The organism is Paenibacillus lautus NBRC 15380 (genome assembly GCF_004000945.1).
In the GTDB taxonomy this organism is placed as follows: Bacteria; Bacillota; Bacilli; order Paenibacillales; family Paenibacillaceae; genus Paenibacillus_AQ; species Paenibacillus_AQ lautus.
This window is the reverse complement of record NZ_BIMF01000019.1, coordinates 1-115,343: the sequence shown is the minus strand read 5'-3', so window position 1 is coordinate 115,343 and position 115,343 is coordinate 1. Positions and strand designations below refer to the sequence as shown.

The window sequence follows — 115,343 nt, the reverse complement described above, 5'->3', positions numbered from 1 at the left end:
TGATTATCACGGACGGACTGCGGTTCAAGCACAGTATGCAACCCATCCGGCATTTCCACCATGGCAGTGACCGGTTCAGTTGAATAGATCCTCATTTTCGCCGTCTCACCAGCTGCGATGGTGGTCCGGTCCATCTCAATCATCGGAGCCTCGCATGTGGGGGCCAAAGACGGAAGAAGTTCATCCAGCCGTTCGATTGCCCCAATATGTATGGTCCACTGCTTTTCCTCCCCGGGCAGCAGTTGAAAGAGCGTCTGCGGATGACGTTTAGGCAAAGGAGCTGCATGTAACAAATCGAGCATGAATGTCTCGACCCTATGTCCTCCCCATTCCATTTCGCCTTCCAAATAACCAACATTATATTTCAGACTCCAGGAAGCTATGGGGTGCGGGCAGGCAAGACTGATGATCGAACCGTCCGGGCGCATGCCGTAACCCCAGAAATGCGTTGGCTCACATCTCAGCAGCGTCGGGAAAAATTTATGATTCCAGTCCGGAAACTTTTCCATATAAGTGTCAATGCCGGTAATCAGGCCCAGGGCTTGGGGCTGCAGCGGAATTTTGCCGGTATTGGCAGCCGAAGCCGTGACCACAAGCTTTCCGTTTACACTGTGATATCGTAGCTTTACGCTTAAAGATCCGGTCTCTCCTGTAAAGGATGCACCGTCAGCATCCTGCTGATCCTGCCTCATATGCACGAATTGCTTGCTTCCATCCTGCTCGACATACCAGCGAAAACCAGCGTAAGGACCTTTCCTGAAATCAACCTCGACCCACTTCTCACCTGTAAGCAGTTGCAAGCTCTGCAATACTCCGCTAGCGTCCATTACAGCTTTCCAGTGGGAACCACCGGTGTGAATCAGGGAGTCCTGCGCGGCAGTCGAATTCATAACAATCGTCTCCTTGTCTTTGGATTATTCCTTAACTGAACCTAACATAATGCCGTGTATAAAAAATCTTTGTAAAAAAGGATATACGATCAGGATCGGCAGCATCGAAATCACAATCTTAGCCGCATTCAGCGTCTTATTGGACAGCTGTGCCATCTGCCGCAGCTCTTCGGTCGTCATGTTATCCGTGTTGATTTGCACGACCAATTGCTGAATATAGGTCTGGAGCGGGTAATGCTCCTGTTTGTTCATCAATATGAGACCGTCGAAGAAGGAATTCCAGTGGCTCACAATACTGAACAGTGTTATCGTGGCAAGAACGGGAACTGACAGCGGCAGATACACTTTGAGAAGCATATACCAGGGTCCCGCTCCGTCAATCATTCCGGCTTCATCCATATCTTTCGGTATACTGCGAAAAAAGTTCACGAGCAAGATAACGTTGAATACGGGAACCGCAGTCGGTAATACCAGCGCCCAAATCGTGTCCAGCAAACCATACGATTTAATGGTGACAAACCAAGGGATTAATCCGCTGCTGAACAGCATCGTAAACACGATAAACCACATATACGTATTCCGGAAGCGGAATTGACGGGGATCGCGCGATAACGGGTACGCCATCAGCGCACAGATCACAAAATTGATGATCCCCCCGAGAAAGACCCTTTCCAGCGATACGCCAAAAGCGGTGAAAAACGCTTGCTCCTGCAATATTTTGCGATAGGATGACAGGGTGAAATCAACAGGGAGCCAAGTCACCATTCCACCGGCAACTGCCGATTTATCACTGAAGGATACTGCGACGGTGTACCAAATCGGAAAAATGCAGAGTAGGGATGACACAATGAGTATCGCTATAATGACCGCATCAGCCGATCGCGATAAGCGTGTAACGTTTCTGACCACAAGCATCCGCCCCTTTGTTAGAAAATACGGTAGTTGGCGAATTTGGACGCCAGCGCATATGAAATGATGATAAGCACGAAGCTAATAACCGACTTCAGCAGTCCGACAGCGGTCGCAAGTCCGTATTGAACCTGAAGCAGGCCTGCACGGTAAACGTAAGTATCGATGATATCCCCGGAGTCATAGACAAGGGGGTTATACAAGTTGAAGATTTGATCGAAACCAGCATTTAGTACGTTGCCTAGGCTGAGGGTAGCCAGGAGAATAATCGTCGGCTTCAAGCTGGGCAGCGTGATGTAGCGCAGCTGCTGCAGCCGGCTGGCTCCGTCTATGGCTGCCGCTTCATATAAAGCCGGGTTAATGCCGGTCAATGCAGCAAGGTATACAATGGTGCCAAACCCAAATTCCTTCCATACATCACTGCCAACGATGATACCGGGGAACCAGCTGTTGCTTCCCAGAAACATAATCGGCTCCATCCCGAGTCCGGCAACGACCTGGTTAACCAGTCCATCCGTGGAAAGTAAATCCGAGATAATACCCGCCAGGATAACCCAGGACAGAAAGTGTGGAAGATAGACGATGGTCTGGACGCTCCTCTTTAACAATACCGATCTAACCTCATTAAGCAGAAGCGCAAAAACCACGGGAACGATCATGTTGGCTACGATTTTTAATACGGCAATAAATATGGTGTTAAAAAACACGATTCTGCTGTCCGGCAGCTCGAACAAATAGCGGAAGTTATCGAGTCCTACCCATTCGGAGCGCCAAAAGCCCAGCCCCGGTTTAAAGTTCTGGAATGCAATCGTAATGCCGAACATCGGCACGATGCTGAACAAAACAAGCAGAAGGATGCCGGGAAAAAGCATCAGGTGATAATGAAATTCAAAAGGCCGCTTTTTCATGATATTGATTCACCTCTCATGCAGTCATACACATTGTCACTGAGCACGGATGTGAACCCTATGCTCACATCCGGCTCTCTTCTTCATTTATTCCGCGAGCGCTTCTCTGACTTCTTTCGTTATTTGCTCACCACCTAGCTTGGTCCACTGCTCAACGAACGTGTCGAAGGAATCTAAAGGCTCTTTTCCCATAATAATTTTTAGGAACGTTTCCTTTTCCATCTTGTCGAGCGTTGCATTTTTGAGCTCCATCGTTTTGGTGATCGATGTAAATAGATTTTCTGCCGGCTTAAGCGGTCCATGCAACGGCTCGCTTCCGATTAAATAGGAGTAGTACGGCTGCCAGGCGCCAAGATCCTTGACGGGATCAAAATTGGCTTCTTTTGCTTTGGCATAAATGTCCTGCATCTCCGGAATCATATCTTCCGGTTTGGACTTGCCTTCGATAACGCTTTTCAGCATATCGTGTTTGCGGGTGACCGTATCTGAGTTCTCTATAACTACTCGCAGAGGCCAATATCCAGGGTTAACCCGGTTATCCAGCTTTTTGGCATCTGGATCCGTACCGCGTTCTCCCGCTACCGTTGTATTGATCGCGATCATAACGGCTTCCGGATGTTTGATTTTCTTTTTGACAACAACAAACGAGCTGCTTACCGGAACGGTATGCGTATTGAAATTTCCGTCTGCATCAAGCGGTGCGGCCAGCGCAACCCAATTCGATTTCGGATCATTCTTCACGGCATCGCCAAGAGCTCCCCACGGCAGCCACCATGGTCCAAAGAACATTCCGGCTTTGCCGCCAGACATTAATTCATAAGCTTCCTTCCGAAGTGCGAATTCTTTATCGATAATCCCGGATGCATACCAGTCCCGAAGTTTCGACAGAGCTTCCTTTACCTGCGGCTGAATCGACCCGTAAGAAACATTGCCGTCCTTGTCCTTCATCCAGTAATCCGGATAAGCGCCGTAATAGCTGAAGATGGACCCAAAGCCGTTATCTCCGTAAACAAGATCCAAAGGAGAGCCAGGCAAGCCGATGGTATCCGGCTGCCCGTTGCCGTCCGGATCCTTTTCAATAAAAGCTTTGGCGACGGATTCGATATCATCGATCGTTTGGGGTTCTGCAAGTCCCAGCTTATCCAGCCAATCTTTGCGAACCCACAGGAAGTAGGGAGCATCCCCTTGAGGCACAATATTCGGGATCGCCATCAGCTTGCCGTCGAACGTTGCTTTCTCCAATGCCTTGCCATTGGTCGTGGCATAAAAATCCTTCACCTGCGGAGAAGCATACTTCTCGTACACTTGCGTCATGTCCTCCAATTGATCGGCCTCGACCATTTGCCGAAGCTCCTTTTCACCCACAACCATCACGTCCGGAATGTCATTGCTCGCGATGGCGACTTGAACCTTTTGCGTAAAAGGATCCCCGCTCTTAGCCGTCAAGGTGTAATCAAATTTAATGTTGGTCTTATCGAAGATATAACGCGTAAATTGGTTATTGTCTACGGTGTCGCCAGAAGGCAGACTTTTATCTTCCGGATTCAGAGACTTGGCTATCGATAACGTCACAGGCTCGGGGAATTTGTAGAACGGGTCAGCAGGCGTCGAGCTTGCCTCCTCCCCCTTGGATGTGCCGTTATCTGTTCCGGTACATCCATTCACGATGAACAAGGCGCTTGCCAGCAATACAACCAACCATTTTTTCATGAAGGCTCCTCCAATCAATTTGTTTACGCTTACATCATGTGCTCTAGTTGTATGAATCAGTTCCCTTACTTAGGGCCCATAGAAACATTGTATCTGTACTCCGTAAGGCTAGGGTGCACATTCCCTCTTGTAAAAGAGGAACAATTCGTCCATGAATGGATGACTTCTCCCGTTTCTCGCCAAACTTGTCGATCGTTTGTACACTATTCTGTCAATCGATTGGAACCTTTGATTGCGTACGGACCGTTGCAACGCCAAGCAGCCCGGCAGGATCGGAAACCTGGCCGGGCTGTAGGCCCTTCAATGATTGTCGTTTCGGACTGCCGCATCAGTACGCGTCCTTTGCCTCTGAGCGATATGTGCTTGGAAGCATCCCGGTCTTTTCCTTGAATACGCGGCTAAAATATTTTTCGTTAGGATATCCGGTTTGGGTGGCGATCCAATATATCGGCTTAGTTGTATCCGCAAGCAGCTTTTTGGCCCAGTCCATCCGGGCCTGACGTACGTACTCATTAAATGAAGCCCCCACCACATCACGAAAACATTGACTTAAATAGCTTTGGCTTATATTTACTTCCCGGGCAACCTCCTTCAGCGTAATCCCCCGGCTCAAATCACGATGGATGCTTTCGACCGCATTCCAAACACATGAAGTCACTTCTTGCGAATAGGATGGCTTAAACAGATAAGTTGCAAGCTCTCCTCTTAACTCGTCCACCCAGCTCTTCCATGCTGTCCAGGACTGCCTTGCCTTTGGCGTTGGCAACCACACCTTACCAGGTACAATCCTTTCCCATCGGGCCGATGCCATAGCAAAAAGCGCGTCCAGTTGGGTTATCGTTAGCTTCGCCTCATACAGATTGGCAATGTTCTCTTCATACTGTTGATCATTTATGACCCATTGGAGGCTTGACCATGACTCCTTCAGCAGCTGCTTCACCTCATCAGTGGCATGATCTCGCTCAACACAGGCCCGCAGCTGATCATAGCTTCGGTTCCGGACCTCAAATTCGGCCCTGTTCCACTCATAGAATAGAAAACGTTCCCGATATCTCTGAAGAACACTGATCACTGACTTCGGATCTTCGCCGCCAATCCCGCTGATTTTCATAACAATTCCATTCTCATGTAGCGTTTCTTCTTTCAGGCAGCTCCCCCCACCCTCTCGTGTGTCCTTAACACCGGCAAGAAGAAGCCAAATACCCGGAGCACGTTCTTCCAGCGAAATTCCGTTATATAGAGGAGCAGTCACTGACTTTTCATCCATAAGCGGATGTGAAATCCAAGCGATGGCCAGATCAGTGCTCCTGCCTTGGGCCAGCTCAGGTTTTATGGCTTGATGGCTCAGTTCGTACCGGATTCGTCCGTTGATTCTGCCGAGCACCTCTTCCATCTTATCCTGCTGCAACTCCGTTTTTGCAATATAATCAATAGCCCCAAGCCGCAGAGCTTCCTGTACATATTCAAAATCCTGATGGAATGTCAATACAACCGACCAGATTCGGGGATACCTTTCACGAACGAATCTGATCAAGTCGATTCCGCTCATTCTGGGCATCGCCAAATCCGTAATTAGCAAATCAACCTCATGCTCACTTAAATAAGAAAGGGCGTCTTCCCCATTTCCTGCCTCGCCAACTACGCTCATTCCAAACTGATCCCATGGCATTAACGAAATGAAGCCTTTCCGCACCAGTCGGTCGTCTTCAACTATGAATACACGCATGATCATTCTCCTTTCCAGCATGAATTACAGGTATTGTTATCGTGATGCTCGTCCCTTCTCCCGTCTTGCTCTTGATGTGAATGTTCGCGGCATCACCATACAGGTATTTCAAAGTTCGGATCACATAAGGCATACCGATTCCCATTCCCCGCCGTGTGCGCGAGGGGTTATCCTCATGAAGGAGCTGTTCCGCTTCTTCAGGAGCCATCCCGACCCCATTATCGCTAACTTCGATCTGGATGCTGTGCGCTTCAATCTGACTGATGTCCACAAGGATCAATCCGTCGTCCCCAATTCCGTGATAAAGCGCATTTTCAACCAGCGGCTGAAGCATAAAACGGGGAATACGGAGTTCGAGCTGCTCCGGCTCGACGGAAATGCGAATGTCAAAGTGAAACTGATACCGCACCTCCTGCAGCGTCATATAATCCTTTAAAGCATTTAGTTCTTCTTGAATAGATGCCGTTTCTCCTTTGCCCAAATTATAATGAAGGACGCGGTTCAGGGTAGAAATCAGATGGTCAATATCCTCCTGTCCATTCAGCCTGGCCTGCCACCGTATCGTGTCCAGCGTATTATGTACAAAATGTGGATTGATTTGGGATATCATTTTCTCGACCTCAAGCCGCGTCTTTTTTCTTTCGCTTGTCTTAATGTCGTCGATTAATTCCACGATGGTATTCTTCATGTCATGAAAGCGGCGCAGGGAATAATCGAATTCATCTGTTCCTGTTAATTGGAGCGTATTTACCGATTGGTTCTGTGTAATAGAGCGGATTTCACGGTTTAATCGGGTCAACGGTCGGGTTACCGTCCGCCAGATCAACCAGGCGAAGGCCAGACTTACGCAAAGAGATAAAAATGCTACCGCAATAAATTGTAAAAACCAGTTCAAGATTTCATGTTTGTACGATTCGGCAGGAATCACAGCAACAACCCGCCAGCCCTGATTGCTTGCTTCCTCAAATATGTATTCACTCCCAATGATCCCGCGGCTGCCGGACTCTCCCGGCTCCGCAAATTTCATTCCGACCGGAAAGGACGAAGGCTGTTCGGTATAAGCTACTTGATTATCCGTATCTACAATAAGATGGTTTACTTCCATGCCGTACTGCAGCTTATTAAAGATCGTGTCGACCAGACGGTTTTCTGTTTCCATATAAATATATAGCTGTTCCAGACCAGGAACATCAATTTTACGGGTAAGCGACATTACACTGCGATTGAATTGAGCGTTTAACGTTTGGTGCGGCCCGTAATAAATCATATTTTGCAACTTTGTAAATGCGGGCAAATGTTCCGGATTAAAGCCATCCCTCACGAGAAGATTCGGAAACAGGATCTGATTGGTGCCTTTCATATAGTAGAACATCAGTCCAATGTTGGGATTAGTCGATGTCAGCAAATTCATTTCCGTTTCAATCTCACCAGCAAGAATTTTTCGGTCATACGGATGCTCATCCGACATATAGGCATAAATATCCTTACCCACCCGTCCGTCGAAGGCAAGCTGCTGGGAAGCATAATTCAAGTTGCCCAGCACATTTTCCAAAGACACTCGAACCTGTTTGAGATTGCTGTGTATTCCACTCGTGATCTTATTCTCCAGGATGGTATGCATGGATGTATAAGAGATGATGCCAATTAACAACAGCGGAATGAGCGTACTGAACAATAACACATAAATCAGCTTGCGTTTCAAAGAAGTAGGAACGATCATTTTACGAACAGATTTAAACAATCTCGGAATGCTGTACATAGTACCCCACTTTCAAAAGAGTAATTGGAAGGGCTTTCAAAAAAGTGAAAGGTTTCTTTTTATGTTATAGAATATAGAGGTGTTTTTGGAGCCCTCTACTCCAAGATTTCGCTTCGGTACCTGAGTGAGTTTCCCACCTCCCAATCTGTCTCACAGACTGTGACGTTGCTTACATCCAGAATCGCTGCACTTCAAGACGAGGGCGTTCTGAAGCTTGGATCAACGAAAGGGTTCATAGGCTACTAGCGGCCGCCAAACGAAACCCATTTCTCGTGCCATCTAGTTAATTCAAGAGTCTTAATAACCTTGGTCCTTCAATACCAGCAGTATCTTGCTGAGTTGGAACAGAACATAGATGCTCTGGTTGAAGAAAATGATGATTTATCCAATCGATTCCGGGGAACGGTCCTGTAATTGCTGCAACAATTTTATCCGGAATCGGAGAAATCGATCGATTTAACCATCCTCAGTAACTCGTTGCTTTTGCCGGAAATGACCCAAGAGTCTTTTCCTCTGGGAAATTTACAGCAACCCAGAATAGAATAACCAAACGCGGGGCCAGGCAGCTGCTGTACTCATTGATTTGGCTGTTCAATGCGGTTTGACTCGTTCACGCAACACTAAGCTTAAGGAGTTCTACAACCGAAAAAGATCCGAATGAAAGCCTCACAAAGTAGCCTCGGTCGCGTGTGCGAATAAGTTAGCCCATTGGCTTTATACCATTTTAAAGACTAAAAAATCATTTCGAACAAATTGACATAGTGCTGTTGGTATAACCTCCCAACCCATAGTGCGTGGGGGTTATTCGGCGTGCCTATTTTTCAATATACCATAAGTAATATGTTAGTCTCTCTGTAAATGTTGATAAGCTATTAGCTGGTATAGTTTAATCTCCTTCTCCATTAACAGATGTGTCGCAGTACGACGAAATGATCGATTAACCTAGAAGATGAATGTATTGGACGCATACGAAATGTATGAAAAGTACTTGGCTATAGAGTAGCAGGATCAGATGTATAAATATCCCCCCTAGACCAGTAGAGAGGGTCAAGCTATTTTCTTGTCGCAGTTCGCAAAAATACATCGTTCGGGGGATTGCATTTGTACAAGATAACGAGCAAGAAAGCCATAGAGCAGAGGCATCTGTAATTCTGAACGCAATATTGGTGCTAGGAAGCTTTAATTTTCCAGCCAATTCGGCAGTAGCAGATTCCGTAAGATCGGAGGCGCAAGTGAAAACATGGTCGTATTCGCCATCGATAAAAGAGACGGATAAGATCAAGCGTATTAAGAACATCCTCAAGGATAAGCTCGGCGAGGGCTGGAGAGGGCGTTCGCATTGAACTCCTCGACGAACCGGTCGAATTCATCCAGACTCCGCTTGTTCATTTAAAATTTGAACGCATTCACCTCTATGAAAGCGCTTTTGCCCTATACATAATGGTGTTAGATCATAGTAATGTAAATATTGCAATAATATAGAATAAAAATATCGAATTGTAAACTTTGTATGAAAGGAGGTGAAAAGGGCTCGACAAACTGTAGTCTCGCTTATTCACCTGGACATAACTACGACAACCAAAGCACCGGAGAAGCCAAAAGATTATAATCCCCTCGCAAAGGAGCAAGAAGCGGCCTTTCTTGAGAGGTAGAGCTTAGACCCTGGTTAAGTACAGGCTCTATTCCCGCCACCGGCTATTAAAGAAAAAAAATCATATTTTTCAATTATCCTCCAAACGCTTCTATATGTCGAAGTTAAAAAATCTAAGAATGAGCGAGAAAGCAGGAGAAAACATTACTTTATAATGGGAGGGAATTTGAGATGTCCAAGTCCAAAAAAGGTTTAAGTCTATTGCTGATGTTAGCTATGACTGCTAGTTTAGCCCCCCTTAGCTCCGCGGCCGAGGACGGCACGGGCAGCATAAGCATTCCTAACCGATACAACACACCCTACTCGGTCGATGACGATGAGATCTACATCTTCGCGGCCAACTACAAACCGCTCGAATATAGCACGAACGATGACGACCACACCGGCGGCGACGTGGTATTCAACGAGATCATCGGCGACAAGCTTCGGGAAGCCTTCCCGGGACTTAAGATCAAGTTCGGCACCTGGGACTATCCGGTCCGCTATGAGGATCTGGATGCGGCCGGGATCGTACCCGACATCATCATCGATAACCCTTACAACCGGATCGATCGTGATTTCGAGCATCGTGGTTGGGTTCAGGATATGACACCTATGATCGAGCAGAGCGGGCTCGACCTGAGCACGCTCAACCAGGCTGCAGTGGAGATGGTAAAGTCGCGGTCAGATGGCGGGATTTACGGCGTTCCGCTCTTTATTGACGACTATATGCTCTACTACAACAAGAAGATCTTCGATAAGTTCGGCGAGAAGTATCCGACGCCGGGCATGACGTACGACAAGATCTTCAAGCTGGCCAAGAAGCTGACCAGGCAGGATGGGCTCGACGCTTACAAGGGATACATGCAGCATCCCGACAACTACTTGCAGTATAACCAGCTCGGACTGTATCCGTTCCAGCCGACTGACAGCGAGGAGCCAGCACCTGCGGACGTGAAGGTGGACATCACGTCACCGGAGTGGAACCAATTGGGAGAGAACATCGATCGGTTCCTCTGGCTTCCTCGTAACGGGTTCACCACGGTTAACGACTTCCTCAAGGGTGATATGAGCCGTCCCGGGCATGTCGCGATGGCGGTGGACACGTTGCAGAAACTGCCGGCATACGTTGGCGACGATCTCTTCATCAAGGATGACGATGAGGCGAGTTTCCATGAGTATTTGAATAGTATCGATGTCGGCGTCACGTCGGTGCCAGTGCTCAATACTGGTTCAGAGACGACGTACCAGCCTAACACGATGGCGGCGTTCATTCCACCGCAGGCGCGCCATCAAGAGAAGGCCATCGAGATCGTGAAATGGCTGGTGTCGGAGGAGGGACAGGTAGAGCTGTCTCGCCATGCCATCAAGGGAGTCCTGGAGACGCCCGCAGTCGTGGACAGCTTTGGTGACGACATTCCAGGGCTGGCCAACGTCGACACCTCGGGTGTTTACTGGGGTTCCAATGCTGTCGTACAGAACTACCAGAACACCGAGTACTGGGATATTCCGCTGTATTCCGTGTTCCGGCAGCACGTGTTGAAGGACGCGATGTCGGTTGAGGCGGCATTTACCGTCTCCGAGACCGTGGAAATTCCCAACTACATCAAATCCCAGGCGGAATCGGGTAAAGACTGGTAAGCAAAGGTCGTACCCTTGAACAGACTCTGAGCTCAAAATAAAGAAGATCGGCTTATCGTACCTGTGCAAACAGGCGTAAGCCGATCTTTTTTTACCACATAGGAATGTTTAAGTTCTTTAAAGCGATAAAGCGTATCATGATTCACACTTCCTCCATGTTGTTAACCAATCGAATGGCTCCGTTACAGGCTTGCATTACCTTCCTTGCAAGCATGCTCAATCCGAGGGAGTAGTTTGCGGTAAACGTCCTCGATGTCAAGGGTCGACATCGGCTTCGGGTTGTTGTCCATCAATCGCTTGACTTGGAAAGCGGCTTCGGCGAGTACGGGAACATCCGATGACCGCACGCCGTAGACGGCTAGATTCTGCGGAATTTGCAGCTCTTTCGTCCACTCCGCGATCCGTTCGACGACAAGCTCCGCCGCATCGGCGGAAGCGCCCGCTTCGGTCACGATGCCCATGGCGGAAGCGACGCGCCTCAGCTTATCCCGAACGCTGTCCATATTGAACGCCATGACATGCGGAAGGAGCATCGCGTTCGCCGCCCCGTGAGGGATATGGAACCTGCCGCCGAGCGGATACGCCATCGCGTGAACGGCCGCCGTGCCGGAGCCCGCGAGTGCCATTCCGCCGAACATCGAACCAAGAAGCATCGCGCTTCGGTCTTCGACGGCGTGTCCGTCATGGAACGCGGACACGATGCTTCCCGAGAGCAGACGAATCGACTCCAAGGCCAGCATGTCGCTGATCGGGTTCGCTTTGTTGGACAGAAAGGATTCCAACGCGTGCGTGAAAGCGTCCATGCCGGTCTCCGCCGTGATCGACCGCGGAAGCGACAGTGTCAAGGTGGGATCCAGCACGACCAAGCTCGCGTATAAGCGGCTGCTGACGATGCCCAGCTTCAACGCTTCCTCCTCCAGCGTCACGATGGCGTTCGGCGTGACTTCCGATCCCGTGCCGGACGTCGTCGGGATAAGCACCGTCGGTACTCCCGCATGGGGAATCCGCTCCGTGCCGATCATCTCTCTCACGCGCAGCCGGTTCGTACGCAAGACGGACAGGAGCTTCGTCGCGTCCAGGACGCTGCCGCCGCCGATTCCGATGTAGACGTCGAAGGGCTCTTGCCCGATTCGGTCGGCCAGCGCTTCGATGTGGTCCGCGGTCGGCTCCCGCATGACGCCGCCGATCGTTTCGGAGGCGATGCCGCTTCCGGCCAGCCGCGCGGCCAGCTCGTCCGTTGCGCCTTGCCTTCGCATCGCGTCCGATGCGACGATCAGCGCCTTATTGATCCGGCCCAAGCCGCGAAGTTCCGGCCCTAGATTTTGCATCGCGTGAAGTCCGGCGATGATTTTGCCGGAGGTTTGAAATTGATAGATTCTTGCAGGCTCATTCATTCGAATTCCCTCCCGGATTTGCCCCTCGTTATTCGTGCGGGCTGTCGCCGCCTTGCTTGTGTATCGCGATTCTCGTAATCCGGTAATCCTTGATCGAATCGCGATTTCATCACATTCGTTCTCTTTCCATCTCGGTCGTTCGATGATTCGCGGCAAAGGTAAAGCAATAAGAGCCCGGGCCCGAACGATAGACCGCGTGACCGTCTTCGCGTCCCTCGTATGCGACGTCCGGCCCGCTCGCGAGCACCGGCGTGTCCGGAGAGGAGGGAATCCGGATCAGACCTTCGCTGTTCGCCGGAATATCGACCCGGACGGTCATTTGGTTAGACGGGCCGAGCTCCCAGCGGACGCTCGCCCTGCCGGAGCGAAGCTGCTGCCACGCTTCCGCCCATTCGACGCCTTGGACGACCGTCGGCTTCGCCTTGACGAGGTAGCGTCCGACTTCCGGGCGATAACGATAATCCAAGCCGGCAAGGCTGGCGTACAGCCACTCCTCCAAGTGGCCCAGCATGAAATGGTTTTGCGATTTCCCGACGGTCGGTCCGTCCCAGGCTTCGGTCAGCGACGTCGCGCCGTGAGCGACCTGATAAGCGTAGCCGGGCGCATGCGGGTTTCTCGCCATCTTGCCGACGACATCCGACCGGCCTCCGCGGGCAAGCGCCGACAGCACGTAGCGGTGCCCGACGTCACCGGCGGTCGTCTGCCAGCCCCGCTCCCCGATATTGCGGACGAGGCGGTCCAAGAGGACGCCGCGCAGTTCCTCGGGGGCAAGGCCGATCGCGAGCGGCATGGCGACGGCCGTGTCGCTCCCTTCGGCGTACATGGCGTTAGCCGGATCGTAGAACGCCGAATGAAACGCCGTTCGAATGGATTCGGATAGCCGCGAATGGGCGGAAGCGTCCTCGGCTTTGCCGAGCACCAGCGCGATTTCGCCGAGCGCTCTCGCCAGCCCGAAGAAGATGGCCGTCTCGACCAGCACGACGGACGTATTCTGAGCGAAGCCGGGGCCTTTCGGTCCGATGTCGTACCAGTCGCCGAGCCCGCCGCGCAGAATGAAGCCGTCCGATGCCTCGGTCAAATAACGGACATAACGGCCCATCCCCTCGTAGTGCCGCTCGAGCGTTCCGACGCTGCCGTAACGCCGAAGCATCTCCCACGCGAGCAGAATATAGGAGCCACCCCAAGCGGCCGCGTCGCGAAACATGAGCCAAGGCTCCTCGAATACGACGTACTCCGGCGCCGTCGTCGGCACCATGCCGTTCGGAAGCTGGGCATCCGACATGTCGCGCATGATCTTCTCGAGCAGCGCTTCGCATTCGTAGTTGAACATGACGGAAGGCCCCATGAGATGTAGCTGCTCCAACCAGCCCAGCTTCTCGCGATGCGGACAGTCCGTGAAGACGCTCTTCATGTTGCTGAGGATCGCCCAGTTGATGATCTCGTGAATCCGGTTGAGCAGCGGATCCGAGCACCGAAAGCCCCCGGCGTCCGCGACGTCCGGACCGATCATGTGGCCTTCGAGACCGTGCAACACGGGAAGGTCCGATTCCTCGACGCCTTCGCCGGCGGGCGCCGCGCCCTCCACTTGCACGTACCGGAAGCCGTAATACGTGAACCGGGGATGCCATTCTTCGATGCCTTCCCCCTTCAAGACGTAATTCAGCTCGTATGGCGATCCCGAATATTTCTGATTGGCCAACCCCTCTTCCGTCAAGAGCTCCGCGGGCTTCAGCTTGACCCGCGTTCCGTTCGGGCCGCTGACGCGAATGCACGGCCAGCCCGAGAAATTTTGCCCCAAGTCGTAGACGTACACGCCCCTCCGCGGCTCCGAGACGCTGCGTGCGGGCAAGCGTTTGGTAATCGCGATCGGGGGAGACGATTGCGCCGTCAGTTTGCCGGGCGGGGGCTCCAGCTCGCAAGCGCGTCTCCAATCCCCGTCTTCCACGAAGCCCGGACCGTCCCAGCCCGTCCGCTCCAATCCGGCATCGTAATCCTCGCCGCCGTAAATACATGAGAAGGTAAGAGGGCTGTCGCTTAGCGACCAAGTTCCGTCGGTGACGATCGTCTCCGCGGTCCCGTCGGCATATTCGATGACCAGCTCCGCCAAACATTTCGGGTTGCCGAAGCTGCCCTTGAACTTGGCGTAGCGTCCGCCGGCCACGCGATAGAAGCCGTTGCCGAGGAGAACGCCCACCGCGTTCTCCCCCTGCCTGAGCCCGGGCGTCACGTCGTAAACCGAGTACAGCACCGTCTTGTCGTAATTCGTCCACCCCGGCTCAAGCTGCCGGTCGCCGACCTTCGCCCCGTTCAGGCGCAGCTCGTAATGTCCGAGTCCGGTTACGTAAGCGCGCGCGCGGGCAACCGGCTTCTTCACCTCGAAAGACTTCCGGAGCTGGATCATCGGTCCGCGGTCCGCCGCTTCGGCGGCATCGCCGATCCAGCGCCCCGACCATTTCGCTTCGGCCAATAGGCCCGTCTCCCACCATGCCGCCTTGCTGACGGCCGGTTGACCTTGGCCGTCCCACGCCGTTACGTGCCAGTAATACCTCCGCCTCGGCATCAGCGCCGCCCCTTCGTACGGGATGGAAACATGCTCGCAGCTTCTCACGATGCCGCTGTCCCATACATCCGGTTCGCCGAGCTTTAGACGCTCCTCGCTGGACGCGACGGCGATTCGGTAAGCGCTTTGGCCGCTTCCGGCTCCGGCCGGCTGCCCGAACGACCAGCTTAACCGGGGACGCTCCGCGTCCAGCCCGAACGGGTTAAGGATGCCCTCCGTCCGCAAGTCCGTCGCTTTAATCGCCGCCACGCTGCTCCTCCTTTAACTCGCGCGAAGTCGCCACGGCGATCGTTCGGTATTCGGGGAAGAAGTTGCAGGTCCTGTCGCCTTTCTGAGGCTTGCGGCATGCCGTATAGAAGTGGTACAACACGCCTTCGTGCGCGATGACGGAAGGCTTGTGGGCGTAGGATGCGTCCAGCTCTCCCGGCTGGCCGGTCTCGATGATCGGATCGGGATGTTTGGTCCAATTCAGAAGGTCGGCGGAGTAGGCGACGCCTTCCTGCGCCTTCTTGTAGTCGAAGCCGAAGAAGAACATGGCCCAGCGGTCTCCGTCCCTTAGCACGCAAGGATCGCTGACGAATCCGCCGTCCCATGCCCCCGGCGTAACGCGAAGGACGGGATTGTCCGGATGCCGGGTCCACCGGACGAGATCCGTCGAGGTCGCGAGACCCGTCTGCTCGATCCATCGGCCGTGCGTTTGGTTTTTGGCGTTGTAGAACAAATAAAAGGTTCCTTCATGCTCGAGCAAGCACTCCTTGTAGAGCCCGCCGCTCTCCCACGGCTCTCCTTCCTCCGGCGTCAAGATCGGCTCCGGAAGCCGATGCCACTCGAGCAGCTCCTCGTCCTCCGTCCAGGCCAAGCCGATTCGGGCCGAGCCTGCCTCGTAGCCGTCGCCCGGATAGGAGTGATAGGCAAGCCAATATTTGCCGTTCCACTTTTTGAGCGTGCCCGGCCCGTGCAAATCGTTGTCGCGCAGCATCCAGGTTCCCGCCACGTTTCTCGAATCCCAGGCCGAGCCTTCGTCGCGGCGCAATATCGTCGATAAAGGTTCGAACCGCAGCAGATCGTCGCCGACCGCAAGCGCCGTCTGATAGCCGATGCCGTCGTAGCCGACGTACATCATGTAGAACCGGCCGTTGTGGCGGAACACGAACGGGCAGTCCACCGCGTGGTAATCGAAAGCGCCTTCCTCCCCGGAGCCGACCAGAACCGGTTCGCTCCGTTTGTAAGGCGTCAGCCAAGCATCGATCGTCATCTTTCATCCTCCTCCGATTGCGTGAACCATGCTCGAACGGGACCGTACAGCCCTCCGGCAGGGAACGAAGCCTGCCATTCCGGCCTTGGCGTCTTGTCCCAGTAGGTGACGGCCGGGTTCGCGCCGACGAGACTGGTCGGGCGGCCGTGCTCATAGAATGTGCCTAGCGTATTCGTGACGCGTACGCGCAGCTTATGCGAGCCCGCGGCCAGCTTGCCTAACGCGAACCGATACGGGCGCCATACACGGACGCCGGCGGGAGCACCGTCCGCCCACACCTCGGCGGTCCCCCTCACGTGGCCCAAATCGAGCAATACCGTGCTTTCCGCCGCGAGCTCCAGCCGCGTCTCGTATTCAACGGCACCGCTGTGATGCGGCAGATGCAGCGCGGTCCGCCAGTCGCCAAGCTCCCCTAGGCGAGGTAAGGTTTCGAACCGGATCGGCGCGTTCATCACGGCGGCTTCCGTCAACGCGCCTTCCGGTTCGATTCGGACGGCGGCCATCGTTCCCGCCGCCTGCGGGGCGAAGGAACAGCAACCGCTCGCGAACGCCGTCTCTTGCCCGCCGATCCAAAGACGCACCTTGCCCTCGACCTCCAAGTGCATGCGATGCGTACCGACGGGCAGAGGGAATCGGAGCCAAATCGGCCGACCAATCCGGCTCGCGTCCGCCACGAACGGGACGGGCGCCGTCGAAGGCGCCGAGCCCGGCATCAGCCAGCCCACGCCGGGCAGCGGATGGGGACGATCGTTGATCCAGAGCGACTCCGTCTCGGCGAACTGCAGCACGCCGCCATGATGGACTAGCGCGGGTTCTCCCCGTTCGTCCAGCCAATCTGGACCGGTGCAGAAGGGAATCGCGCCGCCGTCCGCCAGCTCGATTCTCCCGTCGACGAACACGTCGCCTTTGCCTTCGGGCAGCAGCAGCGCGATGTCGTTCGCGCCTTCCCGCCAATAAGCAGTAATATCGACTTCCTCCTGGCCCTGCCGAATGTACGGATTGAAGTCCCCATGCTCGGTTACGGTAATCCCGTTCACCGCAAGGACCGCCCTTCCCCGCGCGGCGAACACAAGGCGCACGCGGCTTGCCGGCCGGTTCGGCGGCGCCGCCAGCCCGATCCGAAGGCGGGAGCTGGCAGCCGGCCGTCCCGCGTATATCCATTTGGGCAAGGGCATCGCGGCCGATTCGTTGATTTCGACCGCCGCGCGCTGCATGCCCTTCGATCTTGCTTCCGCTCGCAGCAAGACCGCGTTCGGCCCTTCCTTCAGCCGAACCCAAGCCGTCCTCTCCTCCGGTCCGCCGCTCCATTCGATGGCCTCGCCGTTCACCCATCCCTGCAGATTGGCATTGCTTTCCGTTCGGATCCAGAAGCGTCCTTCCTCGCGAGCCATGGCGTTCGTGGCGGCCCAGACGGTTTCGCCCTTCGACGCTTCGCCAAGATGCAAATATCTTCGCGGCACGCGGCCCATCCGTCCGGCCCAGGACCGGAATTTCAGATCGCCGAATACCGTGCTGTAGACAAGCGGCTCCGCTTCTTTCGGATCGTAGGACTCGCCTTTATGAACGTGCCAGTAAGCGGCTTCGCTCCATAGCCGTTCGTCCCAACCCGCGTCGGAATACTCCGGCATCTGCCAGCCTGCCGCCGTTCCGTCCTCGCCGCGTTCCTCCGTGCGGACCCGCATCATGCGCCGCTCGGGAGGCATCAGCCCCCGTCGTTCAGCATGCAGGTCGAAGTCCCCGTACCGATTGTCCAGCGTCGGCTCGATCCGGACGCGCCACTCCTCCAGCGTTCGTTCCTCTCCGCCGCCTGCCGGACCTGATCCGATCTCCGCGGGAAAGCGTTCCCGATGCGAGACCAAGGCCGAAGTCCGTGCCGCCGCCGACTCGTCTGCCGCTCGGCTTCCCGCATCCCGGACGGACGTCGCGCCGCACACGATCAAAGCGGCAGGCCAATGGTCGAAGGAGGCCTCTACGCGGATCCAATCGCCCTCGCGCACATACGCGACGGGACCGGTTCGGCCGGTTACCGGGTCCCATAGCTCCGGAACGCCGGCCGTTCGCAGCCGGTAGACGGCTGGCGGAAGCGGCCGCGCGGACTCGACCGCCGGTTCGTGCATCTTCAGCAGCGCACCGTTCTTCGGCAGCAGGAGAAAGATATCCGCGTCGTCCGTTCGCCGATGCAGCGACAGTCCCGGTCCTTCCGCTCGCTTCTCCGCCTTCCGCTCGGCGAGCGCGGCCGCCTCCTCTGCCGTGTCGACGAAGACGGCGCCCGGAATCGCTCCACGCTCCTCCTCCGGGACGTCAACCCCGACGACCAGCCCGCCCTGCCGCGCCATGGCCTGCGCCACCGCAAGCGCCGGCGCGTCCATGGCGGTCGTCCCGCATAACACGAGCACGCCGAATCGCTCGCCGGCGATGTCCAGCTTACCGTCCCTGACGAGGCTTCTCTCCAGCGCGGAATCGTCCACGACGTCGAAGTCGAGTCCAAGGTTGCGAAGCGAACCCGCATACGTCTCGGTATCCTTGCGGTGGGTCGTGCCCGCCACGCTCCAGTACGCCCGTCTCAGCTGCGTAATCCTCTCACGGGGGTCCCGGTTGGAAGCGCCCATCGGATGCTCGTTCGGCTTCACGTCGTCCAGGGACAGATACCCTACCGCCGCATAAGACGGATAATGAACGGCAACGTCGGCGACATGGTTTCCCTCGCTCAGCAAGCGGCATACCCGGCTGACGGTGTCCGCGAACACCCCGTAGTGCTCGAAGTAGGGCTGGCGCCACCCCGTATCCGGCGGCGCCCATTCCCACCATCCGCCGCGGGTGGAGTAATAGACGGCGTGGGGACTGAACAGCGTCACGCCCGTCTGCAGCCAAGGCACCAACCAATGCATCGTTTCCTCGAGCGTGCCGCCCCAGCCGCTGGAGTGAAAGCCCTCCAACCAGACGCGGGATCCGCCGTTCAAATGGACGAGGGAGGAGTGAGCCTTCAAGTCCCCGTCCATGTCCGCTCCGGGCGAATTGTACCACCGGTGCGTCCGGAAGTAATCGAGGTACAGCCGCTGCGCGCCGTGAACGTCGGCTCTGCGCGCCGGGCCGGCCTGGTCGCAGCCGATCAGCATGCCGTATTTGCGGTGCCACTCGCCGAGCGGCTCGAAGAACGCCCGTTCCGCGAGCTCCGCCGCGATCGCGTAGACGCGTCGGCGAACGTCTGCCGCACCCGGCCCTTCGTCGAACAACGCTGGAAGCGCCTCCAACAAATCGTGCCGGTGACGCTCGCGATAGAGGATCGGTACTTCCGGCGACCATAGCGGCAGCGGCGGCAGCTCGTCTTGAAAGCTGCCCGCGATCGTTCGGCCGAGATCGTCCGGAAAGCGTCTCTCGAATTCGCCGTGCACCCGGTCGAGCAAAGCGGCCGACGCTTTCGGATCCAGCCAGTTGAAGCCCTGACGCTCGGCGGTGTACCGGTAATCGTCCGTCTCCAGCAAGAGCTGGGAGCCAGAAGGCGCTTCCTCATCCTTCGGATACCTGCGCAGCTGATAGCCCGCGTATGCCGGCACCTCCGCGACGAGGCGCGCGAGTTCGTTCGCGCCGGAGAACCCGATTTGATCATAGAACCACAGTCTCATCCCCAGCCGCTCCGCTTCCCGCAGCGCGGCCTCGAACAGCGTCCACCATTCCTCGCTCATGTAAGCCGGGCGATCGCCGCAGGAGCCGTATTGCGGTCCGGTCGGCGCCAGATGGATAATGCCGATATTGCGCAGCCCTCCCTCCCGGAATTTCCGCAGCTGCCACCGGATTCGCTCTTCCGTCACCTCTTCGCCGCTCCACCACCAGAACGGCACCGGTCCGTATCGCGGATCCGGCTCCTTGAACCGATCGTGCATTCGAGTCCATTCCGAAACCATGCCCATTCCCTCTCCTCTCCGATACAGGCCTTCGCGCGAGCGTGCGATTCCCCCGCCTAGCCGGGTTCTGTTCGTTTGAACACCACTCTACACGGTTTAAAGGCTTTGTTTATAGGTTGCTTCCATCGACTTTATAGGTCATTTCTGAGTGATGTGCGATTCGTTGCGTTTCTTGATTTCGAGGACGAAAAAAAGCAAGCCGTCACTCCCGTGCCGGGAAGCGATTGCTTGCTTCGATTGTTCATTTACGCCGCAGGCTGCCACGCTATCGCTCTCATCCTCCGAGTCTTACGCGTTCGAAATAATCGGCCCCCCCGACCTGACCGCCTTTCAGCGCCAGCTGAAGCCCGTCCATCCGCGGATCCTCGGAGTAGCAACGGCATAACGGCCCCCCCGGGACGATGGCGCTCAAGCATGACAGGGCGTAAATGCCCAGCTCGCGCGTCACGTAACCGGAGGTATCGCCTCCGGCAATAAGAATGCGGCGCAAGCCCGTCGCCCGCAAGAGGTCCGAGGTCAGCCTGCCAAGCTGCGTGCCGATCAAACGTCCGGAATCCGCCGGCTCCATGCCTCTGGCGTTCAAGGCCTCCCGAAGCGCTGCGATGGCTGGATCCTCGGGTCCGTCCGCGGAATAGACGATGATATTCCTGCCTTGCTCGACGAACGGCAGCGCCTGCTTCAGCAGCGACCGTCTCGCCTCGTCCGCCCGCCCCGGTTCGAGCCAATCCCGCGCCCGCACCCGTATGCCGGCGTAACCTCGCTTAAGCGCCCACGCGATCTGCGATTGCGTGACCGGCGAACAGCTTCCCGAGACGACCAACAATTGATCCGCTTGTTCCGCCGCTTGCAGCCGCGCCCCTCCCGGGTCGACGAGCCCCTCTTTCGCCCAATGGGCGGCCAGCGCGTATTCCACGCCCGACGAGCCAATGACGAATAGTCCCGTCCCCCGTTCCTCGGCCTCCCGCCACATTAATCTGCCCGCCGCCTCCAGCCGCGGGTCGTCGATGACGTCGAACAGGAGAGCGGCCGGCTCCCCGACCTCCAGCCGATGCTCGAGCCTGGCCGACACCTCCTCGGGCACGCCGTCCAAGGCCGTCCACTCCATTAACGAAACGGGCAAATCCGTTTGCTCCCGAAGATGCAAGCGAAGATCGGATTCCCGCATGGGCGTAATGGGATGGCGGGACATCGTGGGATGGCGGTCCAGCCGGTACGTACCGCCGTCGGCGCCCGCCGCGGCGAAGTGGTGACCGAACAGCGTGTAGCGCTTCAGGGCCGGCACGCCGACCAGGATCGGCACGTACCTTTGACGCGGATAGACGGACCTGCCCAGCTCCAGCACCTTGCCGATGCTTCCCGCGCGGGGCGAAGAATCGAAGGTGGAGCATACTTTATAATGCACGACGGCCGTTCCGTAAGCATGGAGCCGTTCGAGCGCCGGCCGAAGCTCGCGCTCCATCTCGTCCGGCGTCATCGACCGGCTTACGCCCGCGACGCCGAAGCACCGCACGTTCGGGAACCGTTCGGCGAGCAGCTCCGGCGGCGGGGGATCAAGAAACAGCACTGTGTCCGCGCCGCTCTTGGCGAGAGCCTCCATCGCGTCGGTGGAGCCGGTAAAGTCGTCGCCGTAGAAGCATAGCAGCCGATCGTTATGCTTCGGCATAGCTCCCGGTACGCTCATAGCGCTCGTTCCTTGCGCTTAAACTTGTCGAACGCGCGCCGCAGCTCGACCCGCTCCTTCGCGTATTCTTCGGCGGGAATGCCGCGCATCGCGGCCTCCCAGCCTTGCTTCATGCTTTCGACGCCGGCAGCCGGCCCGTCCGGATGGGCAAGAATGCCTCCGCCGGCGAGATGCATGACATCTACCGATCGCGTCCGTTCGAACGTCGTCTCCGCCGTCCCCGCCCATTGCCCCGACGAGAGTACCGGCATCGCCGAATAGCCGTCCCACATGGGCTGCAGACAGGCTTCCACGGACCTCGCGACGGATTCGTCGCTTTCGTAGAACTTGCTGCCCAGACCGTTCACGTGCAGATGGTCGGCCCCCGCAAGCCTGCACAGCTTCTGATAGACCCGGAAATCCATCCCGAGCTGTCCGTGCCGCGTCAGCATCCCCCACTGATTCCGGTGACCGTGGACGGGAACCTCGCTGAAGCCGTTCAAATAGGCGAGTCCCGCGAAACCGATGCTGTTGATGCTGACCATTACGCAATTGCCGCCCGCCTTGACCACATGCTCGTGGTTTCGTTGCAGCTCTTCGATGTCGCCCGTAATATTACAGGCGTACATCGCCTTGCGTCCCGTCTTGTCCGCCGCTCTCCCGATGGCCCGCATCACCGTCTCCGCTTTTTCTCGCAGGGGCAAATAAGGCGGATTCGCGTTCAGCTCATCGTCCTTGATGAAATCAACCCCCGATACGGCCAGGTCGTATACGAGCGCCTCCAATTCCGCACGCCCGAGACCCACGCTCGGCTTAATGATCGTACCGATGATCGGCCGGCCGCGGACGCCGGTTATTCGCCGGGTCCCTTCGATGCCGAAGCGCGGACCCGGATAACGGGTCTTGAAGTCCTCCGGCAGCTCCAGATCGACTAGACGCAACCCCGACAGCTCGCGGAGCTCGTACAGATTGCCGGCCACGCAGGCCATCAGATTCGGAATCGACGGCCCGAAATTATGAAGCGGGAACGACACGACAATCTCTCCGCGCGAATAGCGTCCTTGTGTGGCCGGCGGAGCGAGCGCTCCGGGAAGCGACGGCTGCGCAACCTGCTCCAATGGCGTGATTCGTTCGATTCTGGCGCCGTGCCGCTCCTTGAGCGGCTCCGTCTCGCCGGGCACCGCCGTGAACGTGCCCGTCGATTGCTCCCCCGCGATGGACGCGGCCGCCTGCTCCAGCGTCAACGGGGTTTCCACCAAATAAGTAGCCGTTACCCGATTCGTTTCCAATTCCCAACACCTCGCCGTGGCATATTGATTAACTCAAAGACTCCAATGCCCGCTTCACGGCCATGACGCCCGAACGCGGACTCGACAATACCGGCTTGCGGGTCTTCTCCCGGAGCGCGGCTTCCATCCTAGCCATCGAGCCTTGCGCGAGCACGATCGCGTCCACCGAGCCGGCAAGGCTGGCCGCCGCGTTCGCGATCAGCGCGTCATGCTCCTCCGGCTTGCCGGCAACCAGGGCATCATATGCTCCCGCCGCCAGTCCGTCCGCCAACGCGACTTTTTGGCCGATCGCCTCCGCTTGGGAGAGCAGCAAGGCCTTGGTCGGCTGCAGCGTCGTCGGCAAAGTCGCGATGACGCCGATGCGGGCATAGCAGCTTACCGCTTCCAGGGCCATTTCCTGATCGATCTTCACGATGGGCACGGATACGAACGGTCTCGCCCGGTCGACCGCTTCGCCGACCGAGGAGCAGGTATTCAGAATGACGTCGGCTCCAAGCTCCTCTGCGTTCCGATAGTAAGTCAGCAGCCGCTTCGACACTAGCGGCGTAATCTCTCCCGCGCGAACGACGTCATGGATCAAACCGTCGTCGATCAGATTGACGAGCCGGCAGTCCGGCAGCAGCTCATCGAATATTTTCTTCAGCGGATCCGCGAGCCCTTGGCCCGTATATACCGCGGCAACCGTCCATTTCATGGATTCCCCTCCGTCTTTCATCATTGCGCTTCATGGCGCTACCAGACGAAATCGCGATCCGGTCTGCGATAATCGCCCTCCCGCATGGGCGCGCGGTCGTAGACGGCGCGTCCGCTGTACAGCGGCTTTTGCCGTCCCTTCGGACTGATCTCGACGACGTCATCGCCTCGCCACTGCGCCGTGAACGATTGGCCGACCGCATTCTCCTGCGTGGTTCGATAGCTTAATGGAAACGTGATCGTGATCGTCTCGCCCTCGCGGGCCGTCCCGAGCAGCAGGAAGCATTTATTAATCCAGCTGCTCGGAGCTTTTCCGTTGCTTTCCGCCGTCTCGCCGTCGAGCTCGCGGAGCACGTTTATTTTGGTAAAGCCCGCCCATTCCGGAATGCGAACGGCCAGCCGCGGCAAATCCCGGCGAACGTGAAGCACGACTTTGCCTTCATGCGGCAAATAACTGTCGACGTCCAGCCATTTCGAGCCTCGGTTCAGCAGGAAGTTGACGCTGATCATGCCGTCCCGCTCGGTAATGGCGTTGCTCCAGCCCATGAACAACCCCCGGGTTCCGGAGCCTAAGCAGCAAAGCTGCAAATCGTTCGTATGGCCGCGACCCTCGTTCACGTCGCAGCAGAAATCGTTGGGAGCGGAATAGCCGGCGAAAGCGCCGCGCGAACGGTCCGCGACCTTGTAATAGGAGCGGTCCGCGCGAATGTCGCGGGACTTGTCGTCCAACTGCTCGACCCAATTCAAGTCCAGCAATTGCGATTCAGCAAGATGGTTCCGGATGAACCGCTCCACGGTTCCCCAATACTCCACGTAGCCGTTCCTGGCGAGCGTGATCCCGGTCGCGATCAAGTCCACGAGCGAACAGGTTTCGTGCTCGTAAGCCTGCTCGTGCAGATCGCCTGGGGTCCAGCCGAACGACGTGCACTTCGTCAGCGCCCAATCGTAGCTCTTCTTCACCCAGGCAATCAATGCGGCGTTGCCCGTGAATTCGCCGAAACGGGCGATCGCGTCGAGCGTGCCGAGGCGAGTATGGAAATGTCCGCTCCGGTAGGCAGGCGCGTCGTTGAAGCTTCCGTCCTCCAGGAAGACACGGCTTCGTTCCGTAATAAGCGCCGTGAAATATTGGCAGAGCTCGAAGGCGTCCGGATTTCCCGTTAATTCGTGGTACTTCAGGAGCGGCATGATCAGCCTGCCGCAGAAGGAAGCCGGATCCGGGGCAAGCCGGAGCTGCACGGCGTTCGCGGATGGCCAGCCGGATTCCTTGTATTCGGATGCCGGGTAATACCAAATGTCGCGCTCCTTGACCGCGATCCGCTTCAACGCGGCCACGTGACGATCTGCCGCTTCCTTCGCCTTCTCGTCCCCCGTTTCCATGTACCAGGTCGTCAGCGACAAGATGACCGCGCGCTGATCGATCAGATTGGCGTTCGTCTCCCAGCGGTATACCGGATTCAATTGGCGATAGCTCATGCCGTCTTCCTTGAAGAAGGAGAGCAAGTTGGCCCGGTAGCGCTCCTCCACCTCGCGTCCGAACGTGGCGCCGGACATATGGCGGGCAAGGATCATGCCGTCGATCATGCGTCCGTGTGAGGAGCCGTAATCCCAATCCCCATGCGTCACGAACGCGGGCTTTGCCATTAAATTAGCCGCGAAAAACGGGATATGGCCAAAATCCTCGTCCGCCATGCCCACCATGGCGTTCAATGCATGGGCCGCCCGTTCTTCCAGCATCAACGTGTCCGGAATTTGACGCGTTGCCATGCGAATTCCCCCTCTCGTTATTCGGATCGCCGTCCGCCGGGCGCCAGCTCGATCGCTTGGCGGATCGCTTCCTTCATGCTTTGCTCGTCGGCAATGCCTTTGCCGGCGATATCGAACGCCGTTCCGTGGTCGACGCTCGTCCGGATAATCGGCAGACCGACGGTAATGTTGACTCCGGCTTCCAGTCCAAGCACTTTAATCGGCCCGTGTCCCTGATCGTGGTACATGGCGACGACGATATCGAAATCGCCTCGCGTCGCCCGGAAGAACAACGTATCGGCGGGAAGAGGGCCAACGGCGTCGATCCCCTCTTCCCTGGCCCGCTCGACGCCCGGAACGATTTTCTCTTCCTCTTCCCCATAACCGAACAGCCCGTTCTCGCCGGCATGCGGGTTAATGCCGCAGACGGCGATGCGCGGAGCCACGACGCCTGCCCGCCGCAGCGTTTCGTGCGCCATGCGGATCACGTTGCGCACGCGCTCCGGATGAATCATCCGAACCGCGTCGAGCAGGCCGACATGGGTCGTGACGTGGATGACCTTCAGCTTCGGGGACGACAGCATCATCGCCACTTCCTTCGTCCCGGTCAGATCGGCCAAGATTTCGGTATGACCCGGATAAACATGCCCGCCTTTGCGCAGCGCCTCCTTGTTTAAGGGCGCCGTGCTGATGGCGTCTATCCGGCCGTCGCGCGCAAGCTCGATCGCTTTCTCCAAATACGCGAAGGAAGCCCGGCCAGCATCGGCCGACACTCGCCCGATCGGAAGCGAGGCCGGCAGCAGATCCAAATCCAGGCAGTCGACCTCGCCCCTCGTCGACGCGGCGCGCCGAACGGATGCCGAGACCCGTCCGGACGATGCCTCCGGCTCTTTCCAGCATTTTCGAATCGCCGATGACGATCGGCCGGCAAGCTTGATACAGGATCGGATCGTCCAACGCTTTCATGATAATCTCGGGCCCTACGCCGGCGGCGTCTCCCATCGTGATGCCGATAACGGGTCTATTCATCGACTGGTTCTCCCTTCAATACCACTTTCGCATGGACAAGACTGTTCTCCCGTCCGAAAGCGCCGGCTTTCGTGACCACGTTCAGCGGGATGCTCCCAACGAGACGTCCTAGCGGAATGCCAGGCTCGATCTCGCGGACGAGCCGAATGCCGGATGCGTTCAGATGCCTGCATACGGCCTTCGCCGTGTCTCCCCCGGTCAGAATGACGCCTTGCAGCTCCGTTGTATCCATGCATTCGGAAGCCGCCAAACCGAGCAGCGACGCGATCCGGTTCGACACTTCCGCCGCCTGCAATCCTCTCGCGGCGCCCGCCACTTGGGCCGACCGGACTTGTCCGGGCGAGCAGCCGGCGTACAAGGAAACGTCGAAGCCTGCCGCAAGCGCCGTCCGGACGGCCGAGCTGCACCGCTCGAGCTCCCGGTCGCAGCCTTCGTCGGAAGTCATGGCCGCGATGGCGTCGAGCTCCACGGCCTTTGTTCGCGGGCATTGATTGAACGCGGCAACCTGGCTCCGGGTAATCTTGGAGATGCTGCCCGCAACCAATAGCACGGGTTTCCCCCTTTCGGGGACGACGCGCGACAGGTGCTCGTGCGCTCCGCGGCCTCTCGCGAGCGCGAGCGAATCCGGCAGGCATTCCGCGAGACCGGCCGAGCCTGCCCATAGCATTCGTCCCACGCCTGCCGCCGCGACGTCGGCGATTCGCCGCAAATCCTCGTCCGAGACGGCGTCGCATACGATGATTTCGATGCCGCTCCGAAGCAGCTTCCCGATTCGCAAGCTAGCGGCTTCCGCGCCCGCTCGCAGTGCTTCAAGCGGCAGCAGTCCCGCTTGCCGTTGCGATTGGGAGGCCAGCAGCTTGACGAGATCGGCTTCGGCGACGGGAGATTTGGGATCCTTAGCGGTTTCCGTCCGATCGATCCGTACATCGTTCACATAATGAATGCCGTTTCGGGTCGTCCTTCCGATCTTCGGATAGGCGGGTGCAACGATGATGCAATCCACGGGAATGGCATCTGCGACGGCGTCGATTTCCGCGCCGAGATTGCCCCTCAGCGTGGAATCCAGCTTTTTGTACACGTGCTTGAAGCCCATCCGCGCGACTTGGAGCGCGGCGAGCCTGGTCCGCTCGTAGGCCTCGCCTGCGGCAACCGCCCTGCTGTCCGTATCCAGCACGATAATTTCGGAATTCCTTTCGATCGCCGAAACCTCTTCCGCATGCAAGACGACCTGCGTATTGAAGCCTCTCCGCGCGAACTGCACGCCCGAGTCGGTGGCTCCCGTCAAGTCGTCCGCGATAATCGCAAGCTCGTTCATGGCAGACGCATCTCCCCGCGGCTCATGGTCTCGTCCCGCAAGAGCTTCCGCAGATGCGCCAGCCCGTTCTCGCGGAGCAGCTCATCCACGCGGACCGGCCTGCCGCCTTCCCGCATGGTTCGCTCCATCGCCGCCATCAAGGCGAGCGTCACCACCGCTTCCTCCGCGTCCGGCAGCGGCTTCGCGCCATTGTCCAGACATTCCGCGAAATAGTCGATGTAGTTCTGATATTCCCCCGCGTGATGGCTGTTGCCCTCGAATCGGAAGTAATAATCGCGCTTATTCTCGAAGGAATACGTCTTGCGGCCTTCGCCCTCGAATCGCGTATGATACAGCAGATTGGAGTACTCCGCCCGCGAGGAGCCCTTCGTCCCCCGAATGACGCAGCCGATTCCCGGCTCGACCTCCGAGCCTAACGCCGGCAAGGTATAGCTGCCCGATATTTGGCCGATCCTGCCTTCTTCGTCCCGAACGAGGAGCCGCATGGAATCCCACGTCTCGAGGCCGTATTGGCGGCTGTTCCCGCTGACGTTGCCGTATCCGGTCACCTCCAAGGCGCCCGGCAAATACCAGCGGACCAGATCGACGGCGTGTATCATGAAATTGTACATCCAGCTGAAGCCCTTCTGCCGGCTCCACGGCTTGTTCAAGAACCAGCGGCTGTCCGCGATATAATGAGCTTCAACCGTCTGGATGCTTCCGTGGCGACCCCGCTCGTAATCTGCGCGCTGGCGGATCATCGGTTCGAAGAAACGGGAGCTTTGCCCGACGAATACATGCTTGCCGGATCTCCCCGCCAGCTCCAGCAGCTCGTTCGCCCCCTCAAGCGAGGTCAACATCGGTTTCGTGCAGATGACGTGCTTGCCTGCCTGCAGCGCCTGAATCATGTGGGGGAGGTGCAGCGGGTCGGGCGAATAAATGGCGACGACGTCGATGGCCGGATTGCTTAACAGCTCCCCGTAATCCGTCGTCCACTGATCGAAGCCGAACTCCTCGGCCCGAAGCTTGCATACCGCCGGATTAATATCGCATACTTGGACAAGCTCCCATCTCGTGCTGCTTAACGCCGCGGACATAATGCTCCGGCCTTCCCCCAGTCCAACGACGCCAAGCTTGTAGGTGTTCATGTATCGGCTTCCTCCTCACCTTTTCCTAATTTCGAAATCCAGCATGAACCCGCGCTCGTCCGCCTTGTACATCCTTACCTCCGCGTCCGCGAACCGCTGCATCCAACAGTCGGAACCTCCAAGATGCGGCCCGGCTTCTTCCTTCACCCGATCATCCGACAGGAAATCGCCGGTTACCAGCCATTTGCCTTCGCCCGTTCGGCCGCTGGCCTTCCACGGCTCGGGGACGAGCCAGTCCGCGATTATGACCGTCGCTCCCGCTTCCGCTCTTCGACGGACCGCCTTCAGTGTCTCCGCAGAAAGGCGAGTGCCGGCAACCAGAATCATTTTCGGATTTCCGAGCTGCTCTTCACGCACCGTTTCGTCGAAGACGAGAACGTTGTTCGTCGGATAATAGAGCGGATGAACCCGCTCCTCTATGGCATGAGGCCTGCCCTGCAGCAATGGAAATTCGTCCCTCGGAACCTCCGCTTTCAAGCGATGACGCGGAAAGTCGAAGCCCGGAATATGCATGCAGCTGCCATGCGCGGGAATGGTGCCGTGGCTGAGCAGATGCCACGCGCGGAACACGCTTTGCGCAGCGTCGGGGACGGCAAGCCCCCGGTTGCCGAACAACCTTGCGTTCTGCCCGTAATTGCTGTCGTCCGAATGGATGAACGCGATGTCGGGGTCGGCTTCCGCGTGCGACCAGGTCAAGGGATGCGCCGGAATAAAGGCCCGCACGAACTCCTCCCACACCTCTCCGAACTCCGTACGGCGGAAGCTGCCGTTCCCGTACTGCAGTAAAGCGTCGATATTTTCCGTGAACAGATGGGTCGGTCCCATAAAGTAGCCCATCTTGAGCGCCGAAGCGTACTCCTCCGGCGAGTGCCCGGGGAATCCCGGTGTCCGGATGAACCAGGGCCCGACGTCCGGTCCCCACAAATCCGCGCAAATCCACAGCCCTCGGCCGTATTGCTTCGCCGCACCGAGCGCTGTGGAAAGCTGAAGCGACTGGAACGACTCTTTCATGATTTTGGGACAAACGATCATTCCGCCCCTGGCTTTCGTGTGGAAGAGGGTGGGGAACACAAACTCGCCTACCAAGGGCACGCCCTCCGGATCGACTCCGGCATTCGCCAAGACGCCGCGCACGTGCGCCGTCCTCTCCGCCACCGCGCGAACAACCGAATCTTGCGATTGCCGCAGCGTGTTTTCTTCCGTGGTCCCCCAATGCGGAAGGAAGGCATCCTTGCGATATTGCGAGGCGTTGATTTGGAGATGCTCGGGCTCGTCGTACAGCAGGCCGATCAGCTTGCCGCTTGCAGCGGCTTCCAGCAGCGCCTCGTCGGGCACGTCGTACCGGTTCGTCCCTTCCGCGTAAGGTCCGTTAATATTTCCGTATTCGTTGCCCAAGCACAGGTCCATGCCGTGCTCGGCCATATCGCGCACCATGGCCGATTGCCCGGCCCCGTTCGGGAACATGTGGTGCACGTAGAAATCGCAGCCAAGCTCCTTCAGCGCCTGAAGGAACAAATCGGGAGCCGGGAGCGCCTCCTGGGAAGGATAGACGCTGCCCGTGCCCGTTCGCATGATTTCGTCGGACGCTGCCCCCGCCCATGAATCCTGCCAGGCGATAACGGGCCCCTGCATGCCCAGCTTTGGTCTGGCCATTTTTTCGTTCCCCTTTCCGAATCTCTCGTTCTCTCATTCTGTGACTATAATTATAGGTGCAGAATAACCAGAGTTCTCTATCTGATATTGCTCGAAAGTTTAAGGATCTTGCTCTTCGGGGGACTAAATGGCAAGGGTCAGCGATGATTCCTTTCATGATGATTCTGGGCCTCATTCCCACTCATGCTGCCTCTTGGACGTCCCGGCAAGCAATGAAGCAACAGCCGTTTGCCAGCCTGACAAGCGTCTGTTCCGTTCAGACGACTCCATCAACGGTTCATATCGTGATCCTTCATGCGTGCAATTTGGCAGGCTATCCGGCGAGTTCCAAAGGCCAATGGCAAGACCACCCATATAGACGGAGCCCATCGCTGATCGTTCGGCTATGCCTGTGCGAGTGACCGGCTTCCGCAGCAGGTCCGCCTGGAATTGCATCAAGATCGCATTAACCGTGGCCCCTCCGTCGGCGCGCAGCTCCTCCAGAATGACGCAGGATTCGCTTTGCAGAAGCTCCACTGCGTCATGCACCTGATAGGCGATACTTTCGATCGCGGCACGGACAATATGCGATTTGTCTGTCGCGCGGCTCATTCCCGTAATAGCCGCTCTTGCGTCCGGCTGCCAGTAGGGCGCGCCTAGACCGACAAAAGCAGGTACGAGGTAGACGCCTCCATGATCCGGTGCGCGCTCAAGCAATTGCTCCATTTCCTGATAGGTCGCGAACAGTCCCAAGTTGTCGCGCAGCCAATTCAGGCTGTCTCCGCTTGAGCGAATGACAGCTTCAAGCGCATACGTTACTCTTCCGCCGCAGCCCCAGGCGACGGTCGATACGAGTCCGTCCCCGGCGTGCGGAGCGACTGTTCCAACGTTCATCAGTACCGAAGTGCCAGTGCCATAGGTCGCCTTGGCCATTCCTTCCTTCAGGCACAGGTTTCCGAACAGCGCCGCCTGCGAATCGCCGATTATGCCGGTCACCGGGACGGAAGCCCCGAGCCAGCCTTCGCTTTCCGTATAGCCGAATACTTCGTCGGAATTCCTTACTTCCGGCAGAATGCCGCGCGGAATACCGAACAATTCGCACAGCTCCTCATCCCAAGCAAGCGTATAGATATTAAACAGAGAGGTGCGGCTCGCATTCGTGTAGTCGGTTGCATGCGTCTTGCCGCCCGTCAGCTTCCAGACCAGCCAACTGTCGATCGTTCCCGCAAGCAGCCTTCCCTCATCGAGCTTCTCGCGCGCCCCCTCCACGTTGTCCAGAATCCAGCGCCACTTCGTTGCGGAGAAGTACGGGTCTAGCGTCAAGCCCGTCTTCGCGGTGACCGTCCCCTCATGTCCCTGCTCCTTCAATCCCGCGCATGCTTCCGCCGTACGCTGGCATTGCCACACGACTGCGCGGCCAACCGGCTCCCCCGTCATCCGGTCCCATAGGACGGCCGTTTCCCGCTGATTCGTAATCGTAACCGCCGCTAGCTCCGCGGGAGATACTTGAGCCTCGCGCAAGGCATTAAGCGCCGCAAGCTTGACATTGTCATAAATTTCTTGCGCGTCGTGCTCCACCCAGCCGGAGTTTGGGTAATACTGGCGATGATCGCGGCTGCTTCGGCTCCTCACCGTCCCGCTGGCGTTCACGATAAGCGCTTTCGTACCTGAGGTGCTTTGATCAATAGCCAATATAAATTTATCACTTGCCGACATAACAGACCTCCCTATTGCCCTAACAGTTCCTGCGCGAGACTACTAATATGTTCGACGCTGATGCCATAATGCCGGAACACTTCCGCCGTCTTGCCCGCGATAGCAGGTTCATCCGGAATGCCAACAATCCGCATAGGCACGGGATGATGCTGCACCACGACCTCGGCAACGGCCGCGCCCAAACCGCCGTGTATGCTGTGCTCTTCAATCGTAATGATTCGTCCGGTTTCGAGCGCCGCCTTCAGAATGGCTTCCTCGTCCAGCGGTTTGATCGTATGCATATTCATGACGCGCGCGGAAATGCCGGCTTCCGCAAGGGCGGCTGCCGCGTCAACCGCAACCCTCACGGTCTCTCCTGCCGCAATGAGAGTAAGTTCTCCTCCGTCTCTTAGCGTGACGGCCTTGCCGATCTGGAATTCGTAATCATCCGATTCGTAGACGTCCTCAACTGGATTCCGCCCGATTCGAATATAGGCTCCGCCTTCATATGCAACCAAAGCTTCCGTCATCTTTTTCGTCTCATGCCGGTCGGCCGGCAGAAGTACGGCAATGCCCGGGATCGCGCGCATGACCGCCAAATCCTGTACGGAATGATGGGACATGCCAAGCGCTCCGTAGCTGACGCCGCCGCTTATGCCGACCAGCTTCACATTTGTTGCGGAATAGGCCACGTCGACTTTAATCTGCTCGATGCTGCGCATGCTCAGGAAGCAAGCCGGCGATGTGACGAACGGTTTTTTGCCGCTGTGCGCGAGACCGGCGGATATGCCGACAATGTTTTGCTCCGCGATGCCTACTTCCACGAACTGGTCTGGATACGCGCTCGCGAAAGGCGCCATCGCCGCCGAACCGCGCGAATCGCTCGCAAGGACCATAATGCTGCCATCCTCTTGAGCCAGCTCCAGCAGCGTGTCGCAAATCACTTGTCTGTTGGCTATTTTGTTCGCCATTCCTTACAGGGCCCCTTTCCGTTGATACGTATCCAATACAGCTTCCAGCTCCGCGATCGCCAGCTTTAGTTCGTCGTCGCTCGGAACGTGATGATGCCAATGAGGAATGTTTTCCGCAAAAGACACTCCTTTTCCCTTCACGGTATTGGCCATCACCAGGGTAGGTTTGCCAGGTTGTGCCGGGGCTGCCTCGAATGCTTCCACAAGGGAGTCCATGTCGTTGCCGTCAACGGTTACGACATGCCAACCGAATGCCCGCCACTTATCCTCCAGCGGCTCCAGCCCCATGACTTCCTCCGTCGATCCGCTAATTTGCAGCCGGTTGCGATCGATAATGCCAATGAGATTGTCGAGCTTGTAATGCGGGCCAGCCATCGCCGCTTCCCAGACGGAGCCTTCCGCCTGCTCGCCGTCGCCCATCAGGCAGAACACGCGATAATCGCCGCCGTCCCGCTTCGCGGCAAGCGCCATGCCGACCGAGATGGCAAGACCGTGGCCGAGCGCCCCCGTATTCATCTCGATGCCGGCCACCTTGTTGTTTGGATGGCCGATCAGCCTTGTTCCGAAAGCGCTGAACGTCTTCAGCTCCTCCTTCGGGAAGAAGCCAAGATCGGCGAGAATGCACCATAATGATTCCACCGAATGGCCTTTGCTGGCAATAAAGCGGTCCCGTTGCTCCCATTTCGGCTGTTTGGGATCTACTCTCATGACACGATAATAAAGTGCGGTAAGGATGTCCGTATTACTTAATGATCCACCTGTATGTCCGGTCTTGGCAGCGTGAATCATGCTCAGCAGATCGATTCGAATTTGCGCTGCTTTCGCTTTCAATTCCCGTACTTCCATTTGCCCGTCCTCCTCCGTCTGCTTCTATAAGCCGCTGCCGCGAAGCCATGCTTGAATTTCGCGTTCTGTCGGATCGACCGGGTCCGGCGTCAATCCCGGAATATAGCTGCAAGCCTCATATAACGCCGGGATAACATTGGCATGAATGCCGACGGAATGATGCACATAAGGCCCCTTAACGAGCTTCTCTTCCCATAGCGGCCAGTCGTTGACCTCCACCCACACATAAGAACCGCGGGTATAGGGGCCTTTGATACCGCGCGCTTTGCCAAGGAACAGCTGGTAATCGCCATGATCGCCGTCGAAGCGCGCCAAAGTCATATCGCCGCCTTTCACTTCGCCTTCATGCGTGCCCGGCGAATGATCGTCGAACAGAAAGTGCTTGCGGAGCCTCGGCTTATCCTCCACCGACATGGATACCGGGAAGTTGCCGCAATGGAACAGCAGCTCGCCGTTCGCGTTCTCGGGATGTCGGACCGTCAGATCGGCGAAGAAGGTCGGATGCTGGTTCATCGTTGCCGCCTGAACCATGATGGATGTAATTGCACCGTGAATATCCGTTTCGCAGGTAACCGGAATTTGCTCATCGGTCAATATCGCGTTCGCCAGACAAGGCATGATGCCTATCGCATCCTGCAGCGAAGACCAGCATTGAATCGCGATCGCGGAGCTTCCCGTCCGGACGGCGAACGATTTCATGGCCGCCTTCAGAGCCGCGATGCGGATGACGTCCACTTCGGCCACCTCCGACCAGTCCAGCTTGCGTTTAATATAATCGACGGCTTCGGCTAGCTCCGGGCTTCCGTTTTTCTCGATGCGCTTTGTTTCCCTTTGAATATCGACAAGCGTAATGGGATGGATCTCAATACCGAACCGCTCCAGCAATTCGCCTTCGTTGCACATCATCGTCCAGAACGACGAAGGACGCGGCCCGATTTGCAGAATGCGTAAGCTGTGGAAGCTTCTGACCACATTGGCTGCCGCGACGAAATTGGTAAAACCCCGCTCAAACACCGGATCGTCAATACGGCTATTGGTCACATAAGTGAAAGGAACATTAAAACGTCTCAGCACCTTGCCTGTCGCGAACAGGCCGCATTGCGTATCGCGCAGCCGCATGCCGTCCTCCAGCGGAGATTCGTCGCGAGGCCCCCATAGCAGCACCGGCTTGCCAAGCGCCTTGCCCACACGCGCCACCGTATCCTCCGTCCCGAAGTTGCAATGGGGGAAGAAGACGGCATCCACTCCCTCCTTCTTGAATCGATCCGCTAATGAATCCGCATTGATATTGTCGTCATAGAGCAGCCCTTCTTCGTTAATGCCTTCCAAATCGACGATGTCGATATCCATACCGAAGCTTTCGATTTTCTCCTTGATCAGCACCTTGTACTTGAATGCGTCCTCCGCGCTGAAAACAAACCGTCTTGTTGGTGCATATCCCAATTTAAGTTTTTTCAAGCTGCGCTCCTCCTTGTTTTAACTAAACAAACTTAACTAAACATTCACAGTTACAAATAAACAGTTTACAAAAACTAAGTCGATAAAACTTATGACACCTTTAAATTAACACCGCATTTTTGTTCAGTCAATCAGTTTATATAAACAAAAGCAAATAGTTTAGTTAATAGCCATAAACGTTAATATAAACTCGCAGCGTGATGTTGCTTATTATTCATGGGGATAGTAAACTAAACATACTAAACTTCGATATTTGAAAGAAATGAAATGAGGCTGAAGTGGATTGAAAATGGAGGATATCGCGAAGCTGGCGGGCGTGTCCAAAGCCGCCGTCTCGCTTGCATTAAACGGAAAGCAAGGAATCAGCGTTGAAACGCGCGAAAAAATTATTCAAATTGCGGAGAAAAACGGCTATACCCACAAATCGAGATCGTCATCGGACGAGCCGTCTATCAAATCGCTGACGTTTCTCGCGATCGCCAATTCCGGCATTGTTCTGGAGCAATACTACCAGCAGCCGTTCTTTCGCGAACTGATCCATCATATCGAGGAGAGATGCCGTTTCTACGGCTATTCGCTTATGTTCACTTCGGTATCGCCAGATCAGTTTGCGGAGCAGCTTAAGCTGATTTCGGAGGAAAAGAGAAGCGATGGCGTCATTTTGTTAGGCACCAACCTTGGCCGGGAGCAAATTTCCGACATCGCGGGAGCGATTACGATGCCTCTTGTCGTATTGGACAACTGCTTTGAAACGCTCCCCGTTCATTTTGTATCCATCAATAATGTGCTGGGAGCCTATCAGGCAGGGATACACATTTGCGACAGCGGGCATTCATCCATCGGATATCTGGCATCTCATGTAAGAATTAAAAACTTCGACGATCGCCGGATAGGCTTCGAGTCAGCGCTTCGGGAGCGAGGGCTCGATCCAGGCGATGTGTGCGTCTTCTCGGTCGCGCCGACGATCCTTTCCTCTCAGGAAAACCTGTCGCGGCAGCTTACGGATTATTTGGCCGACAAGAAGCCGATGCCTACGGCTTTTTTCTGCGAGTGCGATTATATCGCGATCAGCGCTGTCAGAACGCTGCAAGAGCTTGGTCTTCGCGTGCCGGAGGATATATCTGTCGTCGGCTTTGACGATATTTCGGAAGCTAGAATCGTCACTCCCGAACTGACCACGGTTCAAGTAGCCAAGGAACGAATGGCCCATCTGGCTGTTGATCTGGTCATACAGTCGGCGACATCAGGCGAGACCGCCGCTTCCAAAGTCATGATCGATACGACGCTCGTACAAAGGAAGTCATCGGCATCTTCCCTAATTGCAAACGGCGAGAGCTGAAGCCAGCAACTCACATAGCCGCGGAAATCGAGTAGGCCTATGCGCATGCGCATAGGCCTCTCACAGATCCGGACGTGCGGGTCAACGCATCCGGCTCCTCCATGCATGCTGTCATACGCATCTGTGGCATTTCTTCGCATTTCCCGGTGGAGCTTTCTCACTTTTCGCCAGCTCCGCAATTGTATCGAACGGAGTCGCCTTCGGATCCAAGCATCCAAGTCTTGAAATCGTTTCAGCACATCACCTGATCTTCTGAAGCGCCTTATGTGTACTTCTCCGGAAGCTTTGCTTGAATGGTCATAGACTCCTCCCGGGCTTTGAGCGCATCAACTTGATTTGACCCATAATGCCATAGGGAAACGTGATATAATCCGGCGTATGCTCCTTGCCTTCGGTCCGAAACGAGCCCCAGCTCGTCACTCGCGATTTGCCTCTCGCCACGTGAAACGGTCCGAACACATTGCGCGGACTGCCCATCACTTCGATCTCCAGCCGATTGTCGCCTTCCGCCAAAAAGCCGGTTATATCGAGACCGTCCGCCGCCCTCCACGGGATGTAGCCGGCCGTTACGCCGTTCACCCTCACTTCCGCAACGACCGCCGATACCTCGCCGAGCTTCAGAAGCGCACGATAATCGGGTTCATGACGATGCTTATAATCCAAATGATAGATTATGCTGCCGCAATAATGATAATAACCTTGCAGGCACCAATCGCCCGCGTGCAGCAGGGTCGGCTCAGCAATGATGCTGCGTTGCGGGCTAATCCCGAAATTGCCGATCACATAGATGTCTTCCATTTCCATATCGTTCGTGTATTCGCAGTCGAGAATCAGCTCATTGATTCCCTTGCGTAAGCCGCTTAGTTTCACGCATGAGATCGAACGATCCATATACCAGCCTTCCGCCGTTGAAGCAAGCTCTTCGCCGTTGCAGCGAATGCGGAATCGTTCCGCCCCCTCGAGCGCGAGGGAAACTTCGCTCTCTGGCACCTCATCGACAAATAACTCGAACCGGAATAGAACCTCCGTCCCATCGTTCGGATGCTTTTCCCCGATCCATTTGTACCGCTGCGTGATGCCATTGTAAAATACTTGCCTCATCCCGAGCGTATCGCGAATATGGCGCTGCGCTTGCCACAACTCCATCCGCTCGGACCAGCTTCCGCCCTGCATCCGGTAACGGCATTGATCGAGAGTCAGCACGTTGGGCATCGACCGGGTGAACCGGAACCTCGGCCCGAACGCCGCATACAAGTCGTTGTCGTTAAACGCTACCGGCACCGGGGCCGGTGCTTGTGCGGCAGGAGCCGCTGTTTCATTAATCATGTACAGCTTCGAGCCGGCCGGATCGAATGACGCCCGAAACCGCAGCTTGCCTTCGCAGAGCCACGACTCAACTTGATGAACCTCGCCAGTCAGCGCATCCCATTCCTCTACGGTACCGATAACGGCCGTTTCGATCCGCGCGTCATGGCCGCGATTGCGGTCATTGTTAACAATGAACAGCGAGCTGCAGCCTTCAGACTTCCTAAGCATATACAACAAGCCGTCTTCTTCGGTCCCTTGCTGCCCGCGAATGGATACTTGGCGCGATAGGCCCGAGCCATGATCGAGCCAATCCATAACCCCAGCCGTATCCGCGACCGCCGTGAAGTGCGGATGATTCGTCAGGTTCGCGAGATCTTCCGACGTTCGGCCTTCCAACATCATTGGCAATGGCTGCATGGCAACGACGCGGCCGCCCGCCTCCAGAAAAAGCAGCAGCAGCTCATAGGTGGTGCGCAGCATGGTGGAGATGCTTGGCATGACCACCGCCTTGTAGGCCGCCTGTCCGATGATCAGCTTGCCGGGCTTCACTTCGCCGATCTCGCTCATAATCGTCTCGTCTCCAAGGTCGCAATCGTGATGCGCGCCGAGCAGCGCCCTGAGCAAACGATTGAACTCGTCTCCGTACCGATTAATGCCGGGGATATCGCGATCCCTGCCCCGGTTCGGCATGCCGTATGGATTGGAGCCAAGCAGCGACCAAGCCGTCGAAGCCGGATGCAGCACGAGGATGTCCCTAACCGCGCGCCCTTCGGTCAACACCGCGCCGAGCCGTGCAAAATAATCCTCGACAACGTGATTGTATTTCCACCAGCTTGTATTGTAATTAAACACCGGCGGATAATCCCGCTTACGGCAGCCTTTAATGGAATATAGCGCCAAATGTTGCGAACGGAAGTTGACCCCGAGCGCATATTGCCAGTCGCCGATCCACTTCTGACCCTCGAACGTAAACTCCCATCCGGCGCAGCCATACGTTTCCGTCATCACGCGCTTACGGCCGTATTGATTTGCTACGCTCGTGCACTGCTTCACCGTCATATGCTCATCGGTCGATTCCGTCAACATGTCGATGCCGGGTATATGTTGATACCGGTAATGCGGCATGATGGCGCCGCCGACCCGGGTGCCCAGACCGAGCTTATCCTCCTGCAAATAATGCCCTGTAAACGACAGGCCGTTATTGTCGCACCAATAGTAAATCTGCTTCGAGAACGCGTCGGTGAATTTCTCCGATACGGTGCGCCAATAATCATGGCGAGCCCAGGAAGAGCGGTCGCTGTCAAAGAACAGATGAGGGACTTCCTCCAACAGATCGTAACCGCGCCGGCTCTTGAAGTAATCGGGGAATGAATACGTCCACGGCACCCAGCCGCGTCCTTCCGTAAACCTGCAATGCCGGTCATTGACGCTTGGTTCGTCGGTGAACACGCCTTTGATCGTTTGGCCGAACTGGTCGCCGACCTTAGCCTTGTATACCTCGTACGTCTCGTCGATGAACCGGCGAACGGCCTCTGGATTCATGCTGTCCGGCGGCGCCTGGTCATTAAACCATTCGGAAGGTGCTGACACCTCGACACGAAACACGAGAAGCCCCTCGGCCGCTTCAAGCGTCTTAACCGGCTCCGCAAGCGGCAGGCGCTCACAGCGGTACAACTTCATCTGGTCGATACGCGCCTTGAAGAGCGCCACTGTCCGATCATCGGCTAGGTATGGAGCAGAGGCCGTTCCGCATCTGCCGTCTTGAAGCACCTCTACCGTCAGTCCCTTGGAGCGATACTCGTCGCCGATCGCCGGCACTTTGCCGCCCGCCGTGCCGGAAGGCCAACGATCCTCGTCGTACAGCCATGCCTCCATGCCGAGCTGCTCTGCCTTCATCACCGAAGCTTCGACCGCCTCCATCCATTCCTCTCCCAGATACTCGGTTTCCAGTCCGTCCCTCGCATGCATAAAGAAGCCGCCGATTCCTTGCTCCTTCATCCCTTCGATTTGCCGCATCAATTCATCAACATCCAGCTTGTCGTTCCATGCCCAGAAGGGCGCGGACCTCGCTTCTACAGGCGGTTCCGCAAACTGCTTGCGCAGCATAGCCAAGTCGCTCATCTTGCCAACTCCTCCCCATCAAGCAACGTAGGATTGCTTCGAAGCAGCTCGGGAACGGCCTCCGCATTCCCCTCGACACAGGCTGTAAGCATGCGCCATACGTCGTTGCCCGCGCCGCCGCTGAACGGGACTTCCCTATCTGTTTTCAGTGTGTCCGGTTGTACAAGCTTCCTCATCGATTCATCCGCCTCCTTAATCAGCTTAATAGGTTCATCACTTCGAGCAGTCTTGTTGATTTGTGCGCGTGAACAAAAATCAGCAGCCAGAGCCTTGCGGCCTAGCTGCTGTGTTTGTTGCAAGGTGAGTAGGACCCTGAATTAATTAGGCTTCAATAGCGCTTGTTCCTGAACCGCCTCCATCAGCGCGACAGCGCTCCCTTCTTGTTGGCGCCGTCATATAGCCAATCCAGCGTTCGGGAGCTTTCGCTGAACGGCGATACGTCCCGCTCCTTCAGCTCCTGATCGGCGGCGATGACGCCGAGCACCGCGTAGGCTCCTATGCCCAGGTTCAGCATATGGCTTCCGGCCTCGTACAGAAAAGCGTGAACGTTAACGCTCGGGTAGAAGGAGGTCTTGATTCCTTTGCGCAATACGGGAGATAAGCCTCCCCGTTCATCCGCATGCGTATTCTCGTCCAGGGTCGGCACCTGAAGCCATTGCGGGTCGGAGGAATTGAAATAGCCGACTAGCACGCGAACCGGCGCGTCCGTCTCGAACTCGACGGCCATTCCGCCCTTCGCCGCTTCTGCGCGGCTGAACCGGACGCCGGTCAAGCCTTCGAGCTCCTCGGCACAGTTCTGCACGTATACCTCGCCATCGGTGAAGAGCAAGCTGTCCTTCGACAGCGTATACGTCTCCATGCCGGTGGATTTCAGCCTGAAGGCGGCTTCCCGGTACGGCTCGATCTTCACTTCTCCGCTTACCCGCGATGGCAGCTTTCCGGCCTTCAAGTCATTCACGCTGGCTCTAAAGCCTGCGAGCTCTTCCTCGTAAATCGGGAGGCAGTCCGTCCAATGCTTAAATTTCCGGCCGTCGGGCACCGGAATTTTACGGTGCGCCGTCAGCATGCTGTTCGCGTACAGGTACGTGTTCTTAGTCAGCTCCGTCAGCTTGCGGTACCAATCCACGCTCTCCTGCAAATAAGGAACGGCTTCCTCCAACAGATTCGTATGTTCCAGGTAGTTGCCGTTCACCGTGTGTTTGTACGTCAGCACTTGGACGGCGGCTCGCACCTTGGCGCCGTAGAAGCGCACCATGTACAGAATCGCTTCCACGTCGCTCGCGATTCGGTCAAATTCTTCCCTATTGTCTGTAACATGAGAGCTTGCGCGCTGAATCGCCGTCCAGGCTTGCTCCGCAAACAGCTCGGCCGATTCGATAACGTCGATCGGCGTCTCCCCGATGTGCGGTTCATCCGCCAGCTCTCGCTGGACATACAATTCGAGCCGCTCGCCTTGCGGCGCGTGATCCTCCCACAGCGCTCGATACGGGGAATAACGGTCCGGATTGGTCAATTGGCTCATCGTCATCCCAAGCGACAGCGTCTGCCGGTTGCCCTCCGTAATGCCGAAGCGGCGAAGGAGCCGCGGCGCACACTCGCCAAAAGCGTCATAGGCTTCCAACAGCGCAGCGCCCGCTTCCCTTGACCCGAACAGCGAAGCCAACTCCTCTATCCAATAGTGGCGTTCCGTCTCCGGATCGCGGTCAGGGTTCCATGCATAACGCGCCCATGCGGCATACCACATCCAATCCCGCTCCGCCTGCTTCAGCCTTGGCGTCGTCTTGTCGCCGCTGTATGGCCAATCCCAGAAGAAAAGTGGGTAAAGGTGCAGCCCGTTCGCCTTCTGCCGATCCTTTGCCGCTTGCATGCTTTTCTGAATGAAGGCGGGCGAGCCGTAGCGGAATGGCTCCAGATTCGCGAGCACGTGGACGTTGACGATATGAACCGACTGCATCCCGCTCAGATTGTTATGGGTATGCTTCCAGCCGCCTCGCGGCGTCCAGGTCGTGAGCGACTCGCCGTTATACTTGGCTTCGGTGAATAAATTCGGGTAATGCGAAATCGCCTTCTCGATAATCGGCTCCGCCTTAACCGCGTGCGCGCGGAGGATGATCGGCGGACGTTCCTTCACCTTCAGATCCCGGAGGCCTTCGTTAACGCCTGCCAGAATCGTGTCCGTGAACCATTCGGCGCCGTACACGTCTCCCTGCATCGCCTCGCCCAGGCACAGCATGAGCCCGACGCTCGGGTAGGACCTGACGAATTCCGCGATCGATTTGCGGGTGTAATCGGCGGTGATCGGAAGCGGTTTCGGCTGATGAAGCTCCAAGCCGTGTTTTTCCGCGAACGGCAGCGGGATATGAATGTTGTAGAAATTCAGCACGACCCAGATGCCTCGTTTGTCCGCTTCTTCCGTCAGCCAGCCGAACGTCTCGACGTTGAGGTTGTACTCCTCTTCCGTCACTTCCAGCGCCTCCGGATAATCCTTAAGCTTCAACAAGGAGGAGAACGGATGGGCCGACCAGATGTATACGATATTGCTCCGCTGCGCGCAGAGCATGTCCAGGTATTCCGTCCACAACGCCTTGTCGTAGAACCAAGGGAAGCGATCCGGCGTGATCGGGTACTCGTAGGTGCGGCGCGGAGGCTCGATTTCCGTCTTTTGCAGACCGAGCACCGGGCCGCGGATCACAAACTTCGGCGTTTCGCCATGCGCAAGCAAATCAGGAACCCGTCCCGCGCGGCGAACCCGTTCGGCCAGCTCCTGGGCTCCGTACAAGGCGCCGGTATCGTTGCCGCCCGAAACGACGATCAGATTTCCCGGCAGCGTGGCGATGTAGAAGCCTTCCTTGCCCGGCTCCTCCGAATGATAGAGAAGAACTTCCTGATGCTCCAGCGAACGGATAAATTCCGACTCTTCCCGGTTGCCGACGAAAATTTTGAGCTCCGGCGATTTCCGGTAGGTCAAGGAGCTCCACTCCCCCTCCGCAGTCTCCGTCTCGAAGCCGCATGCTTCCAAAGCACCCTTAAGCAGCGTCAAGCCGTAAACCATCCGAGGCGATGCTTGTTCCTGGATCCCTAATCTGATTTTATTCATGTCGATCCTCCGCTTTCCATTTATTTGCCAGTCGCGTTATTATTAGAGCTCTTTCTCTAATGATTGCCAAGTCGATCGAAGCCAAGGATAGACGTTCCGTCCGCTAACCTCGTGGGCGCCGGGGAAAATATCGGATTGCAGTCTATGCTCCGCCCCTTCGTCCCGGTAGATGTTCCGCAGAATCTCGACGGCTTCGCGAACGGAGCCGGCAGGGAAGATCGGGTCGTTCTCGCCGGATTCGACGAACAGCGGACGCGGCGCAATGAGTCCGATCCAATCGGGCAGCTCGGCATATTCAAGCACGCCTGGAATGTAATTATCGATGCAGTGGTTAATCGACAAAATGCTTCCTTTATAGGTGCTGGTGAATCCACAAAGGACAGCGGCTTTGATCCGCTCGTCGATTGCGGCCGCGTAAGCCGCGAGCAAGCCTCCGCCCGAGAAACCCATGCAGCCGATTGCCCGAGGATCGGCCTCCGCCCGCATCGCAAGATAATCCAGCGTCCTAATTGCTTCATAGACGCGCAAGCCCGCAATGGACATGCCGTGCATAAGCAATTGTCCTGTTAAGGAATTGCAAGAGCTGCGTTCTTTGCCGGGAACGGTATCGCGGAGCAGCCTGCGGTCGCCAAAGCCGATCATTTCCGGCGCAGCGACGATATGGCCCTGCCGTGCAAGCTCCAGGGCGAATCGGTTATGTCCGCCTTTCGTCGCGCTCATCGTCCCATCGGGCGCAACCCCCGCAACCTCCCGGCTTCCGTAGCCGTGTCCATGCAGCGCAAGCATGCCGGGAAGCTTGCCGGGCAGCTCCCAAGGCCGGCTGCTCTCTTTTGGAATGAGAACATAGACCGGCATGCGAAGCCCGGTCACCGTTCCGATCTCGACGCGCTCCCGGACATGATCGTCATATTCCGTTCGTTCCAGAAGAATCGGATTGAGCGGCGCGCGCATTTCCTCGAACGGAAGAAGCGCAGCCCGTAGACGTTCCTTTAGAAGCGATTTCCGCTCTTCGCGGCCAAGCTCGGTTTGCTTCTTTCTTGCCGCTGCGGACCGCTTATATAATGTTTCCATAAATTTGTCAGGATTCCACATATCGTAAACTCCTTTCCCATATAAGCGCTATCGCCTGACATGCGAACGTAATGCCCTATTGAATCGGGTCATGCGCCGTCATACGCTTGTAAAGTAACAGCTTCACCCCTGGGGTAAGTTTAAAGCAGCTGTTAAATATAGTTGGAGGTGTCTTTTTTTATGACGTATTCTGTTAAGGCAAAAGAGTTTATTTTTGAAGACGATCGTCCCTTCGCAAGCTGTCACGCGTCCACGCTGGTCGTCCTGCCGGACGGCGACGTGCTGGCCGCCTGGTTCGGCGGCTCCCGCGAGGGCGCTCCCGACGTGGCGATCTGGACGGCGCGCAGAACGGACGGCGGGTGGTCCGCTCCGGTCAAAGTCGCGGACGAAGAAGGCCTTCCGCATTGGAATCCCGTTCTCTATCTCAGACCTGACGGCAAGCTGCTGCTGTTCTACAAGGTTGGCCCCCGCGTTGCCGAATGGCACACCCGCATCACCCGTTCGGACGATAACGGCTATTCCTGGTCCGAGCCCAAGGAGCTCATGCCCGGCGATATCGGCGGACGGGGACCTGTCAAGAACAAGCCGATCGCGCTTCGGAACGGCACCCTGCTCGCGCCGAATTCGCTTGAGCCCGCATGGGACGCTTTTATCGATATTTCCCCCGATCAGGGCGATACGTGGACGCAAACGGCGATCGTTCCCCTCGATCACGGCAAGCTGAAGCTGAAAGGCATCATCCAACCTACGTTGTGGGAGTCGGAGGACGGCTCCGTCCACCTGTTGGCACGGAGCACCGAAGGCGCTATGTACCGCAGCGATTCGCAGGACGGCGGCCTCACTTGGCGCGAGGCTTATCCGACCGATATGCCGAACAACAACAGCGGCTTCGATCTTGCGCGGTTATCGGACGGAACGCTTGCCATGGCCTACAACCCGACCGTGCCGCGCGAGGACGATCCGAAGGGAAAAGGTCCCCGCACTCCGCTCGTGCTTCGGTTATCCCGCGACGACGGCGCGACTTGGGGCGAAGAGCTTCCGCTCGATTCGGGCATCAGTCAATATTCGTACCCCGCGGTCGTCGCCCATGGCAACAACATTTATATTAGCTACACATGGAGAAGGGAGCGAATCGCTTTCTACCATATCGTCTTGAAACAATAGTCAGCGATTGCTCCCGAAATCAACCCATTATATAACGGCCGCGCGCACCTCCTCGGGATTCCAGCCGTCGCGGCCTTCCAGTACGCTTCGTACCGTCAATGCCAACGCCTCTTCTTCCGTCAAATATCTGGCCCACTCTACCCGGGCCGCAGACTCCGCTCCCGGTCCCACGCTTCCGTATTCCGCATACCTCGCCGTTTTTTCCTTCGCTGGATCGCGCCAGTTGTCCCAGCCTTCCGGACGGATATGGCTTCCCATCCATGTATGAACGAAAATCGCGCTTCCGTGCGGCCTCCAAGGCCGGCCGAGACTGACGGTCGCGGGAGGGGCGGCTCCGGTTAGCCTGCAGTTCAGAAAGACGTAGCCGTAAGGCTGCGATTCATCCGTGGAAGCCGCCGTCACAAAGCCGTTATGACGATCGAGACTATGAATCTCGCAATCCTTGAACACGGCTGTCGCAGAACCGAATATGAAGTCGACGTGTCCCTCGATATAGCAGCGATCGTACAATTGTCTGCCGTTGCCCGGCGTATACAGCGTATCCTGATGGCCGAGTATCGCTACGTTCCGGAAGATTGCGCGATCTCCCTCCACATGCAGCGCAAGCGCTTGTCCCCGCTTCTCCAGCCTGCTGGCCGAATTAGCGAAGGTCATATTTTCAGCATAAAAATCTTCTGCCAATATCGTGAAGGATGGCGTGTCGTACGTTGTCATTTTCTCGCCGTTCGGCTTCATGGTCGACACGGAATCGTCATAGAAGATGACGGCTCCGTCCCGGCTTTCACCCATCATGCACAAATTGGTTTTACTTGCGGGAACCGTTACCTTCTCCTTGTAATGCCCGTTTTTCACGACGATCAGCGCGCGTTCGACGGCATGATCCGGCGCTGCCGCGATCGCTTCCGCAACCGTGCGGAAATCGCCGTTTCCGGATTGATCAACGACCAATGTTCGCATGCGAGTTTCCCTCCTTCAGCAGGCCAGCCGCGCGCAGCGTGGCCGCAATGGTATTTCGCGCCTCTGCGCCGACGGGCTGCACCGGCAGACGCGGCGAGCCGACTTCGATTCCCAGCTGGCTCAGAATCTCCTTGAGCCCTGACGGGACCGTTCCGAACTGCATCAGCTTGCGGACAACCGCGATGTCGGCTTGCGATTTCGCGGCTTCCTCCAACTGCCCTTCCTGCCAGTGTTTATAAATCGAGACAACCGTATCGGGAGCGACGTTGGCGGATGCCGCAATCGCTCCGGCGCCCCCTGCAAGCAAGGTCGACAAAATGAACGAATCCGTGCCGGCCAAAACCGCAAAGTCGGGACCCGATTGTTGAATCAGCTGAAGCACATGCTCGTAATTGCCGCTTGAATCCTTTACGCCGACGATATTGGCAATGCCGGACAACGATGCCACGGTTGCCGCTTCCAGCATAATGCCCGTGCGCGCAGGTATGTTATAGAGAACGATCGGCAAATTCGTCGAGCCTGCCGCCGCTTCGAAGTGGCTGTGAAGCTCCGATTGGTTGAGTGGAACGAAGTGAGGCGTAATGACGGATAAAATATCGGCGCCCGCTTCCTCCAATTTGCGCGACAAACAGATCGTCTCTGCTGTCGTAATCGCGCCGGATCCCGCGTAGAGCGGGACGGCTCCGCCGATCTCGTCGGCCGCGATTCGGACAAGCTCAATCTTCTCGTCTTCCGTTAGCGCAAAAAATTCGCCGTTCGTCCCGAGCACGAATATGCCGTGCGCCCCCGCTTGAAGTAGACGCCGAATCATCGAGCGGACGACGGGCTCGTTAAGACGCCCCTCCTGGTCGAATGGCGTCACCATTGCGGGTATAATTCCGTGCGGTCTAATCATATACGATGAACTCCTTTGCCCTGTTTTTGGTTTTCGCCACTAGTGGCCGCTTCGCGGAAGCGAAGCGCATGATGCAGCACTTCCGAAATAACCCAAGAGGGATTCCAGGTGTTGGATCTGCCTCTTCCTTGGAAGTTGGACTGGAAGAACCCTTCCGCTTGTTCCCCGACGACGGTGAAGCCCCACTCGCCCGGCTTGGTGCAAATGCCTTGGCCGAGTGCGCCAAAGATCGTGCGCGCCAAGCGCACGTACGTCTCGTTGTCGGTCATGAGGCCGAACTGCCACAGCTCGAAGGTAGGGAAAAAGACGTCGAGATGATGGTTCTGCACACTCACCCCGGGCCAGCCGACAGCCTGGAAGCCGCTTTCCCTGAACGCCGTGCCGCGATCGTAAGCCGGGTTCCACATATACACGTAGGTAAGCTGCCAATCCGCGGCGATCTCCGCCCAATTGCGGAAATGAGGTTCCCCGGTCAGACGGAAGAGCTCGAAGGCCGCGATGAAGAAAAACATGCCCGCTTCCTTGTCCTCGCATCTTGCGTCAAGCGTAGATCTGGCGAACGGCCGTTCAAAGGTTTCGGCATGCAGCGCGTAATAGCGCTCCATGCTGGCGCTGGCGGCGTCAAGATACGTCCGCGCGCCCGTCACCTGCCAGGCTTTGATTAACGCGATCAGGCATGGAATGCCGGCGGCCGTAATCTCCGTGTCCGCGGCGCTGCCGTCCGGCTTAAAGGCGGAAGGGAATATGCCTGAAGGCAATATGGCCCCCAATATAAAATCCGCGGATTGTTCGAGCGCGGCCGTCCAAGCGGAAGGAACCCGCTCCCCCCGGCTGCGGAACAGCAAAATGATATCGGCGAGGTCGCTGACGGTTTCGCCGAAGGCGCGACTCGAGATGACGGGCTCCTGCTGCCAGCGGAAATTTTCCCACCGGCCATCCGACAAATGATACGCGGCGTTCCTGAGTCCGGGCACCGAAGTGCCGCTCTCGCGGAGATAAAAGTCGACGGCTTTCCTGCATCGCTCTATACGCTCGGGCGATTGACCGTCGAAGCCCAAAGACGCGTCGCACCAAGCCAGCTTCAAACATTGTCCGGTCCAGCCGTACATGTAGTGAAGCCCGTGCTTCTTCGACACGAGCCCGAACGAATTCCGGTCGTTGAACTTCACGTAGCCGGCTGACCGGTCCGTCTCCCGCCACCGGTCATCCATGGCCGCCGTCTTGAGCCGAATCAGTTCATCCAGCGATAGCGGATCGGCGCCCTGCGGATCGTACAGCCGAACGGCGCGGTGAACGGCCTTCGAGAAAGCCTGGCCGGGCTTCTCCTGCGGACCCCATTCCAAAGCATAGCTCTTCTCGAGCGCAAAGCCCGGGGCAAAATCGGTATAGCCGCCGGAGTACGGCTCGATTTGGCTCTTGCTCACGTATACGATGTCCTTCTCGCCGCCAAACATCAGAACGCCGCTCATCGCCGCAACGGCTATGCTTCCATCACGCTGATAAGCGCCAAGCGAGCCATAATGGACGACGCCTTCCGAATCCTCGATATAGGACGGAAGCGAGAACATCGAAAAATATCGCTCGCCGGAGTTTTCCTCGTTCCACTCGACGTTCACGCATGGGATCGGGAGCCGATGCTCCTCGCAAATAAAGCCCTTGCCCTCGCCGATGCCGAGATGCGGCACAAGCCTGGAGGGATCCGCCGACGGGTTGTTGTTGTAGATCATATGGGGGATCGTCACGTTTTCCTTGCCGCGGGAGGCGAGCTCCCATTCGAGCCCGACCGCGGCGTCGCATAGCGTGCGATCGGAACGATTCTCCCATATGGCGCATACCCGAAGCAGCCCTTCCGCATCGAACTTCAGTTCCAATGCGAGGAACAGCTCCCCGCCGTCCGCCTCGATCCGCAGCGTGCCGCCATGATGCTCGATTCGAGCGGTATTTAACCGCAGCCGATCTTCACGCCATGGACGTCCCTCCGAGTGAACCGCCATAAGTCCCAGCTTATTGCTGAAATAAGGCTCGGAGTCGCCTTCGCGGGACAATTGGATATAGATATCGTCGTCCGACTGCCATACATCCACGATTCGGCGCTCGGCCGGACTCGTTATACGATAAGCGTTCATTTCCAGCGCTCTCCTTCCGATTTCCGTTCTGCCGCCCGGTTGGACGGTGCAGTCTTCGCCCTTCTACGCCGACGCATGCTCCTTCTCCGGTTCGTCCTGCGCCGCGCCTTCGCCGATTTTTCGCAAACGGAGCGCGTAGTAGACCTCGCCGGGCAGCTTGATCTGGAACCTTTGCTGATACGTTTGGTCCAGCCGTTCGATCGTCATATTCCATGTATCGATAATATCCACCGCGAATTCGCCTGTCTGCATCCCGAAGTCGCGCGACGAGAACCGGTGCGGTCCGAAATATTGCAAATAATATTCGCCCCGCTTCTCGAGGGTCGAGGCATCGTGTCGCTGCCTGCTGTATGTCAGATAGCCTGGCGCATCCTCCAGCAGACCGCGCAGGAAGGCGATCCGCTCCACGCTCTCGCCGAGCAGCTCGCCGCCGTGAACCGACCAGCTTGTTCCGTCCGGCCTGCGAAGCGATTCCCCATGGGCCGCGAAGCCGCCACGGGACAAGCCTTCCCAAATTCTGTACGCCATGTCTTCCGGCGTCAACGCGTCCCTAGGCTCCGCTCCAATACCCTCGCGGCCGCAATCGTCAATGACGATCGGCTTCTCGTATTGCAGCGTGAAGTCGGAGGCAAGCATCACGTCCTCCTGACGGAGGCTGACATGCGTCAGCCAGGGAACGCCCCAATCGAAAGCGGAAGGCGTGCCATGGATCGAGCACAGATGATGTCCGTAATCGCATTCGCGAAGCGTCTGGAAATAAGCGCGCCAATCGACTTCCCGCCTCCGCGTTCCGTCGCCCAGGTCTGCCATCGTCCACCATACGTTGCGATAAGCGGCCAACCGGGAAACCGCATAACGGATATAACGCTCTTCCTGCTCCGGGGTCAACCGAATGGAGCCTTCAAGGTCCATGGAGGCCGGGAATAGGATCAGCTCCGCTTCCACGCCAATGCGGGACAAACTCTCCACGCAGGCTTCCAGCTTCGCGAAATAAGCCGGCTCGAAGCAATCGCCGTCCGGCTGGCCGTCCTGGCGAATGGCAAACGGAGATATAACCGTCTCGCCGTTCCCCGCATGACCCGCCTGCGGGACAACGCTCATCCGCGCTTTGTTGAAGGGCGATGCCGTCAGCGTCCGGATCGTCCGGTCGCGGCTCGATTCGTCCTGCACATGCCAGGCCTCAAGCAGCGTTCCGAACGGCGTATACGGCTTGCCGTCCGCATAAGCGAACAGCGTCGCGTTCGATACGCTCACCGGTCCGTGATTATCGGCCCCCGCCGGCAGGCAATGGAATTGTCCGGCGTATCCTCCGGCTGGGGCGGACGCGCCTTCGATGCGAAACGACCATTCCCCCTCCTCGTACGGCATGAACCGGATCAATAGTCTGCCTTCGCCGTCGTAGAAACCTTCTGCCACGAAATGACGATCCTCTTTGCTGAATTCAGCCCACAGGCCGGAGTCCGCGAACAGCCCGTCGTCCTCGCGCCCCTTCAGTTGCAGCTCGAATATGCCAAATCGCTCTACTTCTTTTTTATATTGAATCACGCCGTTCCCTCCTCTCAAACTGCTTGCGCGCGCAAGGCGGTATAAGGTCTAGCCGGCAATGCCAAGTCGCTCTGCCCCGTGAAAGTGCCGTCAAGCGGCATTATCGTCATCTCCCAAATATCGATGAGCTCGATCCGGTATTCCCGATCTTGGGACAGCGGGAGCTTATAGGACGAAAGCCGGTATTTGCCCAAGTACAGAAGCGCATAGCCGCCTTCCTCGCGAGCCTGCATCCAATCCTCCGGACCTTCCTCCATCACTTGGCGCAGGAATCGGATACGCTCCGGACTTTCACCGTACATCTTGCCGCCGCTCGATATCCAGGCTCTTGTCGGCTTGTTCTCGAAGCATTCGCCATGGGCGACGAAGCCGCCTTTGGTCAGCCCCTCCCAATAGCGGTGGATCAACTCGAGCCCCGTAATGTTCCCCCATCGCTTGGCGACGTTGCCCTCGTAGGAAATTTCGTCGACGACGATCGGCTTGCGAACGGCTTCCCGCCATTCGGTGGTCGGACTAGTATCCCAATGCTGGATGCTCTGGTGCGTGAGCCACGACTTGGAGAAATCGTACAAGGACGATTGTTCGTACATTTTGGTGCCGTTATGAATCGACCGCAGCCGCTGGTACGGATCCTTCCGCTGCACGTATTGCAGCAGCCGGTCCCAATCCTCGATCGTCTTCATCTTGTTGAAATCGTATTCGTTCGACAGCGACCACCAGACATTGCGGTACGCGCCAAGACGGGCGATGACGTATCGCAGATAGTAGAAATCCTGTTCGCGCGACATGCTGTTGAAGCCCCAGCCGCCTTGCTTGTCGTAGGGATGGAACAGAATCAGGTCGGCTTCCACTCCGAACTTCATCAAGTCGCCGATCCGCTCCTCCAGATGGGCGAAGAACGCCGGATTGAACCGGGTCGTATCCGCATCCTCCGGGCATGTCCCCGCGAAGGCGACCATCTCCGGACGCATATCCCGCGTAGGGAGCAGGCACATCCTGACTTTATTGAACGGGGACTGCCCGAGCTCTTCCAGCGTTTGCAGCTCATGCTCTTTGCTCCCCGTATGCGTCCAGTGATAACAGGTCGTGCCGAACGGCATATATGGCGTGCCGTCCTCGAATGCAAACAAATAACCGTCCTTGACTCTTACCGGCCCGTGATTTCCTTCCGACGGCGATGTGCAGAGGAAGCTTCCCGTCGCGCCGTCCAGCTCATACGTGCCGCTCTTCGTGACGTATCGCCACGTTCCTTCCCGATCCGGCATGAACCGGACCCGATAGATCCCGTCCCCGTCATAGAATCCTTCCACCTCGACCCGATCGTTGCGGTATTCGAAGGTCGCCGACACGGCGACCTCCTCGAACGGATTGCCTGCCGAAGGACCGGATAAAGCAACCTCGAATATTCCCCAGCGTTCCACTTCCTGCATTCCCATTAGCGTACTAGCACTCCCTTCCATTCGTTGTTATTCCACAAGGCCGGTCCGCTCGACGCCTTCGGTGAACCAGCGCTGCGTAAAGAGGTACAGCAATAGCGGCGGCATGACCGCGAGAAACGACTTCGCCATGTCGAGCGACTGGGCGAACAACTGCCCTTCCTCCGTCGAGATGTCTCCCGTCGCCTTCACCAGCGCGATGGAGAGCGGAACGTCCTGCATCTTGAACAGGAACATCATTGGAAAATAACTGTCGTTCCAGCTCCAGACGAAAGAGAACAGGAATACGACGACAATCGCCGGCGTTGCGATCGGCAGCATAACCTTGAAGAAGACTCTGTACAGACTTGCGCCGTCGATCTTCGCCGCTTCCTCCAGCTCCTTCGGCAGAATGGAGAAAAATTGGCGGTAAATGATGACGTATAGCGCGCCCTTCAGGCCGTGCCCGAACAAAGCCGGGATCAGCATCGGGAAGTACGTATCGATCCAGCCGACTTCCCGGTACATAATAATCAGCGGCAGCACCGTGACCTGCGGCGGGATGACGAAGGCGAAGATCAAGCACACGAACCAGAAGCGCTTGAACGGAAACTTTACCCTGGCGAACGCGTATCCGGCCATCGCGCAGGCGACGAGCTGAAAGAGCGTCGCCCCGATCGACAGTCCAAAGCTGATGCCAAACGAAGTCGGGTAGTTCAGCAGCCTCCACGCCTCTTTCAGATGCCCCCAAAAAATCTCCTTCGGTATCCAGTTCACGGTCGGATCCAACAAATCGCCGAGGCCTTTCACCATGGTGGATACCATATATAAAATAGGATTGAGATACAGATAAGCCGTTTCAATCAGCACGATGTAAATAAATACGCGAAACAGCAATCCCTTATCGGCTTCCCGCCCGAGCAGCAGCAATCGAAGACGCTCGAGCAATCCAACCTGGCTGAACCGCTGCTGCCTCTGCCTTAGGACATTCCAAACTTTCTCCATCCTTCTCTCCTCCTACCTCGTTTGCGTCGTGTTGCGGACCGCTCTTCCGAGCAGCAGCACCACCAGTCCCAAGAACAGCAGGATGATGATGAAATAGACCCAGATCAATGCGCTGGTCGGACCGTATTGCGTCGGATTGACGCTCGCAATGACGGGATTGCCGGGGAAAGTAAACAAATCCACAACGGTATAAATCGTATTCAGCAGGACGAACGGCATCATACCCGGGAGGGTGATTTTCCAGAACATCTCCCACGGATTCGCACCGTCGATGCGCGCCGCCTCGTAAACGGACGCCGAAATCGTCTGGCGGCCCGCAAGGAACAGTAGAATCTGCACGCCGGAATACCACAAGATAAGGACGAACGAGTTCAAGACGCTTACGATCGGCGTCGCCCAGGAGCCCGGCAAATATTGCGTGAGCGTCGTCGAAATGGAGAACTGCTCCAGGAATCCGAGCTGCCCTCTCCCTTGACTCAAGAAGCGTTCAATGATATTGCCGGAGGAGAAAATAACCGGCAGGAAGAACACCGCCCTGAACAAGCCCCTTCCCAGAAACTTCTGGTTCAGCATGATAGAAATCATAAAGGAGAAGATGACGATGATCGGAATCATGAACAGAATCTGCCTCAGAAACGGCAGCAGCTGGTCGTAGAAGACGCCGCCGTCCTCGAACAAAAGATTATAGTAATATTTGATGCCCACATATTCATGCAGGATGCCCGTCCCGGTAATGCGAACGTTATGAAAGCTCATATAGAGCGAATAGAAGAGAGGGAACGATACGAACAAGAGAAACCCGATAATCCAGGGCAAAATAAGGAAGATGCCTTCGTATCGTTGCGACAATCGGTTTTTTAATCGTAACAATCCGTTCACTTCGCCTCTCCCCCTTTCACCACGACAAAATCTTGCGCTGGAATCTTTATTCCCAAGACGGTTACCTCGGTATCGTTGTAGTTCACGATAATTTTCTTCCCGCCGGAGTAAACGGACTCCTTCACCTTAGGAGCGAGCGTGCGGTTGTACGTCATGAATTGGCCCTGAACATCTCCGAGCGCTTCGTTAAAGCGCTTGTACTCCTCGATGATCGCGGCTTCCCAATCGTCGTAATTCAAGCTGTAATACCAGATCGTGTACGCCCTCTTCATCTTCTCCGTCTCTGCTTTCATGACGCCGAATGTCGGCGCCGCTCCGTATTCGATGCTCCGCAGGAAATCCTTGCGGTATTCGTCCCTCGCATTGCCCCAGTTCATCGTATACGGCACTAGGCCGTGCAGCGACATTTGGGCGAAAGGAACCGCTTCGTCGAAGAACAGGTCGTACGAATAATCGCCAGCCAGCTGCCTAACGGCATCCGTGCTCTGCAGCGAGTAAGCATTGCCGCCCGCGACCGTTACCGAAGGAAGCTTCGATTGCACGGCGTTCAGCAGCTCGCTTTGCAGCGATGCAGCCTCTTCCCGGCTGGTGAGGGATCTGCGATTGTAATCGCTGTACAGCATGTAGCCGGTTCCCGTGAGATGAAGTCCGTCTATGCCCAGCGACGCGAATCTCTTCAAGGCGTCTTCCATCTTGTCTAACGTTACCTTCGGACTCACGATCGCAACCTCGTCGTTCGATTGCAGGCGAGGGAACTTCATGATGGAACCCGCTTGGTCCTGCGTCGCTTGCCTCTTCGGATCAAAGTCGTCGCCGTCGGTGTTCAGCGTGAAATCCGTCTCCAGAATGACCGTATCGCCCTTTGACTTCGCGTATTCGGCGAAGCTTCGCATGCCGTCGTTGCCGCCAAGCCGCTTGTCGACCTTCACGCCGAAGCCGAGTCGGCTCGCGCCTCCGGTTTGCCAGCCTTGATAGGTGACGATCAGCCGGGGAACGCCCTGCGCATGCAGCCGATCGACGATCGACTTCGCTTCGTCCGTCGTCGTGCCGGGAATGAACCGGTTGCTAAGAAACCCCATCTCCGAATCTCCGCCGATAAGATCAAGGTAAAGCGGCAGCTCGGACTCGCTTGCTTCCAACTGCTTCAGACCGTTATCCTTCATCAAATGCTCGCGGTATTTCGCGGCCATGCCGGAATAGTCGCTTTTCGATTCGGGAAGGACGTAGTAACGGATTTTGCGGTCTCCGCCGAATTTGACTTTGCTGAACGTAAAGAAGCCTGCTGTCTTGTCGTACGTCGTTGGCTGGAAGTATTGAAGCCGGTAATTATGTTCTACGGTAGCCCAGGCATACTGGCTGTACACCCCTGCGGGCGCCGCGAACATATATCCGTATTCCTCGCCTTCGTCCGCAACTGCCAGAAAGCCGCCGCTTCCCGATTTAATGCCATAGATCGGCATCGTAATCGGCCTCCGGTTCGTGTAGACCGAGTTGAACGCGTAGTCCGTGCCGTAGATCGGTTCGCGGTATACGCTGCGGTCGTTCGAAATATTTTCCTTGATCCGGTAGATGGCGCCCGAGCCGTCCGGCAGGAGCATATACTCCTCTTCTTGCCCGCCGGGCTGCTTGGCGCCCAGAAACGGATATACCTTCAAATTGATCAACGCGTCTTTGCCTTCGACGATCTCCGAGTCGATGACCTTTGTTTCCACATAATCGTTCTTAATACGGACCTCGACCGGAATCGCCATCTGAATGGATGGCATCGCATAGGTGACGGCGAAGCCGTCCTCTAGCTGCTTCCAGCTCATGATGCCGCCGTTTAGCGACAGAAGACTGCTCACCTTCACTTCCGTCTTGCGCACGCTCGTGGCCGTCTCCAGCATGATCGGCGACAAGAGATGGCTCCGCCAAGTACCGGAAATCGTCTCCAGTGGCCAGTCCTCCGGATTCGGATAAGAGCGCAGCTCGTGCCCGTCCCGTTTGTCGCGAACTTTGAAATGACCGGTGTTCTTATCCGCCAATAACACAAGCGTCTCGCTTTCGGCTACTTGCACGAAATCGGCTTCGTTCGGCAGCTCCCCATTCGTGCTGACGGCCGGCTTGATGCCTTCGGGAATGACCGCCTCCTGAACCTGCTCCGTCCGTACCACGTCCGAGCTTGCGGAATGGGTCCACAAGTATATGCCGACCGACACTACCGCCGCCGCCAACGCCGCCGCAGGAAGCAGCTTGCGCAGCTTGATGTAGGATTTGCTTGCTTCCGTCAACGCGCCGACACCTCCTGTATGATCGAATAGATAAAGCTGCGCAGCTCGGTGCTTAGACCGAACAGAATAAAGCACAGCACGCCGATAATAATCATCGTTACGGCCGTATACAGTAAATTGACCACGGTCTCGCCTACCGTGTAATTTTGAAGCGATTGCACCTTCCACACGAGCAGAAGGAAAATCCATACCATCATGCCTGTGTGAAGAAAATTGTAAATCGATTCTTCGCTAAGCGACATGCCATTAGAGATCAGCGTAAGCGGCAGTCCAATGACCATAAACGGCGTAAGCGCATAGGCGCTGCCGACGAACACGTCCTTGAAACGTCCCTCGCCCCGCATGATGCTGCTGACCAAATAATTGGATACGACCCAGCCGATCCATACCAGGAAAAATTGGAGGAATACAGTAAGTCCGCTGAGCGGCATGATCGCTTCCATATTAAAGGTGAAGCTTGTATGCGTTCGAGACACCGCATAGGAGATATACGCCAGCGCCAGGATAACGAACGCGCTCGCATAGCTTCCCTTATTCTCGTAGCGGAGCGCGGAGAAGCCGTCGATCGGATGCCTCAGCACGTAAAGCGAATGTTTCATCTGCCCCAGGAAGCGCGAGCGCGGCCGGAACCGGATCGGCGAATTCAGCAGAACGGGATAACGTTTCGCCGCCATTCTATAAACGACGTACAAGGCGACCGCAACCATGATCAAGTTCATGAACAAACCGAATTTGTCCTGGAACCACTGCAAGCGGATTTGCCAGAACGCGTTCGAGTAACCCTCTTGAACGCCGGCGTCACGGAACAGCTTTTGCGATTCCGCGTAATCTCCGCGGGCGTAGGCGGACTGAGCCAGCCCGATCATCGCGGGCGTATAGTACGCGTTAAGATGGAGCACCTCGCGCCAAAGCGGCTCGGCTTCCTTGTACCTGCCGTCGACGGTTAGGTTGTTCGCCTTGTAGACGAGCGCTCCGAACTCGGTTTGGCGGTACGTCTGGATCAAATTCGCATTGTCGTCCAGGATGAACAGTTCGTTCTTCGAGTTGATGTCGATGGCCGACGGGCTCTTGACGATGCCGAGCTGCGTCGTGTTCGGACTTGCGTCCCCGGACCAGAAGAACAGCAGGTTGCCGAACGCGTCGTATTGGCTGATCATCTTCGAATCTCCGTCGACAACGGAGAAGTTGCCGCTAGCGTCGATGGCGATGTCCTTCAGATTCACCATCTGTCCGATCTGGCGAAACCGGTATTCGCCGAACTTTTTATTGCCGTCCCCCAAGGTGCTGCTGGAACCGAGAAAATACTTGCCGGCATTGTTCAGCTTCTTCACTTGGTCTTCGGTCAAACTCTCTCCGAATGAAACCGTGTACGTAAACCCTCGCTCGTCGATGTTTACGTTGTTGATGGCCGGAGGCAGCTTGCTGAGCTGCTTCTCGTACATCTCTTTCGAATAGATCATTCGTTTGATCGAGTCCAGGACGGTGAAAGGCACCTTATTGGCCGCGAAGAAGCGGACAAAGCCGCCCTCGGGATCGAGCTGAAGCAGCCCGTTATAGCTGCCGAGCGATACGATATACAGGAATCCGCGTTTATCGACCGCGACCTTGATCGGCTCGAAGCGGTAATCCGCCGGAATAAACCTTGATTCCGGAAGCTTATATTCCTTCAGCAGTTTCCCCTGCTGGTCGAGCATCACGATCCTGGCGTTTCCCGTATCCGCGACGTATATTTGGCCCTTCTCATCGACGTGCAGCCCCTGCGGATTGGACAACGGCGTACCTTCAAGCGCTGGCAGCACGCGGTCGAATTCGCCGTTCGGATGAAACACGACGACCCGATTGTTCCCCGAATCGGCTACATAGATCCGGTCCTGGGCGTCGATGAACAGATCTCGAGGCTGCATAAGCGGCGACTGCGCTTGTTTGGCGGGATCATTGGGATCGGGGACGAATATGTCCCTGCCAAGCACCTGCTCCGGCGCAAAAGCGGCTTGCGTCCAGACAAGCGATCCGGTGGCGGCCGATCTGTAATTCGTTGAATAAGGATAATCGGCGGATACTGCCGCCGGAAAGACGACCCATACGAGGCACACGGCCAGCAAGCCCCGCAGGAGACGGATCATTTTGGATTGTGCCGGCTTCATAATTTCTCCTCCCGCGGTTTCATTTAATGCCGGAATGGGCCATTGTCGCAATGACCTTGCTCTGGAATGCAAGAAAAATAATAAGGTTCGGAATGAACATAAACAGCGCCGCGGCTGCGGCCGCACCCTGCCTTGCCACGTTGTTCGCCATGTTCGAAGTCAGCGATGAGATAAAGAACGGGAACGTCTTCATCTGCTCGTCCTGCATGAACAAATTCGATGTCTCGACGTTGCCCCACGCGGTCTGGAACGAGATGATGCCAATGGTTGCGACCGCTGGAAGGATGACGGGAACTACGATCCGCAGGAACACCGTAAATTCTCTGGCGCCGTCCAGGCGAGCCGATTCCAGCAGCTCGTTCGGAATTTGATCGATGAACTGCTTCATTAAGAAGACGCCGACAGGTACGGCTACCATGGGCAAGATGTGGCCCCAGTACGTGTTCATGATCCCCAAGTTGCTGACGACGAGATAACGAGGGATCGTAACCGTCTCCGGCGCGAACAGCAGCGTCAGCATAATCGTTGCGAACACAAGCTTATAACCGGGAAACTTATGCTTCGAAAGCGGGTAGGCGCATAACGCGCTTACCCCCGTCACCGTGATGACGCTCAGCACCGCTACGGTCAAGCTGTTGAAAATGTAGCGCGTGACCGGAATAACGGAATCCGACGTAATATGGAACAGCTCGACGAAATTTTGCAAGGATGGGGTGCGAGCCCAAATCGTCGGCGGATAAATGAAGAGTTCTTCGTACGGCTTTAACGCGTGATTGAAAATATAAACCAGCGGCAGGAGCATAAACGCGCTGAATAGGACGAGCAGAAATACGACAGCCTTCTCGAAGCGGCTCATCCGATGCAGCCTGGATTGTCTCTTGAAACGGAATGGCTTGCGCAGCAGCGGCATTGCCATCTTATTCATCTCCCTTCGAACCGAACAGACCCCAGCAAAACTTATTGGATAAATACATAAGCAGCAGCAAGAATACGGACAAAGCGGATGCATAGCCCAGCTCGAAACGAATAAATCCGTAATCGTCGATCTGGTTCATAATGAGATGGCCGGAATATTGCGGCGTAGGGTTCATCCCCGACAGCTCCGTGCCGATGCTGCCCGCCTTGAAGGTTCCGACGATGGCCATAACCGCTCCGAACAGCATCTGAGGCTTCATGGACGGAATCGTAATGTACCAGATTTCCTCCAGCCTGGATTTGATGCCGTCGAGTCTCCCCGCTTCGTACAGGTCGGGATTGACGTTCAAGATGCCCGCCATCATCGCCAGAAATCCGATCCCCATGCTGGACCACAGCGTAACGACGATCATGGACGACATCAGATGCTCCTTGCTCGTCACCCATAACACGGGGTCGCTTATGAATCCCCATTCGAGCAGAAAGCTGTTCAAGTAACCGATCCGGTCGCCGCTCAGCATCGGCAGCCAGACGATGGTCATTGCGATTCCCCCCATCAGCGACGGGGAATACATCGCGAGGGCAAACCATTTGCGCAAGCGTACGGGAAGAATCGTGATTAACCAGGCCAGCAGGAAGGCGGCAATGTAGCCGCACGGTCCTGCGATGATCGCGAATTTGAACGTATTCGGCAACGCGTATTTCAGAAACAACAGATCCTCCGAAATCATATAACGGAAATTCGCCCAGCCGACAAAGCGAGGCGGCTCGAGTGAGTTATAGGTCATAAAGCTGAGCAGAAACGCGCTTACGACCGGAATTAATATAAATAGGACAAAACAGATCATAAACGGCGCAATGAACAGGTACGACAACCGGAAGCGCCAAATTTCCCTCAGCAGCTCGGACGCCTTTCCTTTCGCGCGGAGCGATGTTCCGCCGGATGCGGAAGGTTTTTTCAAAGCCTGCGCGTTAATCTCTGACATATGGATTCACCCCTTCCCATGGCTGGTTGACCTCGGGCAAATCAAGCGGCCGAAGCACCTCGCCCACGCTGTCGATAATGCCGAATTCCTGCAGTTTTCTTCGCATTTCCCGTTCGATCTCCAAAGTCGACGTCTCGAGCGAACTCCGGTAATTGATGCCGTCGACGACGCTCCGGTTCCAGGCGTTCTGCAGCTCCCTTTCCAGGAAGTAGCTGCCCGGCACGTTCGGGATTTCCTTGAACCAGCGCCATTGCTCGAGAATGCCGTTCAAATCTTCCTGCTTCCACGGAAGGTGGACGAACGCTTCGATATTCGAGGTGTTCCAACGGAAGGATAGGCCGTTAATCGTCTCCAGATCGGAGCCGTACCTCTCCTGTACCTCGGCGGAGGTCCACCACTTGAGAAACTCCCAGCTTTGCTCGGCTTTTTTGGTCTTCTTGAAGATGACGGACGATTGCAGGTTGCCGCCCATCCACCTGGCCACTTCTCCGCCGCTCTGCTTGACGCCCGGAATCGGCGCGATGCCCCAATACCCGTTCAGCTCGGGAGCAGCTACCATCAGCTGGATGTACATGCTGAAGTCCGAGATGCCGATCGGGACGGTGCCGCTTCTGAACGACTGGTAAAAGCTGGCCAGCTGTTGGTCTACGGCGTATACGTTATACAGGTCGGTCCATTCCTTGAAGGCTTTGTATCCCGCTTCCGTTCCCAGAGCCGTCTGCAGGCCGTTCTTGTTGAAATAATCGGCCCCGTTCTGGAAGAAAAACGGCATATGCTGAATCGGCGCCATATTGAGATTGTTCTGCTGCAAGGTAGGGAGCATATCATAGACCTCTTCCCAGGTGTCGGGCACCTCGAGTCCAAGCTCCTTCAATATATCTTTGCGGTAATAGAGCATGGAGAAGCTCTGCGTCTCCGGTACCGCGTAATAGCCTTTGTCGTAGTAGAAAGGCGTCCAGGAGCCCGGCGCGAAACGCTTGTATACCGCATCGAAATCCTGGAACCGCGTCAGATCGTACAGCCCGTTGCGGATCGCGTAATCGAACGGCAGCGTCTCCGGCAACCCGAGCGCGACGTCCGGCGCGATATCGGCCGCGTTCATCAGCACGAGCAAATTCGTATCCGGAAGCAGGTTGACCTTTACCTTGATACCCGTCTTCGGCGTAAACTGCTCTTCGGCCAGCTGTTGCAGAAGATTGACGTAATCGCGTCCGCGGAGCACCCATACGTTCAGCACATCGTCATCCATGCTGCTCAGCTGCTCCTTCGACTGGAACGAAGAAAAGAAATTAACGAATGTCCCTTCCAGCTTTTTGAAGAAACCCGCTTCCATCTTTGGAAACTTCTCGTTCTCCGGCACGATATAAATGCGGTCAAGCCCAAGCGGCTGGGTCTTCAGCTGCTGCAGCATCTCGGCGACCTTGCCCTGCATTGTGACGAAACGGTCGGTTTTGTACGGAATCTGATTCGGATCCGCAAGCATGGAACGGATATCCTTGATCGTCGTGAACAATCCTTGCGTGACGGCATCCTTCTTGCCGTTGACCTCGATCAGCTTTTTCTGAACGGCGTCCAGCGAGTCTCCGATTGTACCGAGCTTATCCGTAAAACCGGGCAGCTCGGTATTGATTTTCCAAGTTCTGTTCGTGTCGTTGGAACCTCCGGTCAGCGCTTTCAGATCGGTCGCAAGCTCCATCAGCTCGGTTACGGTTTTCTCCAGCTCGGAGATCATCGGTTTGACGGGAGCACCGGTCGCGCGCATCGAGATCGTATTGCTTCCTTTTTCCATATAGAACAGGTATGGCTCCTCCTGCTCGTCCTCGAGCCGGACGCCCTGCCAGCCGGACTCGTACGGGAACCGGTACGCCTTCATTTCGGCGAACGGAATTTCGCCGTTGACCATAATCGTCCGGAAGGACGAACGGTTGGAGGAGTAATTTTGTTTGGTTCGCATTCCGATTTTGTAATATCCGCTTTCGGGAACGTCGAAGGTCCAGCTGATTTCGCCGTTTCCGGTTGACCAGCGCGAGCCGTCGATCGTGTTGAACGTGATTTTCCCGCGTTTATACGGCGTGCTGTTGATCTCGTTGTCATAGCGAAGCGAGATCGAGGAGACGCTTTTCCAATCGCCCTGCTCGGCTTCGATAATGATCGGCTCCCCGCTCGTTCCGGCTCCGCTTTTGCCGGCATTCTCCTGCTTTGCCGTCTTGTAGTCCGGAACCTGCTCCGGATCCGACAGCTCGATGGAGCCGAGCGCGAACGGCTCGTTGCTGGTAAAGCGGAGCGTATGCTTCCCGGGCGTCAAGTACCACTGCAGCGGTTCGACGTAAGCCCCTCCCGAATCTCGCAGCGATGTCGTAATCCAGCCGCTGATATCCTCGGCCATCGGACGGATCTGATCGCCGTTCGAATCGACGGCAGCCGGGAAAGGATCCTTCCAGCGGCGGTCCAGCGTGATGGATCTCGCTTCAAGAAACGCATTGTTTCCGTCGAACGAGACGTTCAGCAGGATCGGCCTTCTGCGGTTGCCGTCCGTAACGGGACGGTACGTCAAATCGATCTGGTACAGCCCGGCTTGCTCGATGGATACATCGTATTCAACCCATTCCTCGTTCGTAAGGCCCCAATCGAGCGCCTCCGCCCGGCCGTCCACGGTGCCGACTCGAACGCTGGCGCCTTCCGATGTACGCGCAAAGCCGGCGCCGGACAAGCTGACCTTTCCGTCATGTTCGGAAGGCGCTCCCGCTTGCTTCCATTCCGCCAGCTTATCCAGAAAGTAGGGCTCGCCCGTTTCGTTCGCTGCTGCCGTCTGCGATTCCTCCGGCGATTCCTTCTGCGGCTCCTCCGCCGACACGGCTGATGCTTCCTCCGCGGAATTAGCCGACTGCGTTTCCCCGGCGTTCCCCGCTGCTCCGACTGTCCAAGGCAGCAGCATAGCGAATGCCAATGCCGGCACGATGATTGCACGCCATCTCGTAAGCGCCCTTAACATTCATCTCTCCCCCTTTGCACCCATCATTCGTACATCAAGCTTTCCGATGTATCCTTATCGAAGTAAAGCGCTTTCGACATGTTCAGCGTAACGGTGATTTTTTGGTCCTCCTTGTAATCAAAGCCAGAAGTCGTACGGACGGCAAAGGGCGTGTCCGTTCCGATATCCACATACAGATACATATCCGCTCCCATTAGCTCCGCCACCTTGAGCGTGCCCGTTATCTGGCTGCGCGGATGACGATCGGCCATTTCCGGCTCTGCATGCGCATACTCGCATCGAATGCCGAGCACAACTCTCCGGTTCACTTTGCCGTGCTTCCGCAGCAGCTGCGCGTGCTCGTCCGGAATGGCCAGGTAGCTCCGCTGCGTCTGCAGATCCAGCTTGCCTCCGTCCGTCTCCACGACCTTCCCTTCGATGAAGTTGATCGGCGGCGTCCCGATAAAGCTCGCGACGAACATATTTCTCGGATTGCCGTAGATCAGGCGCGGACTGTCGACCTGCTGAATCACGCCGTCCTTCATGACGACGATCCGGTTGCCCATCGTCATCGCTTCCACCTGATCATGCGTTACATAAACCGTCGTCACGCCGAGTTGTTTATGAAGCCGGATAATCTCCGTACGCATCTGAACTCTTAGCTTGGCATCAAGGTTCGACAGCGGCTCGTCCATCAAGAACACGCTAGGCTTTCGGACGATCGCCCGGCCGAGCGCGACGCGCTGGCGCTGACCGCCCGACAACTGTCTCGGCTTGCGATCCAGAAACTGCTCGATCTCCAGCGTGCGCGACGTCGATTTGACCGACAGATCGATCTCGTGCTTCGGCTCCTTGCGCAGACGCAGGCCGAACGCGATATTTTCGTAAATATTCATATTCGGGTACAACGCGTAGTTCTGGAAGACCATCGCAATATCGCGATCCTTAGGCGGCAGATGATTCACCAGCTTATCCCCGATGTACAGCTCGCCGGAAGTAATATCCTCCAGCCCGGCGATCATGCGGAGCGTCGTCGATTTGCCGCAGCCAGACCCGCCGACCATGACAAGAAACTCGCCGTCCTCGATCTCTAGGTTAAAATCCTTTACGGCATATTGTTTGTCCTTGCCATATCGTTTCTCTACATGCTTTAGTACAATGCGCCCCATGGCGGCACCTCCGAACAATAGGGTATGGAATAGTCCGCTGTCTTTGTCCTGGCAATGTTCAACCTTTATTGCATGCTCCGCCGAATTCGCAGCGCCAAATACGGCCTGCCCGGCAGGCTGATCGCGCAATCGCCGGAGAAGGTCCCCTCGATCGGCTCGATCGTCATGTTCCAGGTATCGATAACTTCCGCGGTATACGCGGCGTCCTCCGAAAGCTGGACCGGACGGACGATCGGCCGGTGAATGCCGAAGTACAACAAGTAATAGTCTTCCTGTTTGCCGAGAGCCGGCACATCCTTAATCGTGTCGATGACTGTTAAATGCCGCGGCGCATCCTCCAGCACCTTCCTAAGAAATCCGATTCGATCGGGACTCGTGCCGTGCAGTTCTCCTCCGTGCGACCACCAGATGATGTTCTCGGGATGCATGTACGTCTCTCCGTGACCGACGTAAGCGCCGCGAACGGTTCCTTCCCAGAACCGGTGCGTCATCTCTTCACCTGTGATGTTGCCCCATCGGCGAGGGATATCGCCTTCGTAGCAGCACTCGTCCACGACGACCGGCTTCCCGTATGCGCGTCGGATCGAGTCTACAGCGGTAAGATCCCAGTGCTGCAGGCTGACGTGATCGACCCATGGTTTCGAGTGGTCGTAGAGATCAAGCGATGTGGGATCGTACATTTTCGTTCCGTTGTGGATCGAACGGAGATGCCCGTAAGGATCGTTTTCTTGCACGATTTGGAATAACCGGTCCCAGTCTTCTTTCCGCTTTTCCCTCATGAAATCGTACTCATTGGCCAGCGACCACCATACGTTGCGATAAGCGGCTAGGCGCGCGATGACATATCGCAAATAAAATTCATCTCGATCCGGGCTCATCTTGTCGAATCCCCAATGTCCCTTGTCGTAAGGGTGAAACAAGATGACATCCGCTTCAATCCCCAGCTCCGCCAATTGCTCGATTCGCCGTTCCAGCCCCTGGAAGAACCGCGGTTCGAACCGTTCAAGGTCGAAACCGTCTTCCTTCGAGCCCGGAAAAGCAAAGAGCGCCGGTTCGGTGACGTTGAAGGTATACCTTTTGGGAAAGACGCACATGCGTATTTTATTGAAGGGAGAATTCCGCAGCGCTTCGAGCGTCTCCGCCTGCAGCGGCTCGTTCTGGTGTACCCAAGCGTAGCAAGTCGTTCCGAACGGAATGTAGGGCGATCCGTCCGCATATTCGAATGAATCCCGCGATGCGACGCGAACGGGTCCGTGATTGCCGGCTCCGGCGTCCGTGCATTCGAACTCGCCGGTTAAGGCATCCAGCGCCGGAACGTTGCTGCTTGTCAAGAATGTCCAAGGTCCGACAGCATCCGGCATAAATCTGATTTTGTAGACGCCGTCCCCGTCGTAGAACCCATTTGCCTTCACCGTCCGCTCGCCGCTCCGGAATGCAGCCTCTAGCTGGACGCCGCTGAACGGATTTTCAAGCGTTTCATCGACTTTGATAGCGGTTTCAAACACAGCCCATCTTCCAACTGTTTTGTTATAAATCACGCGTTGTCTCTCCTTCCGCATGGCCAAGCCCCCAAACAGGCCCGCCGGAAGCGAATTTTCCTCATTATACAATGCTAATCTCCCCCTTTTATAGGCGATTCAGGCCGTTTCTATAGGGGGATGCAATCCGGGCAAGCGGTTCTCCGGCATTCCGGAAATCGGATTGACCCATTAGCCATGCAGAAGCGCTCGAATCATGCTGCGCGGAGCTGCAGCATGGCAAAAAAAGCGCAATCCCGCTAGGGAATGCGCTTTCATTCTTACATTGAGGCCATTCTAAATTCCGGATCCGGCGTGCTTCTCCGGTACTCTCTGGGCGTAACGCCCGTCTTCTTGCGAAACAGCGAGTGGAAAAACTTCATATCCTGATAGCCAACCTGATTGGCGGCCTCCTGAATCGATATTTCGGTCGATTTCAGTAGCTCGCAGCAGCGCTGAACCCGGATATTTTGCAAAAATTGCATGAACGTGACGCCTGTCGTTTTCTTGAACAACCGTTGAAAGTGGCTTGGGCTCATGAACGACCTCTCCGCTACCTGCTGAACCGTGAGGTTCGTGGCAAAGTGATCGTTAATGTATTGGATGGCGTCATCCATGTTGTTCGTCGGCGTGGATACCATGCTCCCGTCGCACTCATAGCGCTGCAGCATGGCCAGGACCTGGATGAGCTGCCCCATCATCAGAAATTCGTAACGAGGTCCCTTCTTCAAATATTCTCTGAACATCCCGTGCATGATGGACAAAAACTTGTCGAACTTGTCCTGGTATTGAAGCCACTTGGCCGACGGCGACGAGCCGTACAACAGACTGTGCAGCTTGGTCGATTCGCAGATGACGGACTTCAATTGCTCCAGCAGGCAAGTCCGGAAGATGCAGTTGTAGATGACAAGTTGATTGTCCTGGGAAGAAGGCCGGAACACATGCGACGTGCCGATCGGTATGACGAACAGATCGCCGCGTTTGATCGGGATCAACTGATCCTCGACATAATGATATCCGCTGCCTTCTTCCACATAGCTGATTTCTATAAAATCATGGGTATGCTGCGATAGACAAAACCCTTCGACTTCGCGATTAATGAATATGTCAAAATCAGGATTAAAAAAAATATCCCCGCTCAATTCGATGATGCGCCAATTCATACGATCACCCCGGTCGAGTGTGTTTGTGATTCTACGCTTCGTAAACACTTCATTACCGTTTTATAGTAGCAAAATTTCTCAATTAAAGCGATTGCAAAAAGTGTCTATTCCGCTCTAAATTTTCATGAACGTTCGTTAAACGGGCGTCCTCCCGTTCTCCTTCACCCATTCCTCGGTAAAGCGCACATATTTGATCGCTTTCCTCAGGTACGAATAAGCGGCGTGGATGCTGCCGTCCTTTGTTCCCATAATGCTCGGATAAGAATACCCGGTTTGCTTCTCCTTATGCTCGAGATCCGACATCTGGACGTTTTTGACATGGGGCCAAGTCTTGCCGCCATCCTCCGAGATCGAGACGGTCAGCGGCGTCCGCAGCGTCTTCTTGCGCCATTCGCCATTCCTCTCGATCCAGCGGTATTGATCTCTCTCCATCGTAGAATCGTTATAGATAATCGCCAAATGCCCGTTCGCAAGCTTCGCCAATTGAATGGAGGAATTGTTGTTCGGCAAAGATGTTTTTGCCGGCTCGCTCCACGTTTTGCCGAAATCCTTGGAGACGCTGCCGTAGATGCGGTCGGCATGGCGGCTGCGGAAGACGGCGAACAACGTGCCGCCGTCGAGCTCCACAACGCTCATTTGAACACGATGAAGGCTGCCTTGCACCTCGTATTCCGACCATGTCTCTCCTTGGTCGGCCGATATAAGCACCACGCTGTAATGTCCGCCGGGCTTGCAGTAATAACAAGGCAGCAGCCATTCTCCGTTGCTCATCGCGAGAATCGGCTGACGGAGGAACATGCCGGGGCCCTCATGCAGGACAAACGGCTCCCCCCATGTATATCCTCGATCATCCGAGATGCGGCCGACGATTTTGGAGGTCTGCTGGTTGTGCGGCTCATTCGAAGTATGCAGAAGCCACACCTTGTTGTCCGGCGCCTGGAAGACGAGCGGATTTTGCTCCGAGCGCTCCGGATCGGCCGCTACCTCGATCGGCTCCTCCCACCGTTCGCCGCCTGCGGGAAGCCTCGACAGCAGCACGTTCGTATCCGGATTGCCCTCGCCGCTTCCGGAGAACCAGACGCAAAGCAAATCTCCGTTGTCCAGCGCCAGCAAATTCGCCGAATGGCTATCGGGCTCGTAACGGATAGGCAGCAAGGCCTCCGTCAGCTGCGGATCCTGCTCCGATTGACTTAATATCCCGTTGTACCGTTCCGTTAATTGCATGAGTTATCCCTCTTTCGTCATTTATTCTTCGGCAACGTCGCCGCCGCCAAGCTATCCGAGGCAAAGACCGGTTGTCCGTTCAAATACAGCTTGTAGCCTGCTTCGATTCCGTCCGGATACCTGCCGAGGCCCGGCTTTCCGTAAGTGATCCGAATGTCTTGTCCCGCCGCCTTCACATGGTCAAGCTCGAAATAATCGAGACCGATATCGAGCGGTTCGAGACGGAGGCCGCCATCTTCGACGGAGAGACCCGCCACGTGGCTGACGATCAGATCGATATAATACGAGTGGTTGTATTCCTGTTCATCGCTTAACGGTTCTCCGGTGTCGCTGTTGTAATGCTCAACCAGTCCCGGCCTGTTCAGATCGCGGTTCTGGAAATGGAGGAACGAATATTCCTTCAGGCCGCGCGCGAACGCTTCATTATAAGCGTTGCCGCGGCGCTTGCTCTCGCGGGCGAGCGCGTCCAGCGTAATCGCGTTCGTGTACGGCCAAGTCGGCCCGTTCCACATGCAGCCGTTACGGCCTTTAAGAAAAAAGCCGAACCATCCGCCTTCCTTCGAGTAGGCGACGCTGTCGGCCGACACCGTCGGATAAGGGCAAGCGGTCGCGAATTGTTTCGGATCGAGCAAATGGGCAACCAGGCCGTCATGCCTCTCGTCGAGCATCTCCGCCCACGCCGGATAGAAGCCGACTATATTTTTGACAAGCGCCTTCTCGTCCGTCTGGTCATGCAGATCGTAGAAAAACGCCGACGCTTCGTCCCACATCTTCTCCAGCACGTCATGTTTGATTCGCTCCGCAAGCTGCAGGTATTTAACCGATTCCGGATCGCCCGCCGCTTCGCACAACCGGGCTACGCCGAGCGTGTTCAGATAATGATAGACGGTTCGATCCACCCGCTTCACATGCGTGTACGTTTCCGGATCCTTCGGATTGCGGGGATAATCGTGGAAATACCAATAGCTTGGCTGATATTCCTTCCCTGTCCGGGTATGCCGGTATTCCGTCATTAATCCGTCCCGTTCGTTGCCGTACACTTCCTGCCAGCTCGAGATTTGGTCTTTAAGTCCAGGAAGCGCCTTCAATATAGCGTTCTCATCGCGATGGACAAGAAACAGGCGGTAAGCCGCCCAACCGATATAGTTGGCGAAAGAGTGCATCCTCTCGTCCGCCATCAAGCAGCAATACATGCCGTTTTCCGCCGGCGTTTCCTGCATGTTCCGCAGCGCTCCCAAGCTGGGCGCGGGATCGTGATGCCACCTGGCGTCCATCAAATGAAGCGGCACCGATAAATTGATCAGCTTGCTGAACTCCCATCCTCCCTTGGAGAACGGCCGCTTGCCCTTCTTATGGGAACGTCCTTCATAGAACAGCGGATGCTGCAGCAATCCGTAACGCGGATCGGCCATGTTGTGCCGGAGCAGGAACCACCTGTACGTCCACGTCTTGTCCAGTACCGGGTCGCTGCTCTTGAAGCGCGGCGCGGCGTCGAACCAGCGCTGGTACTCCTTCTGCTGCACGGATGCTGTCTCCTCAAGGCTTGCGGGCTTTTGGATGAAACGATTTGCGATGCTCATTAAAGCTTCGATGCCGTCGAGCGACCGGATGCCGAGCGCCGCGGCTACAATAAACGTTTTTGTCTCGCCGGGCTGCAGGCTTACTCCGTCGCTAAGCAGTTTCGGCTCGCTTGCAACGAGGCAAGCGTCGATGTCAAAGCTGAAAAAAGGGATATCGAAACCGCCCTGCAAACCTGCATCGCCGCAGGCTCGAAAATCCGGCGGGGCAGTCGCTTGCAGCAACAGCTCGCCATCGGACCGGTTCGTCCAGGTCTGGCAGGAAACGGCGCAGTCCTCCCACGTAATAAATTTCGTCTCCGCATAGCCGATCCGGTCGTCCGAATAGTCGAGACGGAGCTGGCTGGGATACCAATCGGCTAAAGCCGTTTCCATTTTGCAGGCATGGCCGTTAACCGTTATGGTGAACAGGAGCGGAATATTTACTTTGTGAATGAAGTCGAATCGGCCGATAAAGCCCGGTGCGGCTTCCACGTAATCGGCCCATAATCGCGCTCCCGTAGGACCGAGCAGCAGCCCTCCCGGGACGGTGCGCAGCGCCTTTCTTCCGGCCCTTAACTCCTCGTCGATCATGCTATTGCCCCCCTGTCGTACAGATTGAAACCGTCAAACCGCCTAAGACGATGTAAGCCGCTTCACCTTATTTACCAGTATATCTGCTAGACTTTTTTTGTTCTGCGGGGTTATCGGCAAATTTATAGGGCAATCCAACCCCCTTGACAAATCCCCTTCTTTTTTCCAAATCGAAATCCCCTATGTTTGAGTAACCACCACGCGCAAAGCTATGCTTGACCCACGATGTTTACACCGATACGAGAATTACCTGCTAAACCACATAGCGAGCAAAAGGGGATGGTCGCCCATCCCCCCTCTTGGCGCAGCTGCCCCTGAGGGCGGCGTCAACCTTTCACGATTGTTAATTTTGCGACAATTGCTCCTGGATCAGCTTGTTCGCATTCTCTTCCGCTCTGCGAAGCGCCGTATTGACATCGAGGTTGCCCATCGCGATTTGCCGGACGGCATCCTTGTCGAAGGCATCCTCGATGACAATTTCATCGAATTGCGTAAGAACGTGGGATGGCGCCGGCTTGCCATAGTAGAGCGCGTCAATGTTCTTTTCGCTTGCGAACGGATAGTCGGAGAACGCCACATCGCGAACCGATTGCGTCGTAAGCGGCGTTATCATGCCTTTCTTGGACATGATCGTCTGATACTCTTCCGAGATCAAATATTTGAGCACTTCCATGGCGGCATCCTGGTTTTTCGAAAGAGCCGAAATGCCTGCATAAGTAGCATTTGGCTGCGTATTCACCCCGGGCATATCCTTGAAGGTCGGAACGGCCGCAATATCCCAGTCCATGGCGAGCGAGCTCTCGGCATCCTGCATCCAACCCGACGTATAGATATACATGCCAATTATGAAATCTCTGTTGAAGTCGACGTGCGCGAGCCAATCCTCGGTCGCGCGTTTTTGCACGCCCGGATCCCGGGTGAAGTCGTAGAACACGTTTTCGAAGATGAATTTCCATTGATCGTTATTGACGGTCGCCTTATTCGTCTCCGGATCGACAAAGCCTGCCGAATTTTGGGCGACGCGGAGATAGTGCTTCGGCGACATCCACAGACCGATGTACTGTTTGCCCCCTTCATTGCGGGTAATCTTTTTGGACAGCTCCAGCGCTTCGTCCCAGGTCATTCCGTCCTTAGGATATTCCACTCCGAACCGGTCGAAGATGCCCTTGTTGTAATACATAACGAATTTGTTGTCGCTGAGCGGCAGCAGATTCACCTTTCCGTCGATTTTGACCGGCTCCAGATAGGCCGGCTCGATGGCGCTGATGTCAACGGCATGCTTCTCAATTAATGCGGTGAGGTCAAGAGCCAGATTGGCAGGTACGTAATCTTCCCTTAACTCGCCTGCCGACGACAGATACATATCGATTTGCGTGCCGGATGCGATAACCTGCTCCAATTTCTGCTCGTCCGTCTGGTTGATATAGGTAATGTTGATATTCGGGAATTTTTGCTTGATATGTTGGCCGTAGCGCTCTTCGAATTGTTCGGGGCTTGCCAAGCCGAACCAGGTCAGATCGGCTTTAAGATCCGCCGGATTTCCGGCGCCGGCATCGGCGCCTTCAGGCGGTGTCTCTTTCTGCGGGTACTCCGCATTGCCCTCGGAATTGCCGGAGCATGCCGCCAGGACGGTGAGAAGCATGACCAAAGTCAACATCATTGAAACCATTTTCCTTGCCATAATCATCATTTCCTCCCTTTCTCTATACGAAACGCGATGCGGCGCCATGAACGGGGGCTCCCGTTTCACCTTGCTTCATCATTATATCGGCCAGGCTATCGTTTTTCACCGGGGTTAAAGACGAATTCATAGGGCAATCCAACCAGATTGACGATAGCCCTACCTTTGCTCCATCTTTGCCCTACCTTTGCCTACCTTTGCCCACCATTACCCCAAATCGCTTGCTAGATACTGTTACGGTTGTCTGCGCGGCTAATTGCGTCCTTTGGACTGGTTTGGAATTGTAACGGTTACGTTAGAGCTTAATTGGCGCCAAAACGGCAAAATGGGGCTGATTTCGATGAATAAGCCCGCTCGCAACCGTTACAATTTGGCGAGTGCCGTTTAGGTCGAAATAAGCGCAGTGGCATCCGTTAGAGTCTGTGAGTCTCCGTGAGCAACAAAATGCTTATTCCTCAAATCACGGTAAAAAACGGCTGTCGCCTTCCTTGGCGGCGTAGCCGTTTCACTCCTAGATTTATGGGCCTTGTTTGGAGATAATGTATACTTTACTACAAGATCAAAACACCTACCGGTGAACTTTCGTACTGACCTACGGTTACTTTGTCGCTCACACCAGACAAACTCATCACAAACGAGCCATTTTGCTGCTACTTTGTCGGCCACACCGACAAACCCGCTGAGACGCAAGGTGAAACGGAAGTCTTCGTCTATTGTGGTAAAAAGGGAGATGGTCGCCCCATCTCCCTTTACGTGCGGCTGCCCTTGAGAGGCAGCGTCGATCTTTTCTGTTTGTCAATTTTGCGCCAATTGCTCCTGAATCAGCTTATTCGCTAGCTCTTCCGCTTTGCGAAGCGCCGTATTGACATCGAGTTTGCCCATCGCGATTTGCCGGACGGCATCCTCGTCTAAGGCAGTTTCGATTACAAGCTCGTCGAATCGCGTAAGCACGCGGGAAGGAGCCGGCTTGCCGTAGAATAGCGCTTCGATGTTCTTTTCGCTTGCGAACGGATAGTCGGCGAATGCCGCATCGCGAACCGATTGCGTCGTAAGCGGAGTTATCATGCCTTTCTTGGATATAATCGTCTGATATTCTTCCGAGATCAAATATTTGAGCACTTGCATGGCGACATCCTGGTTTTTCGAAAGAGCCGAGATGCCTACATAAGTAGCATATGGCTGCGTGTTCACCTCAGGCATATCCTTGAAGGTCGGAACGGCTGCAATGTCCCAGTCCATGGCGAGCGAAGTATCGGCAGACGACATCCAGCCGGATGTGTAGACATACATGCCGATTAAGAATTCCTTGTTGAAATCCTTGTGCGCGAGCCACTCTTCGCTCGCTCGTTTTTGCAAGCCAGGATCCCGGGTGAAGTTGTAGAAAATATTTTCGAAGATGAATTTCCATTGGTCGTTATTGACGGTCGCCTTATTTGTCTCCGGATCGATAAAACCGGCCGAATTTTGAGCGACGCGGAGATAGTGCTTCGGCGACATCCACAATCCGATGTACTGCTTGCCGCCTTCATTGCGGGTAATCTGTTTGGACAACTCCAGCGCTTCATCCCAAGTCATGCCGTCCCAAGGATACTTTACGCCGAACCGGTCGAAGATGCCTTTGTTGTAGTACATGACGAATTTGTTGTCGGTGATCGGCAGCAAATTTACATTTCCGTCAATTTTGACCGGTTCCAGATAGGCCGGCTCGATCGTACTGATATCGACGGCGTGTTTTTCAAGCAACGGGGTGAGGTCCATAGCCATTTGGGCCGGCACGTAATCTTCCCTTAACTCGCCGGCCGACGACAGAAACATGTCGATTTCCGTGCCGGACGCGATAACCTGCTCCAATTTCTGCTCGTCCGTCTGATTGATATAGGTAATGTTGATATTCGGAAATTTCTGCTTGATATATTGGTTGTAACGCTCTTCGAATTGTTCGGGACCCATCAAGCCGAACCAAGTCAGATCGGCTTTCAGATCCGCCGGATTGCCGGTACCGGCGTCGGTGCCTTCGGGCGCAGCCGACTCGGAAGGCGTACTGCTCGCGCTCTGCGTTGGCTCCGCATTGCTTCCGGAATTGCTTGCACAAGCCGACAGAACAGTTAGTAGCATAACTAAGGATACCATCATCGAAACCATTTTCCGCACCATAATTATCAATACCTCCCTTTATATTCAACCATTGTTTTGAATATCTTACATTGTAAGCGCTGTCTAAATTGCTATAATAACCCCCCCGTTATCCTCCTTTTAAATGAACGGCGTTATGTAATTCCTGCTGTTGACACATTTATTATATAGACAAATCCGCTGCCAATCTTAGGGGGAAACTGCTTTTCTATAGGGGAATACGATGCATTTGAACAAGGGCTCGCCGCCATGCCGTCGCATGTCTGGCGAGCCCTAGATCCGTACTTTCTGCATCGTGCAGCCTCGAATGTAGCCTGAACTTGTACTGCATTGTGTCGGCTGGGCACGTGACGTTATTTTAAATATTTCTCGTAAATCGTCCGCGTTTCGTCGAGCCCTACCTTCTCCAGATCGCTCAAGTAGCCGTTCCATGCTTCGTCGTTGCCGATATCGATCATCCCCATAATCGCTTTCGTAGCGAACTGGTAAGCCACATCCTCGAGGGCGCTGACCGTCGTGCCCACCGTCTCTTGTTCCTCCTCGGTAAGCGGAGCGTTCTTCGGCGTCACGTTATAGTTCGGGGCAAACTCCTTCATCGCTTCCTGCTTTTTCAAATACCCGGCATCGGATTTCATGAATTCCGCGCTTTGGCTTAGCCACCAATCGAAGCCGTGCTGCTCCGCCACCTTCTGACGATCGAGCCCTTCCTTGTATTTCATCGTCCCGCCTTCGTTCACGTAGGTGACGTTGTCCAGGCCCGCCTGATGGAATAGTTGTCCTTCCGCCGTTGCGCCCCATTCGACATATTCGATAAGGCGGTCCAGCTTCTCCGGCTCGTCGGCAAGCTTGCTGCTGAAGACCGGACCGAACAACGAGAAGTTAAGCGGCTTGAATTCCAACGCAGGCTGCTCCGAGGCGCTTGGCAGCATGCGCGCGAATTCCCACTGGCCGTCCGGAATATCCGTTAAGGCGTAGTCCGGGTCGACCGTATGGCTCGCGTATTGGAAGTCCAGCAGCACCTTTCCCGTGAGACGCTTCGCTTTCCACTGATCCTGCGTCAACGTCGCGAATTCCTTCTCGACAAGCCCTTACTTATACAGCTTGGCTATAAAGGTCAGCATATCGCGGTGTTTGGCCGACGCCAGGTTCCACACCACCTTGCCGCCCTCGTCCGGATCGTTCCAGAAGCCGCGCGTGTTGCTGTTTTGCGGATTGCGGAACGCCTGGCGGAAGCCGTTCATCAAGTTTTTGACGCCGCCGTTTTCCGTGCCGCCGCGAACGCCGATCGGCACGGAATCGGGATAGGCTTCCTTCAGCTTTTTCGCCGACTCGTACAGCTCATCCATCGTGGCCGGAAACGAAGCGATGCCGGCCTTATCGAACGCATCCTTGCGGTAAATCCACGTCATCGGGTCGCTGCTCGCCACGCTAGGCAGCATATAGAGCTTGCCGTTGCTGTGCCGTAAGACAGAAGCAGCTCCCAGTCCTCGTCGGAGAACAACTTGCGGTAGTTAGGCAGCCTGTCGATATAATCGCCGATCGGCAGCAAGTAACCGGACGACGCCCATTTTTTCACGCTTGTCGGGCTGTTCATGTTCGGGATGAAATCAGGATAATCGCCGGATGCGAACATCACGTTATACTTCTCGATGCCCGCCGTCAGTGGGATGGATTCAAAATCCCATTGCATGCCGAAACGTTTTTCGACCTCTTTGACGTAGTCGTTCGGAATTTCGTTCGGCGGATATTTGGGCATGCTCGCAACCGAAAGCTTCACTGTCGCGTTCTCTCCCGACGTTTCGCCGTCAGTCGTCGTTGCGGTCCCCTGATTCGGCTCGTTTGCGTTCCCGTTATTTGCCTGGTTGCAGCCCGTCGCCGCGACCACCGCCGCAATCGCGAGCAGCGCCACTTTCCGTTTCCCTTTTTCCATGTTCTTTCATCACCCCTCATCATGAATTCAAGGCAATCCCGCGTTTCCTGATCATGCATGACTGGCGTTTTGCCGCCGCTTTACCTCCTTCTAATCATGTCAGCCCTTCAGCGAGCCGATCATGATCCCTTTGACGAAATACTTCTGGATAAACGGATAAATAATCAGCATCGGGACGATCGATACGACCAGCGTCGCGTACTGAACGCTTTCGGGCGTAAGCTTGGTGCTCATATCCTCGGCCAAGGCGGCATTCCCCTGCGAGGCGAGCTGCTCGGCCATCGTGCTCTGCAGGACGATCTCCCGCAAAATCAGCTGTAGCGGGTAATTGTCATAGCTCCGCATGTAAAGCATGGCGGAAAAATAAGAATTCCAGTGGGACACGCCGTAGAACAGAATGATTTCATGCACGGCCATCTGGATGACCTCCATCGCGGATGCCCGCTTGCCCGTTTCCCCGGCGGCAAAATCCTTGATCGAATCGAGCAGCTCCGCGATCGGTTTGCTGTTTCGGTAAGCGAGCAACAGGGCACCCACGCACCCGAAGGCCATGACCGCCAAGGCGATGGTCCAATTGATCCGCTTGATGTACTCGGCTTTGGCAAACACGCCGTTCGCCGGAAGGCCGGCCACATACGTCCACCCGCTGCCCGGGGATTGCACGGAAGTGATGAACATGTCCGTCCCGTTCATGCGGACCAGCGAATCCCTCTGGCATCGAAGCCCACGGGCACGATCCGCTCCCCGCCAGCCGACGCGGATACAATCATCTCCGCTTTTTCGTTCAGAATATACGCGAACGCGCCTTCCTCCGATAGCAGCCTGTGAAACATCCTTGCGATCGCGCTTTCCTTGATCAGGATGACGACGGCGCCGTCGGTCCGCATGTTGGTGCCCGCGGGCAATGGGCTGACATACGCCACGTAATCCTCCGTCGTCCTTCCGTCATTCACGCCCGCAAGCGGCAAATACCGGTTCATCCGCTCGCCGGCGATGGTCTCCTTAGCCACCGGCCGAACGGGACGTCGCCGATCCACAGCGGCTGAGCGTCCAGCTTGTCGAGCCGGTTCGCGGAAATGACGGCTTCGCTTTTCTCCAGGTAGACAAACAGATCGGAGAAGAGCTGGTTCGTCGACAGCATGTTCAATTCGTTCTTCTGCAGCTGGGAGAACTTGTACACCGCCTGCGGCGGCCATGAAGCGTCGGCGGTAATCATCGCATTCAGCAGCTCCGAATCGAGCGACAGCTGGGACACGATATCGTGGATTTCCGTCAATAGCCGGTTCAGCGCCTCCTCGCTCTGCTCCAGCATCGCCAGGTTCAGCTCCGCCGCGTCCTCGCCCACGACCTGAACCGTCTGGTAATAGGCATAGGCGCCTACCAGCAGCGGAATCAACAGGATGAGCACGTAGGACAATAAAAATTTGCCGAACAGCTTTCGCTTGCCGTTAAATTCGAACACCTGTTTCCGTTCCATCGGTCATCGCTCCTTTGAAGCCATAATCGCCCGCAAACGCAAACGGCCGACGCCGCCTAAGGCAGTGTCAGCTCGTATGGGTTGACCCTCCGCTACTTCCACGTCAAGGGAACGTTTCCCGGTCTGTCCTGCAGCGCTTCCGCTAGATGAAGCAGCGCCAGCGGCAGCGGATCGTCGGTCAAAAGCCGTTCCTCCGAAACAAACGCGCCGTTATCGGCAACTTTCGTAAGCAATTGCTCTCCCGTCTGCCGGGCATAGGATAAAAATCTGCGGTCGTCCGTCGCCTTATACAGCTCCAACAAGCCGTACAGCAGACGGTAATCGGCGTTGTCCTCCCTCTGCTCCCAAGTGCGGACTCCGCCCCCGCTTGGTTGGCCGATATCTCCCGCGCCCATCCCATCGGCGATGGATTTCGCCATCTCCCATAGAAACGGATCGCGCGAATGCCGGTAGCCTGCCGCGTACATCCAGAAAAAATCCGGACCAGCGGGGATTGCGCCAAACACCCTCCCTTTCGGCCCGAAGTAGCCGTCGCGATCCAGCGACAGCCCTTCGATCGGGTATCCGTCGGTCAGCATCGGGACAAAGCTGTTGTCGGATCGGCGGTATGCGATTTTCCCCCAAGCCGCTATTTCCTCGCAGGCCCATCGGATGAAGCATTCCGCCGCTTCCCCCGCTTGTTCGCCGATCGCCAGCATGCAGCGCTGGACGACGGGCCGCGGCTTGAAGAGCGTCCCTTCATAGACGTCATGGCCTTCCGGAATAAGCGGCGCCAGCTGATACTGCGCCCGGTCGCCCTTTACCGCCGGGCCGTTGCACCAGGAGTTTGCGGATTGGCTGAATTGGTAGCCGCTGATCCCGATGCCGGGCTGTCTCGTTTCCACGTAACGGCGCGCCAGCCGTTTCGACCACGCCAGCGGCGCTTTCTCGCCCGACAGCTTCGCCAGCATCGCGGCAGCGTAATACAGATCGCTGCCGGCGTTTACGAACGTCAATCCGCGTCCCCAGAAGAATACGTCACCGCCCTTGTATTCATGCTCCCATAACCGTCCAGGCGGCGTTCCGTAAGGTCCGTGTCGGTTGAAATCCAGGCGCGACCAGTCCAGGATATGCGCATTCCACATCGCTTCGATATACCGTCTTGTTCCTTCCGGATCCGCCCGCCACATCAGCTCGTAATCCGGGTAATGAAATTTCAGCTCGTGCACCTTCGATTTGTCTCTGGCGTATTCGATCGATCTGTTCTCTACGTTGTAGGCGGTATGGCCTCCCCACAAGAGCAGGCCGCCGTCATCTGTCTGGCTATCCAGTAGAAAGCGGTTGACCGCGAGCGCGCGTTCTTCGTACGCCGGATCGCCCGTCAGCCGGGTAAGGCCGCATAGCAGCTTTTGCCAGCGCTGCTGGCTTGCGGGACTCGCGAGCAGCGCTTCGCGGTTCACATGATCCGGATCGTATGCGACCGGCGATAGCGTGCGCGAATCTAACGCGTTGACAAACAAGGGGGTTTCTCCGGCTTTGTCCGATGCGTGCTTCAGCAGCAGGCCGGCGTGCTTTGCTACTAGCCCGATCAGCCCGGCCGCCGCTTCCGAGTCGGTTTTCACTGGACCATCTCCACCTCCTTCATTTCGTACAGCCAATCGAGTAGCGTACGCTCTTCGTTTTGCGGATCGAAATCCCGGTCGGACAGGTTCTGATGCAGCTCAATGACGCCAAGAATCAGAAACGCCCCTTTGCCGAAACGAAGCGTATGCCGGCCGGCCTCGTAAGGCAAAGCATGGACATGGACCGAAGGATAGACGAACAGCCGTATGCCTCTGCGGATCACCGGATCCAATCCGAACGTATACTGGTCGACGGCAGCGACTCCCCCAGGCTTCATCCATTGGTCGTCTCTGGAATTGAAGCATCCTACCAGAATCAGGGAAGGCTCCTTCAGCTCCACGTCGAGCCGAATTTCTTCGTGCGCCGCCCGCAGCTGGCTGTACCTTATTCCCGTCAAGCCGTACAATTCCTCCGCGCAGCTTATAATCGGAATGTCGCCGTCGGTGAAGACGCGGGCGCCTTTCTCGATCCGGTACAGCTCGGCATCCTCGCTCAGCAGCGTAAAGCTTGCCTGACGATATCGCCGATGGGAAACGGACGGCGCCTGATTCAGGGACGCCGGCATTTTGCCAGCCCGCAGCTCTCCGATACGCTGTCGGAAAACGGCAAGCTCCCGTTCGAACAGGGGGAGACAGTCCCTCCAATGGTTGATGAATTCCCCCTCGCGGAACGGGATTTTGCGATGCGCCGTCTGCATGCCGTTTGCGAATCCGTAATGCTTCTCCGTCGTTTCCGTCAGCTTGCGGTATGCGGCTACGCTTTTGTCCAACCATTCCGCCGCCTCCTCCAGCAGCGACACCCTTTCGGCGTATTTTCCGAAGGCGGTATGCTTATACATGAACACGAGCAGCGCGGCTCTTACCTTGTACGTATACGTATTCGTCATCGCTTTGATCGCGTCAATATCGGCAGCAAGACGTTCGAACTCGGCTTTATTTTTTTGCACGGTCATCCTAGCCTGCTTTGCCGCTTTCGAAGCTTCTTCGGAAGCACGCTCCACTTCCTCCACGATATCGAGCGGCGTCTCGCCCAGATGAGGCATGCCCGCCAGTTGCTTCAACACGAACTCCTCCAGCCTCTCTCCTTGCGGAGCATGCGATTCCCACAGCTCGGACCATGGGACGTGCCGTTCCGGATTCGTCAGCTGACTCATCGTCATGCCGAGGCTCATCGTCTGGCGGTTGCCTTGCGTTATGCCAAAACGACGCAGCAGCTTGGGCGCGCAAGTCCCGATCGTTTCATAGGCGTGCAACAAATGCTCGGCCGACTGCCTGCTTCCGTACTTTTCCTCCAGTCGGGCTATCCAGTGGCTTTTCTCCGCCTTCCCGTCCCGGTCCGAATTCCATGCGTAACGGAGCCACGCTTCAAACCAGATCCAGTCGCGGTCCACCTGCTTGATCGGGTGCTCCGACCTGTCCGGCGAATAAGGCCAGCTCCAGTAGGACAGCGGGAAAATTTGCAGCGCCGAGGCTTTTAAGCGGTACCTCGCCGCCTGAACGCAGCGTTGAATAAAGGATGGAGCTCCCCAGCGGAACGGTTCCAGATTGGCATTCATATGCACGGTGACGAGATGTTTGCCATCGCGCTCTGCCAGCCGCCGATGCAGCCCTTGCGCTTCCCCCCTTGGCGTCCAGGTGGTGAGGGATTCCCCGTTGAATTTCATTTCGCTGTGAAGATTGGGATAAAGCGCGTCAGCCTCTTGCATCACCTTCTCGATGTCGATGGCGTGCGAGCGCACGACGACGGGCGGCGGCTCCGCGGCAGCCGACTGGCCGAAGCCTTCCATGATGCCGGGCAGAATCGTTTCGCACAGCCATTCCGCCCCGTACATTTGCCCCTTCAGCTTTTCGCCCAGACAGACCATCAAGCCGACCGAAGGGAAAGCGCGTACAAACGCGGTCAGCAAGCGGCGGAAATAATCGCTAGTCTCTGGCAAAGGCTTTAACTGCTTATAAGACAAACCGTGCTTGTCGGCAAAACCTTGCGGAATATGAATGCTGTAGAAGGCCAAAAAGCACTGTATCCCGCGCCTGTCCGCCTCTTCCGTCAGCCAATGCAGCAAGCTTGCATTCTCCTCCAGTTGATCCTTCGTCACCTCCCGCGCCTCCGGCTCGCCCGGCAGATCGATCAGCGAGGCGAACGGATTCGCGTTCCATAGGTAAAGGGAGTTGCCCCGGTGCTCGAGCAGCATGTCCAGGTAGTCGAGCCACATGACTCTGTCGTAAAACCAAGGAAAGCGGTCTGGCGTCAGAGGATATTCGAAGGGCTGCCGCCCTGGTTCCACGTGCTGCTTCTGCATGCCGATGGCGGGTCCGCGCCAGTCCAGGCGTGGCGTGTCCCCGAACGACAGCTCGCGCGGCAGTCCTCCTTCCTCGCGGATTCGGACCGCCAGCTCCTGGCATCCGTACAGCGCGCCGCTATCGTTCCCGCCGGAGACCACGACTAGCCGGCCCGGACATGATGCCAGATAGAAGCCTTCGCCGGTAGGCTCATCCGTATGATAGAGCAGCACATCGCGCGCCTCGAGCTCCGCGAGCAGCTCGGAGCCCGTGCGGCGCCCTACGTAAATTTTGCGGTTGCCCGTATCGCGGTAACGGTTCCATGCCCAACCGCCCGCCTTTTCCTCCACCATGTAATCGCAAGCCTCGAGCGCTTCTCTCAGCAGCCGCACGCCATGCAGCATACGGGGAGAAGCGTCCAAATCGTAGCCAATCGCAATCATTTCCAGCATGCGGCTTCCTCCCCTTCATCAGGTCTGTTAATCGGTTATGGTAACCGCCTCGGTATTGACCAACGTATAAGGCTCGCCGTTCTCCGGAAGCACTTTCGTCTGCCGGAACGTAATGTTCCGGGCATTCGTACAGGTCGCGCCGTTGCGGGCGGTTAGCTGCACCCGGTCGAAGACGATATTTTCAATCGGCATTTCCGGAAGCCCTTTGATGTGCAGCGCCGTATGCGCTCCGATGCACGTTGTGTCGCTGATATGGAAATCGCGGAATACCGGCGTTTCCTCCGTAACGGCCACCGGATCGTCCGTATTGTTTTTGCCTGAGTAATAAGAGCTGAATATGATGGCTTCCTTGGCGATATCCTTCATGAGGACACCTCGGATATAGATGCGTTCGACCGTTCCGCCGCGGCCTCTCGTGCTCTTGAAACGCAGACCTGCGTCCGTTCCGATAAACACGCAATCCGTTATGGCAATATTCCGGACATCGCCGGACATTTCGCTGCCGATGACGAAGCCGCCATGGCCGTGGAATACTTGGCAGTTCCGTATCGTGACATATTCGGTAGGGACTGCCAGCGCCCTGCCGTCGGCATCTTTGCCGGACTTGATGCAGATGGCGTCATCGCCCACGTCGAATACGGAATCGTATATGTTTGCATACCGGCAGGAGTCGAGATCTAGACCGTCGCCGTTCTGCGAATGCCACTGATTCCGGATCGAGACATTGCGGATGGTCACATGCTCGCACAGCCAAGGATGCACATTCCAAGCCGGCGAATTGCGGAAGGTAGGGCCATCAAACAGCACTTTGCGGCACCGGTCCAATTGCACTAGCGTCGGCCTTAAATGGTCGCGGGCCGGCTCGAACGCGGACGGATCCTGCACGTTCTGCGCAATTAAGCTCTTCACGAGCGCCGCGCTCTTAAGCGACTGCTCCGTTGGCCACCAGACTCCGCCTTCCTCATAACCGCCGGACTGGATCAATCGCTTCCACTGCCCCTCCGTCAGCTTCATTCGTTTCACCGGCCGCCAAGCCTCTCCCGAGCCGTCGAAAATACCCGTTCCCGTTATGGCGACATTTTCCAAATCCTCTCCATAAATGGCCGGCATGCATCTAACGGTGCGTAATCCTTCGTAGCTCGTACGGATCAACGGATAATCGTCGCGGTTCGCGCTGAAATGGACGAGGGCCCCCGCGTCGGCATGCAGCCGAATGCCGCTTTGCAGCCGAATCGGGCCGGTCAGCCATAGACCTGCAGGAATAAGGACCGTGCCTCCGCCCTGCGAGGCGCATGCTTCTATCGCTGCCGCGAACGCCTCCGTATTGTCGCTTAGTCCGTCTCCGATCGCGCCGAAATCGGCAATGTTAAACGTCCCGTCCGGAAATACCGGCAATTCCACTTCAGGCATGTCGAACGGCAATGCTTCGTTGCCTGCTTGTTTGGTCATCGCCACTTGTTCGTGCCTCCTTCAATCGTATGGATGTTAACGTTGTTTATATAGTAAGAAACGGCCTTCGCGGGTTCGTCCGCTTCCGGCAAATCCGCGGTCACAAGCGGCGTTTCCGCATGCGGCTCCCGGCGCATCGGTCCAGTGCGAAGCACGAGCTTTTCGAGCGTGTAAGCCGGCATGGAGAACTGGAAAGCCTTTGGAGCCGGCTCGCCGTCTACTTCGAATTCAAACCGCTGCCTATCCGTATCGAAGCGGACGGTCAGCTCGTACCACCGGTCCGGCTCGTAGCGCTGCAGCTCCTTCCAGGTGCCGGCTTGCAGTACTTGCAGCGTTCCGTCCGAATGAAAACGAATCCGTATAGGCGCCGCGCTCTTGGCATCGCATAGCTCGATATACAGCTGGCCGTCATTCGCCTGCTTCGCCAATATCCGGATTCGAAGCTCGCCTGCGGCGCATTCCTCGAACACGCGCTCCGCCTTCGCGTAATCGTAGGGATCCGCGTCGTTCAGCTCCAGGCTCCTGTCGCGCTCGGATGGAAACGCCGCGACGGAGAAGCTCGCCCATTGCGGGCTGTACACGTTCCAGTCCTGCACCCGATCTTCTGGCGACAGGTTGTCGAACGTATCGTTGACCGGCCCGCTGACCCGGTACTCAATCGGCACCGGAATTTCGCTGACCCAGATATCCTCCTTGTTCGCGCTGTAGGTCACCCACATGCTGCCGCCCGGCGGAGAACCGTCTGCCGCTTCGATGCCGCGGACATAGCTGTTGCCGTAATTTTTATGAAACCCGAAATAGCGCCTCGGCGGAACTTCCCCGTTTACGACGAGCAAATCGTCAAACGTTAACCCGTCATCGCCCGTCACGACCGCAAGCGGCCATCTGTGGTTGCCGATCGGCGAAGGATTGTATAGAAGCGCATATTTGGAATCCGAGGTGCGTTCTCCCCACACTTTTCCGCCTGCCATAATAAGGGATGGAGAGCGCGTCTGCTTGGACCATGTACGCCCTTCGTCCTCCGTTACCGCATGAACCGAATGCTTCCATAGCCCTGCGATCCGTCCGTCAGGCAGCCGGTAAGAGTTGAAGGCCGTTCCCCCTTCCACCGCGTAGAAGCCGTCCCGGCTGCGATCCTCTTCCCACCATTGAAGCGTGGTCACGCGGTCCGCCAGCAGCTCCTCGCAGGCTTCGCGAAAGCCTTCGTCTCCGGACTCCGTATACAGGGGATACTTTATGTTCTCCTCGGACCAGCCGGAATGACGGTTCAGCCGGACGAAATGGATCGGCCCGAAGCTGCCGTCCTCTCCGATCTCTCGCACGACGCGGCCAATGCCTTTTCCGTTGTTCGGACTCACGCTTGGCAGCGGGCAAAATCCGTAAAACGCCGACGCCAACAATCTGCCGTTCGAAGCGGCGAAAAAGCCCATCCGTTGATGCATGACGCTATACGTCCCCTCCGGAAGAATCTCGCCGTCCGGATAATGATGCTCTTGATCCAGCTGGTATGGAGGAAACAAGACGACGGGCGTCGACCAATGCCAGCCGTCCTTCGATGTCGTCAGCAGCGTCTGGCCTGGCGGCACATGCTCGTGAACGGGGCAGCTAAGATACTCCAAATAAAAGCAGCCTTTCCAGTAGGCCAGCATCGGAGCATGGTTGTAGGTCCAACCGCTGCCGTCCGACAACTCCGGATGCGAACGGTTTGCCCGGAACACTTGCTTGCTCCGAACACCAATCGCGGGGCGCAGCTGTCCGTGATGATAGTCCAGGTTGGCGGTCTCGCCGCCGACATATCGAATTTGGTTCTCCGGTTGATCCATTAGGCCCTCCATTTTAGTTAGGTTAACTACACTTTACACGGTTTTGGAACTATATTTATAGGCTAATCGCACCGTGTTTATAGGGGAAAAAGAATTTAGAAAAACGGCGGTGCAGGTGTCGGAAGAAGATCGTGTAATTAGCATGCCAAGTGTCTGCAGGTTGTTATGAAGATCGTCATTTCCGGCACGATAGACAGGTGGAATGGCACAATACGATGGGAAGTCTGAAAAAGCCGGGCCCGTAATGATAAGGCCCGGCTTACCTGTTCATGCTGTTATGATTGATTGTCCATCCGTTCGATTTCCGTGCTGGCGAGAATAAACGGAGCAACGCCCATCATCGCATCCTGTACAACCGGTTCGCTGAGGTAATATTCATAGGAACCGTCTCTGTACGGATCGCCTCCAAGTCCTGCGCCTGCGCAAATTTGCGTCAAGTGAACGCCGCCTTCGTCATCGAGCTCGATCAGGCGGTCCAACATTCCCTCATATCCCCGTTTAGCTGCCGAGGCAAAGCCTCTTGACAAGTAATTATGTCGCGCGCCTTTGGCCAGCGCATATATAAACATCCCCGAACCGGATGCTTCGAGATAATTGCCTTTCCGTCCACCTTGGTCAAGTATTTGATACCACAGACCGCTTTCCTTATCCTGCACCTTCACAAGCGCGCCAGCCATTCGTTCGAAAATGCCGCAGAGTTGTCCCCGCATTGCATGATCGCGAGGGAAATATTCCAGCGTATCGGCAAGCGCCATTGCGTACCAGCCCATTGCCCTGCTCCAGAAGTGAGGAGACTTGCCTGTCGACGGGTTAGCCCACGCTTGCTCGCAGGTTTCGTCCCAGCCGTGATACAACAGGCCGGAATTCCGGTCGCGGGTATGCCTCTCTACGGTAAGCAGCTGATGTGCCGTCACATCGAACCACTCCGGCCGATCGAAGACAAGCGCATATTCCGCCATAAACGGCGAGGCCATATACAGACCGTCCAGCCACATCTGGAACGGATATCTTTTCTTATGCCAAAAACCTCCGTCGCTCGTCCGAGGTTGCCCCTTTAATTGATCGGCCAGCAGGTTGATCGCTTTCTCGAAGCACGGATCGCCGGTTTGCCGAAGCATCAGATACAGCAGCTTGCCTTGGTTAATATTATCGAGGTTATAATCCTCCAGAACGTATCGTTCAATCGTGCCATCCGCGTGAATGTGCCGACTCATATTCAGCTTAATAAAGTCGAAGTATTTCGAATCACCGGTCAGCTCCCATACTCGTTCGAATGCTTTCAATGTCATGCCAGTGACATAAGCCCACTTTTTCTCAAGGCGAGGGTGGTATCCTTCCGGAGAGGCGTTTTGCAAAATGTAGTCAGCCGTTCTTACAGACCAAGCATGGGTCGGTTCATTTTGTCCTCCTTCCGTTCAAGTTAAGTGACCTGGTCGAACGAGAGGAAACCCGCTGAACTTCCTGAGATAGAACAGAAGTAAATGTATAGCTCCCGGCCTCTAGCTCATAGATCGCTCTGCCGTTCGTATAATCGGCAAACTTGATCCCTTCTGCCTTTTGAATCGTCCGTCCGCCCTCCAAGACAGGCTGTTCGCGATCCGCCGGCAGATAAAGCTTGGCCGTCGTATTGGCTGGAATCGTTACGGAGTATGTGAATTGTTCCCCGTTTAGCTCCCACTCGCTTCGAATCACCCCGCGAACAGAGTCATATGACCCTTTGACCCAAGTGATCTGTTTGTCTATGTCGATCTGAGGCTGCAGGATAATGTTCTTGAAGCCGGGTTGCGTTGAATCCGCGGCAATGCCGACCATATATTTATACATCCATTCCGCAATCGCGCCATAAGAGTAATGATTATATGAATTCATGCGTATATCGCCAAAACCGTCTTCAGCCGAATAGGAATTCCAACGTTCCCAAACCGTAGTGGCCCCATTTTTTACCGAATATAACCATGATGGCATGGCATCTTGCAGCAACAATTTATAGGCAAGCTCCGTCAGTCCCACATCGGACAAAACAGGTGCGATCACGTTTACGCCAAGGAATCCGACAGACAAGGTGTTCTCGGCATAAAGGACCCGCGAGCTGGTTGGATGCGCTGCTTTATACGCCTCGCTATTTTTGATGTTGTCGGCAAGCAAGTCGATCATTTGCTGCTTTTGGACTTCGTTTTCATAGAAGCCTAACTTCAAACACCATAGCAGCGCAGCTTGGCTATTGTCTTCCAAAATAATGTTCTCGACGCCTACTTGATCCGGGTCGACATCATATTCCAATGAAGCATAACCGCCTGAAGACAGGACCATTAACGCTCCATCTTTATCGATACGAAGATAGTTTTGAATAAAGACTTGTTTAATATGTTCGAACAATGTTTCGTATTTCTCCACGTCATCCTTGTTCCCGATTCCTTCAGCCATGCTCGCCATCAGCTTGGCATCATATGCGTAATAAGCATCGCTCATGAGCTGCCGGTCCGTTCCTTGGAAGTTCAACCAGTCCCCGATGCTTCCCGTCCCTCTATACGTTTCGCCTGTCTGTTCATAGATCCAATCCATATGACGGTTCATTGCCTCATAATTTTTGCTAATGATGGTTATATCCCCGGTCATCTGCCATACTGTCCACGGCACGACAATGCCCGCGTCAGCCCAACCGCCGTTGCCGGCAAATCCTCTGAAATTCGCATACCTTCCGCTTGGAGCCGTCGATGTAAACGCGCCGTTTCCATACGTATCTTGATTTTCCACGAGCATATCCATCCAATTCTCGAGAAAGAGGGCCGCATCCATATTATATAGAGCGGTATTGGCAAATAACTGCGTATCGCCCGACCAGCCTACGCGTTCGTTTCTTTGCGGACAATCGCTTGGAATCCACAAATAATTACCGCGTTGCCCCCACATAATGTTGCTATAAAGTTGATTGATATCCGGATGCGATGTTTTAATACTCCCCGTTTCCGGAAGGGCCGACATCGCTACCTTCCCCGTCAAACTTTTAATCAGCACGGATTCGCCCTCGACAATAGCGACTTCAACATATCTGAACCCATGATAGGTTAAGGTTGGTTGATAGGTTTCCTCCATCGCGGATCCTTTTAACGTGTAGTAATCCGATGCTTTCGCATTCCGCAAATTCGCGGTATATATCGAGCCAGCCGGACCGTCTGCGCCATTGCTGTGATCATTCAGTATTTCCGCATAACGAATGCTGATTTGAGTCCCTTTCCGACCCTGGACCGTAATCCTCGGAATGCCGACCATGTTTTGTCCCAAATCATAGATCGCAACATCGCCTGAAGCAATCGTTACGGCACTTCGCCGGGCAACCTCTAAGTCCGTAACGCTTCTTGCATGGTCGACTTTGATTTCTCCTCGGCTGGTTGCGCTAGCTTTATTGACAACATCGGTATATACGGTAATTCCTTGAGGGACACGGTCTAAACCATCGATAATCTGCACGGTGTGACCATGATACGATGTCACGTTTACATTCGGGAAGGTGCTTCGATAATCATGCTGCTTGACCTCGCGCCACTGTGAATCGTCAAAACCGGCTTCCGTCCAGCCTTCCTGTTCCATCGTGGCATCATACGATTCGCCGTCATAAATATCGTCGGCTCTCACTGGACCCGTATCGGTCGCCTTCCAGCCGGAATCGATATCCGTCACAATCGCTTGAGTCATTTGATCTTCATAAGTGATGAATAGCTTGCATAATAACCCCAGATCATTCCGTTCATCGTTATAATACACCGTTTGTTTCTCAGGGGACGGCGCCTTGGAAATTCGGCCATTCCACCACCCATTTCCTAGCGTGAATGCTAGCGTTGCCACATCATCTTTTATAAAAGGGGTAACATCATACGTCATGTAGTTAATGGTCTGATCGAAGTTCGTCCAGCCCGGAGGCATGAGCTCGTAGACGCAACTGCCATCCTCTTTGACAATCCCTAACTTATGCCCATTGATATAGGCATCGTATACGCCCAATGCCGAAATATACAGTCTGGCTTGCTTGATCGCCCCGTTCAACTTCGTTTCTTTTCTAAACATCGGCGCCCCGGAGCTTTTAGGCTGCTTGCCATCCATCGCGATCCACTTGGCTCCATCCCAACCCGTTATTCCGTCTGTTGACCGTAATCCGGTTTCAAAATACGCCTCCTCTTTTGCTTTAACCATGTGACCATTCTTATCCCAAACGATGATCGTCCAGTAATAGCGAGTCGTTGGCTGCAAGGTTTTGCCCATATAGGCGATCGCTACCGATTCATTGGACTCGACTTTACCGCTATTCCACAAATCGGCAGTGTCTTCCGCCAATTTCTCCGGCATGGTTGCTGCTAGAATCTGATAAGCAGTCTGCTTCTGTCCCCGTTCGGCGGAATTCATCATCCAACTAAAACGCGGCGCCTCTACATCAATGCCGATTGGATTGCTCCTATGTTCCACTCTTAGATTTGTAATCGATACCTGGTTGCTCAAATCCAGTTCCTCCCGCTATGTTTATCTTGCGCGCTTCGTTATGAAGATTGAGTGACCAAATGGACTCCCGACTCGAGCGTGACGCATTCGCCCGAGCGGAGCTTAAGGCTAATGATCGCCTCTTCCGTCCCGACCACCGCCCCGTCCTTCCGGATCAACGCCCTTCCTTCGAATGGATTGACGAGACGGATCGTTTCATCGCGTTCGCTGTACACGGTAACATGCTTTACCTTTCCGCCTTCTTTGCTTCCCGACAGCAGAAACGCTCCCTCCGCCCGGATGCCCGCGAACGAGGCGTCTTTGAATCGCCGGGACAGCCCCGTGAATACCCGGACGGTTCCTCTGACGCATTGCACGTACATTTCCAATACCGCCGCCGCCGCGGCGATCGATGCTTCTGCCTGCATGGTATCGCCTCCTGTAAACTGGCAGAAGCCTTCATAGTTGGCGTTATGCCTGGTCGCGTAGCTCGGCATCATGAACACCTCCCTCAGCAGGTGTAGAGAAAGCAGCGCCATATCCGCACGGCCCATCCGGTTGTGCAAGATCGAAGCCCAAGGCATCGACCAGCCGGCCCATCGCCCCATGCCTTTGTCGATCCATGACTTATAAGCGTTCGAGACAGCCTCTTTCTGCGCAGGATCGTCCATTTGGATGGTGTCGAAGGGAAAGATGCCGGCCAAATGAGAATGATGGCGATGCGATTCGGAGAGCGGCTGTCCTTCCCACAGATACAGCTCAAGCCCGGGCTTCGTGCCGAACTCTTGGAATTGCCGCGGTCCGGCCGTGTAAGGCGGCAGCTTCTCGCGGATGTCGGCTGCCATGGCCGCGGCATCCGGATCGATTCCGTACTTTTCGTCGAGCTCCAACAGCTTTTCGCATAAGAAATGGACATTGACAAGAAAGAAGGTCGAATTCCGGCCGAGTCCGGCTTGCGACGAGCCGCCGAATTCCGGCGAAACGGTTACCGGAAGCGAATAGCGATCCCCTTCGGTCTCCATCATTTCCCTGAATACGCGAAGAGCCTTGCTCATGAATGGAATCACTTCATCCAGCAAGTATGCCTCGTCTCCGGCATACCGGGCATACTGCCACATCATCTGGGCGACCCACGAGGTGTTCGCCTGATCGATCGTCCCTGTCCACATGCCGCCGACCGGACGGCCGCGGTCGTCCACCGAATGGCCAAGCATATATCCGTCATCGATGCCGACGAAACGTTTGGCGTTCAGCGCCAGCGTCGGCTTCCAGCCATCGATCATGGAGAAAAGCGGCTTCAGGCTGTCCAGTAAATTGGAACCGTATGCCGGCCATAAGCACTGTTGGACGTTAATATTGAAGTGGTAATCGCAGCTCCATGGCGGATTCCGGTACTCCTCCGCCCAAGGGCCTTGCAGCGTCGGCGCGATCCTGCCCGGCATGGAATTGCCTAACATCCGGTAGATGCCCAAGTAATACATCCGTTCAATCTCGGCGTCGGGCAAGGAGATATCCGCCGCCTGCCGCCATAATGCCAGCCAACGCTCTCTGGTTTCTCTTGTTGCGGCGGCATACCCTCCGTCTGAGGGGGAAACCGAATCCAGCAGCGCGCTTGCCGCTTGTCTTGCCTGCTCCGAATCTACACCGTACTCCGCGGCGATCGCGAACGTCCCCCCGCGCAGCCTCATCCTTACGGCGCATGCCGGATCCTCCGGCAGCTCCTGCACCCAGCCATCTTCTATTGCCGCGGGAGCCGGAATCCCGAAGTCGTCGAAGTACGCCTTCGTCTTCTCGAAAGAGTAAGACGGCACGGGCGTTATGCTTTCGAACAGTTCTTCGCCGCCCGAGAGCAACAGCATCGGCTTATCGATCACAACGGCAAGTTCGATAACATGCTCGCGTTCGCCACGACGGCAAACCAGCCGGGCTTCACCTTCGTTCATATGCAGGTTAGCCGAAACCAATCGCACATCCGGCTTCAGCCTCGCTTCGATCCGTCCCATCGCCAGCCGCGTCGGCCGTTTCTCCTTGCCGTTCATCAGCGTAGTCGGAAAGAGCTCCCGCGCGCCTTTGAAATCGCCGCTCTCCAGCAGCGATTTCAAATGGCCGTACGTACAATCGTCCCGCCAGATCGTACCGCCGCGATGATCCCAATAATCGGCCCGATTAATCGTCAGCATAACGGTCTGGTGCTGGAACCAGATTAGCGCGCCAAACACGCCGTTCGACAACGGAATCCCGTCATGACAATATCCGGTGTCCAATGTCCACGGCACTTCATAGGACGGACTTATCTCAGTGGCTTTCATAATCCTCCGCCTCCTTCTCGAATCGCTAAGTCTCCTCTTCCTTGCCCGCAGCCGACAATCAGCTCTTGCAGGAGCAGGTCAAGCGGCGGGTTGCAGCCCAGCCGTCCTTCGAGGCGAAGTCCCACAAAGATCAACTCGCCGCGCCCGTGCCGGACCGAGCCGACGACAGGCACCCTGCGTTTGCGAGCTCCGCCCGACGGGGTCCCGCCTTTCGGTTTCGCGTACGCATAAAGCAGCGGCGACATAGACTCCGAGTGCCAGCCGCATCCGGTCAGAGCGTCTATCCGGTCCAAGGTTTGGTTATAAAAGAATTGGAAATCGGAAGCCCCGAATTGCTCGAGCCTATTATTCGCTTCGTCGAAGGCCAGCGTATACAGGCTGCCCGTTTTCTCCTGCCGCACGGCGATATCTCCGATTTGCCATTCGCTTTCTCCTCCCTCGTCCGGGACGATGATCGCTCTTGCCCCCGCTTCGATCCTTCCCGCGATCTCGGTTTCGTGGAGACGGAATGCCTCCGCGGAAGACAAGAAGATCACGTCGAAAGGGAGGCCGGCTTCATAAGTCCGGCAAGGCAAGCCCATCGCGGCGAGCAGCGCTTCCGCTGCGGTTCCGATCGCTGCCGCATTTACCGCGGCTGTAGGTTCGCCATCTACGAGCGTAACGTTGTTCGGGAATACCTCGATATCGAACCGTTCGCTGTTGATCAGTTCTCCGGCACGATTATAGGCGGATATGTCCGCTTGAAGCGTGCGGCGTCTATCGACCGCCGGCATGACAAACGGCACGGAGCCGACATAAGCGGAATCGGCGCCGCCGATGTCGGCTTCCAGCTCGAAGGAAGCATAATCCTCGGTCTCGCTCCGAAGCGTCGCGACTAGCTTCATGCCTTGATAATCATCGGGCGTATCATTAAGCAGCCAGGCTTCCAGCTCGAGAAGTTCGCCTGCATATGCGCGCCATCGGTCGCTCCGCCAATGTACCCGCAGCGGCTCCAGAGCGTCTTTGTAAGCAAAATAGGCCGGCTTCGGCACCCGGTCGGCTCCGACAAGCGATTTCATCCACCCCGACGGCCAAGCGTCGATGAGCAGATGGATGGCTGACTGCACGATCAGATCGGCGCGCCGGCGGATCGCGTCGGTCATCAGCCTTGTGACGAATGCCTGGTATCGCTGGCTCCGCTCGATCCAGTCTCCGATGCGGTCGGCTTCCGGATACCAATCGCCATGATGCGAATACGTCTGGCTGTCGACGATCGCGTCCGGCATCCAAGGGTCGTCCGGGTTCTCCGGCAGCCATTCAAGCGGATAGCGCTTGTGCATGAGGGCAAGATGATCAAGCGCCTCCGAGCCGTATTCCCCGCATCCGGTCTTCCAATCCTTCTTGAGCGGCGGAAGCCCGCCCTTGTACAGCTCTCCGAACGAGATCATATGATTCGTATACCACATCGTATAGCAGTGATAATCGGAGAGCCCCGTTTCCGTCGGCGGATCATAATCGCCTTCCGCGTTTTTTACGACGCGGTCCGGATTCTCGATATAAATGGCATGCCTTGCCGATGCGAAGAACGCTTCCATTTCGTCCCGGTACAGATGCCGATGTCCTTTGCCCCGCTTGGCGGGACGGGATGGCTCGTTGATCAGCGATACCATAATGACGCTCGGATGGCTGCGTACGAGCCGCTCCATCTCTGCAGATTGCCTCACTGCCTCGCAGAACTTGTTTCGACGGATAAAACCGAACGCCGGCAAATCGCATTGGTTCATCATGCCGAGACGGTCCATGTAATCGTAAATTTCTTCTTGCACCGGTCGTTGCGTGATCCGATAAAAGTTCAGATTGGCCAGCTTCGCAATCAAAATATCGTCAATGAGCTGCCCTTCGTCGCCTTGCATGACGCATTGCTGGAGATGCCCCATCTCGTTCGCGCCCCGCAGCAGAATCGGCCGTCCGTTCAAATACAGCGTCCCTTTCGGCGTCGCCGCTTCGTCCATCCTGAAGGATCTCATGCCGAAGCAACGGTCTTTGGCATCCTGCAGCTCCCCTTCGCGGTCCAGACTCGCCCTAAGCCGGTATACCCGCGGCGCGTCCGGTTCCCAGCTGCGGAATGCCGGGAAGGCGATTTTATAACGGTAATTGTTCATGCCCGGACCCGCATAAGCAATCGGGAAGCGAATGCCGGAGAGCCCTTCTCCCTCGAAATTGTCCGCAAAAACGTCGACCGTCAGCTCGGCTCCTTCGATGAGACCCGCCGTCATGTTCATGACGTCGATCCACGCCTCAAACGATCCGTCCTCGGGATTGGGTCTAATAAAGATGTCGTCTACGAACAGCTCCGCCCGTTCCTCCAGAATCACATGGTTATAAATGCCCGCGCCGGGCGGGCAATGATGCCAGCCGTACACCGGCTCGTCCCAGCCCGGACCCGTGGCGGCGTACATCTTGTCTCCATCGAGCCGCGTGCCGCCGACGCCCATCATCGGATAATCGTTTTTCACTTCGACAACGAGCACGTTGGTCTCCTCAAGCAAAGAAGTGATGTCGAACTCGAAGGGAGCAAACAATCCTTCATGCCGACCAACGCATTTGCCGTTCACGTAAACGGCCGCTTCATAATCGACAGCCTTGAAGACAAGAAACGTTCTCCTTCCTGCTTGCGGCTTCGGATAGCCGAATGTCGTCCGATAATAGCCGGTCCAGCGTCCCTTCTCCTTCGTCGGCCCGCGGAAGTCGGGGATCGAGACCTGTTCCCACTCGCCTTCGCCCCGCAGCACGCGAGCGAATTCCCCGCTTCCTCCCTCCTCGTAACGGAAATCGAAGCTGGTCAGCTTCCCGTTGGGACGGGTATAGGCTGGTGGCGGCGATAGCTGCCTTAGATAGGGGCGATATCGCTCGCGAAGCTCGGCCAATTCCTGCCCGAATCGGCTCAGCCGTTCCTCGAAGCTCGGCTCGATCATTCGCTCGGCAGTAGTCTCCCCCCTCCCGAACAACCTCTTCGTCCATTCGCGCGGCCGGATTTCGGTCATGCCTTCCTTTGCAAGCGGATGCTCGCAAAGCGCGATTTCCGCGAAAGGATCCACCGTCTGTGAACGATTCACCTGCGTTGATTTCAATGAAATGCCTCCTTCTCCAAGAAAGAATGATAGTCTCTGGCGCCTGTCTAGCACCGCGTAATCGTATAGGTTACGCCCGGCTCCGTTCGAAACTCCACGACGCAAGGAGCGATCTCGCGAACCTCGACCGCTTCCGTTCCGGCGGTTACCTGCACATTGCCATCGGTTCGAATTCGGCAGTGCTCGCCATTTGCCGATGCAATGACGGCTTCGCTAAGGGCGCGATCCGTCCATGCCAGCGATACCGTAAAGCCGCCGCGCGCCCGCAATCCGGATACGCGGCCTCCCTTCCACGCCTCCGGCAGCGCGGGCAGCAGGTTGAGCTCGCCGGCATGGCTCTGCAGCAGCATCTCGGCAATCCCCGCCGTCGCCCCGAGATTGGCTTCGATCGTAAGCGGATAAAAGGTCAGCTTCGGATGCCGGTGGGCGTTGAACAAATTGTCAAACGGATTTTTAAGCAATTTGGTCAAATAACGATGCGCCATCTCGCCGTCATCCAGCCTCGCGAACAGGCTGATCAACCAGGCGAAGCACCAGCCCACCGCGTCTTCCCCTTCGTGCTGCAGCCGAAGGTCGATCGATACCCGGCAAGCGTTAGCAAGCTCGGGGGTGCGTCGATGGTCGAGCTCGCCGCCCGGATGCAGCGGATAGAGATGGGCCATATGCCGGTGCCCGGGCTCCGCTTCTTCGAAATCCGAGAACCACTCTTGCAGTTGTCCGCGGCGGCCGATCTGGAATGGGCGAAGGCGCGCCCTTGCAGCGGCCAGTTCAAGGCGCAGCTCCCGATCGATCCCCAGGTGGTCGGACGCTTCCATGCAGTTTCCAAAGAGCTCGCGGAGCAAGGCAATATCCATCGTGGCGTCCATGCTGACGGCCGCTTTACGTCCGTCCGGCAAGGCGAATGTATTCTCCGGCGAGGTGGACGGATTGGAAACCAAGTAGCCGTCCGCATCCTCGACGAGGTAGTCCAGGAAAAACAACGCGGCTTCTTTCATGATCGGATAGCCGACCTGGCTCAGAAACGTCCGGTCTCCCCCGAACCTGTAATGCTCCCATACATGCTGGCTGAGCCAAGCTCCCCCCATCGGCCAGTACGCCCAGCTTGCGGGGCCGCCCGACGGGCCGCCGGACGGCGTCGTGATTCGCCAAAGGTCAACGGCATGATGGCTGACCCAGCCTCTTGCCTTATAATGGGCAGACGCCGTTTCCCTGCCGGCAATCCGCAAGTCCTCCAATAGACTGAAGAGCGGCTCGTGACATTCCGCAAGATTGCATACCTCGGCTGGCCAATAATTCATTTGCGTATTAATGTTGACCGTATAGTTGCACGACCACGGCGGTCTCATCGACTGATTCCAGATCCCTTGCAAGTTCGCCGCTTGCGTTCCCGGCCGGGACGACGATAGAAGCAAATACCTTCCAAATTGGAAAAATAGAACGGCTAGCTGCTCGTCTGTCTTGTCTTCGCGAAGCGCCCGAATTCGTTCGTCGGTCGGCAGATGCTGCAGACCGGGGGCATCAAGCTCAAGCTCCACCCGTCCGTATAGCGCCCTGTAATCCTGGACGTGCCGGTCCAGCAGCTCGCCGTAGGAAAGCTTGGCAGCCGCATCCAGGCAGGAGCGGCATAGCTCGGCGGGGTTTCGGCCCTCCAGGACGGGATTCTTGTCGAACCCATTGAAGCTGGTCGACGCCGCCAGGAGGAAGGTTACGGCGTCCGCGCCTTCGATCCGGATCCGTCCTTCCCCGTCCTCCGTCGTCGCTCCGCCTTCCGGCAGGGCGAGCAGCTGCGCCTCGAAGCGGATGCCCCGTCCTTCCTCATAGATGACCGGATCGTCGCTCCGGGCATGAAGCGGCTCCACATGCGACGGGCTTCGTCCCTTCATCGCAAGCTTATCGGCGGAGACCCGGAGCGCCTGATGCCGCAGCTGGCTGTCAAGCGATGCACGAACGGCTATCCGGCCGGGCTGATCGGCGGTAAAACGCACGACCATGACCTGATCGACCGCGGAAACGAACGTTTCGCGCACATACCGAACCCCGTTCAATGTAAACCGCGTCCGGCAGACCGCATCGTTCAGGTCAAGCTCGCGCCTGTAATGTTCCGCTTTGCCGGTCTCCTCCAGCTCGAGATACAAGTCGCCTAGCGGCTGATAGGACTCGGACCACGGCCCCAGCATATGCTCTTCGATCGTCCGCTGGGCTTCCGGGTATTTTCCTTCGAATACGAGCTTCTGTACCGTCTCCAAATAGGCTGCCGCCTCCCGGTTATTCGGATCGTACGGATGTCCCGACCATAACGTATCCTCGTTTAGCGAGATGCGTTCCCGAAAAATCCCGCCGTACACCATGCCTCCCAGCCGGCCGTTTCCTACGGCGAGCGCGTCCACCCATTCCGCTGCAGGATTGCGATACCACAGCATTCCTTCGTATGTTCCCAAACCGTCAACCGCCTTCATTCCCATCACTCCGTTCGCTCTTCCAGAATCCAGACGCCGTGGGCGGGAAGCGAGACTTCCCCGCTCACGTCCGAGCCACCGAGCAGCTCGCGCAGCGGCGCCGGGCCAACATTGACCTTCGCCGGCTGGTCATTATGGTTTAGCAGAAACAAGTACCTTTTGCCGTCCTTCGCCCTGGCGCTCGCTTCCACGCCGGGAGGCGTCGCGGCAACCGGAACGATATTGTTCCTGGTCGTCAGCTCGGAGAACAGATCGCTCAAAAACCGTTCTTCCGGATCGGACGATATGTACCAGGCTTCGCCCTTGCCGAATGTATTGCGCGTAATCGCGGGCATCCCTGCGTAGAAATCCGCGCCATAAACGGCGACGGTTTCCGCGCCCTCCGTATGCAGACGCTCGCATATTAATGAGCAGCTATACGTGACAGCCGGCAGGCTGGCTTTTCCTTGCATGACGAGAAAATTCGACTGGCCCGGAAACAGCGGATCGATTTCTTCCACCCAGATGCCGAGCAGCTTCCGAAGCTCGCCGGGATAACCGCCGAGCGTCACCAGATCGGTTTCCTGCACGATGCCGCTGAAGAACGTCGTCACGAACGTGCCGCCGCTAGCCGCATACGTCTCCAGTTTCTCGGCGAAGCCCGGTTTGACCATGTACAGCACGGGCGCAACGACCAGCGCGTATTCGTCAAGCCTTGTCTCCGTGCCGATCATATCGACTTGCACGTTAAGACTGTAGAAGGCATCGTAATAGCGCTGAATCTGCTGCAAATATTTGAGCCGCGTCGTTGGCCCGCTGGAATGCTCGAGCGCCCACCAATTGTCCCAATCGAACACGATGGCAACCTTCGAAGCCGTTCTCGCTCCGATCAGCGCATCGCCCAATCGCTGCAGCTCTTGTCCGAGCTCGGCGCATTCTTGGAAGACGCGCGTATGCTCATGGCCGGCATGGTCGATAACGGCCCCGTGAAACTTCTCGAAGGCGCCCGCGGATCGTCTGAGCTGGAAAAACATTACCGCTTCCGCGCCGCGCGCGACCGCCTGGTAGCTCCACAGCCGCATGACGCCGGGCCGCTTAAGCGGATTGACTTCCCTCCAGTTCAATTGGCTGGGGCTCTGTTCCATCAGCAGGAACGGCTTGCCTTGTTTCAGCCCCCGCATCAGATCGTGCCGCATCGCAATTTGGCTCATCGGCGTGCCGCTCTCCGGATAGCTGTCCAGCGCGACGACATCCAGCTCCTTGGCCCATTTGAAATAATCTAGCGGCTTATAGGTGCCGTTGCTCTGGAAATTGGTCGTCACGACCGCATCCGGCATGACGGCTTTAATCGCGTCGCGCTCCAATTGGTAGCAGGCCAGAAAGCTGTCGGAGTTGAAACGGTCGTAATCGATCGACATGGCCGGGAAAGCCGTCGCTTCATGGCCGAACGCGCTGAAATGCTCGCTCTGCTGGCTCGGCAGCACGATCTCCTCCCAGTCGTAAAACGTATGGCCCCAGAACGAGGTGTACCAAGCGTTGTTAAGCGCATCGAGTGTTCCATAGCGCTCCCGCAGCCAGACTCGAAACGCCTGCTCGCAGTTGTCGCAATAGCACCGCCAGCCCATCTCGTTGTTGACATGCCACAGCAGCAAAGCCGGGTGATCCTTGTACCGTTCCGCCAACCTCCGCGCCATCCGCTCCGAATAGAGGCGGAAGGTTGGGCTGTTCGGGCAGGAATTATGACGCCGTCCGTACTTTTTCTTGCGGCCCTGCGAGTCCACGGTCAGCACGTCCGGATACGCGCGCGCCATCCAGGCGGGATGGGCCGCGGTGCCGGTCCCGAGGCAGGCGCGGACCCCGTTCGCGTGCAGCATATCGAGGACGTCGTCCAGCCATTCGAAGCGGTACGTCTCCTCGTCCGGCTGATTGCGCGCCCAGGAAAAGACGTTGACGGTGGCGATGTCGATTCCGGCGAGCTTGAACAGCCGCATGTCCTCTTCCCACACGCCGCGAGGCCATTGCTCCGGGTTGTAGTCCCCGCCGTACAGTATCTTATTAGGCAAACCGTTCATTACACTCGCTCCTTCTCCTTTGTTTCCCACTCGATCCGCTCCGGCAATCGCAGCCTAGCGCCGTTGTCCCGCTCCGGACCCGCAACGATCGGCTTCAATCGAATCGTGAACGAGACCGGCTCTGCCGGGATCAAATAATCCGGCAGGGTCGGCGCATAGCCGCAGCTGTGATTGCCGAGCCCCGACTGGCGCCAGTCGACGCTGACTTCCGTCGCGCCGAGAAGCTTCAAATCCGAATGATGCCGGGCGGCGCCCAAAGCTTCGGTCGAATACGGCCGTGCGCCGAACTGGCCGAGCGGGGCATCCGTCCCCGTAACCAATAGCCCGGCTCCGCCAGCATCGGTCAGGCTCGCCCAGCGGACATCGGCCTTGCTGCCGTTCTCCTGGGGTTTAATGTACGGCACAACCTGTTCGCAGACGGTTCCTTCGTACAAGCCCAGCTTGCCGCTTTCCTTGCGGTCCGCATAACATTCGTGAGGACCGAGGCCAAGCCAGGACATATGCCCGAACCGTGATGGCATCACGAACCGGAGTCCAACCCTGGGCAGCGGCGGAAGCCCTTCCTTGAGCGGTTCGAGCCTCGTTTCGACCGTCACGTCGCCGCTGCCGAAGACGGTGTAGAGCTGAACGGCCGCGAACGCCGGCCGTAAGCCGTTCACCCCAAGGACCGTCTCCGTCCGCACCTGGACGGCTCGCCCGCCAGCGGCATGGCGGGCTTCCATCGTTCTGACGTGGGTCTCCAGCTCATGATAGCCGGCCTCCCGCCACTTTTTCGCCAGATGAACGTCGTTGTCGACCGGCGCCCTCCACAGCTGGATGCGGGGCCCCGACTCCAGCAGGGGCATGCCGTCATGCTCCCAACGGTCCAGCGCGCCGGTTACTTTGTCGAACGTTAACGAAAACCCTGCTCCGCTTGCCTTGACGTACCGGCTTCCATCCTCTAAGACGACGGCGCTCATCGCCGATTGCGATACAGGCTGCAAGGAAGCTCCTGTTGCCGCCGATGAAGTCAAAGGAATATCCGCCCACGCCACTTCATGCCCGGCAGGCGCCCAGCATGTCTCCTCGCGGAGCGTGAAGCTCAGATGAAACCAATATTCTCCGCCGCCGCTTCGCTCCTGCTCCTGATTCAGCTCCGGATTCGTCCGGTAAGGAACAGCGACGAACGCTTCTTCTCCCGCGGCAATCGCAAGCGGCTGCAGCTCTCCTTCCTCTACCGCCACTCCCTCCCGGTAAACGATCCATTTGACCGCCAAATGCTCCAGCGTGACAACATCGTACCGGTTGCGGATCCGAAGCAGACGATCCGTATCGGTCGGCAGCACATTGACCGGCTCGATGGCCTTCTTGAACTCCAGAAGCGCCGGCTTGACGGTACGGTCTGGAAACAACAAGCCGTCGACGCAGAAGTGGCCGCTGTTGGGGCTGTCGCCAAAGTCGCCTCCGTAGGCGTATTCGAAGCCGCCGCCCGGCTTCCACCGGAGCAAGGACAGATCCGCCCATTCCCAGATCAAGCCTCCGCACAGACGCGGATAACGGAAAACCGCATCCCAATACTCCTTCTGGTTGCCGAGCGCGTTGCCCATCGCATGCCCGAATTCAACCATCAGATAGGGCCGGGTCTCGTCCGATTTCTCGCCTTCCGCAATCAACATATCCACGGAAGGGTACATGCTGCTCACAATGTCTACGACGAGTGCATCGTAAGCCCGCTCGTAATGGACCGGCCGCGTCGGATCGTTCTCCCGTACCCAAGCCGCCATCGCATCGTGATTCGCTCCGTAGCCCGATTCGTTGCCGAGCGACCAGATGATGACGGACGGGTGGTTTTTGTTCCTCTCGACAAGCCGGACGATCCGGTCCATGAACGCCTCCTTCCATGCCGGGTCGTTCGCCAGCCGGCTTTCGTAGGCCGTTTTCTCGTCGGGATTGTCGATCCAGCGGCTGATTTCGCCAAGAAAGACGCAGCCGTGCGTCTCCAAGTCCGCTTCGTCGACGACGAACAGGCCGTAGCGGTCGCACAGGTCGAGCCAGCGCTCGTCGTTCGGATAATGCGAGCATCGCACCGTATTGATGTTGTGGCGCTTCATCAGCTCGATGTCCTCGATCATCGCTTCCATCGTCATGACGCGGCCGAGCTCGGGATCGAATTCGTTCCGGTTCACCCCGCGGATGATGACCGGCCTGCCGTTGACCAGGAGCCGTCCGTCCCGCACCCGGATATCCCGGAAGCCGACCGCGTACCGGTATACCTCCTCCGCTTGTCCTTCCGCGCCGGATAAGGTGACGAGCAGCGTATAAAGATTCGGCTCTTCCGCCGACCACAGCTTGGGAGCGCTAACAGGAAGCTCTACGGCGATGTCTGCTTCCGGTGAGCTCCCGATCTGGCAGGGAACGCCGGCAACGCTGGCCGTGACCGTCGATTCGTGGTCATCCAGCAGCTCGGCCCTGATCTGATAGCCCTCCCCATTGCTGCCGGAAGACGCCGCAAGTCTTAAGCCAAGCTCGAGCACGCCGCTGTCGTACGACTCGGACAGCCGTGTCCGGATACGGGCGTCGCGCAGACGGACCGCCGACGGCGAGCTCAGCAGGTAAACTTCGCGGAATATGCCGCTTAGCCGCCATTTGTCCTGATCCTCCAAGTAACTGCCGGTCGACCATTGGTAGACGCGAACGGCTAGCTTGTTGACGCCTGGGCGGATCAAGTCCGTCACCTTGAACGTCATCCGGTTATGGCTGCCTTGACCGAAGCCCGCTTCCTCGCCGTTGACCCACACGTGAAAGGAGGAGTCTACGCCTTCAAATACAAGAAAAACGTCGCCGCCCGCCCTTTGCTCCGGCAGCTCGAACGTTCGCAGGTAAGAGCCTGTCGGGTTCTGCTTCGGTATGAATGGCGGATCGACCGGAAACGGATATTTGCTGCTGCTGTACAACGGCGTTCCATAGCCGAGAAGCTGCCAGTTCGACGGCACCGGAATGGCGTCCCAATCCTCACCCTCGAACGATTCGTCATAGAACCGCTCCGGCGCATCCTGGGGGCATGCCGCGTAATGGAACTTCCATTCGCCGTTAAGCATTTGGACGTACGAGGAGGCGTTCTTGTCACAGGTTGCGGCTGCCGCCAGCGCCGTCTCCCTATCTTGATAAGGAATGCCCCGCGCATCCGCCGGCTCGGCATGGATCTGCAAAACGTCCGGGTTCTCATAATCCGGCGACTCCTGATTGAATCGCAATCTCATGTCTCTACAGCTCCTTGACTTCTAATTTCGTGGCATCTATCGCTGCGTGAAAGAGATAGGCGCCCGGATCCGTGCTATAAACCGCATATCCAACTGTTGGCCGACCGTAATAATCGGCTCGGGATACTTCGTCCAATGCAGAAGATCGTCCGAAAAGGCAATGCCCTCCCCGTTACTTTATGACAGCCTTTTGCGGGTAAAATGCTTCTGTTGTTTGAAGACCACTTTACACGGTTTCAAGACTTCGTTTATAGGCTAATTCAACCGTGTTTATAGGGGGTTTTCACGAAGGTGAAATGGCCGATGCTATCCACGTCTACGCAGCGACTAGACCGCCGAAATCTATGATCATAATGCGCCAACTGGACGTGAAAACCATTGAATGTAGCATTAATTTCGACTACAATGCCCCACTCGATGTGCAGACCACTGTTGGAGTGATTCTCCAGCATTCAACGGTTACCACAGCGCTTAAATGGCCTGTTTGAGCGCTTTTCATCCTGTATGAGGAACGCTGTATGACCAAAATCCGCAAAAATGACCTACTTTCAGCCGAATAAGCTCCACTGCAAACGTGACATCCGGAAGGAGGCCATTTAAAGGCGATTAGGCTCCGTGGTGACCGTTAGAGTCTGAAAGCCTCCATGAGCCATATATTTTAAAAAAACAAAAGCAACCTCCGCTCTGTTGAGGGTAGGTTGCTAAGACAGGTTTGCTAGGACTGGTCACTTTGATAGGTTACTTTGATAGGTTACTTTGGTAGGTTACTTTGGTAGGTTGCTTTGGTAGGTTGCTTAGCAGGTTGCAGTAACAAAATTGCTATAACAGATTGCCATATTCGTCTACCAGCTAGTTCTAAAATAATGTCTCGACTCTTCCGCTAGCGATGGCTCCAACCATTCCTGAACCGACACCTGAATGCCGGCATAGACCCGTACGCATGATTTCAATCGGACGCTCCCCCGGCTCATGAGTCCTGCCAGGCGATGACCGGCCCCTGCTACCCAAGCTTCGGTCTACTCATCGGCTTTTCAAGAAAAGCTCGATGACAGGGACGGTTACGTTCGGCTTCTTGACCGGCAGCAGCAGCGTCAGGATATCGCGCGGCCTTCCCTCGTTGAAAGCGCCCGCTTCCATCGTCATTTCCTCTTCGCCTTGCTTCATTTTAATTTCCGAAGCATCGTTCAGCAGTTGCGCATATTCCACCATGCCCGTCAAACCGCGCAGATGAATATGCTTGAAAGGCCAGCTGTAAACGTGCAGATAAAGACGGTTGTTCTCCGGATTGTAGGTAAAACGGCAATCTTCCGGACATTGAAGCTCCTCCGGCGCGGCCGTACAGCCATAAATCGACTTGCTGTGGCGTTTCATCCATTCGCCAATGCCCTTCAAACGATCGATGGCACGTTCATCGAATTCACCTCGACCTGTCGGTCCGACGTTAAGGAGCAGATTGCCTCCCTTGCTTACCGTGTCTATTAACATTTTCACAAGGGTGTCGACGCTCTTCCACGTTTCTTCGTCGCGGTAATACCCCCATGAGCCGCTGAAGGTATGACACGCCTCCCAGACAACGCGCTTGCCGTTCGTTTGAATCCACTCGCGCGGTTGATATTGCTCCGGCGTCGTGATGTCCCCTTTCACCTGCAGGCGATCATTCAGCAAAATATGCGGCTGCAGCTCGCGAATAAGCTTCACCAGCTTCTCACTTTGCCACTCTTCCTTGCCTTTTCCAGGGAAGCCTTGTTCCGACGGGATAGAGAAATCGAAAAACATCAAATCGATCTTGCCGAATTTAGTCAGCAGCTCCCTCGTCTGCTCATGCATGTAGTCGACATACTTCTGCCATTCGCGGTGCTTCTGGTCTTCCAGAAACTCCTTATTATATCGAAGCGGATGTTTGACATCGAGCGTATAATGCCGATGATGCCAATCCAACAGGGAGTAATACAGTCCCGGCCTAATGTTCTTTGACTTGAATGCTTCTATCATCGGCGTCAGCAGGTCTCGGCCTGCCGGCGTGTTGGTCGCTTTGTAATCAGTCAGAGCCGAATCCCATAAGCAAAAGCCTTCATGATGCTTCGTGGTGACTACGAAATATTTCATACCGGCGTCCGAGGCAAGAGTAGCCCATAGCTCGGGATCGTACAAATCCGGGTCAAAGCGCTTGAAATATTTGTTGTACTGCTCATTCGTCATAAATTCCCGGCCCTTCATCCACTCGTGCCTGGCGCCCAGCGAGTACAAGCCCCAATGAATGAACATGCCGAAACGATCATGCGTATACCAGCTTGAATCCCCTGTTGTCTGCTCAATTTCAAATCCCATTCGATAATCCTCCCGTAACCGTTGTTTGGCTGTTCTTGTTTTGGATATCGCTTTCATTACTTTCATTCCAGCGGTTGATAGTCTATAATTATAGCTGCTTCCTATTAAGAGTTCTCTAGCTGATATTGCTGTAAAGTTAAGGGATATTGCTTTTCGGAGGGACTGCGGCATGACAAATCCTTATCAAATCAAGCAAGACGTCCCGCATCGCGATCTGGACTTTCCGTTTGATGTCTTCCACATCATTCCGCCCGGCAAGGAAGTGCTGCACCTGCATTGGCATGATGACTTGGAACTCATCTATTTTATCAGGGGAAACGCGACCTTCTATATCGGCTCCGAGACGGTTAAGCCGGGACCTGGCGATTTGATGTTCGTGAACAAGGGCATGATCCATACGGGGTTTGCGGATGACGAGCATCAGGTGGAATATTACGCGTTGGTCTTTCATTCCGTGCTAGCCGAAAGCCGGGTGGCGAGCTCCAGTCATGTGCAAATCACAAATCCTTATGCTTCCGGAAAACGTTTTTTTCCCATCCTTCTGCCGGTAACAGATGCGTATAATTCGCTCATCGCCGGTATTGTCAAGCAGATGATCGCCGAATACGAGCAGCAGGCTATAGGCTATCAGGTTGCGATCCAGTCCATGCTGCATCTGCTGCTCGTACATTTATCCCGCCATCACCATCTGCATGGACCAACTGGTTCCGCAGATACGGTAGGCGCGGAATTAACCGATAGATTCAAAGAGCTTATCGCGTTTGTGGAGCGGCATTATCCGGAGAAGCTCACCGTACAGCAAGCAGCCGGCATCGTCAATTTGAGCGAATACCACTTTTGCAGAACCTTTAAGAAGGTAACCGGCAAGACGTTCGTGGAGTACGTCAATTTGCTCCGCATCAACGCCGCCGAGCAATTATTAATCCATTCCTCCGATCCGATCACGGAAATCGCGTTTAAAGTCGGCTTCGGCAGCGTTAATTATTTCAGTCAAATGTTCAGGCAGTACAAGAGGCATTCCCCTTCGCAATGCCGGAAGCGGTATGCGCGGGGACTCTCATAAACCGCACATCGATTGGCGGGTGTGCTCCAGATGGAGAACGCCCGCCGATCCAGCTCGAAGACGGTCTCGGCCGACTCGCCGGACCTTTGTATATACGCTCACTCCAAATTTTTGCAAGCCTCTTGTCAGCGCTCCTTAGACCCGATCTCCTTATCCCCTCAAGAAACTCGCAGCCCTTTAATTCCCATATACCCTGCAATTTCAAACGGCTTTGTTGTCTCTACCATCTTCGCGTCTTTAAAATAAGCCATTCCGAGCAGATTAATATTCTGTTCTTTCTTCACTTCAACATAAGGAAGAAAACCCTCTTGCCCTATCTTAGAGGAATTGCTCCAAAACAGGCCGACGTAATCAATCCGAAACTTGCCTAGCTTAACGGCATTGTCCAACGTGGATAGCAAGTAAAGACTCGGAACGCGTTCCAGTTCAGGGAAGCGGTCCTGTTTTTTTTTGCATTTCCTTTTGATATCATAATCCACAGCGTTCTCGTATCGTCCCTCTTGATGGGCTGTCGATTAAGAGCAGCACCGTCCAATACCCGGTTCCGAGAATCAACAATAGATTCGATCGCCCTATATTTACGATTATAGCCGTATATTTTTGATGGAAACACTCCTATACAATAGTGTCAAATACTTGCAAACGCGAACGCAAAACTTGTATGCGCTTACAGGCAACGGCACAGACTTTGAGAGGGGGTGGTCTGGATTCGGGGTTTAGGATTATCCATTTCAAACTAAGGGAGGGAAAACGAAATGTTGAAAAGAAGAATGGGACTGCTGTTGGTAATTATTCTGATTTTAAGTATAATTGCAGCTTGTACTAACGGTAATACTGAAGGTACTGTTAATACTGAGGGTACTGTTACGCCGTCGGGCGGTAATGATCCGACAGCAGAACCTCCGGCGCCGGAAAATGCCGAAGTCACATTTTCTACAATATTTTCCGATGAAGAATTTGAAGCAAATGTAGGGAGTTACGTGAAGAAAAAGTTCCCTACATACACGATTAACCATATTTCGAATAGAGGACTTTCATTGGAACAACTAGTAGCCGCTCAAACGAAGTTTGATATTTACTTCACAAGAGCCGGTGGATTTTTGAATGCATACGAACCGATGAAGTTGACTTATGATATGACGGAGCTAGCTAAAAAACATGGAGTTGACTTAGCTTCGTTTGCCCCGGGGTTTATTGAATCTGCCACGTTTGAAAACCAACTTTACGGCCTTCCTATTTTTAACGATTCTCTTGTTTTGTTCTATAACCGAGATTTATTCGACAAATTCGGGATTCCATATCCGAAAGATGGCATGACGTGGGAGGAGACGTTTGCACTCGCCCATCAATTCGATCGGAATGAAAACGGAACGCAGTATATGGGACTTTGGATGTCTCCGAAGCACTACTTCCGCATGAATTCCTTATCGCAAGGTTTCATTGATCCGGAAACGAACAAGGTGACGGTAGACAACGATAATTGGAAGAGGATTCTTAACCTCTTCACTGAATTGAGCAGAAATCCTGGCGTTCAGAATATGGCTAAAGCAAATTTCCCAAGTCATGATCACTTTAGAGGAGCAGCAGGCGTTTCCGCCATGTATGTATTTTTAACCGAATGGATCGCGGTTTCGCAAGAACAACTTCCGCTGAACTGGGACATGGTTTCGATGCCGGTCTTCAAAGATCTTCCGGATAATGGCACTCAACCTTACGCCAACTATGCAGGTATTACTTCCATTTCCGATAATAAAGATGCGGCAATGCAAATTTTAAAATATTTAACGTCTGAAGAGTTCCAAATGGAAGTATCAAAAAAAGGAAAGATTTCTCCATTGAAATCACAGCAGGTTAAAGATCTTGCATTTGAAAACCATCCAGACCAAGATAAAAACTTCGACGCAGTGTATGTGAACGGAAATGCTCCAATGCGTCAATTACATCCATTAGAAGATCACATCGTTGACTTAATGAATGATAAAGTAACTGAACTTGTAACAGGGCAAAAAGATGTCAATACAATCCTAAGAGAGGTACAAGAACTGGGGCAACAAACGGTTGATCAGGAAATGGAAAAATTGAAGTAACGGGAAAACCCCCGACTCTGAATATGGAGTCGGGGGTTTCCTATCGCGATCCATTCAACTATGGCGATAGAGGGCAATCTGCTCCCCCTGGTGACCAACTGCTTGATTTAATCTGCGATGAAATTAGTGAGATGTACCGTAGTCGTTGGGCCATTGAGATCTTCTACTAGTGGATCAAGCAGCATTTGCAGAGCAAGCATCTCTACGTCACAAGCGAAATGTATGAGGTTTTATGTAACGCTAGTGATTTAAGATATAGTTGTTAATCTGCTCAAGATCATCGCTCTCCAACAATGGTAAAGTACGACATTCAAACTCAAAAACCTTATTTACCAACTTTTCTCCCCCTTCCCCTTATTTCAACTAAAAAAGACAGCCGGTCGCGAGACCGGCTGCCGCATGGTTTATTGAGCTATAGTCTTCTTAAGCGCTGATATAATTCGGAACAGGTCGGAAGCGGAGTTGCTCGTTCAAACCCTCTATTAATTTACTTCTTGTCAGCCTGTCCTTTTATTCTAATTGAACGATTGATCGAAGCGTGGCTTACATTGCCTGCAGCATCGGTTGCCGTTGCGGTGATGGTATACGTTCCGTTGTTCAGTCTTGTTGATTCGGCACTAAATGAACTGTTCGAGTCAGCCGTTGTCGTCAACGTTGCGTTTTTTGTCGATCCCGATGAAGTGCCTGTCAATGTGATTGTCACGATGCTGCTCGGTTCTGCCGTTCCGCTTATGCTCGGAGTACGCATGTGGATTTCCGCCGACTCTGCCGGAGCTATAATAACAGGTGCTTCTGGCGCTGTAATGTCCTCGTTGACCATTAGACCCGCATATCGAGTAACAAGAAAAGGAATATCCTCGGCATCATCCAGTTCGTAGGCGTAGGGCGGATTGGTAAAAGGCGCCACGCTGTCGTAGCCCTCTGGTGTAACGGCACCCGTATCCATTAATCCGCTTGTGTTGTCATAAATATTGCCCGTAGCCGTGATGTACGCCGGACGACGGTCGGGGTACATAAACTGGTGCGGATTTTTTACGTTCTTGAAGTAATTGTTTTCCACCAGCATCGACGCGAAGACGCCTACGCCGATGGCGTAATTGTTGTTACTGGCCGTGTAGTAGTTGTTGTAGGCGTGCGCCTGACCGAACAGGACGCGTGGCATCCGCTGATCGGTATTGTTGGCGAACCAGTTGTGATGATAGGTTACCTTGTTCTTGCCTGTGTCGGTAGCATCATGTTCCGCGCCTCCGCCGTCCAAGCTGACCATACGGTGAGGATTATCCGGATCGGTGTAAAAGAACTTGTTCCATGAAACGGTGACGTAGTTAGTTCCTTGGGTGAGGTCCAATAAGCCGTCACTGGCATCCCAGATGTTCAAGTGATCGAACCAAAGATGATGCGAATTTCTCACGGCGATCGCGTCGGCAGGGCCGAAGATAGGCCAGATGCCTTGGAAGTTCAAGTGGCGAATAATGATGTTGCTGCTATCGTCTATGGTGATGCCGCCGCGGATGGTCGCGTACTGGTCCTCCCCCAATATCGTCTTGTTGCTGCCTACGCTGATAGGCTGAGCCCCGGATGTGATCGTTCCGGAAATGACGATGACTCTTGGTTCGTCGTCTCCAGCCAGTTGTTCCAGTTCTTCCAGCGTTGTCACCGTCCGAGGTTCGGCATCGCCGCCGCCTGTCGTCCCGCCCTGTCCATCAGCCTCCACGGAGGCCCACCCATGAAGCTCCATGGCAGGTTCCGTATGCGGCCTTAAACTACTTTGAAGCGTCAGGGTTGCCTCATCCCAGGAGACGTCCAAGGCCATGGCTTCGGATATTTCCCGAATAGGAAGCATCCAATTGCCATCCAGAACAAATGGACGAACCTCCGATTCGATTTCCAAACCGTTCACGATCAGCTGAGTCGACTGCTGTTTGAGCCTTGCTTGACTCGGCATTGAATTAATCAGAACGGCATTCTTTTCCTCATTCCAACCAACATCAGCGCCAAATTCTTCAGCTATCATATCTACAGGTACCATGACTTGGCCGTTCGCTCTAACCGGCGGAACATCCGACTCCGCCTCTTCTCCATTGACAACAATGGTTACGGGAGTCCTATCAATGTCTCGTGGTTCTTCAATTACAGGGTCTACGGGATCAATAGGAATCGGAACGTCAAGCGACTTGATTTCAATGTAGTTGATCTTAATGTTTTCCGTGGCGGAATCTTTCGGATCGAGGGTCAGTTTGCCGTCGGTCACATCCGCTTCTACCGTTTTGGAAACGTAAGTTTGTCCAATCGGTTTGACGTGTTCCCATTTGCCGTCAACTTGTTTGTTCTCGAAGATGACGGTCTCTTCAGCCAAGAGCAACAATTTTCCTTTGATTTGGTCCGGATATCGAATATCGCCTATGCTGACCGTCACTTCATACTTGCCGTTCGGAACGGCAATTTCCCAAATAATCCCTTGGCCAAATTGGTTCAAGGTTGCTAGTTTAAGATCCGGTTCGATTAAGCTGTAATCTCTGGCGGCTCCAACAATGCCTGGGGTCCATCCATACGTAAAGCCATTCCCGCGTTCGCCGTACGCATCCCCGTTGTCGGGCAGATACCCTTCTGCCGTTTGAGACCCTTTGGTCTGGAAGTCGATTTTGACCTCATCGGTTGTATCCGGATTCGTAACCGGATCTGTGAGCGGGACGATTTCGTAGGATTCCGCAGCCGGAACTGCCGTAGAGAAAATCACAATCAATGGAAGTAAGAGTGCCAGTATCAGAACCGAAACTTTTTTTGATGCCTTCATCAATAATCCCTCCGCATTCATTCATAGCCTCTCGGCATTCGCCGAGGCAGATGGGACAAGGGGTTTCTTGTACCACCAAACTTACTCTCCTCCTACTTCGTAGGGGGTTTTTTTCATTAATTTCCTTTTTTCATTATGGGAAATATTCTAGAATATTTGGTCATTTTCTTCGAAAAAGCCTTGACAAATCCTTCATTTTTCCAAAATTGCGTTGTAAGGGTTCCTTTTTCAACCTATAAATCGCGATTAGAGTGCTTCTCTTGAAACCTATTTTTGTTCCGCATGTGGACTACCAAGGCTTTGTTCTTAAGCAACTTCGTACTCAGATTGGGCCCGGTATCGTCATCATCAATAAAGACTGGCCGCTTCTAGCAAAATTATGGATGACTGACCTTTCTCCCCTCACAACGTTTCTTCGAGACACTTACTCGGATCGGGGCCCTGAACCTCGAGATCCAGCATCTATGTTTCGATCCTTTTTCTTGTTCCTTTTGACCAACCCTGAAAAGGGATTAACCGAATGTGTGAATGTCTTGAAGCGGACACCTATCTATGCCATTCTTTACGGCTTCGACTATGACGATCTTCCTGTCGTCGGGACCTTCTATGAATTCTTCAGACGCTTTTGGCCTGCGGTAGACAATAATCTTAAACCGATGAAGCAACCCAAACGCAAGAGCAAACCAAAGAAAGGGAAGAAAGGAGAGAAAGCGCCTACGGCTACACCGGGCAGAGTGAACCGTCTTGTCACATGGATGATGCGTCACGCGGATAAGAAAACAGCTTTACCAACGGATCCCTTGTTCGATTTCTTTCAGTCACAAATCCTCGCCGTGTCGGCGAATTTAGGCTTACTTGGGGATGTTTCAGCGCTTAGTGCTGCCGGTGATGGAACCCCCATAGTCACCGCTGTCTATACAAGAAGCAATCCACCTGTGATTGTCATGCCGAAGGTATGACGGGGTGCAACCATCCTCGTATTTACTCCCAGCCCGACTGCAAATCGGGCTGGGACGGCTCTAGAGAGAAGTGTTATAACGGATACCATCTCTACATGATTTCTGCGGCTGATAGTAAATAGACTCGCCTTTGTACCTTAGACTGCAGCCTGCTTCCAGGCATGACGCTGTCAGTCTAGTTATGAGTATGATGGAATGCAAGCAACGTTTCAACCTTGGCGTCATCGATAAGATGTTGCTCGATGCCGCTCATGATGCTGAGGCGGTTTACATGCTTCTGGATCATCAGAACATCGAGCCCTGCATCGATCTTAACAACCGCAGCAAGAAGAATACGACGACGGAAAGTGACATTCACATTTCTCCAACGGGTATTCCGATCTGTCCGAAAGGCAACGAAATGAAGCCAACCGGGTTTGACATATCCCAGGATCGCCGTAAGTGGAGATGCTCTTTGACCTGCGGGTACTCCGATGCCAAATACGGGCGGACATACCATACACACAGCAGCGATAATCTTCGCCTGTTTCCCAGAACCGCTCGCGGGTCGGAGAAGTGGAAGTTGATTTACAAACGCTGCACGTCCATTGAGCGTTCCAACAAGCAGGAGAAGATCGATTACAAGTTCGAATCCGGTAGGCACCGCTCGACGATGATGTGGTACATTCGCATCTACGGCATTATGACCTGCCAGCACATGTATGCCTGGTATGTAAGCCAGAAAGATGAATGGGACAAGCTGAAAGCTACCATTTGCCCTACTGTCGCTTAAGTTTTTCAAAAAAGCGTTTCGCCTAAATTGTCGATGTCTGCCCATTCTTGAAACTGGTTTTCAATTTCCATACTTTCCAGCTCCAACTGTCTTCTTCCTCCAATTTCACCTCCAATGATGTTCCGAGAGACTATATTCATTCATTCCTCATTCCGATTACCAAGCTTTTGTCCTCTAGCATCCACGAACCTCTTACGGTCCCGGCGTAGTCCTCATCAACAAGGATTGGCCCTCCTTTATCCCCCCCTCTAGAAGTCGTTTGTCGTCACAGACAAAAATTTGAAGAACTTTTCTTGTAAGCGCTCTATTCTTCTCATATTATACGGACTTCACAATTGAGAAACTCTAGCGGATATTGCTTAATAGTTAAAAGATTTTGCTCTTTGCGCTTTGCCCCATTCGTGCTGAGTTCGCGAACGGCATCTTATAAGAGGCGGTGCAACGTGCTCTTGGTAATTATATAATAATTATTTTTTTCGTTTTCGAAGTCGATTTTACTAACTCAACTTTCGCAGCAACAAATTAGCTTGAATACCTTGCGGCTGTAAGCGTCGAGCCTCATTTTTTCTTGACTTGACAAAAAAACACCTGCTTAGTTTGGTATCTCTTACTTTACGGGTTTCGAACATTTGTTGCTTGGAATTTTATTATATAGTTTCCGCCTTACGAATGTAGACAATATTCTGAAATTCTGTTTTCTGTTTGGGGGAATTGTCCTCGGATACATTACTAACAACAACTTTTACACGTATTCATCTGCTTTAATTCTAACCGTTTTCACGATTGTTCGTTTAATTGAATCCATCATAGAAATAACCATGTACTCACCCGAAAATGAAAATCCTGTTGAATCATAATTAAATAGTTTATTATGACCTGGACCCAAAATCAGATAGATCCAAAAACAGGGTGACATAAAGTCACCCAAAGGTTACTTTATGTCCGAAACCCAAGTTGAAATGGTCTACACGGCTCATGATGTCATCGGCCAGGAATTCGATAACGTTATTGCTTTCTTGGATCATACATTCTATCACACGGAAGAAGGGAAATTGTTCACCCGAGGATTCAGCCCCTATTACCATCCGACCAAAATGTTATTCCAAATTCTAACGAGAACACGGAAAAAGCTTCAACTTATTATCATTAGAAATGAAGTGCTGTTAAGCACCTGCTTAAGTATTCTTGGAATCATGCCAGAACTGGAAGAAGAAAATTAAGCGTGCTGCCTTTCATTAAACACAAGAGGCCGACGAGTTTTGCCGGACTCTTGCGAAATGCAAACCTGCCCGTTAGTTGAGAAAAAGCAGCCGACCAAAAAGCGGCTGCCTCTTTATGTCTTCATTGAGCTATCGTTTCCCGTTAGCTCTTTACGGGCTACCGATCACCCCAACCACTTTCCCCTCAATTTTATCTGTGGGTAATGGCCCAAAGAATCTACTATCATTACTGCGAAACCAATCATCACCTACAATATAAATGCTGTCTTCAGGGATCTCAATTTCCTTCATAGTTAATTCCTCAAAATAATTCGCTATATTTTCGATGTTTTTTCTTATGTAATCTTCTAAGTCAACACGCTCTAAAGCTTTTTTCAAACTATCGAGATCAGCACCCAGTCGATGTGCTCTTCCGTAAAAGGCATCAAGCAATTTCCCGTTAATATAGATCTGTCCTTTTTCAATCTTTACTTTTTCGCCAGGTAG

General features: G+C 55.4%; 73 protein-coding genes and 3 pseudogenes (1 of these 76 running past the window's edge). 10 read left to right on the top strand and 66 right to left on the bottom strand.

What is annotated here, in order from left to right:
* From PLA01S_RS25460 to PLA01S_RS25435, 6 genes are all read right to left on the bottom strand, one after another.
* Nucleotides 1-890 carry the 5' end (the start) of a hypothetical protein gene (locus PLA01S_RS25460; protein WP_127594575.1) on the bottom strand. It extends 1,498 nt beyond the left edge of the window, so the window shows 890 of its 2,388 coding nt (coding positions 1-890); its start codon is at nt 888-890; the stop codon falls past the left edge of the window.
* A 24-nt stretch (nt 891-914) separates the two neighbouring features.
* Nucleotides 915-1,799, bottom strand: a complete 885-nt coding sequence (locus tag PLA01S_RS25455; RefSeq protein WP_127594574.1) for a carbohydrate ABC transporter permease — start codon at nt 1,797-1,799, stop codon at nt 915-917.
* A 17-nt stretch (nt 1,800-1,816) separates the two neighbouring features.
* The gene (locus tag PLA01S_RS25450; protein ID WP_127594573.1) at nt 1,817-2,707 is read right to left on the bottom strand and encodes an ABC transporter permease; all 891 of its coding nucleotides are present in this window, start codon (nt 2,705-2,707) and stop codon (nt 1,817-1,819) included.
* Between the two features lie 87 nt (nt 2,708-2,794).
* Nucleotides 2,795-4,417, bottom strand: coding sequence for an extracellular solute-binding protein (locus PLA01S_RS25445; protein ID WP_127594572.1), 1,623 nt, complete (start codon nt 4,415-4,417; stop codon nt 2,795-2,797).
* 328 nt (nt 4,418-4,745) lie between these two features.
* Nucleotides 4,746-6,146, bottom strand: coding sequence for a response regulator transcription factor (locus tag PLA01S_RS25440; RefSeq protein WP_443093762.1), 1,401 nt, complete (start codon nt 6,144-6,146; stop codon nt 4,746-4,748).
* Entirely contained in the window at nt 6,124-7,884 is a 1,761-nt protein-coding gene (locus tag PLA01S_RS25435) for a sensor histidine kinase (RefSeq protein ID WP_164817519.1), read from the bottom strand. The genes PLA01S_RS25440 and PLA01S_RS25435 overlap by 23 nt, the downstream gene beginning before the upstream one ends.
* Nucleotides 7,885-8,285: 401 nt before the next feature.
* Between PLA01S_RS25435 and PLA01S_RS33090 the strand changes: the two are divergent.
* Nucleotides 8,286-8,507, top strand: a pseudogene (locus tag PLA01S_RS33090) (transposase).
* A gap of 1,217 nt (nt 8,508-9,724) precedes the next feature.
* Nucleotides 9,725-11,173: an ABC transporter substrate-binding protein gene (locus tag PLA01S_RS25420; RefSeq protein WP_127594569.1), complete on the top strand. Its 1,449-nt coding sequence runs from the start codon at nt 9,725-9,727 to the stop codon at nt 11,171-11,173.
* Between the two features lie 182 nt (nt 11,174-11,355).
* Here the strand turns inward: PLA01S_RS25420 and PLA01S_RS25415 are convergent, their stop codons facing one another.
* From PLA01S_RS25415 to PLA01S_RS25360, 12 genes and pseudogenes are all read right to left on the bottom strand, one after another.
* Nucleotides 11,356-12,567 (bottom strand): iron-containing alcohol dehydrogenase, encoded by a 1,212-nt coding sequence (locus tag PLA01S_RS25415; RefSeq protein WP_127594568.1) that lies wholly within the window; start codon nt 12,565-12,567, stop codon nt 11,356-11,358.
* 109 nt (nt 12,568-12,676) lie between these two features.
* Nucleotides 12,677-15,376 carry a family 78 glycoside hydrolase catalytic domain gene (locus tag PLA01S_RS25410; RefSeq protein ID WP_127594567.1) on the bottom strand — a complete coding sequence of 900 codons (2,700 nt, stop codon included), beginning with the start codon at nt 15,374-15,376 and terminating at the stop codon, nt 12,677-12,679.
* Nucleotides 15,363-16,121: a glycoside hydrolase family protein gene (locus PLA01S_RS25405; RefSeq protein WP_246059842.1), complete on the bottom strand. Its 759-nt coding sequence runs from the start codon at nt 16,119-16,121 to the stop codon at nt 15,363-15,365. Before PLA01S_RS25405 ends, PLA01S_RS25410 begins: the two co-directional genes overlap by 14 nt.
* A gap of 257 nt (nt 16,122-16,378) precedes the next feature.
* Nucleotides 16,379-20,284 carry a glycosyl hydrolase family 2 protein gene (locus PLA01S_RS25400; protein WP_246059841.1) on the bottom strand — a complete coding sequence of 1,302 codons (3,906 nt, stop codon included), beginning with the start codon at nt 20,282-20,284 and terminating at the stop codon, nt 16,379-16,381.
* A gap of 274 nt (nt 20,285-20,558) precedes the next feature.
* Entirely contained in the window at nt 20,559-21,947 is a 1,389-nt protein-coding gene (locus PLA01S_RS25395; protein ID WP_246059840.1) for a four-carbon acid sugar kinase family protein, read from the bottom strand.
* Between the two features lie 14 nt (nt 21,948-21,961).
* Entirely contained in the window at nt 21,962-23,188 is a 1,227-nt protein-coding gene (locus tag PLA01S_RS25390; protein WP_246059839.1) for a ribulose-bisphosphate carboxylase large subunit family protein, read from the bottom strand.
* Between the two features lie 73 nt (nt 23,189-23,261).
* On the bottom strand, nt 23,262-23,927 hold the full coding sequence (locus PLA01S_RS25385; protein WP_127594562.1) for an aspartate/glutamate racemase family protein: 666 nt from the start codon (nt 23,925-23,927) through the stop codon (nt 23,262-23,264).
* 38 nt (nt 23,928-23,965) lie between these two features.
* Complete coding sequence (locus PLA01S_RS25380) at nt 23,966-25,690, bottom strand: glycoside hydrolase family protein (protein WP_127594561.1); 1,725 nt, start codon at nt 25,688-25,690, stop codon at nt 23,966-23,968.
* Between the two features lie 17 nt (nt 25,691-25,707).
* Nucleotides 25,708-26,698 (bottom strand): annotated as a pseudogene (gene pdxA / locus PLA01S_RS25375) (4-hydroxythreonine-4-phosphate dehydrogenase PdxA).
* Nucleotides 26,691-28,013, bottom strand: a complete 1,323-nt coding sequence (locus PLA01S_RS25370; protein WP_127594560.1) for a four-carbon acid sugar kinase family protein — start codon at nt 28,011-28,013, stop codon at nt 26,691-26,693. The pseudogene pdxA and the gene PLA01S_RS25370 overlap by 8 nt, the downstream one beginning before the upstream one ends.
* Nucleotides 28,010-29,140, bottom strand: a complete 1,131-nt coding sequence (locus PLA01S_RS25365) for a Gfo/Idh/MocA family protein (RefSeq protein WP_036663007.1) — start codon at nt 29,138-29,140, stop codon at nt 28,010-28,012. Before PLA01S_RS25365 ends, PLA01S_RS25370 begins: the two co-directional genes overlap by 4 nt.
* A gap of 15 nt (nt 29,141-29,155) precedes the next feature.
* Nucleotides 29,156-30,232 (bottom strand): hypothetical protein, encoded by a 1,077-nt coding sequence (locus PLA01S_RS25360; RefSeq protein WP_246059837.1) that lies wholly within the window; start codon nt 30,230-30,232, stop codon nt 29,156-29,158.
* 42 nt (nt 30,233-30,274) lie between these two features.
* Here PLA01S_RS25360 and PLA01S_RS32725 point away from each other — a divergent pair, with 42 nt between their 5' ends.
* Nucleotides 30,275-30,742: a hypothetical protein gene (locus PLA01S_RS32725; protein WP_246059835.1), complete on the top strand. Its 468-nt coding sequence runs from the start codon at nt 30,275-30,277 to the stop codon at nt 30,740-30,742.
* A 222-nt stretch (nt 30,743-30,964) separates the two neighbouring features.
* On the opposite strand, the gene glpK is transcribed toward PLA01S_RS32725, so the two are convergent.
* The 4 genes from glpK to PLA01S_RS25340 are packed head-to-tail and all read right to left on the bottom strand — an operon-like array spanning nt 30,965 to nt 35,742.
* Complete coding sequence (gene glpK, locus PLA01S_RS25355) at nt 30,965-32,488, bottom strand: glycerol kinase GlpK (protein WP_127594558.1); 1,524 nt, start codon at nt 32,486-32,488, stop codon at nt 30,965-30,967.
* 11 nt (nt 32,489-32,499) lie between these two features.
* A complete protein-coding gene (locus PLA01S_RS25350) occupies nt 32,500-33,438 on the bottom strand; it encodes a transketolase family protein (protein WP_127594557.1) in 939 nt (312 codons plus the stop codon).
* Nucleotides 33,439-33,441: 3 nt separating this feature from the next.
* Nucleotides 33,442-34,284 carry a transketolase gene (locus tag PLA01S_RS25345; RefSeq protein ID WP_127594556.1) on the bottom strand — a complete coding sequence of 281 codons (843 nt, stop codon included), beginning with the start codon at nt 34,282-34,284 and terminating at the stop codon, nt 33,442-33,444.
* A 24-nt stretch (nt 34,285-34,308) separates the two neighbouring features.
* A complete protein-coding gene (locus PLA01S_RS25340) occupies nt 34,309-35,742 on the bottom strand; it encodes an L-fucose/L-arabinose isomerase family protein (protein ID WP_127594555.1) in 1,434 nt (477 codons plus the stop codon).
* A gap of 283 nt (nt 35,743-36,025) precedes the next feature.
* Here PLA01S_RS25340 and PLA01S_RS25335 point away from each other — a divergent pair, with 283 nt between their 5' ends.
* A complete protein-coding gene (locus PLA01S_RS25335; RefSeq protein WP_174819250.1) occupies nt 36,026-37,081 on the top strand; it encodes a LacI family DNA-binding transcriptional regulator in 1,056 nt (351 codons plus the stop codon).
* Nucleotides 37,082-37,378: 297 nt separating this feature from the next.
* On the opposite strand, the gene PLA01S_RS25330 is transcribed toward PLA01S_RS25335, so the two are convergent.
* The 4 genes from PLA01S_RS25330 to PLA01S_RS25315 form a co-directional block, all read right to left on the bottom strand.
* Nucleotides 37,379-40,510, bottom strand: coding sequence for a glycosyl hydrolase (locus PLA01S_RS25330; RefSeq protein ID WP_127594554.1), 3,132 nt, complete (start codon nt 40,508-40,510; stop codon nt 37,379-37,381).
* On the bottom strand, nt 40,507-40,686 hold the full coding sequence (locus PLA01S_RS25325) for a hypothetical protein (protein ID WP_127594553.1): 180 nt from the start codon (nt 40,684-40,686) through the stop codon (nt 40,507-40,509). The genes PLA01S_RS25330 and PLA01S_RS25325 overlap by 4 nt, the downstream gene beginning before the upstream one ends.
* A 182-nt stretch (nt 40,687-40,868) precedes the next feature.
* Nucleotides 40,869-43,607 carry a beta-N-acetylhexosaminidase family protein gene (locus tag PLA01S_RS25320; protein ID WP_127594552.1) on the bottom strand — a complete coding sequence of 913 codons (2,739 nt, stop codon included), beginning with the start codon at nt 43,605-43,607 and terminating at the stop codon, nt 40,869-40,871.
* 42 nt (nt 43,608-43,649) lie between these two features.
* The gene (locus PLA01S_RS25315; protein ID WP_307719773.1) at nt 43,650-44,678 is read right to left on the bottom strand and encodes a dienelactone hydrolase family protein; all 1,029 of its coding nucleotides are present in this window, start codon (nt 44,676-44,678) and stop codon (nt 43,650-43,652) included.
* A 180-nt stretch (nt 44,679-44,858) separates the two neighbouring features.
* Here PLA01S_RS25315 and PLA01S_RS25310 point away from each other — a divergent pair, with 180 nt between their 5' ends.
* Nucleotides 44,859-45,842 carry a sialidase family protein gene (locus tag PLA01S_RS25310; RefSeq protein WP_127594550.1) on the top strand — a complete coding sequence of 328 codons (984 nt, stop codon included), beginning with the start codon at nt 44,859-44,861 and terminating at the stop codon, nt 45,840-45,842.
* A 27-nt stretch (nt 45,843-45,869) separates the two neighbouring features.
* On the opposite strand, the gene PLA01S_RS25305 is transcribed toward PLA01S_RS25310, so the two are convergent.
* From PLA01S_RS25305 to PLA01S_RS25125, 37 genes and pseudogenes are all read right to left on the bottom strand, one after another.
* A complete protein-coding gene (locus PLA01S_RS25305) occupies nt 45,870-46,799 on the bottom strand; it encodes a pectinesterase family protein (protein WP_127594549.1) in 930 nt (309 codons plus the stop codon).
* Nucleotides 46,780-47,694 carry a 4-hydroxy-tetrahydrodipicolinate synthase gene (gene dapA, locus PLA01S_RS25300; protein ID WP_127594548.1) on the bottom strand — a complete coding sequence of 305 codons (915 nt, stop codon included), beginning with the start codon at nt 47,692-47,694 and terminating at the stop codon, nt 46,780-46,782. Before dapA ends, PLA01S_RS25305 begins: the two co-directional genes overlap by 20 nt.
* Nucleotides 47,691-49,820 (bottom strand): glycoside hydrolase family 88 protein, encoded by a 2,130-nt coding sequence (locus PLA01S_RS25295; RefSeq protein ID WP_127594547.1) that lies wholly within the window; start codon nt 49,818-49,820, stop codon nt 47,691-47,693. The genes dapA and PLA01S_RS25295 overlap by 4 nt, the downstream gene beginning before the upstream one ends.
* Before the next feature lie 63 nt (nt 49,821-49,883).
* The gene (locus PLA01S_RS25290) at nt 49,884-51,365 is read right to left on the bottom strand and encodes a DUF5605 domain-containing protein (RefSeq protein ID WP_164817518.1); all 1,482 of its coding nucleotides are present in this window, start codon (nt 51,363-51,365) and stop codon (nt 49,884-49,886) included.
* 14 nt (nt 51,366-51,379) lie between these two features.
* Nucleotides 51,380-52,801, bottom strand: coding sequence for a DUF5060 domain-containing protein (locus PLA01S_RS25285; protein WP_164817517.1), 1,422 nt, complete (start codon nt 52,799-52,801; stop codon nt 51,380-51,382).
* 30 nt (nt 52,802-52,831) lie between these two features.
* Nucleotides 52,832-53,785 carry a carbohydrate ABC transporter permease gene (locus tag PLA01S_RS25280; protein ID WP_015735271.1) on the bottom strand — a complete coding sequence of 318 codons (954 nt, stop codon included), beginning with the start codon at nt 53,783-53,785 and terminating at the stop codon, nt 52,832-52,834.
* A gap of 12 nt (nt 53,786-53,797) precedes the next feature.
* Nucleotides 53,798-54,664, bottom strand: a complete 867-nt coding sequence (locus PLA01S_RS25275) for a carbohydrate ABC transporter permease (RefSeq protein ID WP_015735272.1) — start codon at nt 54,662-54,664, stop codon at nt 53,798-53,800.
* Complete coding sequence (locus PLA01S_RS25270) at nt 54,661-56,934, bottom strand: DUF5696 domain-containing protein (protein ID WP_127594544.1); 2,274 nt, start codon at nt 56,932-56,934, stop codon at nt 54,661-54,663. The genes PLA01S_RS25275 and PLA01S_RS25270 overlap by 4 nt, the downstream gene beginning before the upstream one ends.
* Nucleotides 56,931-59,078, bottom strand: coding sequence for a YIP1 family protein (locus PLA01S_RS25265; protein ID WP_127594543.1), 2,148 nt, complete (start codon nt 59,076-59,078; stop codon nt 56,931-56,933). Before PLA01S_RS25265 ends, PLA01S_RS25270 begins: the two co-directional genes overlap by 4 nt.
* Before the next feature lie 19 nt (nt 59,079-59,097).
* Nucleotides 59,098-59,994, bottom strand: coding sequence for a carbohydrate ABC transporter permease (locus PLA01S_RS25260; protein ID WP_127594542.1), 897 nt, complete (start codon nt 59,992-59,994; stop codon nt 59,098-59,100).
* Nucleotide 59,995: 1 nt separating this feature from the next.
* Nucleotides 59,996-60,979, bottom strand: a complete 984-nt coding sequence (locus PLA01S_RS25255; RefSeq protein ID WP_015735276.1) for a carbohydrate ABC transporter permease — start codon at nt 60,977-60,979, stop codon at nt 59,996-59,998.
* A complete protein-coding gene (locus tag PLA01S_RS25250; protein ID WP_127594541.1) occupies nt 60,966-63,971 on the bottom strand; it encodes an extracellular solute-binding protein in 3,006 nt (1,001 codons plus the stop codon). The genes PLA01S_RS25255 and PLA01S_RS25250 overlap by 14 nt, the downstream gene beginning before the upstream one ends.
* A gap of 23 nt (nt 63,972-63,994) precedes the next feature.
* Nucleotides 63,995-65,119 (bottom strand): ABC transporter ATP-binding protein, encoded by a 1,125-nt coding sequence (locus PLA01S_RS25245; protein ID WP_127594581.1) that lies wholly within the window; start codon nt 65,117-65,119, stop codon nt 63,995-63,997.
* 65 nt (nt 65,120-65,184) lie between these two features.
* Nucleotides 65,185-66,729, bottom strand: coding sequence for a DUF5605 domain-containing protein (locus tag PLA01S_RS25240; RefSeq protein ID WP_246059832.1), 1,545 nt, complete (start codon nt 66,727-66,729; stop codon nt 65,185-65,187).
* Nucleotides 66,730-66,917: 188 nt separating this feature from the next.
* Entirely contained in the window at nt 66,918-67,799 is an 882-nt protein-coding gene (locus PLA01S_RS25235) for an AraC family transcriptional regulator (protein ID WP_015735280.1), read from the bottom strand.
* Between the two features lie 135 nt (nt 67,800-67,934).
* Nucleotides 67,935-69,023 (bottom strand): sialidase family protein, encoded by a 1,089-nt coding sequence (locus PLA01S_RS25230; protein ID WP_127594540.1) that lies wholly within the window; start codon nt 69,021-69,023, stop codon nt 67,935-67,937.
* 17 nt (nt 69,024-69,040) lie between these two features.
* On the bottom strand, nt 69,041-71,173 hold the full coding sequence (locus tag PLA01S_RS25225) for an MGH1-like glycoside hydrolase domain-containing protein (protein ID WP_127594539.1): 2,133 nt from the start codon (nt 71,171-71,173) through the stop codon (nt 69,041-69,043).
* A gap of 343 nt (nt 71,174-71,516) precedes the next feature.
* Nucleotides 71,517-72,833: an extracellular solute-binding protein gene (locus tag PLA01S_RS25220; RefSeq protein WP_246059830.1), complete on the bottom strand. Its 1,317-nt coding sequence runs from the start codon at nt 72,831-72,833 to the stop codon at nt 71,517-71,519.
* 816 nt (nt 72,834-73,649) lie between these two features.
* On the bottom strand, nt 73,650-74,969 hold the full coding sequence (locus PLA01S_RS25215) for an ABC transporter substrate-binding protein (protein ID WP_246059828.1): 1,320 nt from the start codon (nt 74,967-74,969) through the stop codon (nt 73,650-73,652).
* A 371-nt stretch (nt 74,970-75,340) separates the two neighbouring features.
* Nucleotides 75,341-76,048, bottom strand: coding sequence for a type 2 periplasmic-binding domain-containing protein (locus PLA01S_RS25210; RefSeq protein ID WP_127594537.1), 708 nt, complete (start codon nt 76,046-76,048; stop codon nt 75,341-75,343).
* Between the two features lie 27 nt (nt 76,049-76,075).
* Nucleotides 76,076-76,396, bottom strand: a complete 321-nt coding sequence (locus tag PLA01S_RS32905; RefSeq protein WP_272868171.1) for an extracellular solute-binding protein — start codon at nt 76,394-76,396, stop codon at nt 76,076-76,078.
* Nucleotides 76,393-76,917, bottom strand: a complete 525-nt coding sequence (locus tag PLA01S_RS32900; protein WP_127594535.1) for an extracellular solute-binding protein — start codon at nt 76,915-76,917, stop codon at nt 76,393-76,395. Before PLA01S_RS32900 ends, PLA01S_RS32905 begins: the two co-directional genes overlap by 4 nt.
* Before the next feature lie 99 nt (nt 76,918-77,016).
* The gene (locus PLA01S_RS25195; protein ID WP_127594534.1) at nt 77,017-77,610 is read right to left on the bottom strand and encodes an ABC transporter permease family protein; all 594 of its coding nucleotides are present in this window, start codon (nt 77,608-77,610) and stop codon (nt 77,017-77,019) included.
* On the bottom strand, nt 77,607-77,927 hold the full coding sequence (locus PLA01S_RS25190) for a hypothetical protein (RefSeq protein ID WP_127594533.1): 321 nt from the start codon (nt 77,925-77,927) through the stop codon (nt 77,607-77,609). Before PLA01S_RS25190 ends, PLA01S_RS25195 begins: the two co-directional genes overlap by 4 nt.
* Nucleotides 77,894-78,394 carry a hypothetical protein gene (locus tag PLA01S_RS25185; RefSeq protein ID WP_127594532.1) on the bottom strand — a complete coding sequence of 167 codons (501 nt, stop codon included), beginning with the start codon at nt 78,392-78,394 and terminating at the stop codon, nt 77,894-77,896. Before PLA01S_RS25185 ends, PLA01S_RS25190 begins: the two co-directional genes overlap by 34 nt.
* A 92-nt stretch (nt 78,395-78,486) precedes the next feature.
* A complete protein-coding gene (locus PLA01S_RS25180) occupies nt 78,487-79,995 on the bottom strand; it encodes a pectate lyase (RefSeq protein ID WP_164817514.1) in 1,509 nt (502 codons plus the stop codon).
* Nucleotides 79,992-82,727, bottom strand: coding sequence for a hypothetical protein (locus PLA01S_RS25175; protein WP_127594530.1), 2,736 nt, complete (start codon nt 82,725-82,727; stop codon nt 79,992-79,994). The genes PLA01S_RS25180 and PLA01S_RS25175 overlap by 4 nt, the downstream gene beginning before the upstream one ends.
* 27 nt (nt 82,728-82,754) lie before the next feature.
* The gene (locus PLA01S_RS25170) at nt 82,755-84,176 is read right to left on the bottom strand and encodes a glycoside hydrolase family 28 protein (RefSeq protein ID WP_246059846.1); all 1,422 of its coding nucleotides are present in this window, start codon (nt 84,174-84,176) and stop codon (nt 82,755-82,757) included.
* Nucleotides 84,173-85,999, bottom strand: a complete 1,827-nt coding sequence (locus PLA01S_RS25165; protein WP_127594528.1) for a sialidase family protein — start codon at nt 85,997-85,999, stop codon at nt 84,173-84,175. The genes PLA01S_RS25170 and PLA01S_RS25165 overlap by 4 nt, the downstream gene beginning before the upstream one ends.
* A gap of 275 nt (nt 86,000-86,274) precedes the next feature.
* A pseudogene (locus PLA01S_RS25160) lies at nt 86,275-87,381 on the bottom strand (glycoside hydrolase family 88/105 protein); the annotation flags it as partial.
* 13 nt (nt 87,382-87,394) lie between these two features.
* The gene (locus PLA01S_RS25155; protein ID WP_127594526.1) at nt 87,395-90,490 is read right to left on the bottom strand and encodes a family 78 glycoside hydrolase catalytic domain; all 3,096 of its coding nucleotides are present in this window, start codon (nt 90,488-90,490) and stop codon (nt 87,395-87,397) included.
* 38 nt (nt 90,491-90,528) lie between these two features.
* Nucleotides 90,529-92,778 (bottom strand): glycosyl hydrolase family 95 catalytic domain-containing protein, encoded by a 2,250-nt coding sequence (locus PLA01S_RS25150; RefSeq protein WP_127594525.1) that lies wholly within the window; start codon nt 92,776-92,778, stop codon nt 90,529-90,531.
* The gene (locus PLA01S_RS25145) at nt 92,775-95,888 is read right to left on the bottom strand and encodes a glycosyl hydrolase 2 galactose-binding domain-containing protein (protein WP_127594524.1); all 3,114 of its coding nucleotides are present in this window, start codon (nt 95,886-95,888) and stop codon (nt 92,775-92,777) included. Before PLA01S_RS25145 ends, PLA01S_RS25150 begins: the two co-directional genes overlap by 4 nt.
* A gap of 47 nt (nt 95,889-95,935) precedes the next feature.
* Nucleotides 95,936-98,350, bottom strand: a complete 2,415-nt coding sequence (locus PLA01S_RS25140) for a glycoside hydrolase family 95 protein (protein ID WP_246059844.1) — start codon at nt 98,348-98,350, stop codon at nt 95,936-95,938.
* Entirely contained in the window at nt 98,350-100,395 is a 2,046-nt protein-coding gene (locus PLA01S_RS25135) for a beta-galactosidase (protein ID WP_127594523.1), read from the bottom strand. Before PLA01S_RS25135 ends, PLA01S_RS25140 begins: the two co-directional genes overlap by 1 nt.
* A complete protein-coding gene (locus PLA01S_RS25130; protein WP_127594522.1) occupies nt 100,395-103,634 on the bottom strand; it encodes a glycoside hydrolase family 2 TIM barrel-domain containing protein in 3,240 nt (1,079 codons plus the stop codon). Before PLA01S_RS25130 ends, PLA01S_RS25135 begins: the two co-directional genes overlap by 1 nt.
* Nucleotides 103,635-104,654: 1,020 nt before the next feature.
* A complete protein-coding gene (locus tag PLA01S_RS25125) occupies nt 104,655-106,019 on the bottom strand; it encodes an alpha-L-fucosidase (RefSeq protein ID WP_503826092.1) in 1,365 nt (454 codons plus the stop codon).
* Between the two features lie 112 nt (nt 106,020-106,131).
* Between PLA01S_RS25125 and PLA01S_RS25120 the strand changes: the two genes are divergently transcribed.
* Nucleotides 106,132-107,025, top strand: coding sequence for an AraC family transcriptional regulator (locus PLA01S_RS25120; protein ID WP_127594520.1), 894 nt, complete (start codon nt 106,132-106,134; stop codon nt 107,023-107,025).
* A 158-nt stretch (nt 107,026-107,183) separates the two neighbouring features.
* Here PLA01S_RS25120 and PLA01S_RS25115 read toward each other — a convergent pair whose 3' ends face one another.
* Nucleotides 107,184-107,504, bottom strand: coding sequence for a Ger(x)C family spore germination protein (locus tag PLA01S_RS25115; RefSeq protein WP_127594519.1), 321 nt, complete (start codon nt 107,502-107,504; stop codon nt 107,184-107,186).
* Nucleotides 107,505-107,780: 276 nt separating this feature from the next.
* Between PLA01S_RS25115 and PLA01S_RS25110 the strand changes: the two genes are divergently transcribed.
* Nucleotides 107,781-109,112 carry an ABC transporter substrate-binding protein gene (locus PLA01S_RS25110; protein ID WP_127594518.1) on the top strand — a complete coding sequence of 444 codons (1,332 nt, stop codon included), beginning with the start codon at nt 107,781-107,783 and terminating at the stop codon, nt 109,110-109,112.
* 487 nt (nt 109,113-109,599) lie between these two features.
* Here PLA01S_RS25110 and PLA01S_RS25105 read toward each other — a convergent pair whose 3' ends face one another.
* The gene (locus tag PLA01S_RS25105; RefSeq protein WP_164817513.1) at nt 109,600-111,906 is read right to left on the bottom strand and encodes a pectate lyase family protein; all 2,307 of its coding nucleotides are present in this window, start codon (nt 111,904-111,906) and stop codon (nt 109,600-109,602) included.
* 260 nt (nt 111,907-112,166) lie between these two features.
* Between PLA01S_RS25105 and PLA01S_RS32715 the strand changes: the two genes are divergently transcribed.
* The 3 genes from PLA01S_RS32715 (at nt 112,167) to PLA01S_RS25095 (ending at nt 114,857) form a co-directional block, all read left to right on the top strand.
* Entirely contained in the window at nt 112,167-112,865 is a 699-nt protein-coding gene (locus tag PLA01S_RS32715) for a hypothetical protein (RefSeq protein ID WP_246059826.1), read from the top strand.
* 190 nt (nt 112,866-113,055) lie between these two features.
* Nucleotides 113,056-113,637 (top strand): hypothetical protein, encoded by a 582-nt coding sequence (locus tag PLA01S_RS32710; RefSeq protein ID WP_246059824.1) that lies wholly within the window; start codon nt 113,056-113,058, stop codon nt 113,635-113,637.
* Nucleotides 113,638-114,575: 938 nt separating this feature from the next.
* Nucleotides 114,576-114,857 (top strand): hypothetical protein, encoded by a 282-nt coding sequence (locus PLA01S_RS25095; RefSeq protein WP_127594516.1) that lies wholly within the window; start codon nt 114,576-114,578, stop codon nt 114,855-114,857.
* A 150-nt stretch (nt 114,858-115,007) separates the two neighbouring features.
* On the opposite strand, the gene lepB is transcribed toward PLA01S_RS25095, so the two are convergent.
* Nucleotides 115,008-115,343, bottom strand: a 336-nt coding sequence (gene lepB, locus PLA01S_RS25090; RefSeq protein ID WP_127594515.1) for a signal peptidase I, incomplete at its 5' end; no start/stop codon positions are given.

What these genes read in the sequence shown, in the direction of transcription:
- PLA01S_RS25450 (WP_127594573.1), bottom strand. Translation starts at nt 2,707, where the DNA reads ATGAAAAAGCGGCCTTTTGAATTTCATTATCACCTGATGCTTTTTCCC.
- PLA01S_RS25445 (WP_127594572.1), bottom strand. Translation starts at nt 4,417, where the DNA reads ATGAAAAAATGGTTGGTTGTATTGCTGGCAAGCGCCTTGTTCATCGTG.
- PLA01S_RS25420 (WP_127594569.1), top strand. Translation starts at nt 9,725, where the DNA reads ATGTCCAAGTCCAAAAAAGGTTTAAGTCTATTGCTGATGTTAGCTATG.
- PLA01S_RS25415 (WP_127594568.1), bottom strand. Translation starts at nt 12,567, where the DNA reads ATGAATGAGCCTGCAAGAATCTATCAATTTCAAACCTCCGGCAAAATC.
- PLA01S_RS25400 (WP_246059841.1), bottom strand. Translation starts at nt 20,284, where the DNA reads ATGGTTTCGGAATGGACTCGAATGCACGATCGGTTCAAGGAGCCGGAT.
- PLA01S_RS25395 (WP_246059840.1), bottom strand. Translation starts at nt 21,947, where the DNA reads ATGCCGAAGCATAACGATCGGCTGCTATGCTTCTACGGCGACGACTTT.
- PLA01S_RS25385 (WP_127594562.1), bottom strand. Translation starts at nt 23,927, where the DNA reads ATGAAATGGACGGTTGCCGCGGTATATACGGGCCAAGGGCTCGCGGAT.
- PLA01S_RS25380 (WP_127594561.1), bottom strand. Translation starts at nt 25,690, where the DNA reads ATGGCAACGCGTCAAATTCCGGACACGTTGATGCTGGAAGAACGGGCG.
- PLA01S_RS25370 (WP_127594560.1), bottom strand. Translation starts at nt 28,013, where the DNA reads ATGAACGAGCTTGCGATTATCGCGGACGACTTGACGGGAGCCACCGAC.
- PLA01S_RS25365 (WP_036663007.1), bottom strand. Translation starts at nt 29,140, where the DNA reads ATGAACACCTACAAGCTTGGCGTCGTTGGACTGGGGGAAGGCCGGAGC.
- glpK (WP_127594558.1), bottom strand. Translation starts at nt 32,488, where the DNA reads ATGTCGGCAAGTGATAAATTTATATTGGCTATTGATCAAAGCACCTCA.
- PLA01S_RS25350 (WP_127594557.1), bottom strand. Translation starts at nt 33,438, where the DNA reads ATGGCGAACAAAATAGCCAACAGACAAGTGATTTGCGACACGCTGCTG.
- PLA01S_RS25345 (WP_127594556.1), bottom strand. Translation starts at nt 34,284, where the DNA reads ATGGAAGTACGGGAATTGAAAGCGAAAGCAGCGCAAATTCGAATCGAT.
- PLA01S_RS25330 (WP_127594554.1), bottom strand. Translation starts at nt 40,510, where the DNA reads ATGAGCGACTTGGCTATGCTGCGCAAGCAGTTTGCGGAACCGCCTGTA.
- PLA01S_RS25325 (WP_127594553.1), bottom strand. Translation starts at nt 40,686, where the DNA reads ATGAGGAAGCTTGTACAACCGGACACACTGAAAACAGATAGGGAAGTC.
- PLA01S_RS25320 (WP_127594552.1), bottom strand. Translation starts at nt 43,607, where the DNA reads ATGAATAAAATCAGATTAGGGATCCAGGAACAAGCATCGCCTCGGATG.
- PLA01S_RS25315 (WP_307719773.1), bottom strand. Translation starts at nt 44,678, where the DNA reads ATGGAAACATTATATAAGCGGTCCGCAGCGGCAAGAAAGAAGCAAACC.
- PLA01S_RS25310 (WP_127594550.1), top strand. Translation starts at nt 44,859, where the DNA reads ATGACGTATTCTGTTAAGGCAAAAGAGTTTATTTTTGAAGACGATCGT.
- PLA01S_RS25305 (WP_127594549.1), bottom strand. Translation starts at nt 46,799, where the DNA reads ATGCGAACATTGGTCGTTGATCAATCCGGAAACGGCGATTTCCGCACG.
- dapA (WP_127594548.1), bottom strand. Translation starts at nt 47,694, where the DNA reads ATGATTAGACCGCACGGAATTATACCCGCAATGGTGACGCCATTCGAC.
- PLA01S_RS25295 (WP_127594547.1), bottom strand. Translation starts at nt 49,820, where the DNA reads ATGAACGCTTATCGTATAACGAGTCCGGCCGAGCGCCGAATCGTGGAT.
- PLA01S_RS25285 (WP_164817517.1), bottom strand. Translation starts at nt 52,801, where the DNA reads ATGGGAATGCAGGAAGTGGAACGCTGGGGAATATTCGAGGTTGCTTTA.
- PLA01S_RS25280 (WP_015735271.1), bottom strand. Translation starts at nt 53,785, where the DNA reads ATGGAGAAAGTTTGGAATGTCCTAAGGCAGAGGCAGCAGCGGTTCAGC.
- PLA01S_RS25265 (WP_127594543.1), bottom strand. Translation starts at nt 59,078, where the DNA reads ATGAAGCCGGCACAATCCAAAATGATCCGTCTCCTGCGGGGCTTGCTG.
- PLA01S_RS25260 (WP_127594542.1), bottom strand. Translation starts at nt 59,994, where the DNA reads ATGGCAATGCCGCTGCTGCGCAAGCCATTCCGTTTCAAGAGACAATCC.
- PLA01S_RS25255 (WP_015735276.1), bottom strand. Translation starts at nt 60,979, where the DNA reads ATGTCAGAGATTAACGCGCAGGCTTTGAAAAAACCTTCCGCATCCGGC.
- PLA01S_RS25250 (WP_127594541.1), bottom strand. Translation starts at nt 63,971, where the DNA reads ATGTTAAGGGCGCTTACGAGATGGCGTGCAATCATCGTGCCGGCATTG.
- PLA01S_RS25245 (WP_127594581.1), bottom strand. Translation starts at nt 65,119, where the DNA reads ATGGGGCGCATTGTACTAAAGCATGTAGAGAAACGATATGGCAAGGAC.
- PLA01S_RS25235 (WP_015735280.1), bottom strand. Translation starts at nt 67,799, where the DNA reads ATGAATTGGCGCATCATCGAATTGAGCGGGGATATTTTTTTTAATCCT.
- PLA01S_RS25230 (WP_127594540.1), bottom strand. Translation starts at nt 69,023, where the DNA reads ATGCAATTAACGGAACGGTACAACGGGATATTAAGTCAATCGGAGCAG.
- PLA01S_RS25225 (WP_127594539.1), bottom strand. Translation starts at nt 71,173, where the DNA reads ATGATCGACGAGGAGTTAAGGGCCGGAAGAAAGGCGCTGCGCACCGTC.
- PLA01S_RS25220 (WP_246059830.1), bottom strand. Translation starts at nt 72,833, where the DNA reads ATGATGTTGACTTTGGTCATGCTTCTCACCGTCCTGGCGGCATGCTCC.
- PLA01S_RS25215 (WP_246059828.1), bottom strand. Translation starts at nt 74,969, where the DNA reads ATGCTACTAACTGTTCTGTCGGCTTGTGCAAGCAATTCCGGAAGCAAT.
- PLA01S_RS32905 (WP_272868171.1), bottom strand. Translation starts at nt 76,396, where the DNA reads ATGACGTGGATTTACCGCAAGGATGCGTTCGATAAGGCCGGCATCGCT.
- PLA01S_RS32900 (WP_127594535.1), bottom strand. Translation starts at nt 76,917, where the DNA reads ATGGAAAAAGGGAAACGGAAAGTGGCGCTGCTCGCGATTGCGGCGGTG.
- PLA01S_RS25195 (WP_127594534.1), bottom strand. Translation starts at nt 77,610, where the DNA reads ATGAACGGGACGGACATGTTCATCACTTCCGTGCAATCCCCGGGCAGC.
- PLA01S_RS25185 (WP_127594532.1), bottom strand. Translation starts at nt 78,394, where the DNA reads ATGGAACGGAAACAGGTGTTCGAATTTAACGGCAAGCGAAAGCTGTTC.
- PLA01S_RS25175 (WP_127594530.1), bottom strand. Translation starts at nt 82,727, where the DNA reads ATGCTGGAAATGATTGCGATTGGCTACGATTTGGACGCTTCTCCCCGT.
- PLA01S_RS25170 (WP_246059846.1), bottom strand. Translation starts at nt 84,176, where the DNA reads ATGACCAAACAAGCAGGCAACGAAGCATTGCCGTTCGACATGCCTGAA.
- PLA01S_RS25165 (WP_127594528.1), bottom strand. Translation starts at nt 85,999, where the DNA reads ATGGATCAACCGGAGAACCAAATTCGATATGTCGGCGGCGAGACCGCC.
- PLA01S_RS25150 (WP_127594525.1), bottom strand. Translation starts at nt 92,778, where the DNA reads ATGAAAGCCACTGAGATAAGTCCGTCCTATGAAGTGCCGTGGACATTG.
- PLA01S_RS25140 (WP_246059844.1), bottom strand. Translation starts at nt 98,350, where the DNA reads ATGGGAATGAAGGCGGTTGACGGTTTGGGAACATACGAAGGAATGCTG.
- PLA01S_RS25135 (WP_127594523.1), bottom strand. Translation starts at nt 100,395, where the DNA reads ATGAACGGTTTGCCTAATAAGATACTGTACGGCGGGGACTACAACCCG.
- PLA01S_RS25130 (WP_127594522.1), bottom strand. Translation starts at nt 103,634, where the DNA reads ATGAGATTGCGATTCAATCAGGAGTCGCCGGATTATGAGAACCCGGAC.
- PLA01S_RS25125 (WP_503826092.1), bottom strand. Translation starts at nt 106,019, where the DNA reads ATGAAAGCGATATCCAAAACAAGAACAGCCAAACAACGGTTACGGGAG.
- PLA01S_RS25120 (WP_127594520.1), top strand. Translation starts at nt 106,132, where the DNA reads ATGACAAATCCTTATCAAATCAAGCAAGACGTCCCGCATCGCGATCTG.
- PLA01S_RS25110 (WP_127594518.1), top strand. Translation starts at nt 107,781, where the DNA reads ATGTTGAAAAGAAGAATGGGACTGCTGTTGGTAATTATTCTGATTTTA.
- PLA01S_RS25105 (WP_164817513.1), bottom strand. Translation starts at nt 111,906, where the DNA reads ATGAAGGCATCAAAAAAAGTTTCGGTTCTGATACTGGCACTCTTACTT.
- PLA01S_RS32710 (WP_246059824.1), top strand. Translation starts at nt 113,056, where the DNA reads ATGGAATGCAAGCAACGTTTCAACCTTGGCGTCATCGATAAGATGTTG.
- PLA01S_RS25095 (WP_127594516.1), top strand. Translation starts at nt 114,576, where the DNA reads ATGTCCGAAACCCAAGTTGAAATGGTCTACACGGCTCATGATGTCATC.